We start from the raw sequence: 115,343 nt of genomic DNA, 5'->3' as shown, positions 1-115,343 counted from the left end.
TCCTTCGGCGTTTTGATGTAGGTGATGGCGGGCATCCGGTCTACGGGCGGCTCTGCCCAGCTGGTGTAACCGATGTGATTCTGGGCCATGAAGTGGTTCCATTTACCCTCCGCCAGCGTATCGTGGTAGTAGCGGATGAGGTCCGCGTCCCGCATGAATTTTTCCTTTGTCAGGTCCGCGTAGTGATTGGTGGAGGCGCGCTGTTGCATGGCATACAACTGGTTCTTGGCCGCGGCGACGTACATCTGGTTGAGGTTGCGCGAGATTTCGATCGGGAAGTGGACGAGTTGGTAGTAGGCATCCCGGGCGCTTTCCTCCAGTTGCGCGTAGACTTTTTCGCTACGCTCGTACAGGTCATCGTATTCCGCCAGGATGCGGTCGGCCTCGCGGTAATGCTCCAGGCTGTACGTTTCCGGCTTGATCATTTCGGGCGTACGACGGGCGCTGTATTTGGTGGACAGCGCAAGAAGATCGGCAATCTCCTCTGCGTGCTCCGCTCCGAACTGCTGCGCCGCCCAATTGGTGTAGAAACCGGGCAGGTCGGCGGCTTCCATATCGGCGTTCCAGGCGAAATCAAGAAAGAAACTGATCGGCAGTTCCATTGGTTTGAGGTCACCGACGTTGGTAATCCACAGGTCGCGCACACCCCACTCGTAGGACAGGTTCATCTGTTCCCACACCCGTTCGATCTGCGTAACGTTGATCCATCGGTAGGATACCGGTCCACCTACGAAGTCGAAGTGGTAGTACATCCCGTAGCCACCTTCGTGGTCCAGGTCTTCCTTTTTGGGCAGGATACGCACGTTGCCCCAGTTGTCGTCACAAAAGAGAACCAGGATATCATCGTCTACGCGCATTCCCTTGTCGTAGTAGTCCTGCACCTCCTTGTAAAGAGCCCATACCTGGGGCGTTTCGGAGGCGGGTTTACCGGTTACGTCGGTAATAATTTCCCGCTGGTCATTGATGATGTTCTTCAACAGCGGAACGGCCGTGCCCTCGCTCATCGCTTCGTCACCGTCACCTCGCATTCCCATGGTGACGACGCTTTCGTAGTCGCCCATTCGCTCGATGCCGCCGCGCCAGAATTCCCGTAATTTTTCGGGGTTGGTTTGGTAATTCCACGCCCCCCCGTCGTAGCGACTCCACTCCTCGTGGTAGCGCATCATGGGCTCGTGGTGGGAGGTGGAGATTACGATGCCGTAGTCGTCGGCGGTTTCCAAATTATCCGGGTCATCGGTGGAGAAAACGCGGGGGCGCCACATGGCCGGCCACAGGTAATTGGCTTTGTTGCGTAGGAGCAGCTCGAAGACCTTCTCGTAGAAGGCCGTATTGAACGAGCCGAAGTTTTCCTCGACCCAGCCGGTCAGGGCCGGAGCCTCGTCGTTGAGAAAGATGCCTCGGTACTTCACCGACGGGCCGTCGGATACGTAGCGATCGCGGCTGACGTACAGGGCGTCTTTAGGTTGTACGGGAGCGTCCGCCCAGTAGTACCAGGGCGAAACACCCATTTTTTCCGACAGGGTCAGCACGCCATAGGCCGTGCCCCGCTTGTCGCTCCCGGCAATCACCAGAGCTTCCTTTACGCCTTTCATGGGGCGCTTGATGGTCTGAATGATAAAGCGTTCCCACTCCCCGTCTATCTCACTAACCTGAAGTTTACCGCGGCGCACCAGGTCGTCGATCAGCGCGCTTTGCCCTATCGTGCCGATCAAGACCAGGCGGTCGGCGGAAACCTGTTTATCGGTGTGCAAGCTTGGCCTGCTACCCGTTACCCGTTCCATATCGTCGGCCAAAAAACCGGCGGCCAGTTGGACCAATTTCTCGTCCTCGGCATCGTACAGAATATCCGTGGCCTGGTCGTCAACCAACGTGAACTGTTGTCGCTTATCCGTCATGCGGTCCGTAATCTGGACTTGGGCACGGGTAAGCAAGGGAAATAGGCAAAGGAGCAAGACAATGAATCGCATGATCGGCTAACTAAAGGGAAAAAATGGAGAGATGACCCCATGGACAAATTGGGGCAATCGATTGCGTAAGATACGGAGATTTAGGTTGAATCGCTAGGGGATAGTATCCCCTCTTCCCGGACACTCGCAGGTCCCCCGGCTAGCGCGCGGTGACACTCCGAGGTCCTATGTTCGTAGGTGTGGGTAAAAGGCGACAGGACCTCAAAGCGTGCTTGCACCTTTGTGTGTCCGGAACAGCATCGCCCTATTCCCGGACACTCGCAGGTCCCCGGCTATCGCGCGGTGATACTCCGAGGTCCTAGGTCCGACGGTGTGGGAAAGAAGCGCCAGGACCTCAAAGTGTGCTTGCACCTTTGAGTGTCCGGGTCGGTGCCGGCGTATTCCCGGACACTCGCAGGTCCCCCGGCTATCGCCCGGTGACACTCCGAGGTCCTATGTCCGTCGGCGTGGGTAAGAGGCACAGGACCTTAAAGTGTGCTTGTACCTTTGAGTGTCCGGGTCGGTGCCGGTGTATTCCCGGACACTCGCAGGTCCCCGGCTAGCGCGCGGTGACACTTCGAGGTTCTAGGTCCGTCGGTGTGGAAAAGAAGCGCCAGGACCTCAAAGTGTGCTTGCACCTTTGAGTGTCCGGGTCGGTGCCGGTGTATTCCCGGACACTCGCAGGTCCCCGGCTAGTGCCCGGTGACACTCCGAGGTCCTATGTTCGTAGGTGTGGGTAAAAGGCGACAGGACCTCAAAGCGTGCTTGCACCTTTGTGTGTCCGGAACAGCATCGCCCTATTCCCGGACACTCGCAGGTCCCCGGCTATCGCGCGGTGATACTCCGAGGTCCTAGGTCCGACGGTGTGGGAAAGAAGCGCCAGGACCTCAAAGTGTGCTTGCACCTTTGAGTGTCCGGGTCGGTGCCGGCGTATTCCCGGACACTCGCAGGTCCCCCGGCTATCGCCCGGTGACACTCCGAGGTCCTATGTCCGTCGGCGTGGGTAAGAGGCACAGGACCTTAAAGTGTGCTTGTACCTTTGAGTGTCCGGGTCGGTGCCGGTGTATTCCCGGACACTCGCAGGTCCCCGGCTAGCGCGCGGTGACACTTCGAGGTTCTAGGTCCGTCGGTGTGGAAAAGAAGCGCCAGGACCTCAAAGTGTGCTTGCACCTTTGAGTGTCCGGGTCGGTGCCGGTGTATTCCCGGACACTCGCAGGTCCCCGGCTAGTGCCCGGTGACACTCCGAGGTCCTAGGTTCGTAGGTGTGGGTAAGAGGCGACAGGACCTCAAAGTGTGCTTGCACCTTTGAGTGTCCGGAACAGCATCGCCCTTTGCCCGGACACTCGCAGGTCCCCGGCTAGCGCGCGGTGACACTCCGAGGTCCTATGTCCGTCGGCGTGGGTAAGAGGCAACAGGACCTCAAAGTGTGCTTGCACCTTTGAGCGTCCGGAACAGCATCGCCCTTTGCCCGGACACTCGCAGGTCCCAGGCTAACGCGCGGTGACACTCCGAGGTCCTATGTGCGTGAAGCCGGAAAGAAGCATTGGGACCTCAAAGTGGGCTAGCCCCTTTACGTGTCCGGCTCCACCTAAACCATCACCCTTTAATCATTCCCTCCAGCAAAGCCTGAACGGTGGGCGAAGGGCCGAGGGGGCGCAGGAAGCAGACAGACGACCCACGCACCGACCGTGCTCGTTTACCTGCCTACGCTTCAAGATACTCATAATGACGGCTAACGCGAAGGCCAGAATCATCGGGATCTCGATGGAAGCGACGCCATAGAAGAATCACGGCTGGAAGGGCCCGAAACGTTCCGGAAATTCGGCTGCCAGGTGGGCGGTGTTAATGTTGCGGTACATCATGCTCAGGGCGGTCAGGCATACTCCGCCGGCCAGAAACATGCCGATAATATCGTTCGTGCGGTGGCCTTCCAGCTGCCCGTGGGTCGCGTAGTAGGGTTGGATGATGAGGTAGAAGTACCAGACGGCACCCGTCCAGTAGTGGATGTGGACCGACCAGAAAGTGTCCGAAAAATCACCCTAGTAATCGCGCATAATTCCCAACTGCATCACGACGAAGGGGATAATTATCCAAATGTGGAGGTTGCGGTATTTGTCCATGCCGCATCATTAAGGAAGGGGAATACATAGTGCGGTCACCCGCCCCGGTGCTTTTCGGGAACAGTAACCTGTTAGTCGATGACTGCGGCCGGGAAGAGGCAGAAGTCGAGTATGGAAAGATAAGCTTTTCCGCGTGTTATAACAAGTAACAAAGGGCGTATCTCAGTTATCCGCTGCGCTTTATCTTACCTGCATGCATCTACGACTGACCATCTTTACTTTATTATCTGTTTTCACGGGCCTATCCGCTCAGTCCACGGCGGAGACGCTCGACCGGGGCGTCGTCGCCCTACGGACCGGTGCTAAAGAGGCGTTCGTCAGTTGGCGGTTGCTGGCTGGTGATCCGGAAGATGCGGCCTTTCACCTTTACCGTACGGTGGGCGACGGCGAATCGCAGCGGGTAAGTCCGGCCCCGCTTACCGGCGGGACGAACTTCCTGGACGAGCACGCGGATTTTTCCGCCCCGGTCACTTACCGCGTGGAGCCAGCCGATGGCTCTGAAGGTCCGGCGGGCGCGAGTTTTACCCTGGTGGCGGAATCACCCGTGCAAAATTACCTGAGCGTACCCCTGCAAACTCCCGAGGGCTTCACGCCCAACGATGCTTCCGTCGGTGACCTGGACGGCGACGGCCAGTATGAGATGGTCGTCCATCAAGTGGGACGGGGGCACGATAATAGCCATTCCGGCATGACCACTCCGCCGGTCCTCGAAGCATATGAATTGGACGGGACGCTGCTCTGGCGTATTGATCTTGGGCGCAACATCCGCGAAGGGGCACACTACACCCAATTCATCGTCTATGACCTAGACGGCGACGGTCGCGCCGAAGTAGCATGTAAAACTGCCGACGGAACCACCGACGGAGCGGGTACCGTGATCGGCGATCCCGACGCTAACTACGTCAACGAGAAGGGCTATATCCTGGCCGGCCCGGAATACCTCACCGTCTTCGACGGGCAAACGGGGGCGGCCCTGACCACAGTCGATTACGATCCGCCCCGCCACCCGGATACCGAACGGCCCACCACCGAACAGCTGGACGAGCTGTGGGGCGACGGCTACGGCAACCGCATGGACCGCTTCCTCGCCGGTGTGGCCTATCTGGACGGTGAACACCCGAGCCTTATTATGGCCCGCGGGTACTACACCCGAACGGTAGTTGCCGCCTACGATTTCGGCGGCGGTGCGCTGGTAAAGAAATGGACCTTCGACAGCAGTGACGGAAACCCGGAAAATGCCCCCTACGCCGGACAGGGCAACCACAGCCTCAGTGTCGCCGACGTCGACGACGATGGCAAGCAGGAGATTATATACGGTGCCATGGTCCTGGATGACGACGGAACGGGCTTGCATACCACCGGTTTCGGACACGGCGACGCGCTGCACGTTTCGGACCTCGATCCTACGCGGCCAGGGCTCGAGATCTTCGATATCCAGGAACGTTTTGACGATGCGGGCGCTCATTTTCGGGATGCGCGTACCGGAGAAATTTTGTGGAAGAAACCGTCCGTGAAGGCAGGGGAGGATGGGGAAGGACCCGGCCGCGGCCTTTCGGCAAATATCGACCCCCGCTATCCCGGCAACGAGCAATGGGTGCGGGGGGCCAATATCGAAGGCCTGTTCAGTGCGAAGGGGGAGCTGATCTCCGAGCATAAACCGCCCTCCTGCAACTTTGCCGTATGGTGGGACGGTGACCTGCTGCGGGAGTTGCTCACCGGCAATACCATCACGAAGTGGGATTGGGAAAGCGAAACCGTAGATACCCTACTGCTGGCCGAAGGGGCCACCTCCAACAACGGCACCAAGGCTACGCCCGCCCTAAGCGCGGACCTGTTCGGCGACTGGCGGGAAGAGGTTATCCTGCGCAGTGAAAACAATCAGGAACTCCGGATCTATACCACGACGATCCCCACCGAGCACCGCCTCGTAACCTTGATGCAGAACCCGGTCTATCGCGTTGCTATTGCCTGGCAGAATGTGGCCTACAATCAGCCGCCGCATCCCGACTTCTTTATCGGGGAAGAGATGGATCGCCGGAGTCGGCGCTAGCCAAGCGCAAATCTTCGTGAATGGCCCGGGTGACCTATCTTTTGCCCTAATTAGCTACTGAATTCGAATGAGGTTAACCTGTCTACTTTCCTTTCTTATCGTTCTTTCTACCTGCGCTCCGTCGCAAAACGAATCTTCTGCGCAAACCGATTCCAACACGTTGGCTGAGCCGGCAGGTGAGTGGATCACCCTCTTCGACGGGGAAACGACCGACGGCTGGCGCGGCTACAACGCCGATGAAATGCCCCCCGGCTGGGTCGCTGAGGATGGCGTGCTTTACTTCGATACCGAAGTGGAACTCGAGCAGGATTATACCGGCGGGAAAGACATCCTCTACGGCGAGCGGGAGTTTGACAACTTCGAGCTGCAGGTGGATTGGAAGATTCCCCCGGGCGGCAACAGCGGCATCCTGTACCACGTGAAGGAAGGCTACGATGCCCCCTCCGAGGTGGCCCCGGAGTATCAACTTATTGACGATGCGGGCTACGCGGACATCCACGATCTGACCGGCTACAACAGCCAATTCGGCGTAGCGCATCCCGAGCAGCTACAGGACTGGCAAAGCACCGCCGCCGACTACGCCATGCACACCCCCGACAGCACCAAAAAACGCCTCAACCCCGCCGGGGAGTGGAACAGCAGCCGCATCGTGTATACCCCCGAGCGGGTGGAACACTGGCTCAACGGCGAGATGGTGCTTTCCTTCGTGCCTTACTCCGACGACTGGGAGGAGAAGCGGAATTCGGGGAAATGGAAGGACGCGCCGGACTATGCCAAGTTTCGTAGCGGGTACATCGTTTTGCAGGATCACGGTAGCCCTTTGTGGTTTCGGAATATCCGGATCCGGGAGCTGTAGATGTACGATGTTTGAGGTTGGAGGTACGAAGTACGGCCGCAGGGCTTTGCTCGCCTTCGGCTCGTGGAAAGACATGGGGTGAGGACCTCCGGTCCGATCGGATTAGTGGTAGATGCTCGCCTTCGGCTCGTGGGTTTGGGTTCACACAGATTTACACGGATCGCTGCGCTAGGGCGCGGATTTTACACAGATTGGCTGCGCCGCTTTTCTTGATTTCCCGCGGGGCTCCGGATCACACGGATTTCGAATGCGCTGCGCGCCTTCTCGGCAGGGTTTTGCTCGTCTTCGGCCCGTGGAAAGGTATGGGGTGAGGACCTCTGGTCCGATCGGATTAGTGGTAGATGCTCGCCTGCGGCTCGTGGGTTTGAAGTCACACAGATTGGCTGCGCCGCTACGCGGAGTTCTGATCTTAAGCGGTAAACCTCCGTCGCGCAGCGACCTCTCATCCTTCTTCCTCCGGGTCGTCGGGCAGCGAGGGGGAATTTGTCAATTCTCCATTACCTTGTCGGATGCCGCGGGCTTGCGGGTCCGGGGCATCCATCCTCGATAATCTTTTGTCATGCAAAGAAGAAAATTCATCCAAAGCAGCGCCGTACTGGCGGCAACCGTAATGATGTCAAAATGCGCGACCGCGAAAGGACGGCCGGCGGATCGCCTGCGGACCGCCCACATCGGGCTGGGCTTTCAGGGGATGTCGGATATGGCGGACATCGCGTCCCATCCGGCCGTGGAAGTCGTGGCGCTGTGTGACGTGGATGCTTCCATCCTGGCGGCCGCGAAGGCCGAGCAACCGGGCGCGCGCACCTTCACCGATTACCGGGAGATGCTGCGGGAAATGGGGGAGGAGATCGATGCCGTGATCGTCGCTACCCCCGACCATAGCCACGCACCCGTATCCCTGATGGCGATGGAGATGGATAAGCCGGTCTACTGCCAGAAACCGCTGACCCACCACGTATCCGAGGCGCGGGAGATGGACCGCGTCGCCCGCGAACGGAATCTGGTGACGCAGATGGGCATCCAGGTGCATAGCTTCTATGACTACCGCATGGCCACTGAATTGATCCGCTCGGGCATTATCGGTAAGGTCCATACGGTGCGTGCCTGGTCGCCGAAGAACTGGGGCTACGACGGTCCGCCACCCACCGAGAGCGATCCGGTGCCCGAAACCCTCGACTGGAATCTCTGGCTCGGTACCGCCCCGCAGCGCGACTACGTCGACGGGCAGTACCACCCCACCAACTGGCGGAAGTACCTGGACTATGGCTGCGGTACATTGGGCGATATGGGTGTCCACATCTTCGATACCCCCTACAACGCCCTGGAACTGGACGTGCCGCTGACCATCGTCAACCAGTGCCGCGAGCCGAACGGCTATGGCTTCCCCGAGCACAACGAGGTGACGTACGAGTTTCCCGGTACCGACTACACGGGAGAGCGCCTGAAGTGGGTCTGGTACGACGGCGAGGGCGCCCCGGCCGACCACGAGGAATTGCAACTGCCCGACGGCGACGCGCTGCCGGACCAGGGAGCCATGTTCATCGGGGAGAAGGGTCGCCTGCTGTTGCCCCACTTCATGCAGGAGCCGCGCCTCATCGTGGAGGGTGCCTATCAGGACATTCAGTCGGAAATGGCGGACGCCGCCGCCTCCCTGGACCTGGGCGAGCCCATCCGCAACTACGAATCGGAGAGTCCCAAGCATTACCACCAGTTCGTGGATGCCTGCCTGGGCAAGGATGAAGTAAGTGCTCCCTTCAGCTACGCCGCCCGCCTGACGGAGGTGATCCTACTGGGCGTGGTCGCCGGCCGCTTTCCGGGGCAGACTTTGCACTGGAATGCGAAATCGGCACGTTTTGACGAGGAGGAGGCGAATCAGTATTTGGCTGGGGATTATCGGGTGTTTTGAGTGGGGGGTGAAAAGATGAATTATTAAGTTGGTGAATGGGCTGGGATTCTTGCTTCGCTGGTTTGGCCTTCGGCGGGATTCACACGGATTTCGCGGATTTAGGGCACAGATTTTCACGGATTTTTGCTGTTTGGGGATGCTCGCTTTGCTCGTTTCGCCTTCGGCGGGGTTCACACGGATTTCGCGGATTCGCTTCGCGGCTGCCTTCGGCGGTTCGGGCGGGGAAGGGACTGAAATTTTTAAGGGACCGAATTGGTGAATGGCTGCCGCGCGGGGTTAGCTCGCTGCGCTCGTGGGGGGCATTAGCCGTCCGCCCAGCGTAGCTGGTCTGCCGGCGGGTCGGGCGGGCAAGCTCACTTGGAGGAATCCCGCGAGATGGAGTCCTGTCGAGCCTCCGGCAGGTCCAACAGGTTCCGCATCTCGAACTTCAGGGTTTCCTCTACGGGCAATTGGAGCAGTCGTTCTTCGCCCTGCCAGAAATCCGGGTCGTGGCGGATGCGGAGGGACGACATCGGTTCCTTCCCCTGCAGGCGTTTTCCCCTTTTGTAGCGCTTCATTTCCCGGGGATCGGTGATCACCTCCGTGAAGTACAAGAAGGTGTTGAAGATGCGCGGAAACTCGTAGTAATCTTCGTCCATCGACCAGCTGAAGCTGGAGCGTTGGGGGTAGTACTTGCCGTCCACTTTCTGGTAGGCGGTGTATATGGCGGTGGGCTCATCTTCGTGCAATCGGATGCTGATCTCGAGTACGGCGTAATCCGTCTTATTTACCACGACTTCGGTGATGTAGGAGGGTCGGTACCTACCGGGATGCTCTCGTTCGTGCATAATGGAATCCACTTCATACCGGATCCGGAGCAGCGTATCGGTACCACTCAGGTATTCGCCGGTCTGCCGAAAAGTAAGGTGGCTCAGTCCCTCCGGGTCCACCATCGGAATGAATTCGGTGATTTTCTGGTAGTACAGGGGGTTCCCGAACCAATTGTAACCGATGGACATGAATTGCTGCTGGTCGAAGAATTTTCGGATGTGGGCGGGTACTTCTTCCGTACCCTGCTTGACGCGCATCTGATCGACGTAGGTACGGGTGTCGCGGTCGCGGTAGGGTTTGTCGCCGTAGGGCTCATCCTGGAAGGTCAGGTACGCCTCGTTCAGCTGAGCGAAGCCCTGGTTGGTGGCGAAGTACGACCGGTGGTAGGCCTTGATGAGGTACTCGTCGTGGCCGTAGTTTGCGGGGATACGTTCCTGCACCCGATGCATCAGGGAGCGTAATCCAAGGTCGGAAAGCACGGTTACCCCCGGGAGGTCGACAAACTGCGTGGCGAGCCGGATATTGAGTTGTTGCGGTTGGCCCGCGGTGGGGGCGGGGAGGGCATTGGTCAAGCGAACGAATTGATTTTCGTAGGCAATGGAGGTGAAGACCAGGGTTCCGGCGTACCGCTCGGTACTGTCGAGGGTGATGGCAAAGGCCCCTAGCTCGTTGGTGAGTACGCCCTTACTTTGATCGTCCTCCAGAAAGACGCTGGCGAAGGGGACGGGTTCCCCGCTTACGTCGTCCAGTACGTAGCCTTCAATGCGGTACTGGGCGCCGAGGGTGGTGTGGCAGAGGAGGAGAAGGAGGATCAGGCGCATGGGGGTGGGTTTGGGTTTTTAAGATAAGGGGTATGAGGGTAGTAAAGGGGATAAGGGGCTGCCGCGCGGGGGAGGGGCAGAATTTTTGAGGGACTGAATTCGTGAATGGCTGCCGCACGGGGTTAGCTCGCTGCGCTCGTGGGGGGTGATAGCCGTCCGCCCAGCGTAGCTGGTCTACCGGCGGGTCGGCTCGGGGGGCAGGTCGGGAAAAATTAGCCGGGGATGAACAAGCCGTGCGGAATGCGGTAACATCTTGTCTGCTTTTTTCGCTCACCAAACATCCTGCGTTTGACTTCTTCAACGCGAACCCATCTTTTGTGCTTCGCTATCGTGGCGTGGACGGCTACTCTCTTTGCACAAGGAGATGGGGTCCCGTCCTACTCTGGTGCTTACCAGACCGGCGATTTTGCGGGGAGAGCGGAATACGAATATGTGCTGCGGCGGCGCGACACGCTGCGAAACGGCGCCTTCACCTTCAGCGGTGCCAACGCCCGAGCGCTGCTGTCTGGCCACGATCGGTCTTTTGCTTTTTCCGGGCAGTACGATCGGGGCGAACCGGTGGGGGAGTGGGACTTTTCCTTCGGCAACTACGAACTGGGCTCTTCCGTAGCATTATTAAATGGACGCTATCAGGTTAGCGTTGATGGCACGCGCCACCTGGCCCATGGTCGCCTGGCAAACGGCGAGCCCGACAGTATCTGGACGCAGACGATCTATCGGATCGAAGATTCGGATACGGCGGAAGTCGTCCTGCGGAGTGACATTAACTTCGAGGAAGGCATCGCCCGGCAATCCTTCCGGCTGGAGTCCGGCCCCGCGGTACTGCTCGGTCGGGTACAGCGCGACGGGGTGGCTGAAGACGCCTGGACCTTGTACGATGACCTGATAACCGCCCAGGAGTGGACATTTGATGACGGTCAGTTGCTGCACATCGTCAACGATCCGGAGGCAGATCGGGATACCCTGGTGGTGCTGCCGCAGCTGTCCGGTAAGACCGAGATGGTCGACCTGGATGCCCGCTACCTGGAGTGGTTGGCCATTCAAATGCAACTACAGGGGAAGGGGAATGCGCTGAATAACAATCCCGTTGTAAACCTCCTAACCACCAACGCCGAAGCCTACGCCCGCACCTTCGAGGCCATTCGCGCGCTCGGCGGCGAGGCGGGCCGCCCGCTGTTCCGGGTTTCTTTGCCGGTCAGCCCCTTGTCGCGGAAGGAGCTGGCTCAGCTCGAATCGATCGACGCTCGTTTGCGGGAGGTGGATACGATCAGCCGGGCGCTGCTCGCCAACACGTCTTTATCCGTCGTGCAGAACGCCGATGCGGAAGTGGCCTACCTGCGGGCTGCCGTCATCGGTTTGCGGGATAGCCTGCTGGCACCGGTACGTCAGCTGCGCCGAAGCTACGAGCGGGAAATCCTTCCGTACGTGCCCCGTCGGGGTTACCTGGCATACCTCTGGCCCACGGGCGGGTCTGACGGACAAATAAGTGTCCGGTATGCGGGAGACGACAGCCGGGAGAACCGGGATTTCACCGGCCCGGGTCCCCAAAGATTTAACATTAGCGGGGAGGGGCTGGCGGCCGTGGCGGACCTGGCCGCGTACGCCCGCCGGAGCATCGATTCGATCCGCAGCGTACTCGGCCAGAAGAGCAATACCCGCGAGCGGCAGCAAGCCATCGTGGCTTTGGAAGACCAGCTGACCCGCGAATACTATCTGCTCGACAGCTTACTGGAAAGCCGTGTCGGCACCTTACCGAGGGAACTCGGTCTGGAAGCCGTTCAACGTTTGGCAAAGGCCGAATACCTGCGCTACGCCGCCACCGAAGACCTACTGGAACAAGAAGCGGCTGCGCAGCAGTTGATCCGCTGCGTGCAGGACCTGGATGCCCTGGCCCTGCAACTGATCCGCTTGCCGGGGGAACGAGAGGAGGTGCGGGCGGCCTATACCGATGAGGTGTGGAACAACTTTACGGCAACGGTCATGGAAGAGGTAGTCAAAAAACGACTTTACCGCGCATACGACGAACGGCTCGTGCCCTACTACTTAGAGCAGGTACGTACCGGCCTCTCTTGTGATAATGCCGCTACGCTGGGTGCCAAACTGGAATCCCTGCACGTACGCATGCTCGAACTGCGGGCGGAGGAGACCGACGAACTGGAAAGTCGCCTGCGCCGGGTAGATGCTCCCGACCGCATCCTGGAACTGCTCACCGCCCCCGAACCCCAATAAACCACCGGCCATGTCCGTACTCCCACGTACCCTTGCCCTCCTGCTGTTGGTCATCGGCAGCCTGGCGCTCCGGGCCCAGAAGACCGAGGCGCCGAAGGTGTCCACCTTCAAGGAGCCGATTACGGCTTTCTGGATCAATACCTACGGAAACATCCGGCTTTCGGACCGTTTCTTCTGGGTGGCGCAGACCCACTTCCGCTTTCAGGAGTCGGCCTCGACGCCGCTGGTGGGGCAGGTGGGGCAGATCTATAACCGCCACGCCATCAGCTACCTCTATTCGAAGTACTTCCGGGCGAGTCTGGGCGGCGTGCTGCGCATCAACTTCAACCAGGACGGGGTGGCGGAAGGCGAGCGCCGTACCGTGCCCGAGTACCGGATCTGGCACGAATACCTCTTCGCCCAGCATCTGGCGCGCCTGATGCTGTACCACCGCATCCGGATCGAGCACCGCTGGACGAAGGGCTACGCCCTCGGCGACGAGTTCATCTACCGCAACCGCTGGCGCTACATGATCTCCATGAAGATTCCGCTGAACAAGGAAAAACTTTCTCCTGGGGCCTTTTACGTCGGCCCCGAAGCCGAATTGATCATGCAGAGCGGAAAGGCCGTGGTGGACAGTCCGCTGGAGGACCTGCGCCTGCATACCTCCTTCGGCTACATCGTCAATCCCCGGCTCACCTTCGCGACCGGCCTCATGTACTCCATGGGGCAGGACCTGACCGACGGTGCCTACTACAAGCAAAAGTGGACGTGGCGCCTGCACATGTACTTCTCGCCCGACTTCCGGAAGGTGAAGAATAAATTGCCCATGATCCACCTCACGGAGTAGGCTGACCGCCGCCTCCGGTGATAACCAACGCCCATGCTCACCTCGAAACGTCTCCTAGGTCTGCTGCTGCTCCTCACCGGTGCGGTGCTGGCCTATGTACTTTACCAAAGCACCCAAAGCGATCCGGAACGGGAAGAGGCGATGGCACTGGTCGAACGCCAGTCCGCGCGCCTGGCGGCGCAGGCCCGTTTGCTATCGGCGGATTCCCTGTTTCACCTCGGCGACTACCGGTCGGCCCTTCAAGCCTACGAAGAATTGGAGGGGAACGATAGTCTGCGCGCTCAGCTAGGCAATCTGCCCGCACGGGTCAATCACGCCCGGCAATTGCTGCGCGTACAGGCCGCGATGGACTCCCTGCAGATCCGGGCTTCGCGCGGCGTGCTTACGGTGTCCCGGCCCATTGACCGCGATCCGGTGCCTACCAGCGTCCGTTCCATGCCCATCGAGGAATCGCGACCGGAGCAGTACGACTCGCTCACCTTCGCCCTGCAAAAGGCCGAGCTGCAGATCCGTAACCTGCAGGGTCAGCTGCGTCGCAGCAGCGGCGGCAACTACCTGACCTTCGAAAGCCGGGAGGGCAATGCCGTGTACTACGTCGGTGACGTCCGCGACGGCAAGGCCACCGGCCGGGGCGTGGCTCTGCTCAGCAGCGGCAGCCGCTACCAGGGCGAATGGAAGAACAATCAGAAGCATGGCTTCGGTGAATTTCACTGGCCGGACGGTGCCTACTACGAAGGCGAATTCGAAGAAGACGAACGCAGTGGCGAGGGCACCTACCACTTCCCGGGCGGTGAGGTCTTCGTCGGGGAGTGGGACGATGATCTGCGCAACGGGGAAGGCATCTTCTACGGTGCCGACGGGGAGGTGGTTGCTCAGGGGGAGTGGGTGGATGATGAGCTGGTGGAGGAGTGATCGGGACAAGGACCGAATTCGTGAAGGACTGAGTTGGTGAATGGGCTGCCGCACGTGGGGTGCTCGCTGCGCTCGTGGGTAGGTTAGCCGTCCGCCCAGCGTAGCTGGTCTGCCGGCGGGTCGGGAAACTTAACACGGCCACCCCCTGTCTGCAACGGGATTTAGCGTAGGGTTAATCCAGGCTTAACGGATGCTAGTCACCTTTGCGGTTTACCCAGCTACCGTATGAAAACACTCGCTACCCTTTTCCTTTTCTTCCTCCTCTGTACCGGGCTTCGGGCGCAGAACGTGACCGGTCGCGTGCTGGATGAGGCCAATCTGCCCCTAGCCGGTGCCACCCTTTTTCTGGACGACGCGGGCATGACCGTTACCGACCAGGACGGATATTTCTCGCTTCTCGGCCTGCCACCGGGGGATCATACCCTCCGGATTACCTACATCGGCTTTACCCCTTCGGAACGCCGCGTTACGGTACGCGAGGGGGAAACGACCGCCGTGGACGTACAACTGACCCCCGGCGTTCAGCTCGCCGAAGTGGCGGTGATCAGTCAGGTACGCGGACAGGCGCGGGCGCTGAACCAGCAGCAGTCGGCCATCAACATCACGAACGTGATCGCCGCCGACCAGATCGGGCGCTTCCCCGACCAGAACATCGGGGACGCATTGAAGCGGGTACCGGGCATCAACGTCCAGTACGACCAGGGCGAGGCCCGCTTCGCGAACATTCGGGGAACGTCGCCGCAGCTGAACTCCGTGACCGTTAACGGGGAGCGCATCCCCTCCGCCGAGGCCGAGACCCGCTCCATCCAGCTCGACCTCATCCCCTCCGATATGGTGCAGGCGGTGGAGGTGAGTAAGGCGGTAACCCCGGATATGGACGCCGACGCGATCGGCGGATCCGTCAATCTCGTAACCCGCGCGGCACCCTACGAACGGCGCATCAGCGGCACCCTGGGCGGGGGCTACAACTTCCTGGCCAGCGAGCCCACCTACAACGGTAGCCTGATTTACGGCGAGCGCTTCGCCAACAACGCCCTGGGGCTCATCGTCTCCGGTTCCTACTTCAATAATAACCTCGGCTCCGACGACGTAGAGGCCGAATGGACCTACGACGATGACCCCGCCGACGCCTATCCGGCCGAGATACAGATACGGCAGTACTACCTGCAGCGGGTGCGCAAGAGTTTGTCGCTGGGACTGGACTACAAACTGGCGCCCAACCACACCATTTTTCTGCGGGGCATCTACAACCAGCGCAACGACTGGGAAAACCGCTACGTCTCCGAGTTCGGGGATATCGAGCAGGTTGACGGCCAGTGGATGGCCGAGCTCAAGCGGGAAACCAAATCCGGCACGGAAGACGAAAAGTACGCCCGCCTGGAAGACCAGTCCATGGCCACTCTCAACCTCAACGGCGAACACCTCTTCGGGACGCTGAAGACCACCTGGAGCGCCTCCTGGGCCCGGGCCGACGAAAACCGTCCCCACGAGCGCTACTTCGAGTACGGCACGGACGAATTGGTGCCCGTGAACGTGGATTTCGGGGACCCGAAGCGCCCGTACATCTCCGCGGCCGAGCCCGACTACCGCGGTCCCTCCGAGGCCTGGGAACTGGCTACCCTGACCGAAGAGAACCAGTTTACCAAGGACGTGGACGTCAACGGCCGGCTCAACTTCGCCCTGCCCCTCACCTCCACCGGAAACTACCGGAACACCCTGAAGTTTGGCGGCCGGGTCCGGACCAAGGACAAAGTGCGGGACAATGACTTCTTCGAGTATGAACCCACGGATGACGCCCTGCTCCCCGAGAGCCTGGGCAATCTGGTGGACGAGACCAAAGACAATTTCCGCGCCGGGGACTACGCGGCCGGTAGCTTCGTGGATCCGGAGTACGTCGGCAATCTCGACCTGACGGGCGGCGGCTTCGAGGGAGAACGCGACCTCAGCGAACGCGCCGGAAACTTCTCCGCCACCGAGAACATCTTCGGGGGCTACCTCATGCTGGAACAGCAGGTGGGGGCTAAGCTGCAGGCCCTGGTGGGGCTACGCGTCGAGGCCACCCAACTGGAATACGCCGGCTTTACCTACGACGACGAGGAAGAAACCCTCACCCCGACGGAAACGGCCACCTCGGACTACACCAATCTCCTGCCCGGCCTTCACCTGAAGTACCAAGCCTCGGAGCGCACGCTGCTCCGCTTCGCCTACACCAATACCCTGGCCCGGCCCAACTACTTCGACCTGGTCCCGTACCGTACCATTGAGGACGGCGACGAGATCAGCATCGGCAACCCCGACATCGACCCCACCCGCAGCCTGAACCTGGACGTGATGGCCGAGCACTACTTCGGCAACGTGGGGCTGCTGTCCGCCGGGGTCTTCTATAAAGACATCACGGACTTCATCGTGGACCAGACCTTCGACGATTACTCCTTCGAGGGCACGGAGTGGAGCCAGTTCTCCCGTCCCATCAACGGTGGCAACGCCCGCCTGCTCGGCTTCGAGGCGGCCTTTCAACGGCAGCTGGATTTTATCGCCCCCGCGCTCTCCGGGGTGGCCGTGTACTTCAACTATACTTACATCGACTCCCGGGTTACCGACTTCAATTTCGAGGGTCGGGAGAACGATAAGCTGACCCTCCCCGGATCCCCCCGCCACACCCTCAACGCCAGCCTCGGCTACGATACGGGCAAGCTCACCACCCGCGTCAGCTTCAACTACGCATCCGACTTCGTCGAGGAGGTAGGGGAGGAGGCTTTTGAGGACGTGTACTACGACCGGGTCACCTACCTGGACGTCAACGTCAACTTCGCCGCCACCCCCCGCCTGACCCTCTACGCCAACGCGAATAACCTGCTCAACCAGCCGCTGCGCTACTTCCAGGGCTCCCGGCCCTACACCTACCAGGGAGAGTACTACGGACCCCGGGTGGACCTGGGCGTGAAATTCGACCTGACGCGGTAGGAGTAGTTGCGGTGCACTCGCCCTCGTCAGACGAGTAAAAACCGACCACCCAAAGTCCACGATATGTCCTACCTACCCCGGTACACCTCCTACCTTCTACTCCTGCTCCTGGCCGCCTGCAGCCGCCCCCACCCGGCCGAGGCGGTGGATGCTTCCGTCACCGAGGCCCGGGAAGACAGCCTGGCCCTGGCCGCCGCCTACGCGGGGCAGGATCTCATCGAGCACGCCGTCACCGCCTCCGTGGAAACGGCCTCCGCGCGCGCCGGCGTGATGGACGATGCGGCCGACGACCCCGCCATCTGGGTCCACCCCGTCGATCCCGCGCGCAGCCTGGTCTTCGGAAGCAACAAAACCAGCGGCCTGGCCGCCTATAACCTGGCCGGTGAGGAGGTGGCCTACTACGCCATCGGCAACGTCAACAACGTCGATATCCTCACCGACGTCCCGCTGGGGGAGGAGCGCATCACGCTCCTGGGCGCCAGCAACCGCAGCAACCAGGCGATCGACCTCTACCGGGTGAACGAAGAAACCGGTGCGCTCACCGATCTGGCCGACGGCATCCTATACATGGATAGCCTGAAGATTGACGACGTGTACGGCTTCTGTCTGGCCCGCGCCGAGGGCGAGGTGTACGCCATCGCCAACGGCAAGAACGGCCTGATGCAGCAGTTTCGCATCGTGGAGCGGGGCCCGAAGCTGGGGCTGGAGCTGGTCCGCGAAGTGCGGTTTCCCTCCCAGACCGAGGGGATGGTGGCGGACAACGAGCTGGGCTGGCTGTACGTAGGCGAAGAAGCCGCCGGTATCTGGAAGCTGCCGCTAGAACCCGAAGCAATGGGCGGCGGAGCGCAGGTAGAAGCCGATCCGGAAAACCGGGATCCCGTCAGGCCCCGCTTGCTTGCCCACCGCGTCGGTCAACCCACCGATCTGGTCGCCGACGTCGAAGGACTTACCCTTTACGAACTGCCCGACGGCACCGGCTACCTCGTGGCGAGCATGCAGGGCAACTTCTCCTACGCGCTCTTCGACCGACAGGGAGACAATGCCTACCTCGGCAGCTTCAAAATCCTCGACGGGCTAGTCGACGGCGTGGAGGAAACTGACGGACTGGAGGTGACGCAGACCCCACTGCCCGGTTTCCCGGGGGGACTGCTGGTCGTACAGGACGGCTTTAACTTCGAAGGGGATACGATCCGGCCGCAGAATTTTAAATACGTTGATTTCGGGCGGGTGTTGCAGCTGGATCTGGATCTGTAGCAAATGCTTATGTCTATCGACAAGGGTCGTCTTCCCTATCCAGGCAACGGAAAGATTGTCCAGAATTTGGAATGTCTAGTGACATAAATAAGGTGTAATTAATTGGATTTTAGATAGTTACAAAAATGGTATAGACTTGGTACTCATAGGCCGCACTTAATCCGTCGTCCCATGAAGAGTAAACTTCTACTTACCCTGTCTTTATTTTTGGTATTATTTGAAGGCCTGCTGGCTACCGGTGCTCCCAGCACCTACTTCAATATTTACGTTCCACCGAATAACGACGCCGTGAGGCGGGACGTGGCCCTGATCGTCACCGCGGTCAGCGACCATACCACCTTTACCATCACCGACGATGCCACCGACGGTGATGCCGATGACTCCGTATCCGGGGTACTGATGGCCGGGCAGTCCTACGTGCTGTACATCCGCGACAACGGTATCAACGACGACGCGCAGTACGCTTCGGGCGGGACGCTCACCTGGGACGGGGACTACTTCACCATCGAGAGCGATAAACTGGTGTACGCGTCCATGTCGACGAACAGCGACTGGCAGCACGACTTCGTATCCTCCGTTAACAAAAAGACGACCGGCTCGAAATTCCTCATTTACTCACCGACGACGTCGTTCTCCGATCGTGACCTGAACGTCTTCGCTTACGAAGACGACACGCGCGTCACGATCTCGCGCATTTCCCGCTCGGCCACGACCACCACGGGATACACCGACGTGGATATGCGGGCCGCCGTAGTCGTCGCTCAGGTGACCCTCGACGTCGGTGAGGATATCATTCACACTTTTGCCAACGGCCGCGACCTCATGAAACCGGGGGAGACCTTCCTGATCGAAACGAATAAAAATATTAGCGTTCAGTACGGTGCCCTGTGGAACAACGCCCGTGACGGTGGTGGGTACGTTCCCGATTCTACCGGCAGCTCCGTGGGGGAACTTTTCTACTTTGCCGTACCGTACCAGGCCGATGGCGAGCAAGAGATTCGGATCGTATCCTGGGACGACAACAACCCCGTTACGCTAGACCGCTACGAGAACGGGAGCTGGATTCCGATGGGCGCCTGGAATCTCGATCAGTTCCAACCTGCCGAATTCGTAGGCCGGGCTGAAAACAACAGCACCTACCCGACGGTCTTCCGCGTCCGCAGTTCGGAGGGAAAGAATGTGTCGGTCTTCGAAGCGAACTGGATGGAGACGGGCTCGGTCGGTACCTCGGATATGGCCACCATGATGTCTTCCAGTAGCGGGCCCTCCTCCGGTACGGAATTCCTGGCGTACATAGCGCCTCCCGGTTACGAGAACAATGTCACCGACCCCTTCACGGGAAGCAAGATCAACGCCGCGCTGAGCCACCTTTACCTCTTCGCCAGTAAGGCGGACGCTACCGTCACCATCACCGACGCCAAAACGGGCGGCGAGGTGTTCAATAAGACCTACGTCGTGCCGGCGGGCTATTACGCCGACGCGCAGATCACCGTAGAAGAATGGCGGAGCATCTACAACGGTACCGGTACGAGCGACGGTCCGGACCGCCCCTACCTCTTCATTTCCTCCGACCGGAATATTTCGGTGCTCAACACCAACTTCAACGATAACTGGATGACGTATTTCGGCTCGTCGCTGCCCCACGGCTTCGAACTGACGTCCACCGGAGGCGATGTACAGGCCGTGCCGGGAGAAGTGAAAGTCCTGACGTCCGCACTCACCCTAGCCGGCGATAACACCCTGGAAAACACGGTGGTCAGTGTAGACGTCGGATCGGGCGCGGTGCCGCTCAGCAGCAGCCTCATCAACCTGGCGGACGGTTCCGTCATCGAGGGAGAAATCACCGTAGCGGAAGATGGAAGCCACATCATTTTCTACGACGTACCCAAAATTACGACGACGGATCAGTACGAGGTCCAGACCGAGATCATGCTTAGTGCGACCTACAATGACGGCGACGTGCTGGCCGACGGTACCGTCGTAAGCGTCCAGACCTCTGTTTCCGGCGACGTCGACGGTTACCGGGAGGAAAGTATCGTCACCCAGGGCATTCAGAACGACGCCGCCGACGGTAGCCTCATGATGTTCAATGAATGTGGCCTCACGACCTTCCAGGACGAAATCACCGATAGCTGGAACGCCGTCTGGTTCGACTACGATAACGACGGCTGGGACGACCTTTTCGTCACTACCAAGGATAAGGCCAGTACCAACCTGCTCTACCACAACGACGCGGGAACCCTCGTACCGGTGACCAGTGGCCAGCCCGTCATTGAGGAGGCCGCCCGCTCCGCCGCCGCCGTAGCCGCCGACATCAATAACGACGGCTACCCCGAACTCTTCGTGGTCAATGCCACCGGAACGAGCAGTAGTCTCTACCTGAACAACGGCGGTACTTTCGAACTCATCAAGGACAGCGGAATCTCCATCCACCCGGAATATTTCCACGGTGCCAGCTTTGCGGACTTCGACAACGATGGCTTCGTCGACCTGCTGGTGACCAACTTCTTCGAAAGCCGCTTTCACCACCTCTACCGGAACAACGGCGACAATACCTTCACGCTCGAAAGCGACAATGCCATCGCCACCACCAGTGCCCGATCGACCGCGCCGATCCTCGCCGATTACGACAACGACGGCTTAGTCGATGTCTTCATTCCCAACGGAGGCAACGAACCCAACAGCCTGTTCCGTAACCTGGGGAATTTTCAGTTCGAATCGGTCGACGCCGGGGCCATCACCACCGACGCCTATAACTCCGTGGGTGCCGCCTGGGGCGATTACGACAATGACGGAGACGTCGATTTATTCGTCGCCAACGCTTCCGGACAGGACAACAATTTCTACGTGAACAACGGCGACGGCACCTTCACGGCCAATACCGATACCCGCCTCACCACCGACGGTGGCCACAGCCACGGTACCACCTGGGTGGACGTCAACCGCGACGGCTGGCTCGATCTGCTGGTCAACAACGACGACGGCCGTAACTTCCTCTACCTCAACGACGGGGCCGGTGACTTCGAACTCCAGTACGGGGAACTTATCGGTTCCGATTTCGGGAGTGCCTACGGAATGGCCTGGTCGGACTACGACCGCGACGGCGATCTCGACGCCTTCATTTCCACCCACGATTACTCGGCCAACCGCCTCTTCTGCGGAAGTACGTCCGACAACCACTGGATCGGCGTGGAGTTGACGGGCACCATCAGCAACCAGGACGCCATCGGCGCCCGCATCGCCGTCAAATCCGGTGACCAGTGGTACTACCATTCCGTACTGCCCGTCAGCGGCTTCGGTAGCCAGAGCAGCCTGACCCAGTACTTCGGCCTGGGCGATATGACAACCGTCGACTCCGTACGGGTGGAATGGCCCAGTGGTATCGTCCAGGACATTACCAGCGGTCTTCAGGTCGACGCGGTCAACCACTTCGTCGAACCGACGGGCGCCGCCGTCACCTTCCAGGTCTTCGCCGATATGAACGGTAACGGCACCCAGGACGAAGGCGAGCCCAGCCTCAGCAATCAGCAGCTCAATCTGTCCGGCACCGACCAACTGGTGGTCAGCGGAAGTGACGGTCACGCCATCACCCACGTCAGCGTCGGCAGCCACACCGTCGAATACGCCGACAACCCCACCTGGCGGCTCGATACTGACGTAAGCTTCGAGATCACTTCACTCAGTGACGCCGTCACAGTACCCGTACCCCTCACGCCCGTACAGACCGGCTACGACGTCAGTATAGACGTCATTCAGTCGCCCTGGCGCCGCGGATTCACCAGCTACACCATCGTGACCGTGCAGAACGACGGCGTGGAAACCGTCTACCCGGCGGACGTCACCCTGACCTACCCCGACGACGTCTTCGTAGTCGAATCCGGCCAGGAGTACACGATTATCGGCAACCAGTACGTGTGGACCATCGATTCCCTGGCCCCCGGCGAATCGTTCGCCTTCAGCGTCATGGACAGCGTAGGCCTCAATACGTTCACCGGGGAGATGTTGTCCTTCTCCGCCGAAGTCTACCTCACCGCCGGGGACACCGACCCCGCCAATAATGTGCTGCTACGGGATGTGGAAGTAGTCGGCGCCTTCGACCCCAATGACATCGCCGTTCTGCCGAAGGGCGAAGGAAACGAGGGCTGGGTTGACGCAGACGGCTGGCTGACCTATCGCATCCGCTTCCAGAACGTCGGCACCTACTATGCTGCCAACGTCCGGATTGAGAATCCTCTCAGTGAGTACCTGGACCCCGCTACGCTGGAAGTAGTCGGTGCCAGCCACAACGTTTCCGTATCCTTCAGCAACGGCGTATTGATGGCTTACTTTGACGATATCATGCTAGCCGATAGCTCCACCAACGAAGCCGCCAGTCACGGGACATTCAAGTACCGCATCAAGCCAAAGCAAAATGCCCTGGGCGGTGAACGCATCCTCAACCGGGCGGCCATCTACTTCGATTTCGAGAAGCCGGTCCTCACCAACACCGTGCTCAACACCCTGAAGTACGACCGGGCCCAGACCGCCGAGCGGCTCAACGTCTTCCCGAACCCCGCGAGCGGCTACTGCAAGATCAACACCAATATGGACTTCGTGCAGTACCGGGAGGGCAGCCAGCTGCGCGGCTACACGATCCGCACCATGCTCGGACGGGTGGTCACCCAGGTCGATCTGCCCGGCCTCGATGAGGCAACCGTGGACCTGACCTTCGTACCCCACGGTGTCTACCTCATCGAGGCCACCGACCAGTTCGAGCGCCGCTACCTGGGCCGGCTGATCGTCCGCTAGCGGACCACGCACTATAGGAGAACACCCGGAGGTCACGCCAGACCCTCCGGGTGTTTTCGTTGGTAGCTTTCGGCGGCGGAGCGCAGGGAAAGACCCGATCATGAAAGACTTGCCCTCCCGGGGGACTCGAGAACCAATAACCTCATATTGGCACATAAGCGGAGAATAGTCCACTACCCGACCGCTGGCTGGCTATCCGGGAAGTGCGCGGGCTGGAGCGATAATTCTTCGAGCGCCCGAAATCCGGTCGCCAGAAAAGGCGTCTGCGGTGCCGCCGCGGGACCGCCCTACAGCCGGGCGGGAAGGCGTTAACGAACAATGGGGAAATGCGTACCCCGTTGGATGGACAGAACTTACCACCCAAATCCCGTACGTGCGACCAATCAAGTATTTATTCGCGGCCTTTTTGCTGCTGCCCCTGGCCCATTCTTGTGAAAAAGAAATCATCGAGCCCGCACCGGTGGTAATGCCTCCCGCCCCGGTAGAGCCCGAGGAGCCCGCGCCCCAGGAGCCCCCCGCGCCGGTCATCACGTACGACAGGGTGGGCGGTTACGTACAAAAGGGACCATTTCTCAACGGAACGGCCATGACGATTTCGGAGCTCGACTCCAGTTTGATACCGACCGGCAAGACCTACACGACGCAGTTGCTGGACAACCGGGGGACGTTCGCCGTCCGCAACGTCAGCCTGGAGTCGCAGTACGTCCAGCTCCAGGCCAACGGATTCTACTACAACGAAGTGACCGATGCCAACTCCTCCGGCCAGTTGACCCTCTTCGCACTCTCCGACCTCAGCGACAAAAGCAGTCTCAACGTCAACCTGCTTTCCAGTCTGGAGAAGGCGCGCATCGAGTATCTCCTTGCGGAAGGGAGGCCGTTCGCGGCGGCAAAGGTGCAGGCGCAGCGGGAAATCCTGGCCGTCTTTAACATCGACGCGGCGGGCATGCTTCCCTCCGAGTCGCTCGACATCACCCGGACGGGGGACGGGAACGCGGCCCTGCTGGCCGTCTCCCTCATCCTGCAGGGGTATCAGGAAGTGGCCGATCTTTCCGAGTTGTTGGGCAACCTGAGTACCGACCTCCGGGAAGATGGCGTGGTCAATAGTCAGAGCCTCGGATCGCGGCTGGTCAACAATGCCGTGGCGCTGAACCCGGCGGCCATCACGGCGAACCTGGTTGCCCGCTACGAAGCCATGGGTTTGACGGTGAATGTCCCCGACTTCGAACCCTTCATCAACCACTTTTTGGAGCATACGGATTTCACGTTCACGGCCGGCATCAAATACCCCGAAGCCGGGCAATATGGCAAAAACCTGCTGCTGGCGGGCGATACGCTTTATTACGCGTCAACTCCGTATTCCCTCGCCGCCGAGCTGCCGGCCCCCCACCAGCGTTTGCGGGTAGAGGTCAGCGGTCCCGGGTGGCTGTTCAGAGCCTTTCAGGAGAATACCGGCTGGGAATTCTCCGACTTAGGGCCCAATACTTCCCGCACCTTTACCACTACCCGGACCGGGCGGGTCGACTTCGAGCTGCAGTTCCAGCGGACTTATGCCCCCCCGCCGCCGCCACCCCCGCCGCCGCCCGCTCCGTCGCCCCTGCAGCCCTGCTACTCCGATCAGGGTAATCCCTCCCCCGAGATGGATACCGTACAGGCCCTTCCGCCGTACCCCTGCCTGATCGGGCAGGATACCATCTTCCCGCCGCCCCCGCCCGTCGTGGAACCAACGCCTACCGGCCCCATTCCGAAGATCCGGATCGCCCTCTTCGAAAACGGCAGCACGGAGCCGCGCTGGATCAAGGAGTTTATCGTTCGATAAGCGGGCTGTACGGTTCGCAAACGGTTTTGGTCGCCTTCCGGCCGCAGTTTTCGTATTATCGTGGGTCGGGGAGTTGCCCCACCAAAGTCGATTGAGTTGTATGTACGAAGATTTGAACCGGGAGCGGCTATTGCTCGCCGTTGACTGTATTGTATTTGGCTTCGATGGCGATTTTCTCAAGGTCCTGCTGATTAAAAGGGGCTTTGAGCCCGAACGGGGCAAATGGTCCCTGGTAGGCGGTTTCCTGCAGACCGACGAAGTGCTGGAAGATGCCGCCGCGCGCATCCTCAATCAATACACCGGGCTGGACGATATCTACATGGATCAGGTAGCGACCTTCAGCAAGATCGACCGGGACCCGGAAGACCGGATCGTATCGACGGCCTACTACGCACTCATCGATATCAACCAGCACTCTCAAAAACTGAGCAAGCAATTTTCCGCGCAGTGGTTTAACATCGAGGATTTTCCCCCGCTGATCTTCGACCACGGGGAAATGGTGACGGCCGCACTCAAGCGCCTGCGGACCAAAGCGCAAACCGAACCGATAGGCTTCGAATTACTGCCGGAAAAATTCACCATGCGCCAGCTCCAAACCCTCTACGAGGCGATCTGGAACGTGACCCTGGACAAGCGAAACTTCAGCAGCAAAATCCGCTCCTTCAACTTTCTCCGTAAACTCGATGAGAAGGACAAATCCACCTCCCGCAAGGGCGCGTTCCTTTTTCGCTTCGATGCGGATTTGTATGATCAGCACGACCGGAGCCGGACCACGCTGAATCTGTAGGGATTACGGCTAAATCGGATGGTTATTCCTCTTTCAGTAAGCGGATATCGTAGATACGTCCCGTATTCGATTCCTCTCCGGCGGCAATTTTCAGGGTAATCGCGTCGCCGGAGATGCGCTTTAGGACGGCCTCCGGTAACTTGATATCCAGGGTCTCGGTGCCTCCCTCGCGCGATCCAGGCAGACGGACCGTCTCCACCACCTGGTCATCGATCAGTACGTCAAAGGCGCGCGGCGGTCCGGCAGCCTCGTGGGTAATGCGCAGCAGCTTGCCTTCTCCGTCCGGATTGCTCAGGCGGTAACTGAACCAGCCGCGGGCGGCGCGCCAGCTTTTACCTTCGTCCGTACTGCCGTTGTCGGTTTCCTGGCCGGCGAAATCGTGCTCGGTTTCGGGCTGCTGTTCGCCCGCGGCTACCTCATCGACGGTGGCGGCTTCCAGGGCGAGCATGGCGACTTCCTCGCGCCGCATATCTTCCTGAATTTGCTGGAGTTCATCCGGGTCGGTAACGCGCCAGTAAAGCATGTACCGACTATCGTGGACCTCGAAAAACGGTTGGAGCAGGATCTTTTCCGAGCCTTCCGGCGTAGCAGCGTGCGCGATGGAAAAACGCAGGGAATCACCGGGCAGCGCATTCACCTGGCTACTCAGCTTTCCGCCGTTCTGCACCAGCATGGGGGCTTCGTCCAGGGGGAGAAACTCGCCGGTGGCGACGTGGCCCATCCGGCTGTCATCGGCAAACAGACCATCCAGTCCTTCCGTACCCGTGGCGGCGGCCAGTACGACGGGACCGTAGACGAAGGACGCCCAGGGAGAATCGTCGGGCAGGTACTCGGCTTCCGTGTGCATCGGCAGGCTGACGCTGATGCGGTCGCCGGTTTGCCACTCCCGATCGATGGTGACGAAGCCGGCCTCGTCGGTGGTGACGGTCTGCGGTTCCCCGTTGACGGTAACGGCGAAGTCCCCCTCATTCACCCAGCCCGGGTGACGGACATGGAGCGAGAAGCGGCTGGGCTCATCCAGACTCAGTTCCATCTCCGTGCCGGCCTGGTAGGGGAAGTCGGTAAGCTGCCGCAGCTGCAGGCCCTTCTCCTGCCAGTCGAGGGTAGAGGCGACGAAGAGGTTAACGTACACGTCCTCGTCGGTGTGGGCGTAGATGAGTTCCCCGTACTTGCCGTGGTTTTCGAGCCCCGATCCCACGCAGCACCAGAAGCCCTGCTGGGGCTGGGAGTAGACCCGGTAGTGCCGCGGCCGCATGGGCGTGAAGTAGACGAAACCGCCCTCCGGGTGCTGGGAAGACAGGATGTGGTTGTACATCGCCCGCTCGTAGTAGTCGATGTACTCCGGGCTGGGGTTGTCCAGGTAGAGCATCTTGGTGAGCCGCAGCATATTGTAGGTGTTGCAGGTTTCCGGACCCTGGTTGGACGCGATCATGCTGGAGAAGTCGTCGGCCGGGTGGAAGTGCTCCCGTACGCTGTTGCCACCGATGGATACCGTACGATCCTCTACGATGGTGCGCCAGAAGTAGTCGGCGCCGCCGGTCCAGCTTGTATCCCCGCTCACCTGGGCGACGCGTTCGAAGCCGATCACCTTGGGGATCTGGGTGTTGGCGTGCATGCCGGTCAGGTGATCTTCCCGCACCAGCAGGGGGTCCAGGACTACCTCGTGCGAAAGTCGGCGGGCCAGGTCCAGGTACTTTTCGTCGCCCGTATAGGCGTAAACATCGGCGAAGACTTCGTTGAGGCCGCCGTGCTCGCTGCGCAGCATGTCCTGCATTTGCTCGTCCGAAAGTTCTTCGGTCGTGGCCAGGAACCAATCCGATAACTCGATCAGCATCTCCCGTGCCTGCTCGCTACCGGCGTATGCGTAGGCATCGCGCAGACCGGCGAAGATCTTGTGGATATTGTAAAGGGGCACCCAACGGTCGTTCAGGGAGAAGGCGCCGGCCCGGATGTCGCCCCCCTCGATTTCTTCCCACAGCGGCTTGCTGTTCGGAATGCCGCCGATGTAGCCGTTACCGTTTTTCTCCTGGGCCTCCTGCAGACGGTCGAGCATATAGGTGAGCCGCTGGTGAACGGCCTCGTTCCAGGTGGAGGCGTACATGAGCGACAGGGCGGAGATATAGTGGCCGCCGATGTGCCCGTCGAGGCCGGTATTCTCCCAGTTGCCGTAGGATTCGGCATCGGGCTCCATCCCTGCTTCCCGCAGGTAGGGGGCGAGCAGGCGGTCCGGGTCCATTTCCATGATGTAGTCCAGATCCGTCTGTTGGGCCCGGAGGAAGGGGCCGGCGTCGAGGCTTACCGCGGAGAGGGGGAAGCTTTCCAGCTGCTGGCCGGAGAGGCCGAAGGCGAGCAAGCAGAGGAGGGATAGGAGCAGGGACCGGTTCATAGTGGATGATCGAGTAAATAAAAGTGTAAGCCGGACAATTAACATCCCCGACTGGCGGATCGTTGGCTGTCGTTCTAAAAGTCGCGCCTTTACGGGAATCTGCTTTTTACCTGCGCTCCGCCGCCAACAGCCCGTTCGGCCCAGGCCGAAATGCTTACCTTCTCCGGCTAACCTTCGGTCGCGTATGCGTACTTTTTTCAAGATTTTGCTGGGCTTGCTGGTCGTCGTCGTACTCGCGGTCGCCGGCTTTGGCTACTATTTCTATAGCACCTACCTGGGCTTCGAGGGGGATTACGCGGAAGCGGATAACCTGCCGACTCCCAACATAGACGGCTATCGGTACACGGACCGCAACCGAAACGGGGAGCTGGACCCCTACGAGGACGACCGGCTGCCCCTGGCCGAGCGGGTAGACGACGCGCTGGGACGGATGACGCCGGAGGAGAAAATTCACCTGTTGAAGGGTTCCGGCCTGGCTTCGGCGGTCGGTTTCGGGGAGAGCCGGGTGCCCGGGGCGGCGGGGACGATCGTGCCTACACCCCGCCTGGGGTTGCCGGAACTGGTACTGTCGGACGGACCCGCCGGCCTGCGCATCGAGCCCACCCGTGAGGGGACGGGGCAGACCTTTTACGCGACCGCCTTTCCCATCGGGACGCTGCTCGCCTCGACCTGGAATACGGATCTGGTAAGGCAGGTAGGCGAGGCCATGGGCGAGGAGGCGCGGGCCTACGGCGTTGACGTGATCCTGGGGCCGGGCGTCAATATCCACCGCCATCCCCTGTGCGGGCGAAACTTCGAATACTACTCGGAGGACCCCCTGCTGACGGGTAAGATCGGCGCGGCGATGGTCAACGGGATCGAAGCACGCGGCGTCGGCAGCAGCGTGAAACACTATGTGGCCAATAACCAGGAAACGGAGCGATTCGTCAACGACTCCCGGGTATCGGAGCGGGCCCTGCGGGAGATCTACCTGCGGCCCTTCGAGATCATCGTGAAGGAGGCGCAACCGTGGACGATCATGAGCAGCTACAACCGCGTGAACGGAACGTACGTCTCCGAGAGCCCCTACCTGCTCACCGAAGTCCTGCGCGACGACTGGGGATTTACGGGCGTAGTGATGTCGGACTGGTTCGGTGGCGATGACGCGGTGGCCCAGGTAAGCGCCGGCAACGACCTGCTACAACCGGGCACCAAAAGCCAGTGGAATCGCCTGCGGCAGGCCGCGGAGGAGGGCGGGTTTCCGCCGGAGAAGATCGACGCATCCGTACGGCGCATCCTGGAACTGATCTTTCAGTCATCGAAGATGAAGGGGGAAGTGCCAACCAACGATCCCGACCTGGAGCGGCACGCCACGGTGACCCGGCAGGCCGCCGCCGAAGGCATGGTGCTGCTGAAAAATGAAGGAGCACTGCCCCTGCGGTCATCCATCAACGTGGCCCTGCTCGGTAATGGCTCGTACGACCTCCTCGCGGGAGGCACCGGGTCCGGGGACGTGAACGAGGCCTACTCCGTATCCCTGGCGGACGGTCTCCAAGGGGCCGGCTTCACCACCAATGCCAGTGCCGAGCGCATCTACGCAGCGCACGTAGCCGCCCACGCCGCGGAGTTCGTCAAGCCGGTGGCGATGCAGGCGATGTTCGTCCCCTACGACCCGCCGCCGGTGATCTACGCCGATTCCACCCTGGAACTCTTCGCCCTCACCGCGGACGCCGCCATCCTCACCATCCAGCGCAACAGCGGGGAGGGCGGCGACCGCCGGGAAACGGACGACTTCCTGCTCCGCGACTGGGAACGGAACCTGATCACGAATGCCTCCCGCATCTTCCACGCGGCGGGCAAGCCGGTCGTGGTGGTGATGAATGTCGGCGGCGTGATCGAAATCTCTTCCTGGAAGGACGAACCCGATGCCATCCTGCTGGCCTGGCAGGGCGGGCAGGAGGGGGGCAACGCCGTAGCCGACATCCTGAGCGGGGCCGTGAGCCCGAGCGGCAAGCTGCCGATGACCTTCCCCCTTAACCTGGCCGATCACGCTTCGGCCGCCAATTTTCCAGAGGGCGGCGGCAGCATGAACCCTCTTGATTTCCTCTTTAACAGGAAGCTGAAACCGGCGGGCGATCAGATCCGCAACATCGACTACACTGACTACGCCGAGGGCATTCACGTCGGCTACCGCCACTTCGATGCGGAGGAACTGGACGTGGCTTATCCCTTCGGCTACGGGCTGAGCTATACGGACTTCCGCTACGCGAACCTAACCACCTCGCTGGTCGGCGATACGATTACCTACTCCCTCACGGTGACGAACACGGGCACCCGGCCGGGGAAGGAAGTGGTACAGCTGTACAGCGCCCTGCCCGGAAGCAAGATCGAGCGACCGGTGCGGGAGTTGCGCGGCTTCTTTAAGACGGCGGAACTGGCGCCGGGCGCATCGGCGGACGTTACCGGTTCGTTCCCCGTCGCTGATCTGGCTTACTGGAACGAGGAAACGGGTAAGTGGACCGTGGAGCCGGGCAGCTACCGGCTCGAGGTGGGGCGTTCGTCGCGTGATATTCGGTTGACGGGTGAGGTCACGGTGGAGTAAGCCCCAGCCTATGACCCGTACCCGCTTCCCGCGTAAATTTCCTGGTAGGGCAGAGCCACGAGATCGCGGATGGTCGCTTTGGGATGTTCGGCCAGATACCGCTCCACGATACGAAAGCCCAGCCAGTAGGAAAGGCTGCGGGGTGCATCCGGAAACAAGCCGTAGCGATCGTTTCGCAGCAGCGGATTATCGCCCGAAGTGTCCGTAAAGTACGGCCTGGTCTGCTCGAGAATTTCCGTTTCGTGCGCGAGGTAGTAGTCCCAGTCCGCGGCACTCATATTTTCTACCGCTTCGTGCTTTGGTACCTTGCCGCCGAAGTAATCGTACACGAAATAGCAGGCTAGCCCCTCGTTGATCACCAGGTCGATGGCCTGAAAGGTTTCACGTTGCGTACTGGCATCCTCGTTGATCAGGTGATACAGTTCGTGCGGGATACCTTTTTCGAGGGTATAGATCAGTTCGTAGTCCGGGTTGTTCAGCTCCAGTACGAACTGGTCGTTGGCGCAGCCTCCGAAACCGATGCCGGTCAGGGGCGTGAAGGCGATGCTGATACGGGCGCGTGGCATCGCATAGTCGAGTTCGGTGAAGCGGGCCATATGCCACGCAAATAGGGTATCGATGCGCTGGGAGACGAATAATTCCGCAATGGAATCCATTTCCATCCGGTGTTCCCGGTACAGGCGTGTATTCCAGGCTACCATTCCACTGTCAGTCTGGAACAGCGGAGCGTTCTCCTCGCCGAAAATCATGCCGTAGCAATCAGTCCAGAGGCTTTGGTGCCGGTGGTATACCCGATCGACGATGCGTTGGCTGTCGATGGGGTTCGATTGGTTGGCGCCGATCTGGTGCTTGAAGGCATTGTATAGCACGATCTCTCCCAATTGGAAGCTGTCGGGGAAGGTTTCCAGCGAGGGGCTGGCGGTGTCCGCCTCGGGCGCGGCCGATTCAGGGTTCGGACTACACGCCCCAACCAAGCAGCCGAGAAGGATTAGGACAGCTCGGATGTGAGGATATCGGTCCATCGGTCTGTTTTCTTCGAAGATAGCTTTTCGAACCGGTTCGGCAGACGAGCTACGCAAGCTCCGCTCGGCGGACGAACGGAATGACCGACCCGCCTAATCGTCGCCGATCCGTTTCTCCCAGGCCGGATAATCCCGCTCCAGCAACCGCCGCGCCCAGTCGTTGATCCAGCTGTATCCCACCCGGCGCTCGTACTCGATCTCGGAGAGCGCGTAGCGCACGACGCCATCACGACCCACGAACATCGGGTAGTTCGTGCCGATCTCGTAGAAGCGCGCCCACAGGGGCTCGCCGTGTTCGGGGTCGAAGCCGACGATGAGGTCGTAGCCCTTGGGCAGGTCGTCATTCTTTTGCCGGAGGAGGCGTAGCCCGGTAAGTTGCACGCGCTCGAACCAGTCCACCGCCGACCGGACCGACCGGATAACGGCCGAATCCGGTTTTTCGATTTCCATCAAAAATTCAACGATGCCCACACTCTCCGAGCCACTCAGCGAGACCAGCTCGTAGGCACGGGCCTTTGCGGGTTCAAGGCTTTCGGGGTCGTGCTGGGCGCACCAGGCGGTGAGCTGGCCGTCTACCTCCACCTGGGTCTTCAGGACGACGTCGATGCCTTTTTCGATGGCTTCGCGTGCAGCGGTCACGCGCGTGGCGTCGACGAAGGGGTAGTCGCCGTCCACGATCTCCCGCAGGAATTCCAGTACGCCGATCATGGCGCCGTCGTTGTACGTGATGTTTTGGTAGTACCCCTTGCGGAGGGGGTAGAACTGGGGCCAGCCACCGTTCGGATACTGGGCTTCCAGTAGGTAATCCACTCCCCGCAGGAAGGCGGCACGGTAGCGCTCTTGCTTCCCGCGTTCGTACACCCGGGCGAGGTACTGAAGCTGTGGGTAAGTGGCCCTATTATCGATGGTGGGGCGGCCGAGTTCGTCGTCCGGGTCCGTCTTGGCGGATGCTATGCGGTCGATGTCCGCCGGCGAGAGTTCGGATGCCATGTCCATATTCTTCGGCCAGCCACCGGTAGTGTGCTGGTAGACCAGCAGATTATCGGCGATCCGTTCCGCCTCCCGGCTACCATACCAGTCGGCTTCCTGGCGCTGCGCGTCCCGCCAGCTTATCGGATCGTCGGTGGATTGGGCACGAAGGTTGAGGGTGAAAAGCAGGACGACCAGCAGAATAGCGGGCTGTCGAAGTCGGTTCTTGGGGAGGTGTAACATGATCGCAGTGTTTGACCCAACGAGAATGCCCCTCGACTCCGGTGTGGTATGCGAAGTGAATTCGGGCATACAGGAAGGTAAATTCGGCAACATATGAGCCGCTCCGTAAGCCGCCGAAGCCCGGAGGTGGAATGCGGGGACCGGGCCAAAAAAAAACGGCGCACAGTTTTACGTGTGCACCGCCGGATAAGCTGAAATGAGGGTGGGTCATTCAATACCCCAAAACAGCTACCTTTTTGTTATTCTTCGGGTTGTTTCAATTTCGCATACGCTAAAGCTGGGGATATCCCGAGGAAGACCACCCCTCATCATTGCGTCATAAACGCCATTATTTTCGGTGGTCGCTCCAGCGCAGCTTATCGATCCAAATTTTTGATAAGCGGCTCATTAGCCGCTCTGCGTACATCGGTTACGCGTTAAGGTACACGCCAACATATTCAATTGTTCTTGATTTGTGAAATATTGACTAGTACTTACTAAAGTATGCATAATTCCGTTAGGCAACGGTTTCGAAAAGCACCTGTATATGGCATTTGCACGGCTACCTATGGCGCATAAGCGGCGCAGCGCACGGCCATTTCGTTGCCGGCAATTCGCGAATTGTCGGGCGCGGGCGCGGGTAGGTGAGAATATTTGTCATTTATACTCATTACTTTAGGCACACAATTCCACTCCACACATTGGCAGGGTAACGCTGCCCATCAGCCCTGAAATCAGGGGCACGGGAACCCCTGCCGCCTGCTGCCAAATATTCGTATTTAGAAGTTGTTTCATTGCAAGCAACTACCATGCCCGGCGGTATTTGGGCGCTGGTCGGCAATTCATTACCCATAACACCTGCATGCACAAAAAAAAGCCCACACTGAATGATATCGCCCGTCGGGCTAATGTTTCGATAGGCACCGTAGACCGGGCAATGCACAATCGGGGACGCATTGCTCCCCAAGTGAAAGAAAGAATCCTGGCCATTGCCGAAGAGATCGGCTACAAAAAGAACATCTACGCCTCCCTGCTCGCCTCCAAGAATAAGGTCAAGCGACTGGCCTATCTCCTGCCGGCGCGGGGACAGGACGGCTACTGGGACCTGGTACTCGAAGGGATACAGCACGCCATCGACCACAAGCCGATCGAGACCTTCGAACTGGAAGCGATCTACTTCGACTTGCTTGATCCGAAAGACTTTCTCCGCGCCATCCGCAAGCTGAAAAATACGGGAGCGGAAGTTGTCCTGACGGCACCGATTTTCGACAAGGAGTGGCCCGATATGATGCACGAGATGAAGCGGCTGGATCTTCCCTACGTCATCATTAACACCTCACCGGAAGTCGTCGACGCTAATTTTCTGTCCTACATCGGTCCGGATTCTTTCCAGAGTGGACGCCTGGCCGGCCGCCTCATGAATTATCACTGCGCCACCGGCGGCCAGGTTCTCATGATGCCCCTGGAAAAGGAGTACGCAAATGCCCGCCATATGGTGGAGAAGCGGGAGGGCTTCCTCGAGTTTTTTCGCGATCGGAATCCATCGGTCGAGGTGATAACCTCCGATTTTGCCGACTTCGAAGATCAGCAGGCCGTTGATGACTACATGGCGCGTATGCTGTCGGAAAATCCGGGTATCTCCGGCATCTACGTGAGTGCTTCCCGCACGTATCTGCTCGCCCGCGCGCTGGAACGCATCGAATCCGCGCCGATCCTCATCGGCTACGACGTACTACCGGAAAACGTCAGCCACCTGCGCAACGAAAACATCCAGTACCTGATCAGTCAGAACCCCAAACTGATGGGCTACCTGGGTATGAAGGCCTGTCAGGAATACGCCATCTACCAGGCGGTCAAGGATAAAAAGATCATCATCCCCATGGACATCATCGTCCCCGAAAATTACCAGGAGAACACCGGCAGCTACGTACTGGTAGAGAACCAGCTTCTTGCCATGCGCAGGAGCTGATCCCCGTTGGCGAACTAGCGCTTAGCCCTTTTTGCGGCGGAGCGCAGGTATAGGGCATCCCACCCTGCGGAATCGGCGGCTTTTCGGGCCCCATCGGTCCCGGCAACCCACGTCCGTATTTATCGCGGACTGCTATCATCGCCCCGTTGGCCTTTACGCCGCCCGAACATTGCCGGTTGCCGAAGACTTGATGGCTTAACCCTTCCCGCTATGAAGCTGCTCTGCGCCTTTCTCTTCGTTCTGTCAACCAGTCTCCTGCCGGGGCAGTACGGTGAAACGATCGTGTCCGGCCGGCCGGGGCAATCTATCGGGGCGGCCACGGTAGGGCGGGGCGTATACCAGGTGCAAACGGGCATTAACCTGGACTGGAGCCAATCCGGTTCCGGCCACCTGTTCGACCTGACGGAAGTGACCGATCTGCGGGTAGGCATCACGGAACGACTGGAACTGAGTGCCCTGATCGCCGGGGCATCGGACGAGCTGGAACAAATCGGTGGGTCACGCCGGGACCGCGGAATCAGCGACACCCAAGTCGGCGGACGCTATCTATTGTTTCCCAATCGCGGAATCCGGCCGGCGCTTGCCCTGCGGGGTCACGTCTTACTCACCGCCCAGGACGAAGACTTCCGGCGGGAGAACACCGGCGGGAACCTGATCCTGGCGGCCGAATGGACACTCACCGACCTGCTCGGCCTCGCGGTCAACCTTAGCCGCACCTGGACGGGCAATGACGAGCAGACCACCGATTACGTCACCACCCTGGGCTTTTCCCTGTCTGATCGGTGGAGTTCGTTTCTCGAGGTGTACGGTACCCTGAGCGGGGAAGCGACGAGTAATTACGATGGCGGCTTTGCCTACCTGGCCACGGATGACCTGGCCTTCGACCTGTCCGTGGGTTGGGATGGAGACTACGGGGTGAAAAGCTATTTTCTGGATGCGGGTATCTCGTTCCGCTTTGTCAAACGCCGCCCGGGTCGCGCCTTACCGTCCGGAGAATGAGGAATCCTGCACCCGGTCGAAGCGAAGTCGCTCCCCCCGAAAGTCAATGACGTCGAAGCCGGTTAACCCACCGGTTTCGTCCGCCACGAACTCCAGCTCGAAGGAGTAGTAATTTACCCCTCGGTACCGACCGGCCTCATTGTCCTCCAACGGCAGGTCGCCGAGCCGGAAATGAGACAGTATGGGTTCCTGGTCGACGAAATGCAACTGAAAAGTGCTGTTCAGTTCGTCGCTGCGGTAGGTACCGGCTGCTTGCTCCGGTGGTGGGAGCGGTGTCGGTTCCGGCACGAGGTCAACTGCAGCGGTGTCCGTAGGGGAGGGCGTTATGACCCGATTGGGTTCCAGTTGCGATGCCAGGTAGCTTTCCGCGAACCCGAATCCGTTGGGGTAGGGGGCGAAGCGGATATCGTTACTCAGCAAAATAACGGTCAATCGCTGCTCCGGCCACCTGCCCAGGAAAGCCCGGTAGCCACCGTCGCTTCCCGTATGGATATAGTTCGTCGCGCCCCGGTAGCGACGAATGAACTGGCCCTTGGCGTGGCGGATGTCCAGGCTTTCGTCCAGCCAGGCCGGCTCTCCACTGTCGAGGGTAGCCGGTGCGTTGAAGGCGGCGATTAAGGTGGAATCGCCGACAATGGGCTCGTAAAAATTGGCTGCCCATTTGGCCAGGTCCGCCGCCGTGGTGAACAGGCCGGTGGAGCCGACGTAGCTGTTGTTCAGGACTTCTTTTTCAAACCGGCCTTCCTCGAAGTCGTAGCCGTAGGCCCGGTTGGGAACCAATCTTTCGTGGTCGTCGTAGAACTGCGTGTGGTCCATCCCGAGCGGGTCGAATACCCGTTCGCGCAGAAACCGGTCGAGTGATGTGCCCGCTACCCGTTTGACCAGTTCTGCCAGCAGGACATAGTTCGTATTCGAATACTGGAAAGCGCTGCCGGGTGGAAAATTCAGTTCCCGTTGGCGGGCCACCAGCCGCAGGATATCCTCGTTGCCGATATGGTCGTCGACCCGGTAACCGGCAAAGGTGAGGAGGGCCAGGTTGTCCTTCAGTCCACTGGTATGGTACAGCAGGTGTTTGATCCGGATCGCCGGATCGAAGTAGCTAATTTCCGGCAAGTACCGCGCTGCCGCTTCTTCGAGATCGATCCGTCCTTCGGCAATCAACAGATATACGGCGAAGGCGGTGAATTGCTTCGACACGGAGCCCACCTGGAACACCGTACCGGTATCGATGGGGATGCCGTATTCCAGGTTAGCGGAACCGTAGCCTTCAGCGAAGCGTAGGGAATCTCCCTCGACTACGATTACGGCTACGCCGGGGGTATCCTGCTCGTAGTCCCGGTAAAGGCGATCGAAGTGCTGCCGGATATCGTAGGTCGACGACTGGGAAAAGCCGGGGGCGGAAAACAGCGAAGCGAGAAGGAGGAACAAGCACAGCTTTCCCGGCGCGTTCGGGGAAAAAGGGTAGAGCGGATAAATGGCGGGCGAATTTTATGAAAGGTAAGGTAGGAACCGATGGTCTACCACGATAAGGACGGGAAAAAGTTGGCGGGGATGCACGGAAAACCGCCGGCCACGACGATCGGGTGATCACCGCCGGATGGGCGGTTCGTGACCGGCGCAAGGTCTGGGGGGTAGCTTACCGAACTGCACTCGCTGTTTTTCCCCGCCACTGAGGGTGCCCGCTGGCCCCTGCGGGATTTCGGTACCGGCTACGGGGCCGAATGAAGGGGGGCCTACGCCCACTTTTCAACGGCTCTGCGATATGGCTATCACTCCGGCTTTCGCCGGGAAGGGTGGGGCGGCGGAGCGCAGGAGCAATGAGCGAATCCCCGTTGGTTGGCTACCCTCCCATGACCTGCATCCGACCCGCGGGCTTACTTCGAGTACGTGCTGAACGCTTGCGCACTCGCCAAATCATCACCTTCCAGAATCTTAATTGCGCCGTGGGGGCCGGAGACGTTGGCTACGTGGTCGGCGGCCGCTTTTTGTGCTTTCTTGGCGGTGTCGTAGGAGTCTCCGATCTGGCCGTGCTTGGTGCAAATAACGTAGTAGTGCATAGTAGGGAAATTTTAAAAAGTGAAGGGTAAAGTGGTTTGAATTCCGAAGACGTTGCGGGTCAGGAGCGTTTCCTTTTCCCCGGTCCGCAGAATATCGCGTAAACCGTAAAAGATCTCAATATTGGCCAGCGTCGTCTTGGTGCCCGCCTTGGTGGCCGATAGGACGATCCCGCCCCGGAGCGAGGTGACGGGCCGGAAGGGGCCGAGATTCAGGGTCGACTGGACATGAAATCCGGCGGAATTGCTGCCGAATGCCATGCGGTAGTAATCAAATGCTATTTCTGCGGTCAGCACGTCGGTTTTGAATTCGCCTACGTAGGCCTGCTGGGAGGAGGATACGAAGCGGTTGCCGCCGAGGGAGTCAACGGACTGTATCGTGGCCAGCGGGAGGTCCTTAATGTTATTGCCGTAACTGAGTTCGGCGCCGATCGTGATGAACGAAACCTCGCGGTCGTTCTGCAGGTCGGTCCGGTCTTTGGGGCGATTCACGTAGCGGGACAGGGCGATATTAGCCGTAGGGATGAGATCAACCTGGGTCGTGACCGCCGGGGCATTTTCTTTCGTCCCGTTGGCCAGCAGGTTGTAGGATTCATTGGCCAGCGACCCACCTACGGAGAACCAGGCGAGGTCGGTATGGTGGATCCGAACCTGGTTGAAGCGGTCGAGGATGGCTCGGCGTTTGTCGTCGTACTCATTGTTTTTGACGGTCAGCAGATTGCCCTCGCGGTAATCGGCCAGCTTGGCGCGGGCTTGCCCGAGGCGAAGCGTAACGATCTCCAATCTCTGTTCGGTGGCATCCAGTTTAGGCTGGGAGAAGGTGTTTTCCTTGATTTCGTCCAGTGTTTCCGCCAGCGCGCGCCGCTTGGCCACGAGGGAGTCCTGTAGCCCGATCAATCCTTCGATGAGTCGGATGCTATCCAGCGAGAGCTCGGCCAGGCGGCGGAAGCCTGGAGCGGGTTTCGCCGCCTTGAGCGAGTCCAGGGCCGCGGATCGAGCCTGTAGAGAATCGGAATCCGTCTTATAGATATAGGTAAGTAAGCGAATTTCGTGCTCGAGCCTGGCCGTGCTTGCTTTTAAGCGGTGGTCCTGGGCCGGGTCGAGTGTGGGTCGGTCTCTGCCCCCGTACAGCAGGGAACGGGTTTTCTCCAATTCGGTGGAATCCTTCCGCAGCTTTTCTACCTCTTTACGGACGGTTTCGGTTTCCTCGGGGAAGGCTATCGGGTACAGCCGTTCCTGCTCCCGAAGGGCACGTAATTCCCGTTGAAGTAGTACTACGTCCGCATAATTGATTAGGCTGCTTTTCCCGACCCGAAAGCGGTTGAAGGTCATGCCCAAGGCCACTCCCTTTTTGAACTTATTTTCTTCGAATAAGCCGGCAATCCCCTCGTTGACCTTCCCTGAGAAGTCGAACGCCAGGACTTGCTGGTCGCCTACGATGGTGTATGCCCCCGACAGGGCCTGGTTCTCGGTGCTAATGCCCAAATAATTCCCAATAGTACCGTTCACGTTGGCGCTGAGGACCTTGGTAAATTCATTCCGAAGGATCTCGTTGAGGCGCATTTTTGAGATGTATTCCGCGTCTGATTCGATCAGGCGTTCTAATCGACTATAATCCTGAGCGTATACGTCGGATCGAATCCAAAACAAAGCGCAACTAATTAAGAAGCATACAGGGAGGTTTTTCATGGCTCGGCATCTTTACGTAGGTGGAAAATTCCTTTAAGGCGATACCAAAGGGGGGCGACTCAAGTGCCGGAGTTGACCCTTGAATGCACACCAGCGGGTACCATGATACCTATATGCTCCGGCCGGTAAATCGTAACCCGTGCCGGATACGGTTTTGGAGAAATATTTTATCCGGATTTATACAATGGACTGCACGCGCCGTGTCGGCCGGGTGCTGCCCTGTGTACGCATGGCGAAGGCTACCTTTTACCCGCGCGCTGGCGCACCGACCGCAGTTGCCCAACCTACACCTCTTCGGCGATCTGCAGGATCAGCCCCGCCACGCCCAGGATAAAGAAGAGGTTCAAGTTGTTGCTGCCCACCACGTTGCCGTAAACGGTGTCCGAGTGGCCCTGCAGGGAAGCAACGAGATTGACCACCGACTCCGGAGCCAACGTGCCGAAGGAAACGATGCTGAGCCCGATCACCAGGTCTGTGGAACCGCTCATCAGATGTTTCGCCCCGGAGATCAGCAACATGAAGCCGCCAACCATAACGCCTAGGGATAGCAGCATGCCGGTATGATTTACCGGCAGTTCTGTGGAGTGATATGGATCATGATGAGGGGTGTGACGTATGTGCGGGACCGCAGGTGAACCGACAAAATTGGAGTGGGACGAAAGCGGAGCGTTTCCCGTCTTTTCCGGAGGTATTTTACCTGCGCCCCGTCGCCATATTTCCTGCTAAAAAGGCAGCTTTAGCCGAATATGTACTGACAAAATTACCGAATCCATTTCGGGTGCGGCTTTTGCTAAGTAAGGTTGCGCGTCCGGTGAACCCCCTAAATACGGGGGTCGGTTACCTAAGTGCGCCATCCTTAAAAATCGCCGACAGGTCCGTCAAAGCCGACCGGCCGGCCACCAATCAATAAAATCTATGAACTTCAACAATTTCACCATCAAAAGCCAGGAGGTGCTCCAGCGGGCGAGTGAGATTGCGGTGGGTAACCAGCAGCAATCCATCGATCCGGCGCATATCCTGAAGGCGATCTTCGAGGTGGACGAGAGCGTGACGCCCTTCTTATTCAAGAAGCTGGGCGTAAATAATAGCGCGATCAAATCCGCCATTGACAGCATCGTAGCCGGCGTGCCCAAAGTGACGGGTGCCCAGCAGGTCCTGAGCCGCAACGGCGTCGAAATGGCCCAGCAGGCCAACGTCGTCGCCCGCGAGATGAAGGACGAGTACGTCTCCATCGAGCACCTGCTACTGGCCGCGCTGAAGATCAACGATCCGGCCGGGCAGGTCCTGAAGGACGCCGGCATACGCACCAAGGACCTTAAACTCGCCATCGAAGAACTTCGTGGAGGTAAGCGGGTCACGTCCAACAGTGCCGAGAATGCCTATAACTCGCTCGAAAAGTACGCCGTCAACCTGAACGAGCGGGCCCGCAACGGTAAGCTCGATCCGGTTATCGGTCGCGACGAGGAAATCCGCCGCGTCCTGCACATCCTCGCGCGCCGGAGTAAGAACAACCCCATTCTGATCGGCGAACCCGGCGTGGGTAAAACCGCCATCGTGGAGGGCCTGGCTCACCGCATCGTGGACGGCGACGTGCCGGAAGACCTGCGGGATAAGGAGATCTTCAGTCTAGACATGGGTGCCCTCATCGCCGGTGCCAAGTACCAGGGTGAGTTCGAGGAGCGCCTTAAGGGCGTCATCAACGAAGTCACCCAGGCCGATGGCCAGATCTTCCTGTTCATCGACGAGATCCACACGCTGGTGGGTGCCGGTAAGGGACAGGGGGCCATGGACGCCGCCAATATCCTGAAGCCCGCCCTGGCCCGCGGCGAACTCCGCGCCATCGGTGCCACTACCCTGGCCGAGTACCAGAAGTACTTCGAGACCGATAAGGCCCTCGAACGCCGCTTCCAGCAGGTCACGGTCGACGAGCCCAGCGAGGAAGATGCCATTTCCATCCTCCGCGGTCTGAAGGAGCGCTACGAAACGCACCATAAGATCAATATCCTGGACGAGGCCGTCGTAGCCGCCGTACAGCTTTCGGAGCGCTACATCACGGACCGCTTCCTGCCCGATAAGGCCATCGACCTGATCGACGAGGCCGCTGCCCGCCTGCGCCTCGAGATGAACTCCATGCCCGAGGAACTCGACGAGCTCGAGCGCCGCATCCGCCAGCTCGAGATCGAGCGGGAGGCCGTCAAGCGCGAAAACGACGAGACGAAAATCGAACGCATCCGCAAGGACCTTGCCAACCTCGAGGAGCGCCGCAACGAGCTGCGCGCCCAGTGGGAAAGCGAGCGGGAGGTAGTGCTCGGTCTGCAGCAGGCCAAGCAGCGGATCGACGAGTTGAAAAACGAAGCCATGCGCCTGGAGCGCGCCGGTGAGTACAGCAAGGTTGCCGAGATCCGCTACGGGCAGATCCCCGCGGTGGAAGGCGAACTGAAGGAGTACACCGATCGGCTCGCCGACATGCAGACCAAAGCCAAGATGCTGGTCAAGGAGGAGGTCGACAGCGAAGACATCGCCGAGATCGTTGCCCGTTGGACGGGCATCCCCGTGACCCGTATGCTCCAGAGTGAGCGCGAGAAATTGCTTCAGCTCGAGGAAGAACTGCACCAGCGCGTGATCGGACAGGACGAGGCCGTCGAAGCCGTAGCCGACTCCATCCGCCTGAACCGCACCGGCCTGAGCAACCAGGATCGCCCGATCGGCTCCTTCCTCTTCCTCGGTACTACCGGGGTAGGTAAGACGGAGCTGGCCAAGGCCCTGGCCGACTACCTCTTCAACGATGCCGACATGATGACCCGCATCGATATGAGCGAGTACCAGGAACGCCACGCCGTAAGCCGGCTGGTGGGTGCGCCTCCGGGTTACGTGGGTTACGACGAGGGCGGACAGCTGACCGAAGCCGTGCGTCGCAAGCCGTACAGCGTAGTCCTGCTCGACGAGATCGAGAAGGCCCACCCGGATGTATTCAACATCCTGCTGCAGGTCCTCGACGACGGTCGCCTCACCGATAACAAAGGTCGGATCGCGAACTTCAAGAACACGATCATCATCATGACCTCCAACATCGGCTCCGAGATCATCCGGGAGAAGTTTTCCCAGATCGAGGATGGCAACGAAGAGGAGATCATTGCCGATACGAAAGACACGCTCTTCAACGTGTTGAAGCAGACCGTACGCCCCGAGTTCCTGAACCGCATCGACGACATCGTCATGTTCCGGCCCCTCGGTCGCGGCGACATCCGCCAGATCGTGGAACTGCAACTCAACGAGGTCAAGCATATGCTGGCCGAGCAGGGCATCACCCTCACCGTGGCCCCCGAAGCCATGGACTGGCTCGCCGCCGAGGGGTATAATCCCGAATTCGGTGCCCGTCCGCTGAAGCGGGTGATCAAAAAGCGCGTCCTGCGGCAACTCTCTAAGCAGATGCTGCAGAACGACATCCTGCCCGGTAGCCAGATTGTCCTCGACGTATTCGGGGACGTGGTCGTCTTCCGCCAGGCCCGCGAGGGCGAACGAATCGCCGAAACCGCCGAGCTGCTCTAAGCTACTATTTGACGTGTATGATATGGCGGCCCCTGCTCCCGGTGTGGAGTGGGGGCTTTTTAGTTGTTGAATTGGTGAATCAGTGAATGGGTGAATAGCTGCCGCTTGGGTCTGCTCGCTTCGCTCGTGAGCGGGATACTCAACACTGATTTCGCAGGTTCGCTTTGCGGGTGCCTTCGGCGGTTTGAGCACGTATTTCATGGTTTGCTTTGCTTTGCTCGCTTCGCTCGTGGGGGGGATGCTCAACACCGATTTCGCAGATTTTGGGCACAGATTTTCACGGATTTCTTAATCGGCTCTGCTCGCTTCGCTCGCGGGGCACTGGTGCCGGGTGGGGGAGATCCATTTCCACCCGATTTCACACTTCAGTGTGCTTTGCAGGTGGCACAGTACCGACCGGAGGCGGAGCTCCGGAACTCAGGGGCCAGCGGAGGCGCGCAGCGCATTCAATAATCCGTGATATCCGGAGTCCTGCAATAATCTGTGCACATCCGTGCCCGAGCGAAGCGAATCGGTGTAAATCTGTGTGAACCCAAAACACGATTCATAGGCAAGGTCGGACCTGAGGTCCTCCACCCATAAGCTCCACGATCCGCAGGTAAGGTCGGACCTGAGGTCCTCCACCCATGAGCTCCACGATCCGCAGGTCCCCGACCCATGAGCACCTCAAGCCGACCTATTGCGCAAGGAACCGGGGTAAGCTATCTTGTCTTCGTGGTACCCCGGCAAAAACAGCGCAGTACAGGAGGACGGAAGCGGCCGCTATCCGGTAAGACGGTATGGCTGCTCGTGTGCTGGCTGCTACCGTGCCTGCTAGCCGCCCAGGAAATCTGCGATAACGGCCTGGACGACGACGCCGACACGCTCGTAGACCTCAACGACCCCGACTGCGCGTGCCAGGTGATCGAGCCCAAGTCGCTCATTCCCAACCCCTCCTTTGAGGAGATGAACTGCTGCCCCTTCTCGAGAAGCCAGCTGGACTGCGCGGAGACCTGGATCCAGGCCTCCGAGCCGACTACGGACTACATTAATACCTGTGGTTGGATGGGGTGGGATGAATTTCCCCCTCCGCAGCCTTTTCCCGATGGCGATGGCATCATGGGCTTTCGCGACGGCCGGGTGTTGCAGCAAGGCATGCCGGAAACGAATTGGAAGGAATACGCCGGGGCCTGCCTCCTTCGTCCCTTGCTCGCCGGCACTTCCTACCGTTTCGAATTCGACGTCGGCTTCGTGGACGCGCAGCAATCCCCCCCGATCAACGTTTCTTTTTTTGGCACCACGGACTGTGACTACCTGCCCTTCGGTACGGGCAACGAGGCCTTTGGGTGCCCGACCAACGGCCCGAACTGGAAAAAGCTGGGGGAGGTGCGCGTCTCCGGCGGGGGCAGGAATACGTGGGTCAAAGCCTCCATCGAAATCATCCCCGAAGAAAACATCCGCGCGATCGCCATCGGGCCGGATTGCAGCGCCACCTACAGTTCCGTTAGTACCTACTATTTCTTCGATAACCTGCTGCTGGCGGACTTAGAGGTATTCGAACTCCGTATTACCGAACTGGAGCATCCCTGTAGTCCGGACTTCACGCTCACCGTGCCCTTCAACTCGGCGTACGACTACCAGTGGTACCTGGAGGGCAGGGCCTTGGCGGGAGAAACGGAGGCAACCCTGTCACGCCACTACGGAGAGGGTAGCTACCAGGTACGGATCACCGACGAGCAGAGCTGTCGGCTTACCGAAGCTTATGCGTATCGCATCCCCACCTTTCGCACGCCGGCCCGGGTAGCAATTTGCGAGGACGACAGCTACCTTTTCGGCGACCGACGCCTGATTGAAAGCGGCGACTACGTGGACACCTTTGCCACTCGTTTTGGCTGCGACAGTATTGTCGATCTGCAACTCGAGGTCATCGGCGACACCTACGATACCCTGACGGCTTCGGTACTAAATGGGGAACTTTTTGAAATCGGCGACTACGGCTTCCGGGCAGCGGGCGATTATCCCCTCACGTTCACCTCCTCCCTGGGCTGCGACAGCCTGGTGCTCCTGCAGCTCTCCAGTTTTGACATCTTCATCCCCAATGCTTTTAGCCCCAACGCCGACGGGCGCAACGACCTCTTTCAGCCCTTTGCCGCCGGCGAGTTGATTGAATCCGTGGACATGCAGGTATTCGACCGCTGGGGGAATAGCGTGTACCGGGGCGCGGGCTGGGACGGCGGGGACATGCCGTCGGGCTACTTCGTCTACACCATGCTCATCGCCTTCCGGAACGGTAGGGAAAAGCGATTTTCGGGTGGGGTTACGCTGGTTAGGTGAATTTGTGAATTGCTGGATTAGTGAATTCGTGAATGGGCGGTCGGGATAGTATCCGTCGGAAACTTGGCTTGCGGAGCCTCCGCTATGCCCGACGGTCGAGCGATTTTCGGTTGGGGTTATGCTGGTTGGGTGAATTTGTGAATTACTGGATTAGTGAATTCGTGAATGGGCGGTCGGGATAGTATCCGTCGGAAACTTGGCTTGCGGAGCCTCCGCTATGCCCGACGGTCGAGCGATTTTCGGTTGGGGTTATGCTGGTTGGGTGAATTCGTGAATTACTGGATTAGTGAATTCGTGAATGGGCGGTCGGGATAGTATCCGTCGGAGAATTGGCCCGCAGAGCCTTTGCTACGCCCGAAGTTCGAGCGGTTTTCAGCCCGAGGTGATACCATGGTATGCGGCAGCAAATTCACCAATTCACTCCTTCACGAATTCAGTCCTCCCACGAGCGACCCGTCGGCGGACCAGCTCCGCTGGGCAGGCGACTATTGAAGACCGCAGGGTCAAGCCCCCTCCGGCTCCGAGACGATACGACCATGTGCGGCAGCAAATTCACCAATTCACTCCTTCACGAATTCAATCCTCCCACGAGCGACCCGTCGGCGGACCAGCTCCGCTGGGCAGGCGACTATTGAAGACCGCAGGGTCCAAACCCCCTCCGGCTCCGGGACGATACGACCATGTGCGGCAGCAAATTCACGAATTCAGTCCCTCACCCATTCACCATTTAACCCACCCCCGTTAAAGACTGTTAAGAACCGGGCGGATAACCAACCAATTGAATGGTACAATCGTCTTAATACCGTGCTTTCGGCCAAGTTTGTCGAGACACGCCGAATTAATAAAATAGTCCCATGAAAAAATTTCTCTTGATCGTATTTGTCGCCGTACTCGGTGGGTTGATCGCCCTCGGTGGCGCCAACTATCTGGGTTGGGGCGATACGCGCTACGTTGAAGTAGCGAACACCCCCTCCAGTTTTGCCAATTTCGCCAGTGCACCGAACACCCGCGTGGTGCCCGCGCCGACCGACGGCTTCGTCGTAGCGGCCGATCGCGCCCTGCCTGCCGTCGTGCACATCAAAGCCTCCAAGTCCATGGGTGGCCGCGGCAGTGTACAGACGCCCTTCGGCAACATCGACCCCGACCAGATTCCGGACGCCTTCCGCGACCTGTTCGGTAACCCCCGTGGTGGTGACGGTGGCGAAATGCCCCTCCAGCAGGGCAGCGGATCCGGTGTTATCGTCAGCAGCGACGGTTACATTGTATCCAATAACCACGTCGTAGCCGACGCCGAAGAACTCGAAGTCATTCTCAACGACGAGCGTACCTATACCGCGAAAGTGATCGGTACGGACCCGACCACCGATATCGCCCTGATTAAAATCGACGAAACCGACCTGCCCACCATCAAATTCGCCAACAGCGATGACGTCAAAATCGGGGAGTGGGTCGTAGCCGTCGGTAACCCCTTCAGCCTGACGAGTACCGTTACCGCGGGTATCGTATCCGCCAAGGGCCGCAGCATCGACATCGTACGCCGCAGTGGTGGCGACCTGGCCATCGAATCCTTCATCCAGACTGACGCCGTCGTCAACCCCGGTAACAGTGGAGGCGCCCTCGTCAACCAGAACGGTGACCTCATCGGCATCAATACGGCCATTAGCAGCCCGACCGGCGTTTTTGCCGGCTACAGCTTCGCCGTACCCAGTGCCATCGTGAAGAAGGTAGCCGAAGACCTGCGCGAATACGGTGTAGTTCAGCGGGGTCTGCTCGGAGCCCGCATCCAGCAGCTTAATACCGCCAGTGCCGGTAAACTGGATATCGACCGCAACAATGGTGTCTACGTAGCCGAAGTGATGGAAGGTAGCGCCGCCCAGGAAGCAGGCATCCAGAACGGTGACGTGATCGTTGCCGTCGACGGCGTCAAGACTTTCCGCAGCAGTACCCTGCTCGAGCAACTCGGTCGCCGCCGGCCCGGTGACGAGGTGACCATCAGCGTGGAGCGCGACGGTGATCTGCAGGACTTTAAAGTTCGCCTGAAGAACAGCAACGGCACCACCGACGTCATTCTGCCCGAAGAAACGCCCGAGGTCTATGCCGACCTGGGTGCCGACTTCGAGAATCTGGACGAAGATTACGCCGAAGAGCTCAACATCGAGGGCGGGGTAGCCGTAGCCGATCTCGGTAACGGGCTGCTCGCCGAACAGACCCGTGTCCGCCCCGGCTTCATCCTCACGAAGGTGAATGGCCGCTCCGTCAAGGATGTCGAGCAACTGCAGCGACTGCTGGAGGTAAGCCGCGGTGCCGTCACCCTGGAGGGTTTTTACCCCGACAATCCGGAAAAGACGGTCAACTACGCCATCGTCAAGTAGACGGCGGCCGCATAACCGACCAAACGTAAAGACGCGGGCGATTCCTCTTCACAAAGGGGTCGCCCGCTTTGTTTATGGGGGTACCATGAAGTGGATACTCTGCCTGATGCCTTTCCTTACCCTACCACCCGCGCCGGTCACCTTCGGGGCGCGGCCGGATAAGGGCACGCTCGACGTCCGGATCGAAAATATCGTCACCAATGCGGGGACGCTGTGGATTGGCGTTTACGAATCAGAAGACGATTTTCTCGACCGGGAACGCGCCCGGCTCATTCACCAACCCGTACGCCACGTCGGAGAGGCGCAGGTTCGCATCGATAACCTGACCGTAAACAAGCGTTACGCCATCGCCGTCTTTCAAGATGTCAACGACAACGGGGACCTGGACACGAACTGGCTGGGACTGCCCGCCGAGCCCTACGCCCTGAGTCGCCCGCTCCAAAGCTGGTTTCGGGCCCCGCGATTTGAGGAGATGAGTTTCGTCTTTCATCCCGGGGAAGAATTGCCGCCCATGCGGTTGCGGTAGCCATGTAATAAATCCGCCCTAAAGAACCGTTAAGCTTTGTATGCCGGATGCGTTAACTTCGCGGCCCCCCTTCAAAGCAGTGTATGAGTATTAAAGTAGGCATCTTTTTCGGCGGCCCCTCCCGGGAACGTGAGATCTCCTTTGCCGGGGGGCGGACGGTGTACGATAACCTCGATAAGTCCCTCTTCGAGCCGGTCCCCATCTTTGTCGACAGCTATAAGCGATGGTACCTGCTGGACTGGCAGTATCTCTACCGTGGCAGCATCCGGGATTTCTTCCCCCCTGTTTCGTTGGCGCCCGAGAGTCGCCATGGATTCCAGGTGTACCAGGAAAGTCTCGGCCCCAAGGACGAGCTGGAGCTGGAAGAAATGGGCAGCCACGTCGGCCGTCGTATCCGCCGCGAGGAATTACCGCAGCTGATTGACATCGCCTTCCTGGCCCTGCACGGGGAGTACGGCGAAGATGGCCAGCTACAGCGCGAACTGGAGTACGCCGGCGTACCCTATACCGGCAGCGGCGTAGAGGCCAGCGAGATCGGCATGGATAAGGCCGTTCAAAAGGAAATGATGGCCCGCGATGGCTTTCCTTCTCCTCCCATCCTGGTTATTGAAAAAGAGGAGCTCGGCACGACCCCCATCGAGCAGCTGTTTGCGGACTCCGTGGAGAAGATCGGCTGGCCCATGGTGGTCCGCCCCGCGCGGCAGGGCAGCAGCATCGGCGTGGCGATCCTCAAAGAAGAAGAGGGACTCACCGGCTTCGAGCGGGCCGTAAACGCCGCTTTCTTCCGGGAGGCCGTCCTGCTTTCCGATTATGCCGAGCAGTCCGCAGAGGATCGCATCGAGTACGTCCGTAAGGTCAGCGACCTCCGCGACGGTATCGCTTTTCCACTGGACGCCCAGCGCGGCGATCACCGGCTCACGATCTACACGCCCGACGACCTGCACGAGTACCTGGAAAGCGCCGCCGCCGACGGGGGCCACCCCCTGGTCTTGCTGGAAGGACACCAGACCGAGCAGCGGGTCATCATCGAGGGCTTCATCGACGGGCGGGAGTTTTCCACCATCGTCCTGCGCAAGCCCGACGGTGGGGTAGTGGCGCTCCCACCGACCGAGATCGTCAAATTCGAAGGCGATCTTTTCGATTACCGAAGCAAATACCTGCCGGGGCGCAGCCGTAAGGTCACCCCCATCGATCTGCCGAGCGATGCCATCCAGCGCATCCGCATCGAGACGGAGCGGCTGTTCGAACAGCTCGGATTTCACGTCTACGCGCGCATCGACGGATTTTACACCGCCGACGGCAACATCTACCTCAACGATCCGAATACGACCAGCGGCATGATGCCCTCGTCGTTCTTCTTCCACCAGGCGGCCGAGATCGGCCTGAGCCCTTCCCAGTTCCTGACGTACATCATCCGCACCAGCCTGCAGGAGCACCGGTATACGGAGCTGATGGAGCAACTCGATGGCGAATTAGACGATTTGGCGGCGAGCGCAGGTGAAAAAGAGCGTGTCGCGGTCATGCTGGGTGGAACGAGTTTTGAGCGCCACATAAGTGTGGAATCCGGTCGTAACGTGTATGAAAAGCTTAGTTCTAGCGAGCGGTTCCGCCCATTACCCATTTTCCTGACGGCTCCGATTGACGACTCCCACGAGGGGGAAGACTTCGTCGTGTACCAGCTGCCCATCAATCTGCTGCTGAAGGACAACGCGGACGATATCCGCGACAAACTGATCAAACAGGAGGAACACCCGGTGATCCGCGAGATCCGGGACGCCTGCCGGGACATCACCGCCCGTTACGCCGATCCGGACGTGGTCTTCCACCCGGACTTCGTGCCCTTATCCGCCCTGCCCGACCGGGTCGACCTGGTCTTCATTGCCCTGCACGGCCGGCCGGGAGAAGACGGTCAGGTACAGCGGAAGCTCGAAAAGCTGGGCCTGCCCTACAACGGCTCCAGCCCCGAAAGCTCCTCGGTCACCATCGATAAGTACGAAACCCTGCATGCCCTCTACGACGGTGGTTTGCCGGTGACCGAACAGCTCCTGGCCAGCCGGCAGGACTACCAGCTCAACGCCAAGGGCTTCATGAACCGGGTGGAAGAATGCTTTGGTTTCCCCATCATCGCCAAGCCGGTGGATGACGGCTGTAGTTCCGCCGTACTCCTCCTGCGCAACCGCGAGCAGCTGGCGGCTTACTGCACGCTGACTTTCGATCCGGGTGGCCCGGCCGAACAGGCGGCGCGTCGGACCCTGAAACTGGGTGATCAGGAAGAGTGGCCGTTGGGTAAGAGCACCATCCTCTTCGAATCGCCGATCACGGCCGAAGGGTCTGCGAAATTCCTGGAGATCACCGGCGGCATGCTCACCCATTACGGGCCCGACGGCGAGATCCGATACGAGGTATTTGAACCCAGCGAGGCCCTGGCCGGGGGAGAGATCCTGAGCCTGGAGGAAAAATTCCTGGCCGGGGAGGGGCAAAACCTCACTCCGGCGCGGCTGGCCTACGGTCAGTACGATTACGAGCAAGTGGCTTCGCAGGTCAAACGCGACCTCGAGAAGGCCGCCCGTATCCTCGACGTCACCGGATACTGCCGCATCGATGCCTTCGTACGGGTGCACGAAGACGGCCGCGCGGAAACGATCGTGATCGAGGTCAACAGCCTGCCGGGCATCACGCCGGCTACGGCCATCTTCCATCAGGCTGCCATCGCCGGTTACCAGCCCTATCAGTTTATCGCCGCTATCCTTGATTTCGCCAAGGAACGGAAGCAGCGACAGGGGCTGCCCCCCGCCACGACGGTCGCTCCCGCAGTAGCCACCCCACCATTGAAAGACACTACACCTGCGCCCCGCCGCCCAAAAAAAAAAGCTAACGTGGTAACGACCATTTTGAAGAATGTGGCCGCCGCCCTGCTGTTCTTCACCCTGCTGTTCCTGGTACTGAAATTCGGCCTGGAGTGGTACACCAACCACGGGGAAAGCATGGCTTTGCCGACCTTCGAGGGGATGCAGATCGAACAGGCGCGCGCCCTCGCCAAAGACAACGATCTTAACCTGGACGTGACGGTCGGCACTTTCGACCCCGAAAAACCGCCCGGACTGGTCGTCCAGCAGCAACCGCCCGTCGGGAGCCGTGTCAAGAACAACCGGACCGTATACCTGACGGTACTGAGCGACGACGCCCCCGACGTTACGCTTCCCGGTCTGGTGGGCAATTACGATTACAATCAGTACGTCCGGCTACTGAAGGTTAAGAATCTGAAGTACCGCGTGCGGGAACGGCAATTCGATGCCAAGCAGGAGGACGGGACCATCCTGTACCTGTACTACGACGACCGCAAGATCACCGACGAGGACCTGCGGAAGGGCGTCACCGTACCCATGGGCAGCACGATCGACTTCGTCATCACGCAGCGACGCGGCGACAATGTCCGGCTGGAGGATTACCGCTGTCAGACATACGGAACGGCGGAATTCGCCATCACCGGGAGCCAGCTGGTGATCGGACGCGTGGTCGGTGACGTAGCCAACCGGAACGAGGCGTACATCACGCGGACCGAGCCGGGAGCCGGCGCACAACTGGAAACCGGAGCGAAGGTGGATGTCTACCTCAGTGAAACGCGGCCGGCTGACTGTCAGTGACCCAATCTTATTGCCGCCGCCAACGTTGCGTAGTGGCTAACAGACACGAATGAAGCTCCTACTTTCCCTCCTACTGGCCTGCAGCGCCGGGCTGGCCGCCCAACAAATCGTCCCACTAGCCGAGCACGCCCAGCTGCTCGACGGCCGACCCCGGCACGCCCCCGCCGGGCTGCAAACCTGCGAGGACCCGGATCTGCCCGGTATCGAGCGGATACTGGCCGGGGCGGGTAGCACCGTACGGATCGACCTCGATACCGCCGGCCTGGGGAGTGACCTGAATGACTACCGCTGCATCGGCTGCGACGAAGCCAACTTCGGTACCGTGGAGCTACGCAACGATACCGTGATCTACACGGCCCTCCCCGACGTAGAGCAGGGGCTGGACACGGTGGGTTTCACCGTCTGCTCCGCTACGGTCTGCGCGGATACGACCTTTCTCGTCCTGCTCGTACAACGCGCCGGGCGGACCATCGAACTCGGTAACCAACTCGTGACGCCTGAGTCCTTTACGGAGGTCAGCGTGCCCGAGCCGGAGCTTCCCGGTGGTGCGTTCTGCCGGACCATTGGAAGCTGCACCGACGATTACCCCGGGCGGGGACAGCGATTCGCCTTTCTTACCGGCATGGACGGGGGGAACGACTTTCAGTACGAAGCCGCCCGCTACGGCGGTATCGACGAGGTATGCGTCACGGTTTGCAACGAATACGGTCTCTGCGATACCTACCGCACGACCTTCACCCTCGACCGGGAACCGGTAAGCCTGCCCTTCTTTGACGATTTCAGCTACGATGACGTACGCCCGGAGCTGGATTACTGGCAGGATGCCGATGTCCTGATCAACCGTGGCTACGGCGTGCGACCACCTTCCCTTGGCGTGGCAACCTTCGACGCCGTCGACTACGCCGGCCAATCGTACCCGCAGATTGGCAACGGCCGCCGATCTACCCCACGCGATTACCTGACCTCCGTTCCGATCCGCCTGGCCGGACAGAGTGGAACGGTACTCTCCTTCTACCTTCAGGCCAAGGGCTACGGTAACCGGCCGGAGGTACAGGATAGCTTCCTGGTGCAGTTTCTAGCGCCCGACGGCAGCTGGAATACGGTCTTTTCCCGGGAGGGCCTACTGAGTACCCGGCCGAACAGCTTCATCCCGGAATTCACGGGGGAGACGATCGCGGTGCCGGCCGCTTACGAATACGACGGTTTCCAATTTCGCTTCGTCAATCTCAGCACCGAGCGGGGCTCCGTGGATAACTGGAACCTCGACTATGTCAAGCTGAGCAACCAATCCGTTAGCCTGGTCAACCAGGACCTCGCCCTGATCGAGCAACCGTTCCGGCTGACCGCCCCGTACACCAGCATTCCGGTGCGCCATCTCCAGGCGGGCGGGCAGAGCCTGCTGGTGGATAGCGTATACCTACGGATGTGGAACCACCGGGCGGACGTGACGCCGGTGACCGCCTCGCGGTTTCGCATCGTCGACGAGACGAACGGTACGGTGATCGGAGAGAACGGCCTGATCCCGTCCGCCTACTTCGGGCAGGACAACGGCATCGCCCCGGCGGGGATCGAGGAGCGACGCGGCACTTTCGATCAATTGCCGTCCTACAACCAATTACGCGCTTATCTATCCGGGCTCGATCCGGCGAGGAATTATACGCTGTCCACGACCTATGATCTTACCGTAGCTACGGAAGATGCCAGCTTCGCGCCGGGAATACTGGAGAACAGTCAGGCGACCGAGATAACCGAACTGGGAGACTACATGGCCTACGATGACGGCACGGCGGAAGTGGCCATTGAGGGGCAGGGCGGAAATATTATCGTGCAGCGGTATACCGCCTTCGTGGAGGATGAGTTGACCGGAATACGGATTCGCTTGCCCAGGTTACTGGACGGTGCCGGCAACCAGGGGATCACACTGGTGGTCTACGGCGAAAGCGAAACTGGCGGACCGGGAGAATTGCTTTATGCCGCCGACTACCCCTTGCTGTACGCCGAGGATTACTACCGGGACTCCCTACAGGCCTTTACCAGTTACGCGCTGGAGGAGCCCCTGCCCCTGCCGGTGGGCGCGTTTTTCGTGGGGTGGCAACAGCAGGAGTCCGACCGGTCTTTATCGGTGGGGTTTGACCGCAATAATCCGTTAAGCGGACTGCAGTACTTTGATGCCGGCAGTGGCTGGCAGGAACTACTGGGCTCTACACGGGGCGCTATTATGATTCGGCCGCTGCTTTCCGGAGCCGATGTCCGCCCAACGTCGACCGGGGAATCGCGCGATTTGAGCGCCGACCTCCGGCTCTTTCCGAATCCTACAAACGGAATAGTGAACATACGTTTGCCTAATCGACTTATAAACAGCGAGATACAAATCGTAATTTTATCGATGGATGGCAGGGAGGTACTGCGCCAGCGGGGAAGTACGCAGGTGGACGTGAGTCACTTACCGGCGGGTCTGTATTTGCTCGAATGCCGGGCGGATGAGCGGGTAGGCCGCGTAAAATTCGTTAGGAAGTAATCTATTCTGCCTTATCCTTGTTGCGTCAAACCGAACCCTGACCTGTAAGTCAAAAGATCAATGGAAGCAACCGTAGAAGAACTGAAAAGACGTGAAAAGGAAGACAAGAAAGATTATGTCTTGCTGGACGTTCGGGAAGATTATGAACGAGCCGAATTTAACGTCGGAGGCATTCACGTGCCGCTAGGACAGTTGAGTATGGGAATGGAAAAACTGGCCCCGTACCGGGACCAGGAAATCATTGTTTACTGTCGCAGCGGAAAGCGCTCCGCGATGGCCCAGGAATTGCTCCGCCAGTCCGGCTTCAAAAACGTGCGAAACCTGGAAGGCGGCATGTTAGCCTACCAGAAGTAAGTTCATCGTTTGCGGTAAACTTCCACTTCGAAGCCCGCACTACGAACCCGTTGCGCCAGTTCGGCGGCTTCACCGTACGATTCCGTGTGATCCACGAGGGCGACGGCGTACTTACCGCGATCAAAAATCTCGAGGGCGGTGCGATCAAAGCCCGCCGATTTCAGGTTACGTACACGGGTCCGCGCATTGATCTGCTGCCGAAAGGTGCCGGCAATTACAAAAAAATTGCCAGTATTTGAACTATTGGACGTCACACCATCGTCGGCGCTGGTGGCGGGCACAAGGTCCTGAAAACGTTGGTTTTGCGTGGTAGATGATCCATCGGCCATCCGTTGGCTGTCACGGATATTCAGGGAATCATCGGGTGTAAGCCTTGGATGTTCCGAAGAAATGGCCTTATCTTCGATCCCAGTTTGGCTTTGCTCCGATGCGGCAATAGCCTGAGAAACGAGCAGCGCAAGCGCGATCAGGCAGACAACAAGGATTAAAGGTATCAGTATCGATGTCTTCTTCATTGTGAACTTTTGTAAACGCCAAATGCTGGAAACCCTAAAGATATAACGTGTGATGCCGACATGCCGAAAATGGTGTAACCATCTGGTGTGTTGAACTACGCACGATCCCCACAGCGGGAAAAGAATTTGTCAAGTGTTTGCTTTTTGGAAAGACCGTTTTTCAGGGAGTGCCCAGTGGGCACTCCCTTTTTTTATCCTTTCAACCATTCTTTTAGCCCAACGTTGGCAATATTATGTCGGAAACTTTGCCCATTCACCTGCCGGGGGCCGCTATGGAAGATCCTAATGCACCCGGTCGAAAGGAGGACCATATTGAGCTTGCCTTCGATTCGCAGGCCGACCGGGATGGGCTAGACGGCCGGTTTGATTACGAACCGCTATTAGCCGCCCACCCGCTGCCGGGCAGCTACGGAAATATGGACTGGGGCGAAAAATTTCTCCGTGCCCCGCTTTGGGTCAGTAGTATGACCGGTGGTACCGAAAAAGCGCTGATCATCAACCACAACCTGGCGCGGGCGGCGGGTGAGTTCGGCCTTGGAATGGGTTTAGGGTCCTGTCGGAGTCTGCTCTACGAAGATCACCGCTTTGGCGACTTCAACGTACGGCCACTCGCCGGCGACGAGGTACCCATCTTCGCTAACCTCGGCGCCGCCCAGGTACAGCGCCTGTTAGAAGACGGCGAATCGGTGCTGATCCAACAACTCGTCGATTCACTGAGCCTTGACGGACTCATCATCCACGTCAATCCGCTGCAGGAGTGGTTGCAACCCGAGGGCGACCGCTTCAATGTATCCCCGCTGGAAACGATCCGCGAGGTCGTGCGCCTCCTGCCCGATCTGGCCGTCATCGTGAAGGAAGTAGGGCAGGGGATGGGGCCGGCCAGCCTGCGATCGCTGCTGGAACTGCCGATACTGGCGCTCGATACGGCGGCAAACGGGGGGACGAACTTCAGTAAGCTGGAATTATTCCGCTCGGACGCACTGGCCCGGCTGGCCTACGAAGGACTGACCCGGGTCGGCCACTCCGCCGAGGAAATGGTTCGTCAGATCAATAAGCTGGTAGAGGAAGCTCCGCAGAACGTGCGTTGCCAGAAGGTGATCATCAGCGGTGGGGTCCGGTCGTTTCTGGATGGTTATTACCTGACTTCCCTGAGTTCGGTGCCCGCCATTTACGGGCAGGCATCGGCCTTGCTACGTCACGCCCGGGAGGATTACGGAAGCCTGCAGCGCTACGTGGCCACACAGATTCGGGGGTTGGAACTGGCGAAGGCCTATCTTCGTCCCCGCTTATAACTATACACTCCAACCCGTGTCCGACACCATCCGGGAAAACCGCCGCGTCAGCGGATTCAGCAAATTCAACAAGCATCAGCGCCGCGAATGGTTACTGAATCATTTCCTCCAGGGGCACGACGACGGCGAGTTCGCCTTCTTCGACGCTAACAGCAGCGATCTGCAGGAGGTCGTCGATAATTTCAGCGAGAATACACTTGCCAATTTCCCCCTTCCCTTCGGTATTGCGCCTAACTTTCTCATCAACGGCGAACTCTACGCCGTACCTATGGTGATCGAGGAGAGCAGCGTAGTGGCTGCGGCAAGCAGCGCCGCTAAGTACTGGATGAGCCGGGGTGGCTTCGAGGCCGAGATCGTAGCCACGGAGAAGCTTGGTCAGCTTCACTTTCGCTGGGCCGGGGCTCCGGAGCGACGGGCGGCCCTGTTCCCCGAACTGGAACGGCGCCTGCGGCACGCGACGGCGGACATCACGGCACGCATGGAGAAACGGGGAGGTGGGGTCCGCTCGATGCAGTGGAAGCACCTCCCGGAGGTGAACGAGCAGTGTTACCAGCTTCTCGTGAGTTTCGGTACCGGCGATAGCATGGGCGCGAACTTCATCAATACGGTACTGGAGGCCTACGCTACCGAAATCCAGCTGTGGTCGTCAGACAGCCCGCTGCTAACGGACCGGGAGCGTGACCTGGAGGTCATCATGGCCATCCTCAGCAACCACACCCCCAACTGCGTGGTAAACGCCCGGGTCCGCTGCCCCATCGAGAAGATGAACCTGGCCGGGTCCGGGGTGGATGCCGCCGACTTCGTCCGCCGGTTTTCGCTGGCCGTGGATATTGCCCGGCACGATCCCTACCGCGCCGTTACCCACAATAAGGGGATCATGAACGGCATCGATTCAGTGGTGCTCGCCACCGGTAACGATTTTCGGGCCGTAGAGTCGGCCGCCCACGCATTTGCCGCCGAGGGGGGGACGTACCGTTCGCTGAGCCGCTGCCGGGTCGTGGATAACGTCTTCATCTTCGAATTAACCGTTCCACTGGCTCTTGGTACCGTGGGAGGGCTTACCCGCCTGCACCCGCTGGCGGATCTCGCCCTCGATGTCCTGGGCCGTCCGACGGCCAATCAGTTGATGTGCGTAGCGGCCGCGACGGGGCTGGCGCAAAATTTCGCCGCTCTCCGTAGCCTGGTCACTACCGGCATTCAGCGCGGCCATATGAAGATGCACCTGCAAAACGTGCTATCCAGCCTGGACGCTTCCCCGACCGAGCGAAAAGCGACTACCTCTTTCTTCGAGGGGCGGACAATCAGTCACCATGGGGTACGGCAGTATCTGGACAAGCTGCGGGGGGAAGGGTAAGGCCCCTGGGCAGATAGCTTTTAGAGGCCGGGCTTTCGCTTAGCAGCATACTGAGCACCCGTAGAGACAAATCGAGCTGATCAATCGGACACAACGAAGTTAAAGGACGAGCTACCGCTCGGCGGACCAGGGGGCTTACCGGTGATCCATGTATCCATCGGCTACATGTGATCTTCCGCTCCGACGCGCTTCGGCAAACCAACTCCGCTTTACTGCGTTGGGCGGACGAAACTGGGGGCACAAAAAAAAGCCCCACTTCCGGGGGAAGTGAGGCTTTTAGAAGTGCGCCTCAAGAAGGGCTCGAACCTTCGACCTACGGATTAACAGTCCGCCGCTCTAACCAACTGAGCTATTGAGGCAATATGTGCGTCAGCGCCGTAAGCGCTAAGCGGACGCAAATTTACGTCGTCCGGCTTTATTTTGCAATCTTTGCGGGCCTAAAAATAATCTTTATGAGCTTGCTCGCAGTCGGTACCCTTGCATACGATGATGTCTACACGCCCTACGGGGAGGTAAAAATGATCGAGGCGGGGAGCTGCACTTACATCGCGATGGCCGCGACGCACTTCGTGCAGCCGGTACAATTGGTCTCGGTCATCGGGGGTGACTACAATGATGATTTCCTGGCGGACCTCAAGAAGCGGGGATCCGACCTGGAGGGTGTCGAAGTAGTGAAGGACGGCAAATCCTTCTACTGGGCGGGCCGCTACCACGACGATATGATGGGCCGCGATACGCTGGACACCCAACTCAACGTCCTCGCCGATTTTGACCCTAAGGTGCCGGAGAGCTACCAGAAGGCGCCCTACGTCATGCTGGGCAACCTGACTCCGGCGGTGCAGTCGCGCGTGCTGGACCAGATGGCCGAGCGACCGAAATTGACGGCCCTCGATACCATGAACTTCTGGATGGACAATGCGCTGGACGACCTTAAGGCGGTCCTCAAGCGCATCGACGTTCTCATCATCAACGACGAGGAAGCCCGTCAGCTCAGTGGGGAACTCAGCCTGCTCAAGGCTGCCGCTAAGATCGTGGAGATGGGACCCCGGATCCTGGTCATCAAAAAGGGAGAACACGGTGCCCTGCTCTTTGAGGGCGAGAATCTGTTTTCGGCTCCGGCCCTCCTGCTGCCCAAGGTCGTCGACCCCACCGGTGCCGGGGACACCTTCGCCGGGGGCATGATCGGATACCTGGCCGCGACTGACGACCTGAGCTTTGAAAACCTGAAGCGGGCCGTCATTCACGGTTCGGCTATGGCCAGCTTCGTGGTCGAAGACTTCGGAACCCGGCGCATGCAGACGCTGGACCAGGAGCAGATTGACCGGCGGGTACAGCGCTTCGGTCAGTTGATGACGGTCAGTTTGTAACCGCCGGTGGAGGAACTATTCACGCAGGCGGCGAATATTGGCGCAGTCGAGTGGCTGGCCACCCTGACCGCCCTGGTGTACGTGTATCTGGCCGCCCGGGACAACAACTGGTGCTGGCTCTTCGCGGCCGTCAGCGCCACCTTGTGGGCCCACCAGTCATTGGTGGTGTACCGGCTCGTATCGGATGCCCTCCTACAGGTGTTTTATTTGGTCATGGCCGGGGTAGGTATCTACCGGTGGCGACGAGGCAGCCCGGAGGCGGCGGCGGAAAGTACGCTGGATGACCTGGCCATCGCCAACACCCAACCGGATTCCGATATCGTCCGGATGACTGGCAGGGAGCACCTGCTGACCATCGGAATAGGGATACTCGGAGGAATATTGCTCGGGGCGGTCGTAGGGTCCTATACGAATGCCACGAGTACCTACGCGGATGCGATCACCACGGTCCTCAGCGTGATGGCCACCTTTCTGTTGATTGCTCGCCGGCTGGAGAACTGGTTGTACTGGGTGGTCATCGACACCGCTTACGTCTTCATCTACCTGCGCTCCGGCGCCCTTCTGTTTGCCCTGCTGATGGTGATCTACGTGGTGATGGCGGTCTACGGTTACCGCAACTGGCGTGGGCTGTTAGCTGTAGATCGTGGCCACGAGGCCGCGGCCTGAGGCCCGGTTGCGGAATTCACAGAGATAGACCCCCTGCCAGGTACCCAGATTCAGCCGGCCGGCCGTAATGGGCAGGGTGATGCTGTTGCCGATCATGGCGGCCTTGATGTGGGCGGGCATATCGTCGGGGCCCTCGAGGGTATGGACCAGGAAAGGCATATTCTCCGGGACGAGCTTATTGAAGATGGATTCGAAGTCCGTCAGTACGTCGGGATCCGCCGCTTCGTTGACGGTGATGGCCGCCGAGGTGTGCTGAATGAAGAGGTGAAGCAGGCCGCTCTGGGGGAGGGCGGGGAGGTGCTCCATGATCTCCCGGGTGACGACGTGGAAACCACGGGGGCGGGCTTGGAGGCGGAAACTTACTTGGTCGACCACGGTATAACTGGCTTTGGATGCGGGGCAAAAGTACGGCGGAGTGAACAGAGGCACCCCGATCGACCTATCAAAGACAAACAAACCTCAATATGAAAGTTTCTCCGAAGTTGGTTGGATTCGTACTCCGTCTCATTGCCATCTTCGGCGTGGTTGCCATACTGTACTACGGGAAGCCCGTTTTACTGTTGCTGACGGTGTCCGGGCTCATCGCCATTCTGCTCGACCCCCTCGATACTAAGCTACGCAGCTGGGGATGGAAACCCGGCTTTGCCATCGCCGGGGCGGTCCTCGTACTGGTGCTGTTTTTTGCCGGAATCTTTTTCGCCATCGGGCAACAGGCAGCCAGCTTCGCCGATAACTGGCCGGAGATCGAGGACCGCCTGACGGAACAGATCGAAAAGGCGAAGCAACAGGTACCCATGCTCGGCGGCGGTGGCAGTGACTCTACCTCCGTTACCCAGGACTCTACCGCTACCGGCGGTAGCGGAGCCGGCGGAAGCAGTGGGGGCACCATGCTGCAGAACCTTCCCTTCGGGCAGTCGCAGATCACCGGTGCCCTGTCGAGTACCCTTAGTGTACTCGGTGATTTTCTGCTCATGTTCGTCTATGTCGTGCTCTTCCTCAGCCAGAAAGAACGGCTGCGGGAGTTCGTCCTGCGCCGCACCCCGGACGATAAGCGTGGGGAAACCCACCAGACCATCAACGAGGCTACCGACGTGGCGCAGCAGTACCTAAAGGGGCGGCTGATTTTGATTCTGATCCTGTCGGTGCTGTATGGCGTCGGCTTCTCCCTGGTGGGGCTGAACTACGCCATCGTCATCGCCGTGCTGGTCGCGATCCTGAGCATCATACCCTATCTGGGCAACATCATCGGCGGCGGGATAGCCGTAGCCATCGCGATCGCCAGCGGGGGCGGCAGTACCATGATCCTGGGCGTACTCGGTACGATGGCCGTGGCGCAGATGCTGGAGAGTTACATCCTGACGCCGCTGATCGTGGGGGATGAGGTTGATATTAACCCGCTAACGACCATCGTTGCCGTCATCGCCTTCACGGTTATGTGGGGTGCCGTGGGGGCTATCGTGGCGATACCGGTGGTGGCCATCATGCGCATCGTTTTTAAACATATTGACGGGATGGAGGATTACGCTTACCTGCTCGGGCAGGATTAGGCGGGTCTGTCTATCTTGGCCCCACTTAACAACCATTATGGGAGTACTCTACACTGCAATCCAACACGCACACTCCGGTCTCCGCTGGATCGTGCTTATTCTGCTGATCGTCGCCATCGCCCGCGCCATGTCCATGCGCAGCAGCGGTACGGTGTACCCCGGGAAAGATAAGTGGGCTTTATTCGGCCTGATCTCGGTGCACATTCAATTGTTGCTTGGCCTGCTGCTCTACCTCTGGTTGAGCCCCTACGGCGTGGCGGCGGACGTTCCCGAGAATGCCGGCACCTCGGTGGCTACGTACTACAATTGGGTGCACTGGTGGGTCATGATCCTCGCTACGGTGCTGATCACCGTGGGCTACAGCAAAGCCAAGCGGCAGGCTACGCTGAATAAGGGTTGGAAGACCATCGGTAAGTACTACATCGCGGGACTGGTGATGATTCTGGCGGCTATTCCCTGGCCTTTCTACCCCGGACTGTCCAGCGTCGGTCTGGGCTAAGCTATTCCGCGTGCGGTTGCTCGATCAGGGTGTCGTTCTCTCGCTTACTCACTACCCCTACGCCCAGTATCTGCAATAAGATCGACAGGGCCACCAGCAAGATGATCACGTACAACACCTTTTTCAAGGTGGATGTCTTCTTCTTGGGCGGCGGTGGCGCGGAATTCGGGTTTACGGTGGCCATGGGGAGCTGTTGATTTCGTTTTGAAACGGTTCAGGAATACTCTTGTGCGGGTAGTGAAGCTGTAGCTTCATTGAAAGTCGTGCGGGGGGGTAGGCTGATCAAGGTGGGGAAAGCAAGTACCCGGAGCTGGAGCTCCGGGACCCTGGGTGGGGTGGAGGAGCTCCAGCTCCGCCGAGTGTCGTGCGGGGGGTAGGCTGATCAAGGTGGGGAAAGCAAGTACCCGGAGCTGGAGCTCCGGGACCCTGGGTGGGGTGGAGGAGCTCCAGCTCCGCCGGATGTCCTGTGGGGGGTATGCTGGTCAAGGTGGGGAAAGCGATTGCCCGGAGCTGGAGCCCCGGGACCCTGGGCGGGGTGGAGGAGCTCCTGCTCCGCCGAACGTCCTGCGGGGACAGGCTGGTCAAGGTGAGGAAAGCGATTGCCCGGAGCTGGAGTCCCGGGACCCTGGGTGGGGTGGAGGAGCTCCAGCTCCGCCGAGTGTCCTGCGGGGGATAGGCAGGTCAAGGTGAGGGAAGCAATTGCCCGGAGCTGGAGCTCCGGGACCCTGGGTGGGGTGGAGGAGCTCCAGCTCCGCCGAATGTCCTGCGGGGGGTATGCTGGTCAAGTTGAGGAAAGCAATTGCCCGGAGCTGGAGCTCCGGGACCCTGAATGACCCTAAAAGACCGCAGCGCGGTCAAACCTCAGTTACCCGGAGCCGCAGCTCCGGGCTCTCCCCCCCAGAAAAATGCAGATAAAAGTCAGGAACACTGTAACCATCAAGAAATTCCCCAGTACTTCCCCCCACAAGCAGCAATCAACCAGCCTTGGCAGCGACCGACGAAATCATCATGGAAGAAGTGGCAGCGGGTAAAGTCCACCGCCTGTCCCTGCTTTACGACCGGTATAAAGCACCGCTGCTCGGGTTTCTGATCAACCGAACCCACCAGGACCGCGCCACCGCGGAGGACCTCCTGCATACGACCTTCGAACGGGTCATCAAATACCGAAAGAGCTGGCAACCAGGATCCACCTTCAAGACCTGGATCTTCACCATTGCCCGCAACGCCCACCGCGACCACTGTCGACTGCAAGGGCGTATGCCGATCGACGACAACTTTGAATTCAGCCGGCTACCGCTGGAGGAGGAGGAATCGTACCCCGACTGCCGCCATGCCCTGGCCGCCCTGCCCGATAACTACCGGGAGGTGGTCGAACTGGCCTGGCAACGAAATATGAAGTACGCCGACATCGCCACCGTGCTCAACACCACGGAGGCCAACATCAAAGTGCGCATGCACCGGGCTTGCAAGCAGCTCCGGCATAACTATCACAAAAACCAATCATGAACCGCATCACCCAGAGCGAACTGATCGACTACCTCTCCGGCGAGCTCTCTCCGGAACGCTATGCGATGGTCAAGGACGCCATCGAGGGCGACCCCGATACCGCCCGCGAGCTGGCCGCCCTGCGCCAGCTGCGGGAAGACGTCGCCCGCCCGGCCGACCCGCAACCCAGCGCCGCGGCCGACCGACGCTTCGCCGACATGCTCGCCGGCTACGAGAGCGATGAAACGGACGAAGTCCAGCCGGCCACCGCTTCCGCAAAGGCGTTTTACCTGCGCCCCGCCGCCCTGCTGAGCATCGCGGCCAGTATGCTCCTCCTCGTCTTCGGGTTGGGCTGGTACTTCGGGCGCAGCGATACCAGCCACCTGGAGCATCAGCTGGCGGCTACCCGCACGCTGATGTTGCAGCTAATGGACGATGAGCAGCCCACCACCCGCATGCGCGCCGCTACCGTCAGCCTGGACGTGCCCGTAGCCGACCCGGCCATCATCGCCAACCTCGGCCACATGCTGCGGACCGACGAAAAAACGAACGTGCGGCTGGCCGCCCTGGATGCGCTCCACCGCTTTGCCGACAGCCCGGCCGCCCGCGACGAGATGCTGGCCGCCATGGCCAGCGACCCGCCCCCCGCCGTACGGGTGCAACTGCTGGAAACCCTGGTAGCCCTGAACGAGAAACGCGTGCTGCCCTACCTCGAAGAAATTATCAATAACGACCAGACGCCCCGGCCCCTGCGCGACGCCGCCGAACTGGGGACCTTCAAATTAATATAGCCATGCTTACCCCCCTACGAATTTTTGTCCTTCTCCTATTGACCACCCCCCTGTGGGCGCAGCAGGAATTCAAGATAAACGCCGGCGGAAAGACCGTCGCCTTCTCCGAGATCGATGAGTTGACCATTGTCGGCACCTCCGGCAGTGAGCTGATCGTGGAAGGCCGCCCCGACGGGAGCAGCAACGACGATCGCGCCGACGGTCTGCGTCAGATCAGTGCCTCCGGCCTGAAGGACAATACCGGCGCCGGACTCAACGTCACGGAAAGCAACGGTACCATCCGTATCGCCCAGGTAGGCGGCAACGGAAAGCACGTGACGGTGCGCGTCCCGAACAGCGCCAGCATCACGGTCGAACAGAGTACCCACCGGGGCGGCGACCTGACCGTCCGCGACTTTTCCGGCAGCCTCGACGTATCGATGATGTACCACAAAGCCGAACTGGATAACGTGACCGGACCGGTGGCCGTCAATACCGTCTACGACGAGATTGTCGCCGTATGGAACACCGCTCCGACGCAGGAGATACGCCTGCACTCCACCTACTCCGACGTGGACATTACCCTGCCCGCCGCTACCAAGGCCGATGTACGCCTCTCCACCGGCTACGGAAATATGTACACCGATTTCGACATCAACGTGAAGTCCAATACGGTCGCCGGCAATGAGGATGACCGCGACTACGACAGTCCCCGTGACGTCAACCTCGGCAACCTCGGCGGCACCATCAACGGCGGTGGCACCCTGATCAGCCTGACCGCTACCTACGATAATATCTACCTGCGCAAGCAGTAACCCCCTAAGCAATTACCCATGCTCCGCTTCATCATTTGCAGCCTCCTGCTGGCTGCGGGCCACCTTCATGCCCAGTCTAAAACGCAGACCATCGCTACCGAGGGCGCCGATCACCTCTTCATTTCCAGCCAGTTCGGGAATGTCGAACTCTTTCCCTCCGCATCGGGGGAGATCACGGTCACCCACCTGGTCCTGATCAACGACACCGAGCGGCCCGACCTCGGCGAGATCTCCGTAGACCGCAGCGGCAATCGCCTACGCCTGGAGGAGGTCGGACCCAACCAGCAGACACTGAGTGAGGAATGCGAAGACCGGGTAACCGTTAACAACGGCGTGCGCATCCGGGGCTGCAATTCCCGCATCCGTCTTCGCATCGGCGTACCGCCCGGGATGTCCATCGAGGTCGAAACCGAATACGGGGACGTCGAAGTGGCCGACATCGCCGGACTCACCCGCGTGCACAGTACCTACGGCACCCTGGAGATTGCTCCCAGCGAGCTGGAGCCCGGCAGTAAGCTGGATCTGTACAGCAACTACGGGGACGTGGATCTCACCCTTCCCGCCGACGCCACGGCCAAGCTGGAACTGATCACGGAATACGGTAGCCTGATGACGGATTTCGATATCCGGATCGACAAAGCGGCCAGCGAGCAGCGCCAGTTCTACGAGCGTGTAGTCGGAACCATAGGACAGGGCGGCGGAGCGCAGGTAAAATGCCGATCGCCCTACGATAACGTCTATTTACGACGAGCCAAGTAACCTGTAGGGGGTGGCAAACGTGCAGCGATAAAATATCTCCCCATGCAACCCCCGATTCCGGCTTTCGTCGTTGCGGTACACTCCCCGAATATGAAGCTATACCTGTTAGTCTCGCTTAGCCTGATCCTTAGTCTGCCCGTGTTCGGCCAGGATAGCACGGAGCAGGTCGTTTACCCGCAGCGCGGCTACGATACCGAACGCATCGCGGGGCAGGCGCCGGTGATTGACGGTAGCCCCTACGATGCCGCCTGGGATGGCGTAGCCTGGAGTGGCGGGTACGTGCAGTTCGAGCCGAATGCCGGAGCCGCTCCTACCCAGGAAACCCGGATAAAGATTCTCTACGACGACCGGAACCTCTACGTGGCCTTCCGCTGCCTGGATACCGAACCCGAGAAGATCGAGCAGCGGATGGGCCGGCGGGACCAGTTCCCCGGTGACTGGGTGGAGGTCAACATCGATAGCTACCACGACAAGCGGACGGCTTTCTCCTTCACGGTTTCCGCTTCGGGCGTGAAGGGTGACGAGTTTGTCTCGAACGATGGAAACAGCTGGGACAGCTCCTGGAACCCGATCTGGGAGGCCAAGACACAGATCGACTCGGCAGGCTGGACGGCCGAGATGCGCATTCCGCTCTCCCAACTCCGCTTTTCGTCGGGAGCCGACCAGGTGTGGGGTATACAGTCTACCCGCATGGACTTCCGAATGGAGGAGCGCAGTCTGTGGCAGCCCCAGGAACGCAACGCCTCGGGTTGGGTGAGCCGCTTCGGGGAGCTCCGCGGGCTGAAGGACCTACAACCCCGCCGGACAGTGGAACTGCAGCCCTACGTAGTCGCCCAGCGCGCGACCTACCCGGAAGAGCCGGGCAACCCCTTCGCGAACGGTTCGGATAATCGCCTTTCCGCGGGCTTGGACGCCCGCATCGGCGTGACGAACGACCTCACGCTGGACCTGACCATCAACCCCGACTTTGGGCAGGTGGAGGCCGATCCTGGGGCCCTGAACCTGGACGGCTACCAGGTCTTCTTCCGGGAGCAACGGCCCTTCTTCGTGGAGGGGCAGAATATTTTCGACTTTAACCTGTCGTCGGCCGAGGCCGGGGGTGGCCATACCTCCGACCAGCTTTTCTATTCCCGGCGCATCGGGGGGAGCCCGCACCGGGTCGTTTCCTCCGATGCCGCCCGGAGCTACTACGTGGATCAGCCGGTGAATACGACCATCCTGGGGGCGGCCAAGTTCAGCGGCAAGACCAGCTCGGGCCTGAGCGTCGGATTACTGGAAAGCGTGACGGAGCGGGAGATGGCCACCATCGACCTGGCCGGCGAACGCAGCGAATCGGTGGTGGAGCCCCTAACCAACTTTCAGGTCGGGCGCATCCAGCAGGATTTCCGCGGCGGGGACACCTACGTAGGCGCCATCCTGACCGGCGTACAGCGTAGCCTGACCGACGACCCCGAGCTTGGCTTTCTCCACCGGGAAGCCTATTCCGGTGGAGTAGATTTCAATCACCGCTGGAAGGACCGGGCCTGGTACGTGGCGGGCAATACGGTGCTCTCATCGGTGAGCGGCAGTAAGGAAGCGATCCTGGAAACGCAAACCGGTTTCGAGCACTTCTTCCAGCGCCCCGACGCCGATCACCTGGAGGTAGACAGCTCCGCGACCCGACTGAATGGTAGCAGCGGCATGCTGAAGGTCGGTAACGTAGGTGGAAACTTCATTTTCGAGACCGGCGCGACGTGGCGTTCTCCCGGATTCGAGATCAACGATATCGGATTCATGCGCAACGCGGATGAGATCAATTACTTCGGCTGGATGGCCCGGCGGTGGCAGAATCCGTTCTCGATCTTCCGGCGCCTCCAGGTGAACGGGAACGTTTACAGCACCTTCGATTTTGGCGGCACCCTGCTCCAGCAGACCTTCAACGTCAACTCCCACGCCAACTTCAAGAATTTCATGCGCGTCGGTGCCGGTGCGTCGTACATCGCCTACCGCGCTTCCAAGACCGACCTCCGGGGCGGACCGACCCTGCGGATCAGCCCGGGAGCCGAATATTTCGCCTACGTGAATTCGGACCAGCGGAAAAAAGTTACCGTCGGGGCGGAAGGGTACGAATACCGCACCTTCGACGGCACCCAACTGGAAAGATCGGTGGGCCTGTGGACAAGCTGGCAGCCGCTGGATGCCGCTTCGGTAAGCCTGAGTCCGAGCTATTCCGTCCTGCGCCGGGCTGATCAGTACGTGGACCAACGGGACGTGGCCTCCGGTACGTCTTACCTGGTAGCCACGGTGGACCAACAGACCTTTAGCACCACCGTCCGCTTCACCTATAACCTCACGCCGGACCTCACGCTGCAGTACTATGGGCAACCCTTCATCAGCCGCGGGCGCTACCAGGACTTCAAGGGATTTAGCGGTGAGGCAATGGCGGAGGCATTCGGTAGCCGCTTCGTTTCGTACCCTTCCGGAGACGTTACCTACGATGGTGAGGAAGGAATTTACCGGATCACCTCGCCGGACGGGGATTTTACCGTGGATGACCCAGACTTCAACTTCATCCAATTCCGTTCCAATATGGTGGTGCGGTGGGAATACCGGCCCGGCTCGGAAATATTCCTGGTGTGGTCGCAGGGCAATACCGCCAGCGGCAATCCTGGCGAAGGTTTACTTCGGAGCCTCGGATCGAATGTCTTCTCCGACGAGGTGCGGAACACCTTCCTGGTAAAAGCTACCTACCGGTGGTACCGGTAGCAAGAATGTTTTAGTTGATTACATTGTCTTTAGGGAATCCGATCGGCTTTCGCCGGTCGGATCCTTTTTTAGGCCTATTGAAGGTAAGCAAAAAGTCATATACTTGTTAGGGCAACTAATTTTTGATCAGGCGGATACTCGCTAAAGTGTGCGTTCCCGGTGACCGCGCCGTCGAGCTGTATCTTCGCACCATGGCGAGATTACATCTGCGCGACACCCTTAATTTTCTCCGTAAGCTGACACCCCGCCGGGTGGTCAACGCGGGGCAGGTGATCGCCAGTTATTACGCAACCCGCTGGCTACAGCGACCGGTAGTCTGGGGCAAGCCCTTCACGGTGTCCTTCGAGCCGACGACGGCCTGCAATTTGCGCTGCCCTGAATGCCCGAGCGGCCTGCGGCAGTTTACCCGCCCGACGGGCAACCTGAAGGCTGACTTTTTCCGCCGCACGCTGGACGACATCGCCGACCGCCTGCTCTACCTCATCTTTTATTTCCAGGGGGAGCCGTACATCAACCCCGACTTTCTCGATATGGTCCGGGAAGCAACCGACCGGGGCGTATACACCATCACCTCTACCAATGGCCACTTCCTCAACGACGCCAACGCCCGCCGCACCATCGAGAGTGGCCTCGACCGGCTGATCATCAGCGTCGATGGTACCACCCAGGAGGTGTACGAACAGTACCGGAAGTCCGGAAAGTTGGAAACCGTGCTTCAGGGCGCCCGTAACCTGGTCCGGTGGAAACAGGAAATGAAGAGTGCCACGCCCCACCTGATCTTCCAGTTCCTGGTCGTCAAGCCGAACGAGCACCAGATGGGCGAAGTCGTTCGCCTGGCCGAAGAGATCGGTATCAACGAAGTGAAGTTCAAGTCCGCCCAGCTCTACGACTACGAGCACGGCAACCCCCTGATGCCCGAGCAGGAACAGTATGCTCGCTATTACAAAAAGGAAGATGGCACCTACGGCCTGAAAAATAAGCTCCAGAATCACTGTTGGAAACTCTGGCACAGCTGCGTCATCACCTGGGACGGGCTGGTTGCCCCCTGCTGTTTCGACAAGGACGTCACCCACCGCCTGGGCGACGTGAAGCAAGACAGCCTGCACGACGTCTGGGAAGGCGGGGCATACGATGACTTCCGCCGTAAGCTGCTGAAGGGGCGCGCCGAAATCGATATCTGCCAGAACTGTACGGAGGGCTGCGAAGTATGGCTGGGCGCGGAGGTGTAGACGTATCGATTTACGATTTACGATAGACGATTTACGATTGGCAGCCGCTCGCGTGGCGGCAACCGTCCGCTGACGGGCACTAGTCGTCTGCCCAGCGATAGCTGGTCCGCCGACGGGTCGAGGTTAGTATGGACGAGTTCTGATTCATGATTGACGGTTGGGCTACCGCAGGAGGCTGCCCGCTGCCGCTCGCGTGGCAGTAACCGTCCGCCAACGGGTCGGTGCTAAAAAGGGGGCATTCTGCCTATCGGCTACACCGAGCCGAAAATTCGTCGAAAAAATTAGAGGGGATTGTAACAAAGCACCTTGCTTCGTCCGTGTACCTTTCAAACGCCCCGACGTGCAAACCTTTGCTACCCTTATCGACTCCGTTCGCGACCGGCTGTACCGCCTGGCGCTGCGGATGACCGGCGACGGTAGCGAGGCGGAGGACGTCGTTCAGGAAGTGCTCATCCGGGGATGGCAGCGGCAGGACGAGATCGTACGTCTCGACAACCCGCCGGCCTGGCTCCTCAAGATGACCCACAACCGGGCGATCGATCTGCTGCGATCGCGGAAGACCCGCTCGGCGTACGAACGGGCGGCGGCTCCCGACGATGCTTGCAACCTGACCCCCCACCGGTTGGTGGAAACGGAAGACACCCTCTTTCATATCCGCCGGCAGATGGAAAAACTTCCCGTCGATCAGCGTACCGTGCTGCAACTTCGGGAAGTGGAAGGAATGAGCTACCGCGAAATTACCGACGTCACGGGCCTCAAGATGGAGCAGGTCAAAGTGTACCTGCACCGCGGGCGCCAGCGGATGCGGGAACTATTACTGAAAGAACGAATTGTCGACCGATGAATCATGCACAAGCCACCGAGCTGATCGAACGCTACTTCGCCGGGGAAACCACCCTGGAGGAAGAACGAAGCCTGAAGGCCTACTTCCAGTCGGGTGACGTAGCGCAGGAACTGCAAACCTATGCCCCCCTGTTCGCTTACTGGCAACAGGAGGCAAGTCTCACCGCTCCGCCCCGACCCGTCGCCCGCCGCCGCAGGCTCCCGCGCTGGTTACTGGCGGCCGCCGCCGCGGTATTGCTGATCCTGACCCTGCAGATCGTCCACCGGCAGCAGGAACCCCGCGTGAGCAACTTCCCCGTAGCGCAGCGGCAACCGGTAGACTGGAGTCGCTACGAAATTACCGACGAGGAAGAAGCCATGCGCTTCCTGAAGACCGTACTGAAGAACACCTCCGAAAACCTCACCCGGGGTCCCGAGATCACCATCCGCGAACTGCGGGAGGTGGAACAGATCCTGGATTAATCTTTACCCACCCGGCACCACGCCGACCATCATATAAATCATGAAATATCTACTAAGCTTCCTGCTATTCGTGCTGGCCCTTCCCGCCTCCGCGCAGAAGCTGGACCAGCTGGACGCGATCAGCAATTACTTCAGCGAGTACGTCGACGACGAGCGCTTCACCGCGGTCTACGTATCCGGTAAGATGTTCGAACTCTTCAAGGATGCCGACCTCAATCTTGAGGAGATGGATGAAAAAGAGATCGCCGCCATCCGCAACGTGGTCCAGGACATCCAGGGCATTCGCGTCCTGCACACCGATATCACCCCCGACCGCTTCTACCGCGAAGCCAAGGAACGCATCAGTACCGACGCCTACGAACTGCTCTTCAAGGTTCGTACCCAGGACGGCCAGAACGTCGAAGCCTTCATCCAGGATGAAAATGCCGTGGTGAACGAGCTATTCCTGCTGGTTGGTGCCGACGACACCTTCGCCATGCTCAGCTTCGTAGGCCGAATCGACATCAGCAAACTCGGCGAGCTCCAGCGCGCCCTCGAATAATCACCCGTCAACACACCCACTATGTATAAATTAATACTCGCACTATGCCTCTTTTCCTTCGGGCTAGAGGCCCAGGAACAGGTCATTAAGGATTTTATCCGCGAGCACCGCCGGGGGGAAGAAAACGTAGCCGTAAAGGTACCCGGTTGGCTGATCGGGCTGGCCGGAAACATCGCCACGATCAGTACCGACGATCCGCACGAGCGAGCCGTCTTCAGCCTGATGGGAGATGTCGGCACCGTCCGGGTGGTTACCTACCTCAACGACGACTTCACCGAACCGCAGTCCAGCATCGTCAACCTCCTCTACAGCCTCGAACGCTACAAGAAATTCGAACGCTGGGCGGAAGTCCGCACCCAGGAAGGCGAACGCGTCACCCTCACCGTCCGCTACGAGGAAAAACGCATCCGGGACCTGGTTGTCATCGTCAATGACCACGATCGTACCACCCTCGTCTCCGCCCGGGCCGATCTCAGCGCGGAAGATCTCGGAGAACTGGTGGCTAACCTCGAACAGCTTTAATCTGGGTGCTGGGTGCTGGGAGCTACTACACGACTACCCCGGATGGCGAAGCCAACCGACTAACCACTACCGTACTACCTTCGCGCCATGCGCGCCAACTTCCTAAAACACGTAGCCCAGACCAGCCCCGCCCCCATGGGATTAGAGATCGCCGGAGGAGAAGGGGTATACCTGATCGATACCGCCGGCAAGCGCTACCTCGACCTCATCGCCGGTATCGGGGTCAGCGCGCTGGGGCACAACCACCCCGCCGTGGTGGAGGCGGTACAGCGGCAGGCCGGAACGTATATGCACACCCTGGTCTACGGGGAATTCGTGCTGGGTACGCAGGTGGAACTCGCGACCTTGCTCTGCACGCACCTCCCCGATTCACTGGACAACGTCTACTTCACGAATTCAGGCACGGAAGCGGTGGAAGGGGCCATGAAACTGGCCAAACGCGTCACCGGGCGGGCGGGCATCGTAGCCGCCAGGCGTAGTTACCACGGCAGTACGCAGGGGGCGGCCAGTCTGATGTGGCCGAAGGATTTTACCCGGCCCTTTCATCCGTTGCTGCCCGGTATCTCCCACCTGGAGTTCAATTGTGATGCCGATCTGGGGCGCATCACGACGGATACCGCGGCCGTGGTCCTGGAAACGGTACAGGCGGAATGGGGGATCCGCAAGCCACGCCCGGAATGGATACAGGCGGTGCGCCGTCGCTGCGATGAAACCGGGGCGCTGCTCATCCTGGACGAAATTCAGGCGGGAATGGGCCGGACCGGCACCCTTTTTGCCTTCGAACAGTACGGCATCGTTCCCGACATCCTTTTACTGGCCAAGGGATTCGGCGGCGGGATGCCGCTGGGTGCCTTCGTAGCTTCCCGCGAGCTCATGCAGTCCCTCACGGTCGATCCGGTGCTGGGGCACATCACCACCTTCGGGGGCCACCCGGTTAGCTGCGCGGCGGGACTGGCAACGCTCCGGCAACTGACGGATGATTCGGACCTGATCGCCTCGGTTCCGCAAAAAGAGGCGCTGCTGCACCGGCTACTCGTTCACCCCAAAATCCGCCACCTGCGCTCCGCCGGCCTCTGGATGGCCGTTGAGCTCGACGATTTTGACGAAGTGCGCCGGGTCATTGCCGGCTGCCTCGAACGGGGCTTGATCACCGACTGGTTCCTGTGGAACGAGTGCAGTCTGCGGATTGCGCCCCCGCTCACCATTACGGAAGCGGAGCTGGAGTGGGCGTGTGGCGTGATCCTGGAATCGCTAGCGGCGTAAGCCCCGGAGAGCAAGCAGACAGACGACCCACGCACCGACCGTGCCGAGCGCCACGCCGTAAGGGATGAATGTCAACCCGTAGTGCGCGAGACCTGCCAGGCTCCCCACGAAAAGGATCAGGATCATCGGGCCGATGGCGTGGAACCCGCCGTCACTCTTTTCAATGGAAAAGGGAAGGGACCGCTCCGTATACTGAAAGATGACCGCTGCCAACAGGATGACGGCCAGACTGAGTAATATATCGTCGAAGACCGCGACCCCGCCTACGATCCAGACGCAAACGTACACCAGCAGGCCGACGGGGACGAAGAAGACGCCTATGGCGGCCATCAACTGCCCGTACAGGATCGCGTTCAGTTTTTCAACCGGGTTCGTCTGCCATACCCATGCCGCCCGAAAGTTTTCGCTCAGCCGCGCCGATAGCAAGGGGCTGACGATCAGGAAGGCAAATACGTAGAGGGCCGTGATGACGGCACCCGCTTCGAGTCCATCACCCCCTTTGATGAGGCGTCGCCCCGCAAAGCCCACCGCGATTATGAGCGGTATGATGAGCCCCGGATAAACCTGTTGCTTGTACTGGAAATCGCGCGTCATCAGCGCCGTGTTGAAGAGGTAACTTCCCCGCTCCGGCCCGGGGCGGGTGGTCAGTTGACCCCACCAAGCCCGGTAGCGGGCAAAGAATCCCGGTGCGGCGTCCGTTTCGGAAGCGTCCTCCACCGACTCCGACCCCGCGATCCGGACGCCCATCAGCTGCGATCCGTAATTGCCTCCCTGACGGACGTAGTACCGCACCCCCACCGCTGCCGCCCCGATACCGAGTGCTCCCTGTACCAGGCTCAGCGGACGCGCCCCGAGGTGGATCACGCTATCCCATACGCCCCCCAACCAGAAGCCGGGCCAGAGTAAACCCCACGGCGTCCCTACGATGCGCAGATCGAATATACCGTCCCCCGAGTCCGTAAAGTTGACCAGGTTCGGCAATTGGTACAGAACGATGAACAGCGTAGTCAGCGCCACTTGCAAATACCCCAGCACCCGCCGTAACCGGTCGGGTGGAAGGCGCCGCAGAAGTGTCAGATACAATCCCAACGTCATGCTGACAATGATTACCGTCAAAAGCACGCAGAGTAGGGCATACACCGGCACCATCAGCGGCGAGAGATACAGCAGCGCCAGTCCCAACGGTACCGTGAGCGGTAGCACGAACTTGCTTGCGAAGAGGTAGACGTACAGCCCACGCGACAGACTCAGCGTCGCGTCCGAGACCGGCCGGCTGTACAGCAGCATCAGGTCCCGGGTATCGAAGAGCGTATCCGACATTTCGGTCACCAGCATGAAGCCGAGGTACACCGATACAAAGGTAAAGATCATCCCCACGGCGGTGGCCTTGTCATCTACGGCCAGGTAGATAAAAATAAGGATGATGCCGAATAGGAATAGAAGACAATAAATCAGGATGGAGTAATCAGAAGATTTCCCCTGCGTCTGCCCCATGTGCTTGAGCGACCGGTCGCCAATCTTCATTTTCGTGGCCAGTATCAGGCGGAGGGCACGCGGATCGGCCCCCAGACCACGCCACGCGGGAGCCATGCGAGCTACTGCCCAGAGGAGCAGGCTATTCATCGCTGTCCAGGCTAAAGCGAGAGCCCCGCTCCCCGGTCAGCCCGCCGGTTAGTTGGGTGAATAAGTTTTCCAGGTTGTCGCTGTGGGCCAGGGCGTTGAGTTCCGCGAAGGTGCCGTTAGCGGCAATGCGCCCGTCGTTCAAAAGGATAATGCGGTCGCTGATGCGCTCTACCACGTCCATGATGTGGCTGCTGTAAAAGATTGTCTTGCCCTGATCCGCGAGTTGCCGCAGCAGGTCCTTGACCCGGATGACACTGTTGGCGTCCAGCCCGTTCAGCGGCTCGTCCATGAAGATAAGGTCGGGGTCGTGTAGCAGAATACTAGTCAGCAGGACCTTCTGCCGCATACCCTTGCTGAAGCTGTCCATCCGCTGGTTGCGGCGATAGCTAAGACCTAGATACTCCTCCAGGCGGGCCGCCCGGTCGCGAATGCGGGCTTCCTCCATCCCGTGCAGACTACCGACGAGGTCGTAGAATTCTTGCGGTGTAAGTACGTCATACAGGTCCGCGCTTTCGGGCAGGTACCCGATGCGGCGTTTGACCGCGATGGGATCCCGCTTTACGTCGATACCCAGCACCCTTACTTCCCCGTCGAAGCGATTGTCGAGCCCGCCGAGTATGCGCAGGGTAGTGGTCTTGCCGGCCCCGTTCGGGCCGATGTAACCGACGATCTGCCCCGGTGCCACGGTCAGGTCCAGTCCGAACAGGACGGGTTTTTGGTAGTAGCTTTTGCGCAGGCCGCGTATTTCCAGGGCAGGGTGCATAGGTTTTTCCGGGTGTGCCGACCAAGATACGGCCCATTTCGACGCTGCATTTTCGGGCGGCGGGGCGCAGGTAAAGTATCCGTCGTAATCCGCCGATCAGGTTAATGACCTGAATCATTACACATCCCGTTACCCCGCCCGGCCCGGCAATTTGCGATAGCCGTACCTTCGCCGCATGGACTTCTCCGCCCTGCTGAAATCGATCAAGGCCAAAGACTTTAAGCCACTCTACCTCCTTCACGGGGAAGAACCTTACTTCATCGACCAGTTGGAGGAGGCCATCGAGCGCCACGCCCTGGCCGAACACGAGCGGGCCTTCAACCAGACCATTGCCTACGGGAAAGACACGGAGTACCTCCAGATCGTGGACGCCGCCCGCCGCTTTCCCATGATGGCCGAACGCCAGTTGGTCATTCTCCGCGAGGCCCAGGACATGCGGGAACTGAAGGAACTGGCCGCTTACGCCGAGAAACCTTCCCCCACCACCATCCTCGTGATCAGCCACAAGCATAAGAAACTGAATGGCAATCTGACGCTGTTTAAAAACATCCGCAAGAACGGCGTGGTCTTCGAATCCAAGGGATTGTACGACAATAAGGTACCCGCCTGGATCACCCATTACCTGAAGGATCGCAAGTACGCCATCAAGCCGGAAGCCAGTAATCTCCTTGCCGAGTACCTGGGAACCAGCCTGGGCAAGATCACCAACGAGCTGGACAAGCTCATGCTCAATCTGGCAAAGGGGACGGAGGTCACCACCGAGATCGTCGAGGAACAGGTGGGCATCAGTAAGGACCACAACGTATTTGAGCTCCAGCGGGCCATCGGGCACGGGGAAACCACGAAGGCGGCCCGCATCCTGCAGTACTTCCGCGCCAACCCGAAAGCCGCCCCGCTACCAATGGTGACCGGTAGCCTGTACAATTATTTCAGTAAGGTTTTCCTGCTTAAGGAACTGCACGCCAAACGCGAGAGCCGGCAAGCTATCATGAAAACGCTGGGGCTGCGGTTCGATTTCTTTCTGGCCGACTACGAACGTACCGCCCGCAATTACTCGGTAAAAGATCTTTACCAGGTGTTCGCCCTGCTACGGGAGTACGACCTGAAGAGCAAGGGGGTCGGGAGTAATCTGGCGGGTAAGGAGGAAAGCGAACTGATGAAAGAAATGGTCTGGCGGTTGATGCACGACCGGGAGCGGGCCTAAGCCGCTACCGACTGGTCCACCGCCTTGACTTTCGGAATGGTAAACCAGAAGGTGCTGCCGCCGGACTCGTTGCCCGTTACGCCGACTTCTCCGCCGTGAAGCTTGACGATCTTACTGCAGAACGCCAGGCCGATGCCCTGCCCCTCAAATTCGCTGCTGTCGTGCAGCCGTTCGAAAAGACGGAAAACGTTTCGCCGCTGCCGGGCGGGAATGCCGATTCCGTTATCCGCGACGCTGATGCGCCAATACTTATGTGTCTCCTTTGCCGAAATGCGGAGCTGGGGAATGACGGTGGGGGCAACGAACTTCAGCGCGTTGGAAATCAGGTTTTGCAGCAGTTGTCGAATCTCCGGCGCGTACCCGTACACCTCCGGTAGCGATTTGTCAACGGTGATGCTTGCCCTGCGCTCCCGAATCACTTGCGCGAAATCGACGGTGATTTCCGCTAGCATGCGGTGCAGGCTAACGGCCGTCCGCTGGCGTTGGGTGCCGACACGCGCGTAGGCCAGCATATTGTGGACCATGTTCTGCATATGTCCGGTCGTCTTATCGATCAGCGCCAGGTATTCCCGTAGGGATTCCTGCAGATCGTCACCGTAATCTTCGTGGATAATGTCGAGGAAGCCCCGCACCGTCCGCAGGGGCTGCTTCAGATCGTGCGATATGATGGAAGCGTACTGGTCCAGTTCCTCGTTTTTTGCTTCGAGTTCCCGGTTCAGTGCCTCGATCCGGTTGATTTCCAGGCGCGTATATATCTGATCCACTGTTTGGACGGCCAGCGTGCGGAGCATATCCAACTGCAGTGCATCGAGTTTGCGGGGCCGATGGTCGATCACACAGAGGGTGCCGAGCACGAATCCGCCCGCATCTACCAGCGGGGTACCGACGTAGAAACGCATGGGGGGGTCGGCCGTAACCAGGGGGCAGTCGCAGAAGCGGTCGTCCGTCAGGGCATCCTCTACCACCATCTGTTCGGTCGGAGAGTTGATCGCGTGGGCGGCGTAGGCAATCCGGCGGGGCGCTTCGGTCATCTGGCCGACGCCGATCTTGGCCTTGAACCAGCAGCGGTCGCTATCTACCAGGCTGATCAGGGACACCGGGGTGCCGCAAATCTTGGCGGCGAGGTTGACGATATTGTCGAACTGCCGCTCGGGGAGCGTGTCCAGGATGTTATACGCGTGCAGGGCGCGTACCCTGGCTTCCTCGTTGGAGGGGATAGCGGGAGCTAGCATAATTCTGATGACTAGTTAACCCGATGCATGACGACTGAAAAAGGATACAAGGGGCCTCAATGGAGCAAGTATAGTGAATAAAGTCTATTCCAGGTCGAAAATACTGTCGGATTCCGATTGCTCGACCCCGTCGCGTAATCGGTCCATGGCATCCACGGCCTGCTCGTAGAAATCGTAAAAAATCGGGAAGATGGCCTGGGCGTTGTCGATTACTATATCGGGCAGCTTCGCGAGGACGGGGTAGGTAATGCTGTCGGCGCGTACCTCATCGGAAATGATGCGGCTGCGGTCACCGAAATAGACCAGCCCGGAGAAGATGAAGGTGAAAAACAGGCCCGACAGGATGCCGCCGAGGATCTGGTTGATGAAGTTGATATTTACGGATTCCAGCGCGCCGGTGAGGCCCCGGGCCAGGATGCGAAAGAGCACCAGCGTAAGGAAAAACAACAGCACCACGCCGAGCAGAAACGCCCCGGCACTGGTGACCGCCGGGAAAGCGTTGAAGATCATTTCGGCGGCGATGGGCCCGAACTTCATGGCCGCCAGGATGCCGAATACGTAACTGACCAGGCTGAGTACCGTGGAGATGATGCCCCGGCTGTAGCCGACCCAGAACCCGTAGGCAAGAAAAACCAGGCAGATGATGTCGATAACCATAGGACAAAAGTAGGCGGTTCGGGCGCGCTGTCACCGCTTAGTCGATAGAACTCGTAACATACAAGACAAACGTTCAGCCCGCCGGGTTGAGGATTACTAACTTTGCCGCCCTTACGTGATCAAAGGCCCGGCCTGCACGTTAAGCGACAACCGGAACCCTCCGATATAGCGCCCTCCCCGGGCCGGCCGGGGTCCCGCTAACAGACAACCAACAACTCCCAAAACAAGATATATGATCCGCATACTAGCTAACGACGGCATTGCAGCCAATGGAAAGCAACTTCTCGAAGAGGCCGGTTTTTCCGTCGACACGAAGAAGATCCCCCAGGACGAACTGATGACCAAGCTCAACGATTACGACGCCATCATCGTCCGTAGCGCAACCAAGGTCCGGAAAGATCTCATTGACGCCAGCCCCAATCTGAAAGCCATTCTCCGGGGTGGGGTAGGCATCGATAATATCGATCACGAGTATGCCAAGAGCAAGGGTATTCCGACCTACAATACCCCCGCGGCCTCGAGCGACGCCGTAGCGGAACTGGTATTCGCCCACTTCTTCGGTTTGAGCCGCTTTCTGCACCGCTCCAACCGCGAACTCACTGCAAAGGACGGCGACTTCGCCAAGCTCAAAAAGGCCTACGCGGGCGGCCAGCAGCTGCGCGGGCGTACGCTGGTCGTGATCGGCTTCGGACGCATCGGCATGGCCGCCGCCCGGATCGGGCTGGGTATGGGCATGAAAGTGCTACCCGTCGATCTGTACAAGGAGTCGGATACGGTCAAGCTGAGTTTTGCCGACGGCCGCGATATGGACTTCAAACTGAATACGGTACCCCTCGAGGAGGCGCTTCCGCAGGCGGACTACATCACCATTCACGTGCCCGGCGGTAACCTGATCAACGCGGAGGAGATCGCGAAAATGAAGGACGGCGTCATTATCGCCAATACCAGCCGCGGCGGTGTCATTAACGAGGATGCCCTGCTCGAAGGCCTGAACAGCGGCAAGATCGCCGGTGCCGCGCTCGACGTCTTCATCGGCGAGCCGAGCCCCCGTCGTGACCTGCTGGAACACCCCCGCCTGAGCGTATCGCCCCACATCGGTGCCGCCACGGCCGAAGCCCAGGATAATATCGGAGTAGAACTATTCGAAAAGCTTCGCGATCACTTTGGTCAATAGTAAGGGGGGCATTACGGCCGTTTTCGAGCTTAGCTGGTGGGCCTTCGCGGTCGTACTGGCCTGCATGGTGCTGCTGCCGATCTACAGTACGGTACCTGACTTCCCGTTCTACGTCGCTAATTTCATCTACGTCGTCGTTGCCGTAACCGCCACCCGCTACCTCTTTCTATTGCACGTGACGTGGCTGCGCGATCAGTTGATCGCGCAGGCGGCGGTGGCGTTTCTGCTGATCCCGCTTATCTTCTACATGGTGCAGGAGTTCAATGCCTTTATCATTTACTTCGATGAGCGCGGTCCCGATGTACTGATCCGCGGACTAGATGCCGAGCTCGGAGATACCATGGACAAGTACATGCACGCCGAATATCGCTTTTTCGGGGTCTGGGCCGTCGTAGCGTCCGCCGTCATGCCCTTTCGTTTGGTTTACAATGCCTGGGTAAGGTATCGGGCAGGTGTAAGGCATTGATTTATAATGGAGTATGGTGTAATTGGTGTAAGGGGTTTTACGATTTCCAGCAATAAATGCAGGAGACCAGTGAATTCACCGTAGCTTGATGGAGTAAACCCTTTTTTCCAGCGAATTTTCGCCATGACGCCACTCGAACTCGTCCACGACAAGCTTCTTCCCCTCGCCGACCTGAGCCGCCGCCGCTGTGGCTGGCGAACGGTGAGCCAACGCACGGTATTTACGAACGGGGTGTTCGACCTGGTCCATCCCGGTCACCTCACCTACCTGGCGCAGGCGGCCGGACTGGGGCACCGCCTCATCGTGGGCGTGAACACCGACGAAAGCGTGCGCCGCCTGAAGGGAAGCAGCCGGCCGGTCATGCCGCTGGCGGCCCGGATGCAGTTGCTGGCCAGCCTGTTCTTTGTCGACGGCGTTATCCCCTTCGACGAGGACACGCCCCTGGAGCTCATCAAGTCGCTGCGGCCGGACATTCTGGTGAAGGGGGGAGACTACACCCCGGATACCATAGTCGGAGCCACGGAAGTACGGAGCTGGGGCGGATCCGTCGAGGTGCTGCCTTATCTGGACGGCCACAGCAGTACCGGAATCTTATCTTCGATTCGGGAGGAAGTAGCTTAGCCACTATGCCACGGTTTGCCATTTTCCTGCGCTGTGCCTGGATACTGATGGCCTTGCTGCTTCATCGGTCCGCTTCCGCGCAGGATACGATCAGCCGGGATGCTTACGACCGCGCCGTGGCCTTCCTGCCTGGGAATACCAACTACCAAAAGATCGCTAATGCCTACGTACCAGTTAACTGGTACCCGGACAGTACGGGCCTGTGGTTCATCGATCGTGCGGGTGGGGCAAAGCGCTACCGGGGATTGACCTTGCCGGACGGGCAACCACAACCCCTCTTCGATCACGCTGCCCTGGCATCCATTCTTTCGGATTCCCTGCGGGAAGTCATGAAAGCGGAGGATCTTCCCCTCGAAGATCTTCAGCACCATACCGACGGAACCCTGACATTCACGGTCAAAGCGCGAAGCTTCCGTTTTGATTTGAACAACGAAGTACTGACGCCGGAGAAGCGGACGGAAACCGAACGCCAGGCGGTAAGCTATGCCCCCGACAGCAGTTGGGTAGCCTACGCCGAGAACCATAACCTTTACCTCCGTCGCCCCGACTCCACCGGGCAACGGGCCCTGACAAGCGACGGGGTGCGCGAGTACGAATATGCATCCTGGTACGGGTGGGACGATATCATCGAGGGCGAGAACGGCGACCGGCCGGAGCACTTCGGCGTACGCTGGTCGCCCGACGGAAAATGGCTGCTGGCGAATCGCGTCGACTTACGCAGCGCCGGTAAAATGCATCTGCTAGACTGGAGCGTTGATACCCTGTACCGGCCGCGCTTGCTGTCTTACTACCGCGGCTCGCCCGGTGACACCGGGATGGTCTACCTCGAACCGGTATTCTTCAATACGGAAACCGGTGAACGCGTGAACGTCGATCTCCCCCGAGGTACGCATATCAACACGGTGAATGCCCAGTGGTCCGAAAACGGTAACAAAGTGTACCTACAGTGGCAGCCGCGCGGCTTCAAAAGCGTCGAGCTGTATACCCTCGATCTGCCCACCGGAAAACTGGACACGCTCTACACCGAAAGCAGCCCGACCAACGTCGACAATTTCACCTTCGAACTATCGGAGGGAAGCAACCGGCTGTTTTTCTTGTCGGAGAAATCCGGCTGGCGGCAGCTCTACAGTCTGGACCTCACGACCGGTCAGGAGGAGCGCCTAACCCGGGGCGACTTTTACGTGGACGCCATAGGCCGTGTAGACGAGGAAACGCGGACCATTTACTTTGCCGCTTCCGGGCGGGAACGAGGAAATAATCCTTATGCCCAGCAGCTTTACCGCATAGGCTTTGACGGCCGTGACCTGCAACTCCTGACCCCGGAGCCGGCTCACCACCGGATGACCTTTTCACCGGATGGCCAATATATCGTAGATAACTATTCATCCGTAACCACTCCTACCCGCACGGTACTGCGTAGGGCGAGTTCCGGGGAGGTCATTGCCGAGCTGGCTACGGCGGAGACGCATGATCTGGCGAATTGGTCCCCTCCCCAACCCTTCACGGCCCTCGCCGGAGATGGACTGACGCAAATCTTCGGGGCCATCTGGAAGCCCACGAATTTCGACAGCACCCAACGCTACCCGGTGATCGAGGCCAGCTACACCGGTCCGCATACCTACGTTTATCCTACCGACTACAGTCAGGCCCTATCGCTGCAGTCCTTTGCCGAACTGGGCTTCGTGCTCGTCCGGATCGACGGCCGCGGGTCACCGGGGCGGTCGAAAGCTTTCCACGACTTTTCCTACAAGAACCTTGGAGGCAACCTGGGGGATCACGTCGCGGCCATCCGCCAACTAGGCCGGCGGTATAGCTGGATCGATACCACCCGGGTCGGCATCTACGGCCATAGCGCCGGGGGGTACGATGCCGGTCACGCGGTACTGGCCTACCCGGACTTTTACCAGGTTGCCGTCGCCAGCTCCGGCGATCACGACCACCGCATGGAAAAAGCCTGGTGGCCCGAGATGTACATGGGTTGGCCGGTCGATTCGGCCTACCACCAACAGTCGAATATCACCATGGCCGGCAACCTAAAGGGCAAACTCCTCATCACCCACGGCGGTATCGACGAGAACGTCAACCCCTCCGCTACCTTCAAGCTAGCGGAAGCTCTCATACAGGCCGATAAGCCCTTCGATATGCTCATCCTCCCCAGCCAGCGCCACGGCTATACCGGTCAGGCAGGCCGCTACTTCACCAAGGTCCGCTGGAATTACTTCGTGGAGCATCTTCTCGGAAAGGAACCACGTTGGGATATCCGCTGGCCCGATGAATAAGTATTCTACCTGCGCTCCGTCGCAAAAAAATGCAAGGTGCACGGACAACTGACAACCGACAACTGACAACCGAGATCCCCAAAAGGAACACTCGCAGGTCGTACCGACACTCCGAGGTTCCGGGAAACCGTTATACTACCGCACCCCGCACCCCGCACCCCGCACCCATGCCAACCATCCAAAAAGTAACCGACTTCCTAGAAAGCATAGCCCCCCCGCACCTGCAGGAGAGCTACGACAATGCCGGCCTGATCGTGGGTGACCCGCAGACCGAGGTGACCGGTGTGCTCACGAGCCTGGACTGCACCGAGGCCATCATTGACGAGGCGGTGGAGCGCGGATGTAACCTGGTGGTCGCCCACCATCCGATCGTATTCCGGGGGCTGAAACGGCTGAACGGAGCCAACTACGTGGAACGGACCGTGATCAAGGCCATACGGACCGGCGTGGCGATTTACGCTATCCATACGAACCTGGACAACGTCCGCCACCGGGGGGTGAACGAGCGCATCGCCCAGCGGCTGGGACTGAACGATCTGCGGCTGCTGCGCGCGAAAAACGAGGAGGGAACCGTTGGATCGGGAATGGTGGGTACGCTGGCCGAGCCGGTTACCGAAGCAGCCTTTCTGGCTACGCTGCGGGATAAAATGCAGGTACCGGTCGTACGCCACACGGAGCTGCTGGATCGGGAAGTAAAAACGGTGGCCGTGGCCGGGGGCGCAGGCGGCTTCCTGCTGGCGGACGCAAAGCGGGCGGGGGCGCAGGTATTCGTGACGGCGGACTACAAATACCACGAGTTCTTCGACGCCGACGGGGAGATCGTGATCTGCGACATCGGGCACTACGAAAGCGAACAGTTTACAACTCAATTACTTGCGGAGTTGTTAACTAAAGAATTTACTACCTTTGCGGTCCTTTCGACGGAGCGGAACACCAATCCGGTCCGCTACGCTATCGGATAGGACCCTGTCACTAACATTAAAGATATTCTGCATGGCTGCTGCTGCCCCCACCGACTTGACGGTTGAAGAAAAAATGCGCGAACTGTATCGCCTGCAATTAATTGATTCCCAGATCGACGAAATCGAGATCCTGAAGGGCGAGCTTCCCATGGAGGTCAGCGACCTGGAAGACGAGATCGCCGGACTCGAGACCCGCATCAGCCGCACCGAGGGCCAAGTCGATGAGCTCAAGACCGAGATCGGCCGCCACGAGGCCAATATGAAGGAATCCGACATGCTCATCAGCCGCTACGAGGAGCAGATGAACAACGTCAAGAATAACCGCGAGTACGAGGCCCTGATGAAGGAGACCGAGATGCAGCGCCTGGAGATCCAGCTTAGCCAGAAGAAGGCCAAGACCGCCAGCGAGGACCTCGAAGCCCGTACCGCTACCCTCGACGCCACCAAGGAGCGTCGCGATGCCAAGCTCAAACTTCTCGACGTCAAGCAGGAAGAGCTGAAGAGCATCATCGCCAAGACAGAAAAGGAAGAGAAGAAGCTCCGCCGCCAGTCGGACAAGCAGCGCAAGCTCATCGAGGATCGCCTTCTGCGCGCCTACGACAAGACCCGCAATAACTACCGCAACGGCCTGGCCGTCGTCACCGTCGAGCGGAATGCCTGCGGCGGATGCTTCAACGCCATCCCGCCCCAGCAGCAGCTCGAGATCAGCCAGCGCAAGCGCCTTATGGCCTGCGAACACTGTAGCCGCGTTTTGGTGGATGATACTATCCTTGAGGAGGAGGCGGTCGAATCTTAATTGGCCTCGCCAATTGAGATTCTTTTAGTCGGTAGTCGGTGCTCCGCAGCGGGGTAGTACGGTAGGTTCTTACCCGTCGGCATTTCTATTTGGGGGCAGCGTGAATTGCGCTGGGGTTCTTTGCATGTACGATAGTAACCTCCCTACCTCTTCCGATGCACTAACATATATTCGGTAGTGCGTATCTGATAGGTACCGGTCGGCCGCGGCGATGTCTAGCCAAACCTGAGTCTCGTAGTTTTCGGCTATACAATCTGCAATCTTGGCTTGAAAGTGTTTGGGATAGGCTCGCCTTCCGTAGCTCTCCGCAAGGTTAGCACAAACTGACCGGGATGAGCGGATGATCTGATCCGATAATCGCCGCTCTTCCTTGACGGGAAATGTCCGCGTCAGTTTTTCGATTGTAATGCACAGCGCGAGCGCTTTTTGGTACGCCAGCCATCGTCTGAATTTAGAGGATTGCATACGGTTGTTTTTCCTGCAAACTTCAAAACAGTATGTGCTCGTAGCCGTCAATTAAACGTATACTTGCGATTATAATCGTTTAAAAACGTTTATCTATTCGTAATCAGATTCTCAGGGTTGCACTAAGATGATTAATGACGTCTATATTATTGATATTCAGGTAGCATAAGGGTAATCCGCGGGTACCGATTGCATGATGAATTAGCCAAAGTCATTCCATTAGTAGATGGCGATCTAATGTGGAATACGCTCACATTTTCCTATTCCCCTGCTCCGACGACGTGACCAACGACTACCGTACTACTCCTTGGCGCAGCCAAGACTACCGACTACCCTGCAACTTCCTTCTATTGTACTACCCCGATGGCGCAGCCATCGACTAAAGACTACCGTACTATCTTTGCTCCCATGTCCTCCAGAATACTAATAATAGGCGCGGGTCGCTCCTCCACGGCTCTCATCAATTACGCGCTCGAAAACAGCGAGGAGTTGGGCTGGAACGTAACCGTCGCCGATGCCGACCCCGCCGTAGCCGCCGAGAAGGTCAACGGGCACCCCCGCGGGCAGACCGCCTGGCTGGATGTGACCAAGACCAACGATCGCCGGGAACTCATCGGCCGGTCGGATATCGTCGTGTCCCTGCTGCCGGCGCACCTCCACATCGAGGTGGCGCAGGAATGCATTCGCCTGAAGAAGCACCTGGTGACCGCCAGCTATGTCAGCCAGGAGCTGTACCGACTCGGCGATGAGGCCCGCAACCGCGAACTCATGTTCATGGGGGAGATGGGCCTCGATCCGGGCATCGATCATATGTCCGCGATGCAGCGCATCAACGCGATCCGGGAGATGGGGGGTAAAGTGACCGCCTTTAAATCGTTTACCGGGGGGCTGATCTCTCCGGAAAGCAACGACAACCCCTGGGGTTATAAATTTACCTGGAACCCCCGCAACGTCGTGCTGGCCGGCCAGGGTACCGCCCAATACCTGGACGAGGGTAAACTCAAATACCTGCCCTACTACCGCCTTTTCCAGAATACCTGGAACGTAGAGGTCGACGGCATCGGTAAATTCGAGGCCTACGCCAACCGGGACAGCCTGCTCTACCGCGATCAGTACGGCCTCAATGATATTCCGACCATCCTGCGCGGAACACTCCGTTATCCCGGCTACTGCGCCGCCTGGAATGCGTTGGTCCGTATCGGCATGACGGACGGCGACTTCCCCATCCTAGACAGCGCCAATATCACCTACCACGAACTGATGGAGGCCCTGGCCCCCAGCGGCGCCGGCTCGGTGAAGGACCGTATCGCGGCCATGCTCAAGCTGGAACCGAAGGGCGAGGTGATGAAACGACTGACCTGGCTCGGGCTCTTCCGGAAGAAGCGCATCCGCCTGAAGGGCGCCACGCCGGCCCTTATTCTCGAAAATCTGCTCCTTGACAAGTGGAAACTTCAACCGGACGATAAGGACCTGATCGTCATGCAGCACCAGATCGACTACGAACTCGACGGCAAGGAAAAACGCGACGTATCCAATCTGGTGATGAAGGGGGAAAATGCCAAGGACACGGCCATGTCGCGTCTGGTCGGTCTGCCGCTCGGTATTTTCGTGCGGCTGATGACGCAGCAGAAGATCCACTCTACGGGTGTGCACATCCCCACCATGCGGGAAGTGTATGAGCCGGTCCTGGAAGAAATGGAGCAGTACGGGCTGAAATTTACCCACCATACGGTTGACCTCTAATACCCTCGTCCGGGCCGGTCAGTTTACCCAGGCTGCCCGGCAGGGGGCGTACATCTTTATCGCACTCGCCCTGCCCCGACTCGGTCTGTCCCGGGCGGCCATCGGGGAGTGGGAGTCGCTGATCTTTATCGGGTATTTGCTCGGCTTTAGTTGGACGAGCGGTCTGTTGCAGGGGTTTTTAGTGCGCATGGGTGAACTCAATGAACCCTACGCCAGCTTGTTCGCACACAGGTCAATCGGGGTATTTACGTTGTTGTCCGCCCTTGTCCTGTTGCTGGCCGCCGGATTTCATACGCCCTTCTTCCGGTTACTTCAGCTGGAAGATCCTCCGCTCGGATGGTACTTTTTTTTCGTCCTGCTCCTGAGCCGGTGGCCCGCTTACTGCTTCGAGCAGACCCTGCTCCTGACCGGTCGGGTAAGCCTGCTGCTGGGCTTCGCGGTGGTGAACGCCCTGAGCCTGATACTTTCCCTGTTATTGCCACTGTACCTGGGGTACGACATGCTGGACGCGATGCGGTTTTTGGCGGTATACGCAGGTATAAAGCTGCTCGCCATCGGAACGTGGACGTGGTTTACCTCACCCATTGTACCGGAACGGGACCCGGGCGACTACACCGACGTGCGGGAATGGGGGAAAATAAGTGCACCGCTAATTGCCTACACGCTGGTGGCTACCCTGGCCGTGGCCGTCGACCCCTGGATGGTCAATTACTGGTCGGATGGCGACCAGGCCACCTTTGCCGTTTTCCGCTACGGCGTGCGGGAGCTTCCCTTCCTGGCGGCGCTGATCAGCGGGATGACCGTCGTTACGATTCCGCTGATCGCTCGGGAACGGGGATCCGGGCTGGATCTGCTCCGACACCAGTCACGGAAGTTGTTCCATTACGTTTTCGGCCTTACGCTTATCATGATGATTACGGCCGACTGGTGGTGGACGGTCCTGTTCACCGATACCTTCGCCGAAAGTCTTCCGGTTTTCCGCACTTACCTGCTGGTGGTCGGCTGCCGGCTCGTATTCGCCATGACGGTACTCACCGCCCTGCGACAGACCAAGCGGCTGTACCTCTGGGCGCTGCTGGAACTTGGTGTAAACATCATCCTATCGTTGCTGCTGGCCCCCCGCTACGGCCTGCTGGGAATCATCTGGGCGACGGTGATTGCCAGCTACTTTCACGAGATCTGCCTGGTACTTTACCTGCGATACCGGACGAAAACTTCCTGGCGCAGCTACGCCGATCTGCGGTGGTACGGACTATACCTGATCGGGCTGTTCGGAGCGTACTATCTGGTGGTGTAGCCCGTCGGCGGAGCGGTAGCCTTCCGGTCCGCCGAGCGGTAGCTCGTCTGCCCGGGGGGCGGGTCAGCTGGACCCGTCGGCGGACCAGCTAGCGCTGGACAGACGACGGGCGATTTACCCCCGTTTCCGAATGACGATCAGTAAACGTGCCGGCTTATTCAGCACGCGGTTGGCCAGCGTGTCAACCGAGCGCCAGGCGGCATGGGGCAGGTGACGCAGCAGCTTGTGGGTCTGTAACATCAGGAGGACCTTATTGGAAAGGGTCTGGGTACGGTACGTGATCCGGTCGGCGAAGGGATTTAGTAGATCCTGTACCAGGCGCTCGTTGAAGCTGTGCAGGTGGGCGTGAAGGGGCGTCGGCCGGTTGCAGTGGATGCACAGCGAGTACTGGATCCGTTCGTTGTAGGGCGTGGAAATGACGATCGTGCCCCCGGGCCGAACCACCCGGACCAGGTTTTCCAGGTAGCGGGGCACGTCGGGAACGTGTTCCATGACCTCCGAGGAGAGGATCGCGTCGATGGACCCGTCGCGGAAGGGTAAGTTGAAGGCATCGCCGGTTACGGCAAAGTGATTCGGGGCGGGGTAGCGCTTGATTGCTTCCGTGGTGTTTCGAATGGCGAGGTCGAAGCTGATCACGGCCCGCTTTACCGGCAGCAGCTCGCGGGCGACCCAGGCGCCACCGCAGCCGACGTCGAGTACGGTATCCGCTGCCTCCGGGATGAGGCGGAGCAATTCCCCGTGCAGCCGATCGCTCTCGTGGCGGGTGGCCCCATCCTCGATCGGGGCGAAGTAATCGGACTCCAGCGCATCCAGGTGATAGTGCTCGACGTAATTTTCCGCCCGCGAGTCTTCGGTTAGGAAATTGTAGACGCCCTCGGGGCTGCGGTAGGCGTCCAATGGCCGGTTAAAATCGGGGGAGATGATGCGGTCGAAGTCAAACACGGGCCAAAGCTACGGACTCGCCGGCCACTAGCGGTAAAGACGGTCCAGTTGCCGGTGAAGGAAGTTCTTCTCCCGCTGGGAGTCCTCCCCGTCCAACTGCCGCCCGGTACCGTCGAGCCTGGCTTCGAGTTCCCGTACGAAGCGATCCGCTTCGCTCAGGTCGCCTACGTTAAAGCGCGTCTTGCCTTCGGAATGGTAGACGATCATCTCGCGCACGGGGCGCCACCCTAGCCCGGGGTTCTCCTCGATCCGAAACCGAAGGATGTCGGAGAGGGGAATTGCTTTATCGGCGCCGAGACGGCGGCGTACTACCAGTCGGTTGCCCTCCAGCACCAGGAATTGGTTGAAGATGTAAGCGGACTGAAAGAGGAAGATCAACCCTCCAGCTAAGGCAAGGCCCAGTAGGGTGCGGGTATCGTCGACCCCGAGGCGACCCGTCAACCACCACAGAAGTAGGACGCAAAGAAAACTGACGGCGGCGGCGCGAATAGCCGGACCAAGGCGATAGGTGTAGTGATTCATGTGAATAGGGTTTGCAGGTGGCAATGCCTGAACATGTAACCAAGCTAACCTTTTTCTTACAACTATCTATCCTGCGCTCCGCCGCAAAATTAACGTGATGACCGTACCCGATAAACTCTCCGCCCTTCGCCAGGAAATGCTGGAATACCAGCTCGATGCCTACATTATCCCCAGCACGGACCCCCACCAGAGCGAGTACCCCGCCCCGCGCTGGGCATCACGCGAATGGATCAGTGGTTTCACGGGCTCTGCCGGAACGGTGGTCGTCACCCTCCACGAGGCTAAACTGTGGACGGACAGCCGCTACTTCCTCCAGGCCGAAGAAGAATTGGCGGGGACGGGCATCCAACTCATGAAGCTGAAGACACCGCATACCCCGGAGTATGCCGACTGGCTGGCCGACCACCTGATGAGCGGACAGACGGTGGGCGTGGACGGCCGGGTATTCAGTGCCCGCGCCGCCCAGCAACTGAAGAAAAAACTGAAGAAGGCCGAACTGCATCTGAAGACCGACTACGACCTCATCGGACTGGTGTGGAAAGATCGTCCCGAGCTGCCCAACCGGCCCGTGAGCGAGCACCTGGCCGAGTTCAGCGGCGAAAACTGGAAAGATCGCCTGGATCAACTCACCGGCTGGATGCAGGACGAGGGGCTGGATTACTACCTGGTGAGCGCCCTCGACGAACTGGCGTGGTTGCTGAACCTGCGGGGTACGGACATCGACTTCAATCCCCTGATGGTGGGTTACTTCATCGCCGGCCGCCGCGGAGATCACGCCGTCTTCGCCGAGCAGGCCGAAGCGCTGGCCAAGTGGGCTGGGCAACTGGACAACCTCCAGCGGCTGCCGTACGCCGACACGGAACGGTACCTGCGTCGCCTCAACGCGCAGGACGCCGATATCGGCTTCGATCCGGCATCAACTTCAGTGTGGCTTTCCACGGCGGCGGGGGGCATGGAATCCTGCGGGGTGGCCAGTCCCATCCCCAAATGGAAAGCAAGAAAAAACGAAACGGCGCTGGCACACCTTCGGGAGGTGATGGCCCACGACGCGGTCGCCCTGCTGCGGCTGCGGCGCTGGTTGGATACCCGCTTGTCCGAAGGGGTAACGGAATACGAGGTGGGGGAGAAGCTGGCCGAATTGCGCGGTGAATACGATCGCTACGTTAGCGAGAGCTTTAACCCGATCGTCGGCTACAACGGTAACGGCGCTATCGTGCATTACCACGCTAACGCCGAGCGGGCGGCCCGGATCCGTCCCGAGGGTATCCTCCTGCTAGACAGCGGCGGCCAGTACCACAACGGGACGACCGACATTACCCGCACCTTCGCCCTGGGTGAACCCACGGCCGAGCAGCGCGAGCACTTTACGCTGGTGCTGCAGGGGCACATCGACCTGGCCACCGCCCGCTTTCCCCGGGGAACGAGCGGCGTGCAGCTGGACGGCTTCGCGCGACGCCCCCTCTGGCAGCACGAACTGAACTACGGTCACGGTACCGGCCACGGCGTCGGGTTCTTTCTCAACGTCCACGAGGGGCCGGCGGGCATCAGTCCCAATCCGCGCTCCCAGTCTGCCCAGTACCCCCTCGAACCGGGCATGGTCCTCAGCAACGAGCCGGGCTACTACCTGGAGGGCGAATACGGCATCCGCACGGAGAATCTGGTGGTGGTGCAGGAATCCGAAGAGGAAGGCTGGCTGCACTTCGAGACGATCACCCTGTTCCCGATCGACCGGCAGCTCATCGATGAAACCCTGCTTTCCCCCGCGCAGAAAGTATGGCTGAACGACTACCACCGCATGGTTTGGGAGCGGGTATCGCCGCTGCTGGAGGGGGAGGAACTGCGGTGGCTGGAGGAGGCTTGCCGGAGTTTGTAGCTTCGTCCGCCGAACGCAGTGTAGCGAAGTTCGTCTGCCGAAGCGGATCGGTGCATGCTTTGCCCGGAGCTGGAGCTCCGGGACCCTGAGGGGGGCAACCATCCGCCCCACCAAACGTTCAAATCCCCGACCTCCGAATTCCCCCCTCTTTGCGCGAACTCAAGTTCCTCAACCGATTCTTCTGGAAATACCGCTGGCGGCTGGCGCTGGGGATCATCTTCATCTGTATTTCCAACTACTTTCAGGTGCTGCAACCGCAGGTGATCCGGGAGGCGCTGGACCTGGTGATCGACTACGTCAATACCTACCGGATTTACGACGGCTTCGAGGTGCAGGGGGAATTTTTCGGCATCCTCAGTCATACGCTGATGCTTTTTGCGGGGCTGGTCCTGCTGCTCGCGCTCATCATGGGTTTTTTCCTGTACCTGACGCGGCAAACCATCATCGTAATGTCGCGCCTCATCGAATATGACCTGCGGGAGGTGATTTTCGACCATTACGAGGACCTCAGCCTGGAGTTCTACAAGCGCAACAACACCGGTGACCTGATGAACCGGATCACGGAGGACGTCAACAAGGTGCGTATGTACCTGGGGCCGGCCGTGATGTACTGCGCCAACCTGATCTCGACGATCATCTTCGTCATCGTGAGCATGCTGGCGGTGAGTCCGACGCTGACGCTGTATACGCTCATCCCCCTGCCCGTGCTGGCGGTGAGCATTTACTACGTGAGCAACATCATCCATACCCGGTCTACGTTGATCCAGCAGCAGTTGTCCAAGCTGACCAGCATCGCGCAGGAGGTTTTCAGCGGTATCCGGGTGGTCAAGAGCTACGTGCGGGAGCGGCAGCAGGAGCAGTATTTCGCCGGCCAGAGTGACGTCTACAAGGACATGAGCGTCAACCTGGCGAAGGTGGACGCCTGGTTCTTCCCCCTCATGGTCTTCATGGTGGGGGCGGCCACGGTACTCACCGTATACGTCGGGGGATTACAGGTGGTAGCCGGGGAGATTTCCGCCGGTAACATCGCCGAATTCGTGATCTACGTCAATATGCTGACCTGGCCGGTGACCGCCATCGGCTGGATTGCCAGTATCGTGCAGCAGGCCGCCGCCAGCCAAAAGCGGATCAATGAGTTCCTGAGCACGGAGACCGCCATCACCGACCCGGATCCCGAATACCGGGGCGCCATCAAGGGGGACATCACCTTCGATAACGTCACCTTCGTCTACCCGGATACCGGTATCAAGGCTATCGATAAGCTGAGCTTTACCCTAAAGGCGGGGGAAAAGCTGGCCATCATCGGCCGTACGGGTTCGGGAAAAACCTCCGTCGCCGATCTGTTACTCCGCATGTACGACGTGACGGAGGGCCGCATCCTGATCGATGGGCAGGACATCCGCGAGATCGGCCTGGCCAACCTTCGCCGTAAGATCGGCTACGTACCCCAGGATGTCTTCCTCTTCTCCGATACCATCAAAGCCAACATCGCCTTCGGTGCCGACCACGATCCCAGCGATGAAGAGATCGAGCAGTTCGCCAAATACGCGGCGGTGTATAAAGACATTGAAGGCCTCACCCTGGGCTTCGATACCCTCGTAGGTGAACGGGGCGTCACCCTCTCCGGCGGACAGAAGCAGCGCGTCAGTATCGCCCGCGCCCTCATCAAGCGCCCCGATATCGTTCTACTCGACGATAGCCTCAGTGCCGTGGATACCAATACGGAACAGCAAATCCTGGGCTACTTCAACGAGGCGCTGCAGGATAAGACCTCCATCATCATCACCCACCGCATTTACGGTCACCTGACCTTCGATAAGATCATCGTCCTGGAGCAGGGACACATCGCCGAGGTGGGCACCCACGAGGAACTACTCGCGAACGGCGGCTACTACAGCGAGATCGTCGAGCGGCAGATGGCGGAGGAGATCGAGGAGAAAGGGGAGTAACATAGGTTCTCGCTCCGCGGTACAAGGGGCAAAAGAACTCCCTTCAGGTCAAATGATTTTGGGCGCGGATCGAACGCAGATTTCAGATGATAGCCCTTTAGGGATTTAGCGGATGTATTACATCCCCGCACCCCGCACCCTCCAAATCATGGACCCCTTTCCAAAATATGGAAGTGATCATCTAAAATATATCGTGTAAGTAATTATAAATCAGGCGATTAGATTTTTGTCATTGTATTTGCAGGTTACGGGCATCACCACCCGTAGTATGAAAACCGTCTCCCTCTCCAATCCCATCCAACTCACGGACCGCCAGGTCCGCGCGCTTTACATCGCTAACCCGGATGGCAGCCCGCGCTGGATCTGGCCGGCAAGCGCCACGGAACCTACCTTCCTGAGCTTTTACCCCGCCGGGAGTCTGCGCCAGCGCGCCTTTCGCCTGCTCGTCCGGATCGTCTTCTTACTGCGACTGCAGCGGTTGGTGTTTTCGGCGATGGAGGTTGATCCGCCGGCGGATACGGAAGGCAATACCTGGGCGCTATTCACCGGCACCGTCGGTCCCAACCGCAAGGAGGTGCTCATTCAGGACCGGCATACCGTGGTCAAAACGGCGGTGGGTATCGCTTCGCGCCGTAACATCGACAACGAAGGCTGGGCCCTCCGTTTCCTTAGCCACCGCGGTGACCGGCTCCCCTTCGCTTTCCCGCGGCTACTCAAGTACCGCAACGATCAGCTGAGCATGCAACGCCTGGCCGACCGGGGTACGTGGAACCGGATGACCTCCGTGCATACCGAGGCCCTACGGGCGCTGCGCACCGAGTTCGCCGAATCCGGTCCCCTGCGGCAGTGGACGGAGTGGCGCGACGTACAGAAGTGCCTGCGGGACTTAAACGCGCAACAAGACGAGCGCCTACCATCAGCGCTCCTTTCCAAACTCGGCGAACTGGCCGCTACCCTCGATCCGGAAACCACCGTCCGCTATGGATTCTCCCACGGCGATTTCACTCCCTGGAACACGTTGCGAACCGACGGCGATCAGCTGGGCATCATCGACTGGGAACTGGCCCGCGACGGCATGCCGGTGGGCTACGACTTCTTCCACTTTCACCTCCAGCAGGGAATTATGGTCGCCCGCAAAAGCTGGGCCGCCATCTACCAGGACATCCGCGCGGAACTCAGCCCGCTGGTCAAACTGGCCGTCTTCGGATCCGCCCGGGTGGACGTAGACTACTATCTGCGCCTCTATCTGCTGCACCATATTACCTACTATTCGACGGTATACGCCCGGCAGGAGAAGTGGCATCCGCAGATCCACTGGCAACTTGACGTATGGGCCGATGCCCTGCAGTGCCTGGCACCCGCCGGCCTCACCCGCCCGGAGTTGATCGGCAACCTCTTCGGGGAGCTCGAAAAGGTCGACTACGCCGTACTGAAACTGGGGGACCAGGATCCGCGGAACCTACCCCAGGAGAGCGATCTCGATATCCTGATGTCGCGGTCTTCCGCAAACGGCATCATCGAATGGCTCGCCGGCGCACCAGGCGTAGAGCGGGTCCGCACGATCCGCAAGAGCTTCATGGCTTCCCTGGCCGTCGTTCTGAATGACGGGCAGCTCCTCCACCTCGACCTGATCTGGAACCTGAAGCGTAAGGCGACCGTCTTCATGGACGCCGCCGGCATGATTGCCCGTGGCTGCACCAACCCCTACGGCTTCGTGACGGTGAACCAGGAGGACACCGACGACTACCTGCGCCTTTTTTATGGCCTCAACGGTCAGGCCATCCCGGAGAAATACGAGGTGGCGGCCGGCCCCGCGCCCGCCCTGCCCCGCCGTGAAAACCGGGGATTGCGAAAGTGGCGCAACCGCTTCGACTACCTCCGTGATACCCTGTTCACCGCCTGGAGCAATCGCGGCTATCTGGTCACCTTTTCCGGGGTCGACGGCGCCGGTAAGAGTACCGTCATCGGAGAAGTGACCGGCCTGATCGATAAGCGGATACGCCGCCCGGTCAAGGTCCTGCGGCACCGTCCGTCGCTGCTTCCCATCCTGAGTGCTTACGTACACGGTAAGGAAGGCGCCGAGCAACGCAGCGTCGAGCGCCTGCCCCGCACCGGCAATAACCGCAGCGTGCTCTCCTCCATATTCCGCTTCGGCTACTACTTCGCCGATTACCTGGTGGGACAGTGGTACATCTACTTCCGCTACGTACTGCGGGGCTACGCCGTCGTCTACGATCGCTACTATTACGACTTCATCCTCGACGCGCGCCGCAGCAACATCGAACTGCCCGCCTTCGTACCGCGGTGGGGCCTGCCCTTCCTGATGAAGCCCCGCTACAATTTCTTCCTCTACGCGGATGCCGACACCATCCTGGCCCGCAAGCAGGAACTGGACCGGGAGACCATCGTCGACCTCACCACGCGCTACCGCACCCTCTTCGCCGAATGCCAGCAAAGCTACCCCGACCGGGTATTCGCCAGCCTCGAGAACATCCACCTCGACGAGACCCTCACTACGATCGAAGAAAGCCTCAAAACCGCCATTCGCTAATCATGAAGTCGCTGCTTACCCGCCTCATCCGCCTGCGTAACCCGCAGTTTGCCTTCGCCGAAGGATTCGACAACCGCATGGTGATGTCCATTCTCTGGACGACGGCCCGCTCCTTCCTCCGTGGGCTCCGCCTGCTGCTCCGCGGCCGCCATCCGCGCTTTATGCTCCTCGGGGAGGGGGTCCGCTTCCGGTACCTGCACAAGATGCGCTACGGCAGCTACCTCAAACTGGGGCGCGGTACCTCCGTCGAAGCGCTGGGCACCGAAGGAGTAACCTTCGGTAACAACGTGAGCATCGGCGACTGGAGCAAGGTGGTGGTCAGTACGACTCCGAACAATCCCGGCACCTACATCCGCATCGGCAATAACGTCGGCATCGGAGAGTATGCCTACCTGGGCGGCGCCGGCGGACTGACGATCGGCGACGACTGCATCGTCGGTCAGTATTTCAGCTGCCACCCTGAGAACCATCATTTTACGTGCCCGGATACGCCGATACGTCACCAGGGCGTTAATAGGGAAGGTATCCGCATCGGTGAGGATTGCTGGATCGGTTCCCGGGTATCCATTTTGGACGGCGTGACCGTCGGCGCCCACTCGGTTATTGCCGCCGGCGCCGTGGTCAATCGCTCCTTTCCACCGTACAGCATCATCGGCGGCGTTCCCGCCCGCCTGATCGGACAGCGGGAAACAACGGAGGGGCCCGCTATTAGCGCCACTGCCCTGGTCCGGGCGATCTAGACACACATCGACCAACTGTTTGTCCTTTACCCAACACCTAATCCGAATGAAAACCATACTGGCCACTACGTACGCCGTCAACCCCTACAAGGGCTCCGAAGACGGTATGGGCTGGAACTTCGTCTACCAGGCCGCCCGCTACAACCGGGTGATCGCGGTCACCCGCGAGAATAACCGCCCCGCCATCGAACGCTACATGGCCGAGCACCCCGACCCGGTCTACGCCAACATTCGGTACCTCTACTACGACCTGCCCAAGCACCTGCGATGGTGGAAACGGGGCAGCCGCGGCGCCATGCTCTATTACCTGCTCTGGCAGCGGGGGATCGTAGACTTTGTTCGGCGCCAAAAGCTGGAATTCGACATCGCCCACAACCTGAATTTTCACAACGACTGGACCCCCAGCCGCCTCTGGAAGCTCGGTAAACCTTTCGTGTGGGGACCGATCGGCCACCACCCGCGCATCCCCTCCATCTTCAACCGGACCATGCCCCTGGCCGACCGGGCCAAGAATGCCTTCACCTGGTCGATCAAAAACTACTTCTGGAAGTGGAACGGCGCCCTGCGTAAGACCAAGGAAAAGGCCGACTACATCTGGTGCATGAACGACAGCGTACCCGATACGCTGGGCCTGGCCAATCAACCGCACAAGGTATTCCCCAACGTGGGCAACCTGGACTATGGATGGTCGCCCGAACCGCCCACCGGGCCGCCCAACATCCTTTTCGCCGGCCGGCTGGTGCACCTCAAGGGCCCCGATCTGGCCGTGGAAGCCTTTGCCGACTACCTTAAGCGGCACCCCGAGTCCGGCGCCACGCTGACCCTTGTCGGCAAAGGACCGGAAAAAGATCGCATTGACGCCCTGGTCAAAAAGCTGGGAATCAACGAAAGCGTGCGGCTTATCGACTGGATCGAGCGCGACCGCCTGATGGAAATTATGAAGTCGGCTTCGGTCTTCCTCTTTCCCTCCCACGAGGGAGCGGGCATGGTCGTACCGGAGGCGCTCTCCTTCGGGGTGCCGGTGGTGACCCTGGAGAACTGCGGCCCGGGCCGCTTCGTCGATCCCTCCTGCGGGGTCGTAGTGGACGGAGACTCGTACGAAGAGGTGGTCGGCCGCCTTGCCGACGGGCTGGAGAAGATTCTCCACGCCGGAGCCGGCTACCAGCAAATGCGCGAGGCCGCCCGCGAAAAATTTCTGAACCGCTTTCACTGGGATAAGAAGGGTGAGATCCTTCAGTCCATTTACGCAAGCGTATAATTCCGTCCCGTGGCAAAAATTCACGCTTTCCACCTGCTCAACGACTATAGTGGTAGTCCCAAAGTACTCCGCCAGGTACTTCAGGGACTGGCCCGGGAAGGGCACGCCGTCGAACTGCACACCAGCCTGTCGGGCTCCGGTTTCCTGTCGGATATCCCCGGCGTGCGACTCCGCGACAACCGCTACCACTTCATTCAGTCGGTTCCCCGGCGGCTCCTGTTGCTTCTGTTTTCCCAGTTGTACGTCATCGTGGCCGGGTATAGCCGGATCCGCTCCTCGGATACCGTCTACGTTAATACCCTGCTTCCCTTCGGCGGGGCTATCCTCGGGCGGTTGCGGGGCGCGCGGGTCGTTTACCACCTGCACGAAACTTCCGTCAGCCCGCAGATATTCAAGTCCTTCCTGCTCCTTTGGGTCCGGCTGTGTGCCACGGAGGTGATCTACGTATCGGACTTCCTGGCCCGTCAGGAGCCCCTGGATAAGCCCCGGCATGTGATCTGGAATGCTATTCCGGAGGACTTTATCCTGCGCTCCGCCGCCCATAATTCCCCTGCCGAAAGGCTGGAGAACGTGCTGATGGTCGCCTCCCTCAAGCGCTACAAGGGGGTGAACGAATATGTGGACCTGGCCCGCTACTGCCCGGAACTGCGTTTCGAACTGGTGGTCAATGCTTCGGAGACGGATATCGACGCCTACTTCGGCCACGAGCAGCTGCCCGCTAACCTGACGATCTTTCCCGCACAGACCGACGTCCACCCCTTCTACCGGCGTGCCGACGTGGTGCTGAACCTGTCGCGCCCCGACGAGTGGGTCGAAACCTTCGGCCTCACCGCCCTGGAGGGGATGGCCTACGGCCTGCCGGTGATCGTTCCGCCGGTGGGGGGCATCGCCGAAATCGTCCCTGACGGCCAGGCAGGCTACCAGATCGACGGCCGGGACACCGCCGCCATCGCCGCCCGCCTACGGGAGTGGCAAGCGGACCCGGAGCTCTACCGAAAGCATTGCGGCGGAGCGCAGGTACAAGTTGCTCATTTTAGAGAGCCGCACTTTTTGAGACGCATCCTTCCCGTATTCGACCCAGCCGTTTCCACGACCCGGAAACCCGTCCACGCGGTGGAAAGCATTTAGTGTATTATATAAATAAACATCTGACAAATAGCTACTTACGAAATGGGAACGCTATTTGAATAAGTAAGTCCGTCCAAAATCCGGATCCTATGCAAGAGGGAAAAAAACTCGCCATCATCGGCACCGTCGGTCTGCCTGCCAAGTACGGTGGCTTCGAAACCCTGACCAGCCACCTGGTCGAACAGCTCGATCAACAGTACGACATGACCGTCTACTGCTCCAGCAAACAGTACGCTCCGGCTGACCGGCAGTCGCACTACCGGAATGCCCGTCTTCACTACCTTCCCCTGGAGGCCAACGGCGTTCAGAGTATCCCCTACGATACCTGGTCGATCCTGCACGCCCTGCTCTACGCCGACGTGCTGCTTATCCTCGGTGTCGCCGGCGCGTGGATCCTGCCCTTCGTGCGGCTGTTCACGAACAAACGGATCATCATCTCCATCGACGGTATCGAGTGGAAGCGCGACAAGTGGTCCTGGCCCGCCCGCATGTACCTGTACTGGGCGGAAAAGATCGCGGTGAAGTATTCCCACTGCGACATCTCGGACAATGAGTCCATTCAAGACTATACCGCCCTGCGTTACGGTAGCCTCAGCAACGTGATCGAGTACGGTGCCGACCACACCATGAAGGTGGACGTGGAGCCCGCCGACATCGATCGCTACCCCTTTCTCGCCAAGCCCTACGCTTTCAAAGTGTGCCGGATCGAGCCGGAGAATAATCTGGAACTGATCCTGAACGCCTTCAGTAAATCAGCTCCACTGCCCCTCGTCGTCGTCGGTAACTGGGCGAAGAGCGAGTTCGGCCAGGATCTGAAAGCACGCTACTCCGGCCTGGATAACCTGTTACTTTTCGACCCCATCTACGACCAGCGGGAGATCGATCTGCTCCGCGGCAACGCCAGCCTCTACGTCCACGGCCACAGCGCCGGCGGAACCAACCCCAGCCTGGTGGAAGCGATGTACCTGGGCCTGCCCATCATGGCCTTTGGTGTCAGCTACAACCGGACGACCACCGAAGACAAAGCCTACTACTTCGACACTGAGGCGGAATTGACCGAACTGCTGCGGCACACTTCCCCGGATTCGTGGAAGCACGTCGGACTGGCGATGCAGGAGGTGGCCGAGCGCCGCTACCGCTGGTCGGTCATCGCGACCAAGTACCATGCCCTGGTACAGCGTGCTTGCCAGACGGACGTGAAGGCCGCCGTTATCCCCTCCTTTCAGGATTTTAGTCCCGAGCTGCTGCGCGAGCACGGAGCGGGCCACCTGGCCACGCACCGCTTGTTTTACGAAAATTAATCCCCCGGTCATGCTACTCCGTATCCTCATCTCCGCTTTACTGGTGTACCTGATCGTATACATGATCGTCCCCTACCTACGCCGGTTGGCCCTGAACCTCGACTGGCTCGACGTGGCCAATTCCGAGCGCAAAGTCCATACCGATAGTATTCCGCTGGTCGGCGGACCGGCCATGGCCATCGGTATCCTGATCGTCATGCTGGTGAATCTGCCGGGCCGCCCCTTCGCTACCGAGCTGTTATCTACCGTGCTAGGGGGCGGCGGCGTCCTGCTGATCACCGGCATCGTTGACGATAAAGTGGATTTGCGTCCCCTGATTAAACTGGCCATACAGGCCTGCTGCGCGTATTCCCTGTGCATACGCGGCTTCTACTTCGACGGCGTATTCGAGATGATCGGCATGGGCGGAATGCCGGTGTACGTTCAACAGGCCCTTACCTTCCTGTTCATCATTGGGGTAGTTAACGCTTACAATCTTATCGACGGCATTGACGGCCTGGCGGGCACCCTTTTCCTGGCGGGTTTCGGCTGGATGGGGGGAGCCGCCTTATTCCTGGGGCACCTGGACATCGCCCTGCTCTGCGCGCTTTCGCTGGCCGCCGTGTTGGCGTTCCTGAAGTACAACACCTCCAGCATCAACAAAATTTTCATGGGCGACGGGGGGAGCCTGTTCCTGGGCTTCCTCCTTGCCGGGGCGAGCATCAGTCTGCTGGAACGGGGCAGCGCGGATGTGCAGGCTCCTTTTTGGCTCATCGGTACCTGTGCCGTTCTGGCACTACCGATCCTCGATGAGTTACGAGTGTTCGCCGAGCGCATGGCGGCGGGTAAGTCTCCCCTCTACGCCGACAACTCCCACATCCACCATATCCTGATGCAGATCGATCCGACCCACCGGCTGGTCCGCAATTGGATCCTGAAGATTGTCTTCGTCGTGTTTTTGCTCGCTATGGTGGCTTCCTACGCAATGGGGATGTGGGGTGGCGTAGCCACGATACTGGTGTGCCTGTTCGGCCTTTTCGCTCTGCTGCAGATGCAGCGGACGATGCACCAGCAACGGGAGGAGCTGCGCATCTTGGAGCGGAGAAAATCGGCCGCCGCCTCGGGCAAATAGCCCGCTGGAAAATAGATTGCTCGTTTTTATCGTTTTAACATCGCTTACGGACCGGTGTAGCTTTTTATAGCGCACCAACCCCGGATGTACGCTACGGCTATCGGCGCATCCCTAACTAATCCCTGAAACCGTGTTCACCGTATTCATTGTCGAGGACGATCCATTCTACGGGAGGCTGCTACAGCACCACCTGAGCGCAGCGGCCGACTATACCGTCGAACTGTTTACCACCGCTGAGGCCTGCCTGGAGGAATTGTACCGGAAGCCCGATGTGATCAGTATAGATTACGGACTGCCCGATATGGACGGAGACGAGCTATTCGACCGCATTCGCGCGAGAGAAACGGGCACGGCGATTATCGTCACCAGCGGCCAGGAAGACGTCGACACCGCGGTCAGCCTGCTCAAGCGCGGGGCCCACGATTACCTGGTAAAGAACGACAACACGAAAGAATTACTGGCGCGGTCGATTCGCAATATCCGCGAGGCCAGCAACCTCAAGCGGGAGGTAGCCGATCTGCGCGAGCAGCTCGGAGAAAAATATCACTTTACCTCCATCATCGGCAGCAGTGCCCCCATGCAGGAGGTATACACGGTGGTGCGCAAGGCGGCCCGCTCGCGGATCAACGTCAGCATCACCGGAGAAACCGGGACCGGAAAAGAGGTGGTGGCCAAAGCCATCCATTACAGCGGAGCACAGCCCGATCAGCCCTTCGTGGCGATCAACACGGCCGGCATCCCGGCGGAGCTGCTGGAAAGCGAACTCTTCGGTCACGAAAAAGGTGCCTTTACGGGTGCTTCCGCCCGCAAGATCGGTCTTTTCGAAGCCGCCCGCGAGGGTACGCTCTTCCTGGACGAGATCGCCGAAATGGACATGAACCTCCAATCCAAGCTATTACGTGCCCTGCAGGAGCGGGAGTTTTGCCGGGTAGGCGGCACCGAACCCATCAAGTTTCGCGCCCGCCTGCTGACGGCTACCCACCGTGACCTGGAAACCCGGGTACGGGAGGGTAAATTCCGTGAGGACCTGTATTACCGCATCATCGGCCTGCCGGTTTGCCTGCCGCCGCTACGGAAGCGGGGTGAGGATATTCTCCTGCTGGCCGATCATTTCCTCGACCTGTACGCCCGGGAAAACCGGGTAGAACGGATAACCCTTACCGCGGACGCGAAGGACCGGCTGCTACGACATGCCTTCCCCGGTAACGTCCGCGAGCTGAAGGCCGTCATCGACCTGGCCTGCGTGCTTAGTGATACCGGACAAATTAAGGTGGAGCACCTGAAGTTTTCCGGGCTGACCGGCCCCTCGGTGATCGACTACGGCGAAAAAAGCCTGCGGGAATACACCCGGGAAATCGTACAGCACTACCTGAATACCTACGATTCTAACGTCGGCCGGGTAGCTGAAAAACTCAAGGTCGGTAAGTCGACCATTTACGGCATGCTAAAAAGTGGAGAAGTTTCTGTCATCTGATCATGCAGCACCATCAATTTCATATTCGATCGCGGGAAGAACTCCCGGCTACTGTGGACCAGTCGGTAAACCTTGTCCTGGGCTTTGGAAGTAAAGCGCTGCTCGAAGGGGATAACTTCCAGGGGCACCTCAGTAAAAGCTATCCGAACGCAACGGTCGCGTTGTGCTCGTCGGCCGGCGAAATATTCGATACGACCGTGGCAGACGATAGCCTTTCCATACTGGCCTTTTCGTTCGATCATACGCAGGTGCTGCACCGCAGCGTGGACACCCAGGATTATGAGGACAGCCACGCGGCCGGCCAGTCGCTGGTAGCGGATCTGCCCACGGGCGACCTGCGGTTGGTATTCGTGCTTTCCGACGGAAGCTCCGTGAACGGCAGCGAACTAACGAAGGGAATACGTTCGGTTATTCCGGCCGGCATACCCATCACCGGCGGGCTGGCGGGCGACGGCGTTCACTTCGATTACACGCTTGTCGGGCTGAACGATACCCCCCGGCGGGGTCGCATTGTCGCCATCGGTTTGTACGGGGAAAAGCTGCGGGTAGCCCACGGTAGCGCCGGCGGATGGCAACCCTTCGGCCTCGAGCGGCAGGTGACCCGGGCAACGGGAAACGAGCTATTCGAGATGGACGGGAAAAACGCCCTGGCCACCTACAAGCGATATCTCGGTAAGCACGCCGACGGTCTTCCCGGTTCCGCCCTTCGCTTTCCCCTGTCCATACAACTGGCGGACGGCCGCCACCTCGTGCGCACGATCCTGGGCGTCGACGAAGAGAAGCAGAGCATGACCTTTGCCGGAGATATTCCGGAGGGCAGCCGCGTCCGCTTTATGATGGCCAATACGGACCGGCTGACCGACGCCGCCGGAACGGCCGCCGAACGTTCTTTACGCCAATCCAATGGTATCCAACCCCAGGTGGCGCTGCTGATCAGCTGTGTCGGCCGCAAGATTGTGCTGGGTGACCGCGTTGATGAAGAGATTGAAGCGGTACGCGATGTTTTCGGTCCCGCTACTACACTGGCCGGATACTACTCCTACGGAGAGATCGCACCGCTGGCCGAGGGTAAGGAAGCTGTCCTCTACAACCAGACCATGACCATCACCTGCCTCGAAGAACTGCCTTAGTTTACTATTCTCGCCTACCACCCATGTACCACAAGTTACTACAAAAGCAGATCGACAAATTTTTGCCCGCCGACTACCAGCAGGACGAGCGGATGGCTAAATTTTTGAAGAGTATTCACAGCTCGTACGAAGCCTGCGATCACGACCGCGAACTGCGCGAGAATGCATTTCGCCTGAGTGAAATGGAATTCGAGGAGGTAAATGACCAACTCGATAACCTGGCCCGGCAGCGGCTCAAAACACTGGAGCAGCTAAACCAGACCGTCAGCAAACTGATCGGCCCGGATAACGAGCATGACCAAAAGGATAACCTGGTCGCGCTATCGGAAAGGATCAAGGATCAGGTGAGCCGCAACAAGGTCACGGAAGAAAACCTGACCCGCAATATTCAGTTGTTCAAGACCCTGCTGACCAATATGCAGTCGGGCGTACTCGTCGAGAACGAGGACCGGCAGATCCTATTCACCAACGATACCTTCTGCTCGCTGTTCCACGTTCCGGTGGCCGCGGACGATCTGATCGGAATGGACTGCTCTTCCTCGGCCGAACAATCCAAGGCCCTATTCAAGGATCCGGAAGGCTTTGTCAGTGGAATCGATACCCTGCTGGAAAACAAGGTGGCGGTATATAACGAAGTATTAGAGACCGCGGATGGTAAAATCCTGGAAAGGGACTACGTGCCCATCTGGATCGACGGCCTGTACAAGGGGCACCTCTGGGAGTATACGGATGTAACGGAAAAATTGCGTTACCAGCAGGTGCTGCGGGAAAGCGAGGAACGCAACCGGCTCGTACTGAATTCATCCCTCGACGCCATCGTGATCTCCAACGACCGGGGCGCCGTGGAGTTCTGGAACCCTCAGGCGGAACGGCTCTTCGGCTGGACCCAGGAGGAAGCCCGCGGTCAGCAGATGAGTGACCTGTTCATTCCGGCCCACCTTCGGGAGGCACACAGCAACGGCATGCGTCGCTACCTCACTACCAAGGTCAGCCACGTGATGAACCAGGTGCTGGAACTGACCGCCTGCAACAAGGCGGGCAAGGAGTTTCCCATTGAGTTGATCGTGGTCAATTACCAGCAGCACGGGAAACAATACTTCTGCGGATTCATCAAGGACATCTCGGTCCGGAAAGCCGCCGAGAACCGCCTGCGCTCCCAGGAAGAGAAGTTCCGCAACATCATCGCGAATATGAACCTGGGGCTCCTGGAGGTCGATAAGGACCGGACCGTACTCTTCGCCAACCAGTGCTTCTGCGATATATCCGGCTTCAGCGAGGAGGAGTTGCTGGGCCAGGACACGGATGCTTTCCTGCCTGCCCCCCTCAGCTTCGGCACCTCCGCCGACGGGTACGAACTCGGCGTTAAGAATAAAGCGGGAGAAATGCGCTGGTGGTTCGTTTCCACGGCTCCCAACTATAAGGCTTCCGGCGAACTAGTCGGCGCGATCGGCATCTTCCTCGATATTACGGATCAGAAGATGCTGGAGTCCGAACTGGCCGTGGCGAAGACCCGCGCCGAAGAGGGTTCCATCGCCAAGGAGGCCTTTCTGGCCAATATGAGCCACGAGATCCGCACGCCGCTGAACGCCATCATCGGCATGATCCGGGAACTGTCGCGGGAAGACCTATCGCCAAAACAGCACACCTACCTCAGCCACACCGATACCGCGGCTCGCCACCTGCTCTCCATCGTGAACGACATTCTGGACCTGTCCAAGATCGAAGCCGGCGAACTGGAGCTGGATGATCACGATTTTAGCCTGGATGCCCTGATCGCCAATATCCGTAGCATCCTCGACGGGAAAGCAAAGAAGAAGGGGATCAACCTCGACTTCAACCTCGACGATCGTATCTGGCAGGCCCACAATGGTGATAGCTCCCGGCTGCGGCAGGTCCTGATCAATTTGCTGGACAATGCCATCAAGTTCACCCTCGAAGGCGGCGTTCACCTGCGGGCCACCGCCCTGAGCGACGACCGGGACGGTCAGCTGATCCGGATCGAGATCACCGATACGGGGATCGGGATGGATGAGGCCTACATGAAACAACTCTTTTCGAAGTTTAGCCAGGCGGAGAAGTCCACCTCGCGCCGCTTTGGCGGGACCGGTCTCGGGATGTCCATCACGAAGCAGATCGTGGAAATGATGGGCGGAACGATCAGCGTGGAAAGCAAGAAGGGTAGGGGAACCACCTTCTACATCGAACTGCGCCTGACCAAGGGCAACATCGACATGCTCACCGGACCGACCATCGAGAACGAACACCTGCTACGGGGCGTACACGTGCTCCTCGTGGAGGATAATATGATGAACCGCTTTATCGCTACCAAAAGCTTGACCCACTTCGGCTGTACCGTAGACGAGGCGGAAAACGGAGCGATCGCCCTCGAACGGCTGCGGACGAACCGCTACGACGTGATCCTGATGGACATTCAGATGCCGGAGCTGGATGGCGTAGAAACAACGAAGATCATCCGCGAGCGCCACCGACTGGACGTCCCCATCATCGCGGTCACCGCTAACGCCTTTAAGAAAGATATCGATCTCTACCTCAGTATCGGTATGAACGACTACGTCACGAAGCCCTTCGAGGAGAAAGCCCTGTTCGACACGCTGGTCCGCTACGTTTGTCCGAGCTGCGATGAAGAGCTGCCGGAAGTGGACAACGAGAAGCCCGGTTACGACCTGACCAAGTTGCGCGAATTGAGCCGGGGCGACGAAGACTTCGTGCGGAGTATGGTCGGCATTTTTGTCGACCAGACCCCGCCGGCCCTGGAGGAGATTCGGGAGGCTATGACCGATCGGGATTACGAATGCGTCGCCAAAACGGCCCACCGGATCAAACCCAGTATCGAAAGCATGGGCATCGAAAGCCTGCAGGGCGTAGCCAAGGACATCGAACTGTACGCCAAATCGGAAGCGCCCGAACACGCGGTGCTTACCGAAAAGGTAGCGCAACTGACCGAAACGCTCAATCGCGTGATCGACGTCATTCGCGTCGACTTCAGCGACTCCCTGGCACAGGCCTGAGTTTATTCCAAAATCTGGAGAGCTTCCATTTAGGAAACCAGATTTAGGAAAGGATTAATACTAAGTAGCTGATAATCAGCATATTGAAAAAATGGCACCGATTTCGCTTATGTGAACGGCAAAAAACACCCCATGGATAGCCTGCTTAACTCAACCGTTTTCATCGTCGACGACGATCCCTTTACCTGCTCGCTCTACCAGAAGCACCTGCACAATCTGGGATTCAGCGACACCCACCTTTTCCACAGCGGCGTAGACTGCCTGAATAACCTCCACCTCAATCCGGCGATCGTCCTGCTCGACCATGACATGTCGCAGCTGACCGGCTTCGAAGTCCTGAAGAAGATCAAGCGCTACGACCCGGATGCCTCGGTCATCATGGTGTCCGGACAGGAGGATATGGCTACGGCCCTCGACGCCCTGAAGTACGGTGCCTTCGACTACATCATCAAGGGCGACACGGAAGTCCAGCGCATCGAGCACACCCTCTACCGCCTGGCGCGGCTACGGGAGATGATGTCGCGCCGCTCCAAATCGCTGCTCGGTAAACTGATGCCTAACGGATAAACAGCTTCCCGCCTAATAATCCCCGTGAAACACCTTCCCCTACTTATCCTTTCGTTGTCGCTTTGTTTACTGGCCGGTTGCAAGACCCAGAACCTATTCGTGCACGCTGCGGACAAGGACGAGCATCCCGTAGCCGCTGCGTACAGCCTGCTGCTGTACGATCCCGACTACCAGTACACGATACGGAAGGACGACAAGATCAGCATCAGTGTATGGGGGCACGACGACCTGAGCGTAGGCTCCACCTACGGTATCTACAACTCCAATGAGGTATACGGGAAGTGGCTCATGGTAGACCCCGAGGGCGCCATTGAGGTGCCGCGCTTCGGCAATATGGAGGTGGAGAATATGACCATCCTGGAGCTCAAGCGACGCATCAAGGACTCGGTGAGCACGCTGCTGCTCAATCCCATCGTCGATATTAAGGTGCTGAACCGGGAGATCACCCTGATGGGCGAATTCAAGGCCCCGGCAGTGGTTAAAATAGATAAGGAGAAGAACTACCTGCTGGACCTGGTAGCCCGCGCGGGGGGCTTCGATGCCTACGCGAATAAATCCTGCATCAAGATATTCCGGCAACGGGGGGAGGACACCCACATTATCACCGTCGACCTCACCGCGAAGGGCGACTACCGCTACAAAAACCTGCCGGTGTATCCGGGCGATATCGTGATTGCGCCGTCGCGCGGGTATAAAGAATTCGACCGGCGGGTGTCGGTCATCATCCCCTTCACCTCCGCGATGACGGCTTCGGCCATCTTCCTGGGCGCATTCGGAGGCTAAGCATATGCAGGAGCAACTCAGCATACTCCGCCCCTACATCCGGGGACTTCCCATCATCGTGGTCGCGATGGTGGCGGGGCTATTGGTGGCCAAGAAGTACCTGTCGTACACCACGCCGATGTATGAGAGTACGACCAAGATCAAACTGGCCGATCTCGATCAGGGGGTCACGGGAAATAACCTCTTCAAAGACTTCGACGTATTCGCCAGTACCGGCAAGATCGCCATGGAGATCGAGGTGCTGAAGTCGCAGATCCTCGTCCGCCAGACGCTGGAGAAGCTCGACTTCGATGAGGAACTGAGCCGCGTGGGGAAGGTCAAGACCTCCGAGCTGTATACGGACAAACCCTTCCTGCACCGGGTCACCATTCACGACCCGGATTACTACGACCGCGACTGGGTCATCCAGGTTGCGGATACCGTGCACTATACGGTACAGTTGCCGGGGACGACGGAGGTGTTCAACGGGTTATTTGGGGATACTTTACACCTGCGCTCCGCCGCCAGTATCTACCTGGTCCACAACACGGAGCTGCTCGCGAAGCGACCCGACCTGGCGCTGTGCGGCGTTTACAAACTGCACAAATATTCCATGGATCGCCTGGCCGGGCAGGTGGCCGGAGCACTGGACGTCGTAGCGGTGGATAAGGACGTGGCGATCATCCGGATCATCTACAAGGATAACATTCCCGAGAAGGCAGCCATGCTGACCAACGAGCTGGCGCGTACCTACATCGACGACTACATTGAGGACAAATTCCGGGTCGCCGATATCACGGCGGATTTCCTGGATCAGCAGATCGAGAAGGTTTACAACGAATTGGAGCAAACGGAACGGGAGATACAGGGCTACCGGGACCGGAACGAGATCGTCAATATCCGAATGCAGACGGAAACCGACCTGCGTAAGATTTCCCAGATGCGCATCCAGCAAACCAATGTTCGGATGTCGCTGGAGGCCATCAACGAACTCAACGATTACATCCAACAGGGCAAGGATAACTTCCTGGAGCTGGCCCCCAACTTCGAGGCCTTCACCGACCTGTTGTCGACCGAAATGGTCAAGAACATCAAAACCCTGCAGGCCGAGCGCCAGGACCTGCTGCTGGTGTACCGCAAGGACCACGAACTGGTGCGGACCGTGGAGGAGAAGATCGACTTTTACGTCGACTACTTCGTGGAGAGTATCGGCAACACCCGCCGTAATCTGGAAACGAAGTACGACAAACTGACGGCGGACATCGAACAGGCAGAACGCGCCTTTGAGGGCCTGCCCGAGCGCGAGCGCGTGCTGACTACCATGGACCGGGAGTTCGGGCTGCAGCAGAAGTCGTACATCTTTCTGAACGAGAAGCGGATCGAGGCCGAAATCGCCAAGGCGGCCAAGCACTCTTTCCACCGCATCATCCAGGAGGCGGACACGCCGGAAAAACCCGTCTCGCCGAACCGGCCGATCATCATCATCGTATCCTCGCTGCTGGGCATGTTCGGTGCGGTGATCTTCATCTTCCTGGTCAACGCCAGCAAGGCGCGGGTGAACGATACCTCCTCGGTGGAGAAGAATACGGACATCCCGATCCTCTACACCACGCCCCACCTGAAGAACGACGAAGCGGCCGCGGCCTACTTCAAGAACGAAGTCTTCAAACTGGATATGAAGGGCTTGCTGGCGCCGAACAGTTCGCTGGTTTACACGGCCTTCCACCGCAACCACGGGGTGCGCTACCAGTTGCAGCAACTCGGGGAGGTCTTCTTGCGGGAGGGCCGGAACTTCTGCGTGCTCACCTTCGATGAGGGGCATACTTTCCGGCTGCCCGGGGAGCATCTGCGGGTGGTGTCGGAAGACGATGTATCTCGGCTCACCTTCGCCGAACTGCTGTCCTGGTACCGGCAACTCTGTACGGACTACGACCTCGTACTCGTGGATAACTTCAACCTGCGCGACAACGCCAAGTCGCTGCTCTTCATGGGGCTGGCCGACCAGAACCTCTGCGTAGTGGACACCCGCAAGACCCGCCTCAGCAGCATCGGCGAGCTCAACCTGCTGCGGGCGAAGCACGAGATCGAAAACCTCCGCCTCGTGGTCAATAACGATAAGTACAGTCCCTCCCTGCTCCACGAAGGCATCTGGATGATCCGTAAGACGATCGCGTACGTCAAAAATTGGCGCAAATGATAGCCCGCATTCCGAAACAGCTCCAACTGATCGCGGAGCAAGGGATGTTCAGCGGCACCGGTTTTCTGGTCAATATCGCGCTGGTGAAACTGCTTCCCCTGGAGCAGTACGGGCTGTTCGCCTCCCTGGTGATCGTGGTATACCTGCTGCTGGCCGTGGTACAGTCGCTGGTGGTGCAGCCACTACAGGTGCACGTGGCCGCCGAGCCCCGGAATGCTGATTACCGGTCGGTATTACTCGCGTTGCTGCTGCCGTTGGTAGTGCTGTTCACCGCGGCACCCCTACTGCTGTATGCGGCCGGCCCCGGATGGATGGCCGAGTACCAATCCTTGCTGCCGGCCTTCGCCGCTTACACCGTGGCCTTTCTGCTGAGTGATTTCCTGCGCAAGTACTTTCTGGCGCGGGGGCAAACGGAGATCGTGGTCGGTATGACCGGCACCTACCTGCTGGGCGTGGCCGCCGGCCTGGCCTACGGAGCCTACTCCGGGGTGCATGAGCTGGTGCACTATCTCCTGGTTTTAGGGGCGGCCTTCGTGCCCGGTCTATTGCTCGGGGGGATCATTTATCTGAGGGGATGCCGCATACCGGAGCTCGCCTTCGTGAAGCGCTACCTACGGATCCACCTGCTAGAGGGGCAGTGGCTGCTGTACGCGGCGGTGGTGCAGTGGCTATCGAGCAACCTGTACGTGATGACCTCGGGCTTACTCATCGGCGTCGAGGCGCTGGGGGTGCTGCGTTTCGTGCAAACCCTGCTGGGCGTCATCAACATCGTGCTGCAAACCCTGGAAAACTATGTTCTCCCGCGACTGAGCGAAGCTTATCGGGTATCGGTGGAGCACTACTACCGCTCGGCGCAGCGCCAGCTGGGTTTGTACCAACTGGCCATGCTGGCGGGCCTGGGCGTACTGTTCGTCTTCGCCCGCGAGGTCATCGTGCTGGTGGGGGATGCCGCCTTTGCTCCCTACGCTTTCGTGCTGCGCGGAATGGTGCTGCTTTACGTGGTCATCATCGTTGCCTACCCGGTCCGCCTGCTGATCCGCGTCACCGAGCTGAACCGCTCGTACTTCACGGCCTACCTGGCCAGCTTCCTCTTCAGCCTCATTAGCTACCGCTACCTGCTGGGCACCTTCGGGGTGTCGGGGGCGGTGGCCGGGCTTGTCATCAATCAACTCATCCTGCAAGCGACCTGGCTGGTCGTGCTGCAGAAAAAACGGTTCCAGCTATGGAAATTATACACCTGGTAATGGGCAAGGCCAATCCGGCCCGCATGAACGGCGTCAACAAGGTGGTCTACCAACTGGCCACCCGGCAGACCGCGGCGGGGCTGAACGTCAGCGTCTGGGGCTTCACCAAGACGCCGGAGGCGGACTACGGGGAACGGAACTTCCGGACGGTACTGTTCCGTGAGGACCGTAATCCCTTCGCGCTGGACCCGGCCTTCGTAGCCGCCCTATCCGAAGTCGACCGGGATGGGACGGTCTTCCACATTCACGGCGGCTGGGTACCCTTATTCTCCCGTGCGGCCGGCGCCCTGCACCGGGCCGGATTGCGGTACGTGATCACGCCGCACGGAGCGTACAATACCCGGGCGATGGAGAAGGGGCGCTGGAAAAAGAAAGTCTACTTTCCGCTGTTCGAGCGGTCACTACTGCGCAACGCCGCCGCGATCCACTGCATCGGGGCCAGCGAGGTGGACGGCCTGCAAACGATCTACCGAACGGATAAGACGGTCCTGCTGCCCTACGGGATGGACGTGGCCGGCACCCAGCGCGCGGAGGCCCGGGCCGAGGACGGCTTCGTCTTTGGCTTCGTCGGCCGGCTGGACTACTACACTAAGGGGCTCGACCTGATGCTCGATGCCTTCGCGTCGCACATCCGGACGGACGAAGACGCCGTACTCTGGATCGTCGGCGACGGGGAAGGTCGCCCGGCGGTAGAAGAAAAAATAGCCGCGCTGGGGATCGAAGATCGCGTAGTGCTGCACGGCTCCCGCTACGGGGAAGAGAAGGACGCCCTGCTGCGGCGGATGCGCGTCTTCCTGCACCCGAGCCGCAATGAGGGCATGCCCAGCGCGGTGCTCGAAGCGGCGGCCTTCGGCGTGCCCTGCATCGTGACCGAAGCCACCAACATCGGCGACTACGTACGCGAGTACGGGGCCGGGCGGGTGGTGCCCAACGAAGACGACCGTGCCCTGGCTACGGCCATGAGCGAATGTCGCGCCCTGGGTGGCGGTACGCTCAGCGAACTGGGCGGCAATGCCTCCCGCATGGTGGCTACGGCCTTCAGCTGGCCGGAGGTGGTCGTTCGCTTCAATAAGCTGTACGCGTGACCCTGGACCCGGCCAAGCACCAGGAATTTCTGAAGAGCACCGAGCGGTGGCTCTTCGTACTGCTGTTCCTGATGGTGGCCTGTTTTTTCACGTGGAGTGAGAATGTCATTATCACGCGGGGGATCAAATTGGTCGGCCGCAACGGCGTACTGTTTGGCGCCATTTATCTCTACCGCCGGGTACGCGACTACGGGGTGCCGGGGTCGATGACCTGGGATAACGTTTTCGTCGCGGCGTTTTACGGCATTTACCTCTTTCTCGGTTTTGCTTCCTTCCTCTGGACGACCAACGTGGGCGTGAGCGCCCTGCAGTGGTTCATGACCACGCAGAGCTTTTTCTTCTGCCTGTACTTTATCAAGACGATCAGCATGCTCGACCAGTACTTTCCGGGACACCGGATCCGGCTGTTCCAGCTGCTGGGGAATACGGTCTACTACCTGGTGCTCATCTTCGTGATCGGCATGTGGGTCGATCCGGACACCTTTATCCGCCTGACCCACGGCGGGGAAGAAGCCCGGCTGGGCGGCTACATCATGAACCCCAACGAACTCGGCATGCTGGCCGGGGTGGGGGTGGCCTGCCTCATCTTCAACTACTACGACGCCCACCGGCCGAAGTGGACGACCTTTCAGCTCCTCATCCTCTTTTACTGCCTGTACGCTACCGGTTCCCGCTCTTCCCTGATCGGTGCCCTGTTGATCATCTTCTTCCACGTGATGCAGTCGGAGCGGCAGCAGATCAAAGCCCTCATCATTGCCGGGATGCTGGTCGTTTCCCCGGTCGCCATCTGGAAGGTGGTGCTCAAGGATGGCGACACCGAACGCCTCGAGGAAATTATGAGCATGACGGGTCGCCTCCCCTTCTGGACGGCCCTGATCGCGGAGGGCTTACCCCGGGAGCCGCTCCTGGGTTTCGGCTTCATGCGCATCGACTATAAAGAGTACTTCCAGTCGACCCACACTTACCCGGGTAAGATGACCCACAACACCTTCATGCAGGTGCTGATGAACCTGGGCTTCGTGGGTATGACCGTGGTGATCTACCAGATGGTGTTTACCATGCGGGCCATCATGAGTGCCACCAAGGAGAAGAAGCTGATGATGATCGGGATCCTGATCCCGATCACCATTAACAGCCTGACGGAGTTTGGCATTTTCGGGGAGTCGAACTACGGCATCCTGTTTTACCAGTTGATCATCTTCTCGGTGAGCTTCGGGGTGCGCGAGTATCTGACCACGCCGGAGAAGATGAACCTGGCACGGCGCAAAC

At 59.4% G+C, this 115,343-nt stretch carries 83 protein-coding genes and 1 tRNA gene (2 of these 84 cut by a window edge); 64 read left to right on the top strand and 20 right to left on the bottom strand.

From position 1 onward, the window contains the following. A protein-coding gene (locus DRW39_RS07085; protein ID WP_116106310.1) for a glycosyl hydrolase 115 family protein crosses the window boundary here: on the bottom strand, positions 1-1,967 show its 5' portion. Its footprint begins 898 nt before the window's first position; only the first 1,967 of its 2,865 coding nucleotides appear in the window; the start codon lies at positions 1,965-1,967; its stop codon lies off the left edge, out of view. 2,292 nt (positions 1,968-4,259) lie between these two features. Between DRW39_RS07085 and DRW39_RS07080 the strand changes: the two genes are divergently transcribed. From DRW39_RS07080 to DRW39_RS07070, 3 genes are all read left to right on the top strand, one after another. Next, positions 4,260-6,116: a rhamnogalacturonan lyase gene (locus tag DRW39_RS07080; protein ID WP_116106309.1), complete on the top strand. Its 1,857-nt coding sequence runs from the start codon at positions 4,260-4,262 to the stop codon at positions 6,114-6,116. Positions 6,117-6,183: 67 nt separating this feature from the next. Beyond that, positions 6,184-6,972 (top strand): DUF1080 domain-containing protein, encoded by a 789-nt coding sequence (locus DRW39_RS07075; RefSeq protein ID WP_116106308.1) that lies wholly within the window; start codon positions 6,184-6,186, stop codon positions 6,970-6,972. A 559-nt stretch (positions 6,973-7,531) separates the two neighbouring features. Then, the gene (locus DRW39_RS07070) at positions 7,532-8,878 is read left to right on the top strand and encodes a Gfo/Idh/MocA family protein (protein WP_116106307.1); all 1,347 of its coding nucleotides are present in this window, start codon (positions 7,532-7,534) and stop codon (positions 8,876-8,878) included. Between the two features lie 353 nt (positions 8,879-9,231). On the opposite strand, the gene DRW39_RS07065 is transcribed toward DRW39_RS07070, so the two are convergent. After that, positions 9,232-10,509, bottom strand: coding sequence for a carboxypeptidase-like regulatory domain-containing protein (locus DRW39_RS07065; protein WP_116106306.1), 1,278 nt, complete (start codon positions 10,507-10,509; stop codon positions 9,232-9,234). Between the two features lie 288 nt (positions 10,510-10,797). Between DRW39_RS07065 and DRW39_RS07060 the strand changes: the two genes are divergently transcribed. The 8 genes from DRW39_RS07060 to DRW39_RS07025 all read left to right on the top strand — a co-directional run bounded on the left by DRW39_RS07060 (position 10,798) and on the right by DRW39_RS07025 (position 26,088). Then, positions 10,798-12,738 (top strand): hypothetical protein, encoded by a 1,941-nt coding sequence (locus tag DRW39_RS07060; protein ID WP_157975980.1) that lies wholly within the window; start codon positions 10,798-10,800, stop codon positions 12,736-12,738. A 10-nt stretch (positions 12,739-12,748) separates the two neighbouring features. Next, on the top strand, positions 12,749-13,567 hold the full coding sequence (locus DRW39_RS07055) for a DUF2490 domain-containing protein (RefSeq protein ID WP_116106304.1): 819 nt from the start codon (positions 12,749-12,751) through the stop codon (positions 13,565-13,567). A gap of 33 nt (positions 13,568-13,600) precedes the next feature. Next, entirely contained in the window at positions 13,601-14,479 is an 879-nt protein-coding gene (locus DRW39_RS07050; RefSeq protein WP_116106303.1) for an MORN repeat-containing protein, read from the top strand. Between the two features lie 225 nt (positions 14,480-14,704). Then, the gene (locus DRW39_RS07045) at positions 14,705-17,443 is read left to right on the top strand and encodes a TonB-dependent receptor (protein WP_116106302.1); all 2,739 of its coding nucleotides are present in this window, start codon (positions 14,705-14,707) and stop codon (positions 17,441-17,443) included. Between the two features lie 63 nt (positions 17,444-17,506). After that, entirely contained in the window at positions 17,507-18,697 is a 1,191-nt protein-coding gene (locus DRW39_RS07040) for a phytase (protein ID WP_116106301.1), read from the top strand. A gap of 171 nt (positions 18,698-18,868) precedes the next feature. After that, positions 18,869-23,485, top strand: coding sequence for a CRTAC1 family protein (locus DRW39_RS07035; RefSeq protein WP_116106300.1), 4,617 nt, complete (start codon positions 18,869-18,871; stop codon positions 23,483-23,485). Positions 23,486-23,858: 373 nt separating this feature from the next. Continuing rightward, on the top strand, positions 23,859-25,301 hold the full coding sequence (locus tag DRW39_RS07030) for a hypothetical protein (protein WP_157975979.1): 1,443 nt from the start codon (positions 23,859-23,861) through the stop codon (positions 25,299-25,301). A 100-nt stretch (positions 25,302-25,401) separates the two neighbouring features. Further along, positions 25,402-26,088: an NUDIX hydrolase gene (locus tag DRW39_RS07025; RefSeq protein ID WP_116106368.1), complete on the top strand. Its 687-nt coding sequence runs from the start codon at positions 25,402-25,404 to the stop codon at positions 26,086-26,088. A 22-nt stretch (positions 26,089-26,110) separates the two neighbouring features. Here DRW39_RS07025 and DRW39_RS07020 read toward each other — a convergent pair whose 3' ends face one another. Further along, positions 26,111-28,474, bottom strand: coding sequence for a glycoside hydrolase family 127 protein (locus tag DRW39_RS07020; RefSeq protein WP_116106298.1), 2,364 nt, complete (start codon positions 28,472-28,474; stop codon positions 26,111-26,113). Between the two features lie 184 nt (positions 28,475-28,658). Between DRW39_RS07020 and DRW39_RS07015 the strand changes: the two genes are divergently transcribed. Continuing rightward, a complete protein-coding gene (locus DRW39_RS07015; protein WP_116106297.1) occupies positions 28,659-31,055 on the top strand; it encodes a beta-glucosidase in 2,397 nt (798 codons plus the stop codon). 8 nt (positions 31,056-31,063) lie between these two features. On the opposite strand, the gene DRW39_RS07010 is transcribed toward DRW39_RS07015, so the two are convergent. Together DRW39_RS07010 and pelA are read right to left on the bottom strand one after the other, a co-directional pair. Continuing rightward, positions 31,064-32,077, bottom strand: a complete 1,014-nt coding sequence (locus tag DRW39_RS07010) for a DUF2268 domain-containing putative Zn-dependent protease (RefSeq protein WP_116106296.1) — start codon at positions 32,075-32,077, stop codon at positions 31,064-31,066. Positions 32,078-32,170: 93 nt separating this feature from the next. Further along, positions 32,171-33,289 (bottom strand): pectate lyase, encoded by a 1,119-nt coding sequence (gene pelA / locus DRW39_RS07005; RefSeq protein ID WP_116106295.1) that lies wholly within the window; start codon positions 33,287-33,289, stop codon positions 32,171-32,173. Between the two features lie 841 nt (positions 33,290-34,130). Here pelA and DRW39_RS07000 point away from each other — a divergent pair. Both DRW39_RS07000 and DRW39_RS06995 read left to right on the top strand, forming a co-directional pair. Beyond that, positions 34,131-35,237 carry a LacI family DNA-binding transcriptional regulator gene (locus DRW39_RS07000; RefSeq protein WP_116106294.1) on the top strand — a complete coding sequence of 369 codons (1,107 nt, stop codon included), beginning with the start codon at positions 34,131-34,133 and terminating at the stop codon, positions 35,235-35,237. 210 nt (positions 35,238-35,447) lie between these two features. Next, on the top strand, positions 35,448-36,236 hold the full coding sequence (locus DRW39_RS06995; protein ID WP_116106293.1) for a transporter: 789 nt from the start codon (positions 35,448-35,450) through the stop codon (positions 36,234-36,236). Here the strand turns inward: DRW39_RS06995 and DRW39_RS06990 are convergent. The 4 genes from DRW39_RS06990 to DRW39_RS06975 all read right to left on the bottom strand — a co-directional run bounded on the left by DRW39_RS06990 (position 36,219) and on the right by DRW39_RS06975 (position 40,533). Further along, the gene (locus DRW39_RS06990; protein ID WP_157975978.1) at positions 36,219-37,664 is read right to left on the bottom strand and encodes a serine hydrolase domain-containing protein; all 1,446 of its coding nucleotides are present in this window, start codon (positions 37,662-37,664) and stop codon (positions 36,219-36,221) included. The genes DRW39_RS06995 and DRW39_RS06990 overlap by 18 nt on opposite strands. 446 nt (positions 37,665-38,110) lie before the next feature. Beyond that, a complete protein-coding gene (locus DRW39_RS06985; protein WP_116106291.1) occupies positions 38,111-38,293 on the bottom strand; it encodes a hypothetical protein in 183 nt (60 codons plus the stop codon). A gap of 12 nt (positions 38,294-38,305) precedes the next feature. Further along, complete coding sequence (locus DRW39_RS06980; RefSeq protein ID WP_116106290.1) at positions 38,306-39,940, bottom strand: hypothetical protein; 1,635 nt, start codon at positions 39,938-39,940, stop codon at positions 38,306-38,308. A 323-nt stretch (positions 39,941-40,263) separates the two neighbouring features. Further along, positions 40,264-40,533 carry a hypothetical protein gene (locus DRW39_RS06975; protein ID WP_116106289.1) on the bottom strand — a complete coding sequence of 90 codons (270 nt, stop codon included), beginning with the start codon at positions 40,531-40,533 and terminating at the stop codon, positions 40,264-40,266. Between the two features lie 361 nt (positions 40,534-40,894). Here DRW39_RS06975 and clpB point away from each other — a divergent pair, with 361 nt between their 5' ends. From clpB to DRW39_RS06940, 7 genes are all read left to right on the top strand, one after another. Beyond that, the gene (gene clpB, locus DRW39_RS06970; RefSeq protein ID WP_116106288.1) at positions 40,895-43,528 is read left to right on the top strand and encodes an ATP-dependent chaperone ClpB; all 2,634 of its coding nucleotides are present in this window, start codon (positions 40,895-40,897) and stop codon (positions 43,526-43,528) included. A 714-nt stretch (positions 43,529-44,242) separates the two neighbouring features. After that, positions 44,243-45,841, top strand: a complete 1,599-nt coding sequence (locus DRW39_RS06965; RefSeq protein ID WP_232830084.1) for a gliding motility-associated C-terminal domain-containing protein — start codon at positions 44,243-44,245, stop codon at positions 45,839-45,841. 854 nt (positions 45,842-46,695) lie between these two features. Then, positions 46,696-48,213 carry a trypsin-like peptidase domain-containing protein gene (locus DRW39_RS06960; protein ID WP_116106286.1) on the top strand — a complete coding sequence of 506 codons (1,518 nt, stop codon included), beginning with the start codon at positions 46,696-46,698 and terminating at the stop codon, positions 48,211-48,213. 85 nt (positions 48,214-48,298) lie between these two features. Then, entirely contained in the window at positions 48,299-48,739 is a 441-nt protein-coding gene (locus tag DRW39_RS06955; RefSeq protein WP_116106285.1) for a DUF2141 domain-containing protein, read from the top strand. Positions 48,740-48,822: 83 nt separating this feature from the next. Then, positions 48,823-52,383, top strand: coding sequence for a PASTA domain-containing protein (locus DRW39_RS06950; protein WP_116106284.1), 3,561 nt, complete (start codon positions 48,823-48,825; stop codon positions 52,381-52,383). Positions 52,384-52,432: 49 nt separating this feature from the next. Next, complete coding sequence (locus DRW39_RS06945; protein WP_116106283.1) at positions 52,433-54,901, top strand: T9SS type A sorting domain-containing protein; 2,469 nt, start codon at positions 52,433-52,435, stop codon at positions 54,899-54,901. A 60-nt stretch (positions 54,902-54,961) separates the two neighbouring features. Next, positions 54,962-55,255 (top strand): rhodanese-like domain-containing protein, encoded by a 294-nt coding sequence (locus DRW39_RS06940; RefSeq protein ID WP_116106282.1) that lies wholly within the window; start codon positions 54,962-54,964, stop codon positions 55,253-55,255. A gap of 2 nt (positions 55,256-55,257) precedes the next feature. Here DRW39_RS06940 and DRW39_RS06935 read toward each other — a convergent pair whose 3' ends face one another. Then, a complete protein-coding gene (locus DRW39_RS06935) occupies positions 55,258-55,770 on the bottom strand; it encodes an SPOR domain-containing protein (protein ID WP_116106281.1) in 513 nt (170 codons plus the stop codon). 233 nt (positions 55,771-56,003) lie between these two features. Here DRW39_RS06935 and DRW39_RS06930 point away from each other — a divergent pair, with 233 nt between their 5' ends. After that, positions 56,004-57,062, top strand: coding sequence for an isopentenyl-diphosphate delta-isomerase (locus DRW39_RS06930; protein WP_232830083.1), 1,059 nt, complete (start codon positions 56,004-56,006; stop codon positions 57,060-57,062). A gap of 16 nt (positions 57,063-57,078) precedes the next feature. Continuing rightward, positions 57,079-58,416, top strand: coding sequence for a hydroxymethylglutaryl-CoA reductase, degradative (locus tag DRW39_RS06925; RefSeq protein WP_116106280.1), 1,338 nt, complete (start codon positions 57,079-57,081; stop codon positions 58,414-58,416). A gap of 285 nt (positions 58,417-58,701) precedes the next feature. Here DRW39_RS06925 and DRW39_RS06920 read toward each other — a convergent pair. Beyond that, positions 58,702-58,775, bottom strand: a tRNA-Asn gene (locus tag DRW39_RS06920). A 93-nt stretch (positions 58,776-58,868) separates the two neighbouring features. Between DRW39_RS06920 and DRW39_RS06915 the strand changes: the two genes are divergently transcribed. Together DRW39_RS06915 and pnuC are read left to right on the top strand one after the other, a co-directional pair. After that, positions 58,869-59,783: a PfkB family carbohydrate kinase gene (locus DRW39_RS06915; RefSeq protein ID WP_116106279.1), complete on the top strand. Its 915-nt coding sequence runs from the start codon at positions 58,869-58,871 to the stop codon at positions 59,781-59,783. Between the two features lie 6 nt (positions 59,784-59,789). Next, a complete protein-coding gene (gene pnuC / locus DRW39_RS06910) occupies positions 59,790-60,449 on the top strand; it encodes a nicotinamide riboside transporter PnuC (protein ID WP_116106278.1) in 660 nt (219 codons plus the stop codon). On the opposite strand, the gene DRW39_RS06905 is transcribed toward pnuC, so the two are convergent. Continuing rightward, positions 60,414-60,824 carry a secondary thiamine-phosphate synthase enzyme YjbQ gene (locus DRW39_RS06905; protein WP_116106277.1) on the bottom strand — a complete coding sequence of 137 codons (411 nt, stop codon included), beginning with the start codon at positions 60,822-60,824 and terminating at the stop codon, positions 60,414-60,416. The two genes, pnuC and DRW39_RS06905, sit on opposite strands and share 36 nt — an antisense overlap. Positions 60,825-60,913: 89 nt before the next feature. Here DRW39_RS06905 and DRW39_RS06900 point away from each other — a divergent pair, with 89 nt between their 5' ends. Next, entirely contained in the window at positions 60,914-61,996 is a 1,083-nt protein-coding gene (locus DRW39_RS06900; protein WP_116106276.1) for an AI-2E family transporter, read from the top strand. Positions 61,997-62,033: 37 nt separating this feature from the next. After that, entirely contained in the window at positions 62,034-62,495 is a 462-nt protein-coding gene (locus DRW39_RS06895; RefSeq protein ID WP_116106275.1) for a cytochrome B, read from the top strand. A 1-nt stretch (position 62,496) separates the two neighbouring features. Here DRW39_RS06895 and DRW39_RS06890 read toward each other — a convergent pair whose 3' ends face one another. Beyond that, on the bottom strand, positions 62,497-62,679 hold the full coding sequence (locus DRW39_RS06890; RefSeq protein ID WP_116106274.1) for a hypothetical protein: 183 nt from the start codon (positions 62,677-62,679) through the stop codon (positions 62,497-62,499). An 800-nt stretch (positions 62,680-63,479) separates the two neighbouring features. Here DRW39_RS06890 and DRW39_RS06885 point away from each other — a divergent pair. From DRW39_RS06885 to DRW39_RS06835, 11 genes are all read left to right on the top strand, one after another. Then, the gene (locus DRW39_RS06885; RefSeq protein ID WP_116106273.1) at positions 63,480-64,001 is read left to right on the top strand and encodes an RNA polymerase sigma factor; all 522 of its coding nucleotides are present in this window, start codon (positions 63,480-63,482) and stop codon (positions 63,999-64,001) included. Further along, the gene (locus DRW39_RS06880; RefSeq protein ID WP_116106272.1) at positions 63,998-64,771 is read left to right on the top strand and encodes a HEAT repeat domain-containing protein; all 774 of its coding nucleotides are present in this window, start codon (positions 63,998-64,000) and stop codon (positions 64,769-64,771) included. Before DRW39_RS06885 ends, DRW39_RS06880 begins: the two co-directional genes overlap by 4 nt. A gap of 2 nt (positions 64,772-64,773) precedes the next feature. Beyond that, positions 64,774-65,565: a hypothetical protein gene (locus tag DRW39_RS06875; RefSeq protein ID WP_116106271.1), complete on the top strand. Its 792-nt coding sequence runs from the start codon at positions 64,774-64,776 to the stop codon at positions 65,563-65,565. A gap of 18 nt (positions 65,566-65,583) precedes the next feature. Beyond that, the gene (locus DRW39_RS06870) at positions 65,584-66,324 is read left to right on the top strand and encodes a DUF4097 family beta strand repeat-containing protein (protein WP_116106270.1); all 741 of its coding nucleotides are present in this window, start codon (positions 65,584-65,586) and stop codon (positions 66,322-66,324) included. Positions 66,325-66,366: 42 nt separating this feature from the next. Then, positions 66,367-69,069 (top strand): DUF5916 domain-containing protein, encoded by a 2,703-nt coding sequence (locus DRW39_RS06865; RefSeq protein ID WP_232830082.1) that lies wholly within the window; start codon positions 66,367-66,369, stop codon positions 69,067-69,069. Between the two features lie 191 nt (positions 69,070-69,260). Then, positions 69,261-70,298: a radical SAM/SPASM domain-containing protein gene (locus DRW39_RS06860; RefSeq protein WP_116106269.1), complete on the top strand. Its 1,038-nt coding sequence runs from the start codon at positions 69,261-69,263 to the stop codon at positions 70,296-70,298. Between the two features lie 340 nt (positions 70,299-70,638). Continuing rightward, entirely contained in the window at positions 70,639-71,142 is a 504-nt protein-coding gene (locus DRW39_RS06855) for an RNA polymerase sigma factor (protein ID WP_157975976.1), read from the top strand. Then, positions 71,139-71,603, top strand: coding sequence for a hypothetical protein (locus tag DRW39_RS06850; RefSeq protein ID WP_116106267.1), 465 nt, complete (start codon positions 71,139-71,141; stop codon positions 71,601-71,603). Before DRW39_RS06855 ends, DRW39_RS06850 begins: the two co-directional genes overlap by 4 nt. Before the next feature lie 40 nt (positions 71,604-71,643). Next, entirely contained in the window at positions 71,644-72,144 is a 501-nt protein-coding gene (locus DRW39_RS06845) for a DUF4252 domain-containing protein (RefSeq protein ID WP_116106266.1), read from the top strand. Between the two features lie 21 nt (positions 72,145-72,165). After that, a complete protein-coding gene (locus DRW39_RS06840) occupies positions 72,166-72,666 on the top strand; it encodes a DUF4252 domain-containing protein (protein WP_116106265.1) in 501 nt (166 codons plus the stop codon). Between the two features lie 87 nt (positions 72,667-72,753). After that, positions 72,754-73,929: an aspartate aminotransferase family protein gene (locus DRW39_RS06835; protein WP_232830081.1), complete on the top strand. Its 1,176-nt coding sequence runs from the start codon at positions 72,754-72,756 to the stop codon at positions 73,927-73,929. On the opposite strand, the gene DRW39_RS06830 is transcribed toward DRW39_RS06835, so the two are convergent. Continuing rightward, positions 73,918-75,552: a hypothetical protein gene (locus tag DRW39_RS06830; protein WP_116106264.1), complete on the bottom strand. Its 1,635-nt coding sequence runs from the start codon at positions 75,550-75,552 to the stop codon at positions 73,918-73,920. The genes DRW39_RS06835 and DRW39_RS06830 overlap by 12 nt on opposite strands. Then, a complete protein-coding gene (locus tag DRW39_RS06825; protein ID WP_116106263.1) occupies positions 75,545-76,315 on the bottom strand; it encodes an ABC transporter ATP-binding protein in 771 nt (256 codons plus the stop codon). The genes DRW39_RS06830 and DRW39_RS06825 overlap by 8 nt, the downstream gene beginning before the upstream one ends. A 175-nt stretch (positions 76,316-76,490) precedes the next feature. Here DRW39_RS06825 and holA point away from each other — a divergent pair, with 175 nt between their 5' ends. Continuing rightward, positions 76,491-77,519: a DNA polymerase III subunit delta gene (holA, locus tag DRW39_RS06820; RefSeq protein WP_116106262.1), complete on the top strand. Its 1,029-nt coding sequence runs from the start codon at positions 76,491-76,493 to the stop codon at positions 77,517-77,519. On the opposite strand, the gene DRW39_RS06815 is transcribed toward holA, so the two are convergent. Then, the gene (locus DRW39_RS06815; protein WP_116106261.1) at positions 77,516-78,751 is read right to left on the bottom strand and encodes a sensor histidine kinase; all 1,236 of its coding nucleotides are present in this window, start codon (positions 78,749-78,751) and stop codon (positions 77,516-77,518) included. The two genes, holA and DRW39_RS06815, sit on opposite strands and share 4 nt — an antisense overlap. A gap of 84 nt (positions 78,752-78,835) precedes the next feature. Further along, on the bottom strand, positions 78,836-79,408 hold the full coding sequence (locus DRW39_RS06810; protein ID WP_116106260.1) for a CvpA family protein: 573 nt from the start codon (positions 79,406-79,408) through the stop codon (positions 78,836-78,838). A 232-nt stretch (positions 79,409-79,640) separates the two neighbouring features. On the opposite strand from DRW39_RS06810, the gene DRW39_RS06805 reads away from it, so the two are divergent. The 6 genes from DRW39_RS06805 to DRW39_RS06780 all read left to right on the top strand — a co-directional run bounded on the left by DRW39_RS06805 (position 79,641) and on the right by DRW39_RS06780 (position 85,706). After that, positions 79,641-80,582 carry a D-2-hydroxyacid dehydrogenase gene (locus DRW39_RS06805; RefSeq protein WP_116106259.1) on the top strand — a complete coding sequence of 314 codons (942 nt, stop codon included), beginning with the start codon at positions 79,641-79,643 and terminating at the stop codon, positions 80,580-80,582. After that, a complete protein-coding gene (locus DRW39_RS06800) occupies positions 80,572-81,048 on the top strand; it encodes a hypothetical protein (protein ID WP_116106258.1) in 477 nt (158 codons plus the stop codon). Before DRW39_RS06805 ends, DRW39_RS06800 begins: the two co-directional genes overlap by 11 nt. 123 nt (positions 81,049-81,171) lie before the next feature. Then, the gene (gene rfaE2, locus DRW39_RS06795; RefSeq protein ID WP_116106257.1) at positions 81,172-81,669 is read left to right on the top strand and encodes a D-glycero-beta-D-manno-heptose 1-phosphate adenylyltransferase; all 498 of its coding nucleotides are present in this window, start codon (positions 81,172-81,174) and stop codon (positions 81,667-81,669) included. Positions 81,670-81,674: 5 nt separating this feature from the next. Further along, complete coding sequence (locus DRW39_RS06790; RefSeq protein WP_232830080.1) at positions 81,675-83,948, top strand: S9 family peptidase; 2,274 nt, start codon at positions 81,675-81,677, stop codon at positions 83,946-83,948. A 167-nt stretch (positions 83,949-84,115) separates the two neighbouring features. Continuing rightward, on the top strand, positions 84,116-84,910 hold the full coding sequence (locus tag DRW39_RS06785; protein ID WP_116106256.1) for a Nif3-like dinuclear metal center hexameric protein: 795 nt from the start codon (positions 84,116-84,118) through the stop codon (positions 84,908-84,910). Between the two features lie 31 nt (positions 84,911-84,941). Continuing rightward, positions 84,942-85,706: a zinc ribbon domain-containing protein gene (locus DRW39_RS06780; protein ID WP_116106255.1), complete on the top strand. Its 765-nt coding sequence runs from the start codon at positions 84,942-84,944 to the stop codon at positions 85,704-85,706. 69 nt (positions 85,707-85,775) lie between these two features. Here DRW39_RS06780 and DRW39_RS06775 read toward each other — a convergent pair whose 3' ends face one another. Beyond that, the gene (locus DRW39_RS06775) at positions 85,776-86,171 is read right to left on the bottom strand and encodes a four helix bundle protein (protein ID WP_116106254.1); all 396 of its coding nucleotides are present in this window, start codon (positions 86,169-86,171) and stop codon (positions 85,776-85,778) included. A gap of 408 nt (positions 86,172-86,579) precedes the next feature. On the opposite strand from DRW39_RS06775, the gene DRW39_RS06770 reads away from it, so the two are divergent. Together DRW39_RS06770 and DRW39_RS06765 are read left to right on the top strand one after the other, a co-directional pair. Beyond that, entirely contained in the window at positions 86,580-87,914 is a 1,335-nt protein-coding gene (locus DRW39_RS06770) for a saccharopine dehydrogenase C-terminal domain-containing protein (RefSeq protein ID WP_116106253.1), read from the top strand. Continuing rightward, a complete protein-coding gene (locus DRW39_RS06765; RefSeq protein ID WP_116106252.1) occupies positions 87,904-89,211 on the top strand; it encodes a lipopolysaccharide biosynthesis protein in 1,308 nt (435 codons plus the stop codon). Before DRW39_RS06770 ends, DRW39_RS06765 begins: the two co-directional genes overlap by 11 nt. A gap of 114 nt (positions 89,212-89,325) precedes the next feature. Here DRW39_RS06765 and DRW39_RS06760 read toward each other — a convergent pair whose 3' ends face one another. Together DRW39_RS06760 and DRW39_RS06755 are read right to left on the bottom strand one after the other, a co-directional pair. Next, complete coding sequence (locus DRW39_RS06760; RefSeq protein ID WP_116106251.1) at positions 89,326-90,153, bottom strand: class I SAM-dependent methyltransferase; 828 nt, start codon at positions 90,151-90,153, stop codon at positions 89,326-89,328. A 27-nt stretch (positions 90,154-90,180) separates the two neighbouring features. Beyond that, entirely contained in the window at positions 90,181-90,675 is a 495-nt protein-coding gene (locus DRW39_RS06755; protein ID WP_116106250.1) for a hypothetical protein, read from the bottom strand. Between the two features lie 97 nt (positions 90,676-90,772). On the opposite strand from DRW39_RS06755, the gene DRW39_RS06750 reads away from it, so the two are divergent. From DRW39_RS06750 to DRW39_RS06670, 17 genes are all read left to right on the top strand, one after another. After that, positions 90,773-92,548 (top strand): aminopeptidase P family protein, encoded by a 1,776-nt coding sequence (locus DRW39_RS06750; protein WP_116106249.1) that lies wholly within the window; start codon positions 90,773-90,775, stop codon positions 92,546-92,548. A 149-nt stretch (positions 92,549-92,697) separates the two neighbouring features. After that, entirely contained in the window at positions 92,698-94,497 is a 1,800-nt protein-coding gene (locus DRW39_RS06745) for an ABC transporter ATP-binding protein (protein ID WP_116106248.1), read from the top strand. Between the two features lie 268 nt (positions 94,498-94,765). Continuing rightward, positions 94,766-97,048 carry a phosphotransferase gene (locus tag DRW39_RS06740; protein WP_157975975.1) on the top strand — a complete coding sequence of 761 codons (2,283 nt, stop codon included), beginning with the start codon at positions 94,766-94,768 and terminating at the stop codon, positions 97,046-97,048. A gap of 2 nt (positions 97,049-97,050) precedes the next feature. Further along, positions 97,051-97,788, top strand: coding sequence for an acyltransferase (locus DRW39_RS06735; RefSeq protein WP_116106246.1), 738 nt, complete (start codon positions 97,051-97,053; stop codon positions 97,786-97,788). A gap of 46 nt (positions 97,789-97,834) precedes the next feature. Continuing rightward, complete coding sequence (locus DRW39_RS06730; protein WP_116106245.1) at positions 97,835-99,046, top strand: glycosyltransferase family 4 protein; 1,212 nt, start codon at positions 97,835-97,837, stop codon at positions 99,044-99,046. Between the two features lie 9 nt (positions 99,047-99,055). Further along, positions 99,056-100,174, top strand: coding sequence for a glycosyltransferase family 4 protein (locus tag DRW39_RS06725; protein ID WP_116106244.1), 1,119 nt, complete (start codon positions 99,056-99,058; stop codon positions 100,172-100,174). 89 nt (positions 100,175-100,263) lie between these two features. Further along, on the top strand, positions 100,264-101,475 hold the full coding sequence (locus tag DRW39_RS06720; RefSeq protein ID WP_116106243.1) for a DUF1972 domain-containing protein: 1,212 nt from the start codon (positions 100,264-100,266) through the stop codon (positions 101,473-101,475). 10 nt (positions 101,476-101,485) lie between these two features. Beyond that, positions 101,486-102,586 carry an MraY family glycosyltransferase gene (locus DRW39_RS06715; RefSeq protein WP_116106242.1) on the top strand — a complete coding sequence of 367 codons (1,101 nt, stop codon included), beginning with the start codon at positions 101,486-101,488 and terminating at the stop codon, positions 102,584-102,586. Between the two features lie 130 nt (positions 102,587-102,716). Continuing rightward, positions 102,717-104,060 (top strand): sigma-54-dependent transcriptional regulator, encoded by a 1,344-nt coding sequence (locus DRW39_RS06710; RefSeq protein WP_198664811.1) that lies wholly within the window; start codon positions 102,717-102,719, stop codon positions 104,058-104,060. A gap of 2 nt (positions 104,061-104,062) precedes the next feature. Continuing rightward, on the top strand, positions 104,063-105,190 hold the full coding sequence (locus DRW39_RS06705; RefSeq protein ID WP_116106240.1) for an FIST signal transduction protein: 1,128 nt from the start codon (positions 104,063-104,065) through the stop codon (positions 105,188-105,190). Positions 105,191-105,213: 23 nt separating this feature from the next. After that, entirely contained in the window at positions 105,214-108,219 is a 3,006-nt protein-coding gene (locus tag DRW39_RS06700; protein ID WP_116106239.1) for a PAS domain S-box protein, read from the top strand. 132 nt (positions 108,220-108,351) lie between these two features. Continuing rightward, entirely contained in the window at positions 108,352-108,786 is a 435-nt protein-coding gene (locus DRW39_RS06695) for a response regulator (RefSeq protein WP_116106238.1), read from the top strand. A 24-nt stretch (positions 108,787-108,810) separates the two neighbouring features. Further along, positions 108,811-109,569: a polysaccharide biosynthesis/export family protein gene (locus tag DRW39_RS06690; RefSeq protein WP_157975974.1), complete on the top strand. Its 759-nt coding sequence runs from the start codon at positions 108,811-108,813 to the stop codon at positions 109,567-109,569. 4 nt (positions 109,570-109,573) lie between these two features. Beyond that, complete coding sequence (locus DRW39_RS06685) at positions 109,574-111,745, top strand: GumC family protein (protein ID WP_116106236.1); 2,172 nt, start codon at positions 109,574-109,576, stop codon at positions 111,743-111,745. After that, positions 111,742-112,989 (top strand): lipopolysaccharide biosynthesis protein, encoded by a 1,248-nt coding sequence (locus DRW39_RS06680; RefSeq protein ID WP_116106235.1) that lies wholly within the window; start codon positions 111,742-111,744, stop codon positions 112,987-112,989. The genes DRW39_RS06685 and DRW39_RS06680 overlap by 4 nt, the downstream gene beginning before the upstream one ends. Beyond that, positions 112,968-114,074, top strand: coding sequence for a glycosyltransferase family 4 protein (locus tag DRW39_RS06675; RefSeq protein ID WP_116106234.1), 1,107 nt, complete (start codon positions 112,968-112,970; stop codon positions 114,072-114,074). The genes DRW39_RS06680 and DRW39_RS06675 overlap by 22 nt, the downstream gene beginning before the upstream one ends. Continuing rightward, positions 114,071-115,343, top strand: partial view of an O-antigen ligase family protein gene (locus DRW39_RS06670; protein WP_198664810.1) — the 5' portion only. The gene runs 38 nt beyond the window's last position; only the first 1,273 of its 1,311 coding nucleotides appear in the window; the start codon lies at positions 114,071-114,073; the stop codon falls past the right edge of the window. Before DRW39_RS06675 ends, DRW39_RS06670 begins: the two co-directional genes overlap by 4 nt.

This window comes from Lewinella sp. IMCC34191 (assembly GCF_003390935.1).
GTDB lineage: Bacteria > Bacteroidota > Bacteroidia > Chitinophagales > Saprospiraceae > Neolewinella.
This window is presented reverse-complemented; position numbering and strand designations above follow the sequence as displayed.

Bases quoted from the DNA above. Each gene is read 5' to 3' on its own strand.
- DRW39_RS07080 (WP_116106309.1), top strand. From the start codon at position 4,260: ATGCATCTACGACTGACCATCTTTACTTTATTATCTGTTTTCACGGGC.
- DRW39_RS07075 (WP_116106308.1), top strand. From the start codon at position 6,184: ATGAGGTTAACCTGTCTACTTTCCTTTCTTATCGTTCTTTCTACCTGC.
- DRW39_RS07070 (WP_116106307.1), top strand. From the start codon at position 7,532: ATGCAAAGAAGAAAATTCATCCAAAGCAGCGCCGTACTGGCGGCAACC.
- DRW39_RS07065 (WP_116106306.1), bottom strand. From the start codon at position 10,509: ATGCGCCTGATCCTCCTTCTCCTCCTCTGCCACACCACCCTCGGCGCC.
- DRW39_RS07055 (WP_116106304.1), top strand. From the start codon at position 12,749: ATGTCCGTACTCCCACGTACCCTTGCCCTCCTGCTGTTGGTCATCGGC.
- DRW39_RS07050 (WP_116106303.1), top strand. From the start codon at position 13,601: ATGCTCACCTCGAAACGTCTCCTAGGTCTGCTGCTGCTCCTCACCGGT.
- DRW39_RS07045 (WP_116106302.1), top strand. From the start codon at position 14,705: ATGAAAACACTCGCTACCCTTTTCCTTTTCTTCCTCCTCTGTACCGGG.
- DRW39_RS07040 (WP_116106301.1), top strand. From the start codon at position 17,507: ATGTCCTACCTACCCCGGTACACCTCCTACCTTCTACTCCTGCTCCTG.
- DRW39_RS07035 (WP_116106300.1), top strand. From the start codon at position 18,869: ATGAAGAGTAAACTTCTACTTACCCTGTCTTTATTTTTGGTATTATTT.
- DRW39_RS07025 (WP_116106368.1), top strand. From the start codon at position 25,402: ATGTACGAAGATTTGAACCGGGAGCGGCTATTGCTCGCCGTTGACTGT.
- DRW39_RS07020 (WP_116106298.1), bottom strand. From the start codon at position 28,474: ATGAACCGGTCCCTGCTCCTATCCCTCCTCTGCTTGCTCGCCTTCGGC.
- DRW39_RS07015 (WP_116106297.1), top strand. From the start codon at position 28,659: ATGCGTACTTTTTTCAAGATTTTGCTGGGCTTGCTGGTCGTCGTCGTA.
- DRW39_RS07010 (WP_116106296.1), bottom strand. From the start codon at position 32,077: ATGGACCGATATCCTCACATCCGAGCTGTCCTAATCCTTCTCGGCTGC.
- pelA (WP_116106295.1), bottom strand. From the start codon at position 33,289: ATGTTACACCTCCCCAAGAACCGACTTCGACAGCCCGCTATTCTGCTG.
- DRW39_RS07000 (WP_116106294.1), top strand. From the start codon at position 34,131: ATGCACAAAAAAAAGCCCACACTGAATGATATCGCCCGTCGGGCTAAT.
- DRW39_RS06995 (WP_116106293.1), top strand. From the start codon at position 35,448: ATGAAGCTGCTCTGCGCCTTTCTCTTCGTTCTGTCAACCAGTCTCCTG.
- DRW39_RS06985 (WP_116106291.1), bottom strand. From the start codon at position 38,293: ATGCACTACTACGTTATTTGCACCAAGCACGGCCAGATCGGAGACTCC.
- DRW39_RS06975 (WP_116106289.1), bottom strand. From the start codon at position 40,533: ATGCTGCTATCCCTAGGCGTTATGGTTGGCGGCTTCATGTTGCTGATC.
- clpB (WP_116106288.1), top strand. From the start codon at position 40,895: ATGAACTTCAACAATTTCACCATCAAAAGCCAGGAGGTGCTCCAGCGG.
- DRW39_RS06960 (WP_116106286.1), top strand. From the start codon at position 46,696: ATGAAAAAATTTCTCTTGATCGTATTTGTCGCCGTACTCGGTGGGTTG.
- DRW39_RS06955 (WP_116106285.1), top strand. From the start codon at position 48,299: ATGAAGTGGATACTCTGCCTGATGCCTTTCCTTACCCTACCACCCGCG.
- DRW39_RS06950 (WP_116106284.1), top strand. From the start codon at position 48,823: ATGAGTATTAAAGTAGGCATCTTTTTCGGCGGCCCCTCCCGGGAACGT.
- DRW39_RS06945 (WP_116106283.1), top strand. From the start codon at position 52,433: ATGAAGCTCCTACTTTCCCTCCTACTGGCCTGCAGCGCCGGGCTGGCC.
- DRW39_RS06940 (WP_116106282.1), top strand. From the start codon at position 54,962: ATGGAAGCAACCGTAGAAGAACTGAAAAGACGTGAAAAGGAAGACAAG.
- DRW39_RS06935 (WP_116106281.1), bottom strand. From the start codon at position 55,770: ATGAAGAAGACATCGATACTGATACCTTTAATCCTTGTTGTCTGCCTG.
- DRW39_RS06930 (WP_232830083.1), top strand. From the start codon at position 56,004: ATGTCGGAAACTTTGCCCATTCACCTGCCGGGGGCCGCTATGGAAGAT.
- DRW39_RS06915 (WP_116106279.1), top strand. From the start codon at position 58,869: ATGAGCTTGCTCGCAGTCGGTACCCTTGCATACGATGATGTCTACACG.
- DRW39_RS06900 (WP_116106276.1), top strand. From the start codon at position 60,914: ATGAAAGTTTCTCCGAAGTTGGTTGGATTCGTACTCCGTCTCATTGCC.
- DRW39_RS06895 (WP_116106275.1), top strand. From the start codon at position 62,034: ATGGGAGTACTCTACACTGCAATCCAACACGCACACTCCGGTCTCCGC.
- DRW39_RS06890 (WP_116106274.1), bottom strand. From the start codon at position 62,679: ATGGCCACCGTAAACCCGAATTCCGCGCCACCGCCGCCCAAGAAGAAG.
- DRW39_RS06880 (WP_116106272.1), top strand. From the start codon at position 63,998: ATGAACCGCATCACCCAGAGCGAACTGATCGACTACCTCTCCGGCGAG.
- DRW39_RS06875 (WP_116106271.1), top strand. From the start codon at position 64,774: ATGCTTACCCCCCTACGAATTTTTGTCCTTCTCCTATTGACCACCCCC.
- DRW39_RS06870 (WP_116106270.1), top strand. From the start codon at position 65,584: ATGCTCCGCTTCATCATTTGCAGCCTCCTGCTGGCTGCGGGCCACCTT.
- DRW39_RS06865 (WP_232830082.1), top strand. From the start codon at position 66,367: ATGCAACCCCCGATTCCGGCTTTCGTCGTTGCGGTACACTCCCCGAAT.
- DRW39_RS06860 (WP_116106269.1), top strand. From the start codon at position 69,261: ATGGCGAGATTACATCTGCGCGACACCCTTAATTTTCTCCGTAAGCTG.
- DRW39_RS06850 (WP_116106267.1), top strand. From the start codon at position 71,139: ATGAATCATGCACAAGCCACCGAGCTGATCGAACGCTACTTCGCCGGG.
- DRW39_RS06845 (WP_116106266.1), top strand. From the start codon at position 71,644: ATGAAATATCTACTAAGCTTCCTGCTATTCGTGCTGGCCCTTCCCGCC.
- DRW39_RS06840 (WP_116106265.1), top strand. From the start codon at position 72,166: ATGTATAAATTAATACTCGCACTATGCCTCTTTTCCTTCGGGCTAGAG.
- DRW39_RS06835 (WP_232830081.1), top strand. From the start codon at position 72,754: ATGCGCGCCAACTTCCTAAAACACGTAGCCCAGACCAGCCCCGCCCCC.
- DRW39_RS06830 (WP_116106264.1), bottom strand. From the start codon at position 75,552: ATGAATAGCCTGCTCCTCTGGGCAGTAGCTCGCATGGCTCCCGCGTGG.
- DRW39_RS06825 (WP_116106263.1), bottom strand. From the start codon at position 76,315: ATGCACCCTGCCCTGGAAATACGCGGCCTGCGCAAAAGCTACTACCAA.
- holA (WP_116106262.1), top strand. From the start codon at position 76,491: ATGGACTTCTCCGCCCTGCTGAAATCGATCAAGGCCAAAGACTTTAAG.
- DRW39_RS06815 (WP_116106261.1), bottom strand. From the start codon at position 78,751: ATGCTAGCTCCCGCTATCCCCTCCAACGAGGAAGCCAGGGTACGCGCC.
- DRW39_RS06810 (WP_116106260.1), bottom strand. From the start codon at position 79,408: ATGGTTATCGACATCATCTGCCTGGTTTTTCTTGCCTACGGGTTCTGG.
- DRW39_RS06805 (WP_116106259.1), top strand. From the start codon at position 79,641: ATGATCCGCATACTAGCTAACGACGGCATTGCAGCCAATGGAAAGCAA.
- rfaE2 (WP_116106257.1), top strand. From the start codon at position 81,172: ATGACGCCACTCGAACTCGTCCACGACAAGCTTCTTCCCCTCGCCGAC.
- DRW39_RS06790 (WP_232830080.1), top strand. From the start codon at position 81,675: ATGCCACGGTTTGCCATTTTCCTGCGCTGTGCCTGGATACTGATGGCC.
- DRW39_RS06785 (WP_116106256.1), top strand. From the start codon at position 84,116: ATGCCAACCATCCAAAAAGTAACCGACTTCCTAGAAAGCATAGCCCCC.
- DRW39_RS06780 (WP_116106255.1), top strand. From the start codon at position 84,942: ATGGCTGCTGCTGCCCCCACCGACTTGACGGTTGAAGAAAAAATGCGC.
- DRW39_RS06775 (WP_116106254.1), bottom strand. From the start codon at position 86,171: ATGCAATCCTCTAAATTCAGACGATGGCTGGCGTACCAAAAAGCGCTC.
- DRW39_RS06770 (WP_116106253.1), top strand. From the start codon at position 86,580: ATGTCCTCCAGAATACTAATAATAGGCGCGGGTCGCTCCTCCACGGCT.
- DRW39_RS06755 (WP_116106250.1), bottom strand. From the start codon at position 90,675: ATGAATCACTACACCTATCGCCTTGGTCCGGCTATTCGCGCCGCCGCC.
- DRW39_RS06750 (WP_116106249.1), top strand. From the start codon at position 90,773: ATGACCGTACCCGATAAACTCTCCGCCCTTCGCCAGGAAATGCTGGAA.
- DRW39_RS06740 (WP_157975975.1), top strand. From the start codon at position 94,766: ATGAAAACCGTCTCCCTCTCCAATCCCATCCAACTCACGGACCGCCAG.
- DRW39_RS06735 (WP_116106246.1), top strand. From the start codon at position 97,051: ATGAAGTCGCTGCTTACCCGCCTCATCCGCCTGCGTAACCCGCAGTTT.
- DRW39_RS06730 (WP_116106245.1), top strand. From the start codon at position 97,835: ATGAAAACCATACTGGCCACTACGTACGCCGTCAACCCCTACAAGGGC.
- DRW39_RS06720 (WP_116106243.1), top strand. From the start codon at position 100,264: ATGCAAGAGGGAAAAAAACTCGCCATCATCGGCACCGTCGGTCTGCCT.
- DRW39_RS06715 (WP_116106242.1), top strand. From the start codon at position 101,486: ATGCTACTCCGTATCCTCATCTCCGCTTTACTGGTGTACCTGATCGTA.
- DRW39_RS06705 (WP_116106240.1), top strand. From the start codon at position 104,063: ATGCAGCACCATCAATTTCATATTCGATCGCGGGAAGAACTCCCGGCT.
- DRW39_RS06700 (WP_116106239.1), top strand. From the start codon at position 105,214: ATGTACCACAAGTTACTACAAAAGCAGATCGACAAATTTTTGCCCGCC.
- DRW39_RS06695 (WP_116106238.1), top strand. From the start codon at position 108,352: ATGGATAGCCTGCTTAACTCAACCGTTTTCATCGTCGACGACGATCCC.
- DRW39_RS06685 (WP_116106236.1), top strand. From the start codon at position 109,574: ATGCAGGAGCAACTCAGCATACTCCGCCCCTACATCCGGGGACTTCCC.
- DRW39_RS06680 (WP_116106235.1), top strand. From the start codon at position 111,742: ATGATAGCCCGCATTCCGAAACAGCTCCAACTGATCGCGGAGCAAGGG.
- DRW39_RS06675 (WP_116106234.1), top strand. From the start codon at position 112,968: ATGGAAATTATACACCTGGTAATGGGCAAGGCCAATCCGGCCCGCATG.